The 112,763-nt window shown below is 70.4% G+C and carries 96 protein-coding genes, 1 tRNA gene and 8 pseudogenes (2 of these 105 running past the window's edge); 50 read left to right on the top strand and 55 right to left on the bottom strand.

Going from position 1 to position 112,763, the window contains the following annotated elements; all coding sequences use genetic code 11:
• Positions 1 to 227: the start of a terpene synthase family protein gene (locus tag ACZ3IJ_RS04090; RefSeq protein ID WP_467466106.1), read on the bottom strand. The gene continues 796 nt to the left of window position 1, outside the view; 227 of the gene's 1,023 nt are visible here — the first part of the coding sequence; the start codon lies at positions 225 to 227; the stop codon falls past the left edge of the window.
• A 376-nt stretch (positions 228 to 603) separates the two neighbouring features.
• Here ACZ3IJ_RS04090 and ACZ3IJ_RS04095 point away from each other — a divergent pair, with 376 nt between their 5' ends.
• Together ACZ3IJ_RS04095 and ACZ3IJ_RS04100 are read left to right on the top strand one after the other, a co-directional pair.
• Positions 604 to 4,332 carry a S8 family serine peptidase gene (locus tag ACZ3IJ_RS04095; protein ID WP_467466107.1) on the top strand — a complete coding sequence of 1,243 codons (3,729 nt, stop codon included), beginning with the start codon at positions 604 to 606 and terminating at the stop codon, positions 4,330 to 4,332.
• 137 nt (positions 4,333 to 4,469) lie between these two features.
• Entirely contained in the window at positions 4,470 to 5,462 is a 993-nt protein-coding gene (locus ACZ3IJ_RS04100; RefSeq protein ID WP_467466108.1) for a helix-turn-helix domain-containing protein, read from the top strand.
• A 20-nt stretch (positions 5,463 to 5,482) separates the two neighbouring features.
• On the opposite strand, the gene ACZ3IJ_RS04105 is transcribed toward ACZ3IJ_RS04100, so the two are convergent.
• Both ACZ3IJ_RS04105 and ACZ3IJ_RS04110 read right to left on the bottom strand, forming a co-directional pair.
• Positions 5,483 to 5,629, bottom strand: a complete 147-nt coding sequence (locus ACZ3IJ_RS04105; protein ID WP_467466109.1) for a hypothetical protein — start codon at positions 5,627 to 5,629, stop codon at positions 5,483 to 5,485.
• Positions 5,630 to 5,900: 271 nt separating this feature from the next.
• A complete protein-coding gene (locus ACZ3IJ_RS04110; RefSeq protein ID WP_467466110.1) occupies positions 5,901 to 7,172 on the bottom strand; it encodes a phytase in 1,272 nt (423 codons plus the stop codon).
• A 302-nt stretch (positions 7,173 to 7,474) separates the two neighbouring features.
• Here ACZ3IJ_RS04110 and ACZ3IJ_RS04115 point away from each other — a divergent pair, with 302 nt between their 5' ends.
• Entirely contained in the window at positions 7,475 to 8,653 is a 1,179-nt protein-coding gene (locus ACZ3IJ_RS04115) for a low temperature requirement protein A (protein ID WP_467466112.1), read from the top strand.
• A 243-nt stretch (positions 8,654 to 8,896) separates the two neighbouring features.
• A complete protein-coding gene (locus ACZ3IJ_RS04120; RefSeq protein ID WP_467466113.1) occupies positions 8,897 to 9,496 on the top strand; it encodes a hypothetical protein in 600 nt (199 codons plus the stop codon).
• A gap of 153 nt (positions 9,497 to 9,649) precedes the next feature.
• Here ACZ3IJ_RS04120 and ACZ3IJ_RS04125 read toward each other — a convergent pair whose 3' ends face one another.
• The 3 genes from ACZ3IJ_RS04125 to ACZ3IJ_RS04135 all read right to left on the bottom strand — a co-directional run bounded on the left by ACZ3IJ_RS04125 (position 9,650) and on the right by ACZ3IJ_RS04135 (position 11,470).
• On the bottom strand, positions 9,650 to 10,009 hold the full coding sequence (locus ACZ3IJ_RS04125) for an ArsR/SmtB family transcription factor (protein ID WP_391796098.1): 360 nt from the start codon (positions 10,007 to 10,009) through the stop codon (positions 9,650 to 9,652).
• A 191-nt stretch (positions 10,010 to 10,200) separates the two neighbouring features.
• Positions 10,201 to 10,575 (bottom strand): hypothetical protein, encoded by a 375-nt coding sequence (locus ACZ3IJ_RS04130; RefSeq protein ID WP_467466114.1) that lies wholly within the window; start codon positions 10,573 to 10,575, stop codon positions 10,201 to 10,203.
• Between the two features lie 139 nt (positions 10,576 to 10,714).
• Positions 10,715 to 11,470 (bottom strand): restriction endonuclease, encoded by a 756-nt coding sequence (locus ACZ3IJ_RS04135; protein WP_467466115.1) that lies wholly within the window; start codon positions 11,468 to 11,470, stop codon positions 10,715 to 10,717.
• 401 nt (positions 11,471 to 11,871) lie between these two features.
• Between ACZ3IJ_RS04135 and ACZ3IJ_RS04140 the strand changes: the two genes are divergently transcribed.
• From ACZ3IJ_RS04140 to ACZ3IJ_RS04160, 5 genes are all read left to right on the top strand, one after another.
• Positions 11,872 to 13,125, top strand: coding sequence for a PucR family transcriptional regulator (locus tag ACZ3IJ_RS04140; protein ID WP_467466117.1), 1,254 nt, complete (start codon positions 11,872 to 11,874; stop codon positions 13,123 to 13,125).
• Between the two features lie 248 nt (positions 13,126 to 13,373).
• The gene (locus ACZ3IJ_RS04145; protein WP_467466118.1) at positions 13,374 to 13,655 is read left to right on the top strand and encodes a hypothetical protein; all 282 of its coding nucleotides are present in this window, start codon (positions 13,374 to 13,376) and stop codon (positions 13,653 to 13,655) included.
• Positions 13,655 to 15,232 carry a sodium/solute symporter gene (locus tag ACZ3IJ_RS04150; protein WP_467466119.1) on the top strand — a complete coding sequence of 526 codons (1,578 nt, stop codon included), beginning with the start codon at positions 13,655 to 13,657 and terminating at the stop codon, positions 15,230 to 15,232. The genes ACZ3IJ_RS04145 and ACZ3IJ_RS04150 overlap by 1 nt, the downstream gene beginning before the upstream one ends.
• Before the next feature lie 253 nt (positions 15,233 to 15,485).
• On the top strand, positions 15,486 to 15,908 hold the full coding sequence (locus tag ACZ3IJ_RS04155; protein WP_467466121.1) for a DUF6003 family protein: 423 nt from the start codon (positions 15,486 to 15,488) through the stop codon (positions 15,906 to 15,908).
• A gap of 371 nt (positions 15,909 to 16,279) precedes the next feature.
• Entirely contained in the window at positions 16,280 to 16,942 is a 663-nt protein-coding gene (locus ACZ3IJ_RS04160) for a class I SAM-dependent methyltransferase (protein ID WP_467466122.1), read from the top strand.
• 39 nt (positions 16,943 to 16,981) lie between these two features.
• Here the strand turns inward: ACZ3IJ_RS04160 and ACZ3IJ_RS04165 are convergent, their stop codons facing one another.
• On the bottom strand, positions 16,982 to 17,935 hold the full coding sequence (locus ACZ3IJ_RS04165; RefSeq protein ID WP_467466123.1) for a YihY/virulence factor BrkB family protein: 954 nt from the start codon (positions 17,933 to 17,935) through the stop codon (positions 16,982 to 16,984).
• Positions 17,935 to 18,738, bottom strand: coding sequence for a phosphatase PAP2 family protein (locus ACZ3IJ_RS04170; protein WP_467466124.1), 804 nt, complete (start codon positions 18,736 to 18,738; stop codon positions 17,935 to 17,937). The genes ACZ3IJ_RS04165 and ACZ3IJ_RS04170 overlap by 1 nt, the downstream gene beginning before the upstream one ends.
• Before the next feature lie 328 nt (positions 18,739 to 19,066).
• Here ACZ3IJ_RS04170 and ACZ3IJ_RS04175 point away from each other — a divergent pair, with 328 nt between their 5' ends.
• A complete protein-coding gene (locus ACZ3IJ_RS04175) occupies positions 19,067 to 19,684 on the top strand; it encodes a response regulator transcription factor (RefSeq protein ID WP_467466125.1) in 618 nt (205 codons plus the stop codon).
• 157 nt (positions 19,685 to 19,841) lie between these two features.
• On the opposite strand, the gene ACZ3IJ_RS04180 is transcribed toward ACZ3IJ_RS04175, so the two are convergent.
• From ACZ3IJ_RS04180 to lanKC, 4 genes are all read right to left on the bottom strand, one after another.
• Positions 19,842 to 21,686, bottom strand: a complete 1,845-nt coding sequence (locus tag ACZ3IJ_RS04180) for an ATP-binding cassette domain-containing protein (protein ID WP_467466126.1) — start codon at positions 21,684 to 21,686, stop codon at positions 19,842 to 19,844.
• Positions 21,683 to 23,626, bottom strand: coding sequence for an ABC transporter ATP-binding protein (locus ACZ3IJ_RS04185; protein WP_467466127.1), 1,944 nt, complete (start codon positions 23,624 to 23,626; stop codon positions 21,683 to 21,685). Before ACZ3IJ_RS04185 ends, ACZ3IJ_RS04180 begins: the two co-directional genes overlap by 4 nt.
• Before the next feature lie 265 nt (positions 23,627 to 23,891).
• Positions 23,892 to 24,020 (bottom strand): mycelium formation morphogenetic lantipeptide SapB, encoded by a 129-nt coding sequence (ramS, locus tag ACZ3IJ_RS04190; protein ID WP_015037662.1) that lies wholly within the window; start codon positions 24,018 to 24,020, stop codon positions 23,892 to 23,894.
• Entirely contained in the window at positions 24,017 to 26,683 is a 2,667-nt protein-coding gene (gene lanKC, locus ACZ3IJ_RS04195; protein WP_467466128.1) for a class III lanthionine synthetase LanKC, read from the bottom strand. The genes ramS and lanKC overlap by 4 nt, the downstream gene beginning before the upstream one ends.
• A 513-nt stretch (positions 26,684 to 27,196) precedes the next feature.
• Between lanKC and ACZ3IJ_RS04200 the strand changes: the two genes are divergently transcribed.
• Positions 27,197 to 27,568: a hypothetical protein gene (locus tag ACZ3IJ_RS04200; RefSeq protein WP_467466129.1), complete on the top strand. Its 372-nt coding sequence runs from the start codon at positions 27,197 to 27,199 to the stop codon at positions 27,566 to 27,568.
• 247 nt (positions 27,569 to 27,815) lie between these two features.
• Positions 27,816 to 28,067, top strand: a complete 252-nt coding sequence (locus ACZ3IJ_RS04205; RefSeq protein WP_467466130.1) for a hypothetical protein — start codon at positions 27,816 to 27,818, stop codon at positions 28,065 to 28,067.
• 150 nt (positions 28,068 to 28,217) lie between these two features.
• Here the strand turns inward: ACZ3IJ_RS04205 and ACZ3IJ_RS04210 are convergent, their stop codons facing one another.
• Positions 28,218 to 28,823, bottom strand: a complete 606-nt coding sequence (locus ACZ3IJ_RS04210; protein ID WP_391796082.1) for a dihydrofolate reductase family protein — start codon at positions 28,821 to 28,823, stop codon at positions 28,218 to 28,220.
• A 228-nt stretch (positions 28,824 to 29,051) separates the two neighbouring features.
• The gene (locus tag ACZ3IJ_RS04215; RefSeq protein WP_467466131.1) at positions 29,052 to 30,284 is read right to left on the bottom strand and encodes a PP2C family protein-serine/threonine phosphatase; all 1,233 of its coding nucleotides are present in this window, start codon (positions 30,282 to 30,284) and stop codon (positions 29,052 to 29,054) included.
• Positions 30,285 to 31,496: 1,212 nt separating this feature from the next.
• On the opposite strand from ACZ3IJ_RS04215, the gene ACZ3IJ_RS04220 reads away from it, so the two are divergent.
• Positions 31,497 to 32,699, top strand: a complete 1,203-nt coding sequence (locus ACZ3IJ_RS04220; protein WP_467466132.1) for a carboxylate-amine ligase — start codon at positions 31,497 to 31,499, stop codon at positions 32,697 to 32,699.
• A 40-nt stretch (positions 32,700 to 32,739) separates the two neighbouring features.
• Here ACZ3IJ_RS04220 and ACZ3IJ_RS04225 read toward each other — a convergent pair whose 3' ends face one another.
• Positions 32,740 to 33,351, bottom strand: a complete 612-nt coding sequence (locus ACZ3IJ_RS04225; protein ID WP_467466133.1) for a hypothetical protein — start codon at positions 33,349 to 33,351, stop codon at positions 32,740 to 32,742.
• Positions 33,352 to 34,305: 954 nt separating this feature from the next.
• On the bottom strand, positions 34,306 to 37,701 hold the full coding sequence (locus ACZ3IJ_RS04230; RefSeq protein ID WP_467466134.1) for an RHS repeat-associated core domain-containing protein: 3,396 nt from the start codon (positions 37,699 to 37,701) through the stop codon (positions 34,306 to 34,308).
• A gap of 593 nt (positions 37,702 to 38,294) precedes the next feature.
• Here ACZ3IJ_RS04230 and ACZ3IJ_RS04235 point away from each other — a divergent pair.
• Positions 38,295 to 38,702: a DUF2267 domain-containing protein gene (locus tag ACZ3IJ_RS04235; RefSeq protein WP_467466135.1), complete on the top strand. Its 408-nt coding sequence runs from the start codon at positions 38,295 to 38,297 to the stop codon at positions 38,700 to 38,702.
• A 251-nt stretch (positions 38,703 to 38,953) separates the two neighbouring features.
• On the opposite strand, the gene ACZ3IJ_RS04240 is transcribed toward ACZ3IJ_RS04235, so the two are convergent.
• From ACZ3IJ_RS04240 to ACZ3IJ_RS04265, 6 genes are all read right to left on the bottom strand, one after another.
• Positions 38,954 to 40,384, bottom strand: a complete 1,431-nt coding sequence (locus ACZ3IJ_RS04240; protein ID WP_467466136.1) for a HAMP domain-containing sensor histidine kinase — start codon at positions 40,382 to 40,384, stop codon at positions 38,954 to 38,956.
• 216 nt (positions 40,385 to 40,600) lie between these two features.
• The gene (locus ACZ3IJ_RS04245; RefSeq protein WP_467466137.1) at positions 40,601 to 41,179 is read right to left on the bottom strand and encodes a hypothetical protein; all 579 of its coding nucleotides are present in this window, start codon (positions 41,177 to 41,179) and stop codon (positions 40,601 to 40,603) included.
• Positions 41,180 to 41,348: 169 nt separating this feature from the next.
• On the bottom strand, positions 41,349 to 42,131 hold the full coding sequence (locus tag ACZ3IJ_RS04250) for a cytochrome c biogenesis CcdA family protein (protein ID WP_467466138.1): 783 nt from the start codon (positions 42,129 to 42,131) through the stop codon (positions 41,349 to 41,351).
• Positions 42,128 to 42,727, bottom strand: a complete 600-nt coding sequence (locus ACZ3IJ_RS04255; protein ID WP_467466139.1) for a TlpA family protein disulfide reductase — start codon at positions 42,725 to 42,727, stop codon at positions 42,128 to 42,130. Before ACZ3IJ_RS04255 ends, ACZ3IJ_RS04250 begins: the two co-directional genes overlap by 4 nt.
• On the bottom strand, positions 42,727 to 43,503 hold the full coding sequence (locus ACZ3IJ_RS04260) for a thioredoxin family protein (RefSeq protein ID WP_467466140.1): 777 nt from the start codon (positions 43,501 to 43,503) through the stop codon (positions 42,727 to 42,729). Before ACZ3IJ_RS04260 ends, ACZ3IJ_RS04255 begins: the two co-directional genes overlap by 1 nt.
• Before the next feature lie 269 nt (positions 43,504 to 43,772).
• Positions 43,773 to 43,994: a hypothetical protein gene (locus ACZ3IJ_RS04265; RefSeq protein ID WP_467466141.1), complete on the bottom strand. Its 222-nt coding sequence runs from the start codon at positions 43,992 to 43,994 to the stop codon at positions 43,773 to 43,775.
• On the opposite strand from ACZ3IJ_RS04265, the gene ACZ3IJ_RS04270 reads away from it, so the two are divergent.
• Positions 43,987 to 44,313 carry a hypothetical protein gene (locus ACZ3IJ_RS04270; protein WP_467466142.1) on the top strand — a complete coding sequence of 109 codons (327 nt, stop codon included), beginning with the start codon at positions 43,987 to 43,989 and terminating at the stop codon, positions 44,311 to 44,313. The genes ACZ3IJ_RS04265 and ACZ3IJ_RS04270 overlap by 8 nt on opposite strands.
• Positions 44,314 to 44,767: 454 nt before the next feature.
• Positions 44,768 to 45,565, top strand: coding sequence for a CAP domain-containing protein (locus ACZ3IJ_RS04275; protein WP_467466143.1), 798 nt, complete (start codon positions 44,768 to 44,770; stop codon positions 45,563 to 45,565).
• A gap of 8 nt (positions 45,566 to 45,573) precedes the next feature.
• Here ACZ3IJ_RS04275 and ACZ3IJ_RS04280 read toward each other — a convergent pair whose 3' ends face one another.
• The 3 genes from ACZ3IJ_RS04280 to ACZ3IJ_RS04290 form a co-directional block, all read right to left on the bottom strand.
• A complete protein-coding gene (locus ACZ3IJ_RS04280; RefSeq protein ID WP_467466144.1) occupies positions 45,574 to 46,281 on the bottom strand; it encodes a response regulator transcription factor in 708 nt (235 codons plus the stop codon).
• Between the two features lie 246 nt (positions 46,282 to 46,527).
• The gene (locus ACZ3IJ_RS04285; protein ID WP_467466145.1) at positions 46,528 to 46,863 is read right to left on the bottom strand and encodes a hypothetical protein; all 336 of its coding nucleotides are present in this window, start codon (positions 46,861 to 46,863) and stop codon (positions 46,528 to 46,530) included.
• Positions 46,864 to 46,986: 123 nt separating this feature from the next.
• Entirely contained in the window at positions 46,987 to 47,337 is a 351-nt protein-coding gene (locus tag ACZ3IJ_RS04290; protein ID WP_467466146.1) for a hypothetical protein, read from the bottom strand.
• A gap of 527 nt (positions 47,338 to 47,864) precedes the next feature.
• Between ACZ3IJ_RS04290 and ACZ3IJ_RS04295 the strand changes: the two genes are divergently transcribed.
• Positions 47,865 to 48,287, top strand: coding sequence for a DUF3592 domain-containing protein (locus ACZ3IJ_RS04295; protein WP_467466147.1), 423 nt, complete (start codon positions 47,865 to 47,867; stop codon positions 48,285 to 48,287).
• 645 nt (positions 48,288 to 48,932) lie between these two features.
• On the opposite strand, the gene ACZ3IJ_RS04300 is transcribed toward ACZ3IJ_RS04295, so the two are convergent.
• Together ACZ3IJ_RS04300 and ACZ3IJ_RS04305 are read right to left on the bottom strand one after the other, a co-directional pair.
• Complete coding sequence (locus ACZ3IJ_RS04300) at positions 48,933 to 49,091, bottom strand: hypothetical protein (RefSeq protein ID WP_467466148.1); 159 nt, start codon at positions 49,089 to 49,091, stop codon at positions 48,933 to 48,935.
• A 199-nt stretch (positions 49,092 to 49,290) separates the two neighbouring features.
• Positions 49,291 to 49,707, bottom strand: coding sequence for a CBS domain-containing protein (locus ACZ3IJ_RS04305; protein ID WP_467466149.1), 417 nt, complete (start codon positions 49,705 to 49,707; stop codon positions 49,291 to 49,293).
• A gap of 381 nt (positions 49,708 to 50,088) precedes the next feature.
• Between ACZ3IJ_RS04305 and ACZ3IJ_RS04310 the strand changes: the two genes are divergently transcribed.
• The 4 genes from ACZ3IJ_RS04310 to ACZ3IJ_RS04325 all read left to right on the top strand — a co-directional run bounded on the left by ACZ3IJ_RS04310 (position 50,089) and on the right by ACZ3IJ_RS04325 (position 54,451).
• On the top strand, positions 50,089 to 50,931 hold the full coding sequence (locus tag ACZ3IJ_RS04310; protein ID WP_467466151.1) for a MerR family transcriptional regulator: 843 nt from the start codon (positions 50,089 to 50,091) through the stop codon (positions 50,929 to 50,931).
• An 837-nt stretch (positions 50,932 to 51,768) separates the two neighbouring features.
• Positions 51,769 to 52,188, top strand: coding sequence for a VOC family protein (locus ACZ3IJ_RS04315; protein ID WP_467466274.1), 420 nt, complete (start codon positions 51,769 to 51,771; stop codon positions 52,186 to 52,188).
• Between the two features lie 377 nt (positions 52,189 to 52,565).
• Entirely contained in the window at positions 52,566 to 53,459 is an 894-nt protein-coding gene (locus tag ACZ3IJ_RS04320; RefSeq protein ID WP_467466153.1) for an SDR family oxidoreductase, read from the top strand.
• Positions 53,456 to 54,451: a PHP domain-containing protein gene (locus ACZ3IJ_RS04325; protein WP_467466155.1), complete on the top strand. Its 996-nt coding sequence runs from the start codon at positions 53,456 to 53,458 to the stop codon at positions 54,449 to 54,451. Before ACZ3IJ_RS04320 ends, ACZ3IJ_RS04325 begins: the two co-directional genes overlap by 4 nt.
• A 229-nt stretch (positions 54,452 to 54,680) precedes the next feature.
• On the opposite strand, the gene ACZ3IJ_RS04330 is transcribed toward ACZ3IJ_RS04325, so the two are convergent.
• Entirely contained in the window at positions 54,681 to 55,067 is a 387-nt protein-coding gene (locus tag ACZ3IJ_RS04330; RefSeq protein WP_467466156.1) for a hypothetical protein, read from the bottom strand.
• A gap of 594 nt (positions 55,068 to 55,661) precedes the next feature.
• Here ACZ3IJ_RS04330 and ACZ3IJ_RS04335 point away from each other — a divergent pair.
• The 3 genes from ACZ3IJ_RS04335 (at position 55,662) to ACZ3IJ_RS04345 (ending at position 57,367) form a co-directional block, all read left to right on the top strand.
• Positions 55,662 to 56,138 (top strand): hemerythrin domain-containing protein, encoded by a 477-nt coding sequence (locus tag ACZ3IJ_RS04335; RefSeq protein ID WP_467466158.1) that lies wholly within the window; start codon positions 55,662 to 55,664, stop codon positions 56,136 to 56,138.
• Between the two features lie 50 nt (positions 56,139 to 56,188).
• Complete coding sequence (locus tag ACZ3IJ_RS04340; RefSeq protein WP_467466160.1) at positions 56,189 to 56,584, top strand: hypothetical protein; 396 nt, start codon at positions 56,189 to 56,191, stop codon at positions 56,582 to 56,584.
• A gap of 81 nt (positions 56,585 to 56,665) precedes the next feature.
• The gene (locus ACZ3IJ_RS04345) at positions 56,666 to 57,367 is read left to right on the top strand and encodes a DUF6766 family protein (RefSeq protein WP_467466161.1); all 702 of its coding nucleotides are present in this window, start codon (positions 56,666 to 56,668) and stop codon (positions 57,365 to 57,367) included.
• An 88-nt stretch (positions 57,368 to 57,455) separates the two neighbouring features.
• On the opposite strand, the pseudogene ACZ3IJ_RS04350 reads toward ACZ3IJ_RS04345, so the two are convergent.
• Positions 57,456 to 57,885 (bottom strand): annotated as a pseudogene (locus ACZ3IJ_RS04350) (molybdopterin-dependent oxidoreductase); the annotation flags it as partial.
• A 340-nt stretch (positions 57,886 to 58,225) separates the two neighbouring features.
• Positions 58,226 to 58,549, bottom strand: a complete 324-nt coding sequence (locus tag ACZ3IJ_RS04355; RefSeq protein ID WP_467466162.1) for a plasmid stabilization protein — start codon at positions 58,547 to 58,549, stop codon at positions 58,226 to 58,228.
• Positions 58,550 to 58,792: 243 nt separating this feature from the next.
• On the opposite strand from ACZ3IJ_RS04355, the gene ACZ3IJ_RS04360 reads away from it, so the two are divergent.
• The 3 genes from ACZ3IJ_RS04360 (at position 58,793) to ACZ3IJ_RS04370 (ending at position 62,313) form a co-directional block, all read left to right on the top strand.
• The gene (locus tag ACZ3IJ_RS04360) at positions 58,793 to 60,058 is read left to right on the top strand and encodes a cation:proton antiporter (RefSeq protein WP_467466164.1); all 1,266 of its coding nucleotides are present in this window, start codon (positions 58,793 to 58,795) and stop codon (positions 60,056 to 60,058) included.
• Positions 60,059 to 60,327: 269 nt separating this feature from the next.
• Positions 60,328 to 60,981: a hypothetical protein gene (locus ACZ3IJ_RS04365; RefSeq protein WP_467466165.1), complete on the top strand. Its 654-nt coding sequence runs from the start codon at positions 60,328 to 60,330 to the stop codon at positions 60,979 to 60,981.
• 69 nt (positions 60,982 to 61,050) lie between these two features.
• Positions 61,051 to 62,313 carry a DUF6357 family protein gene (locus ACZ3IJ_RS04370; RefSeq protein WP_467466166.1) on the top strand — a complete coding sequence of 421 codons (1,263 nt, stop codon included), beginning with the start codon at positions 61,051 to 61,053 and terminating at the stop codon, positions 62,311 to 62,313.
• Positions 62,314 to 62,766: 453 nt separating this feature from the next.
• Here ACZ3IJ_RS04370 and ACZ3IJ_RS04375 read toward each other — a convergent pair whose 3' ends face one another.
• The 7 genes from ACZ3IJ_RS04375 to ACZ3IJ_RS04405 all read right to left on the bottom strand — a co-directional run bounded on the left by ACZ3IJ_RS04375 (position 62,767) and on the right by ACZ3IJ_RS04405 (position 72,101).
• Complete coding sequence (locus ACZ3IJ_RS04375; protein WP_467466167.1) at positions 62,767 to 64,392, bottom strand: hypothetical protein; 1,626 nt, start codon at positions 64,390 to 64,392, stop codon at positions 62,767 to 62,769.
• Between the two features lies 1 nt (position 64,393).
• Entirely contained in the window at positions 64,394 to 67,156 is a 2,763-nt protein-coding gene (locus ACZ3IJ_RS04380) for a hypothetical protein (RefSeq protein WP_467466168.1), read from the bottom strand.
• A gap of 316 nt (positions 67,157 to 67,472) precedes the next feature.
• Positions 67,473 to 68,291 carry a DUF427 domain-containing protein gene (locus ACZ3IJ_RS04385; protein ID WP_467466169.1) on the bottom strand — a complete coding sequence of 273 codons (819 nt, stop codon included), beginning with the start codon at positions 68,289 to 68,291 and terminating at the stop codon, positions 67,473 to 67,475.
• A gap of 685 nt (positions 68,292 to 68,976) precedes the next feature.
• Positions 68,977 to 69,393 (bottom strand): DUF7144 family membrane protein, encoded by a 417-nt coding sequence (locus tag ACZ3IJ_RS04390; RefSeq protein ID WP_467466170.1) that lies wholly within the window; start codon positions 69,391 to 69,393, stop codon positions 68,977 to 68,979.
• A gap of 539 nt (positions 69,394 to 69,932) precedes the next feature.
• The gene (locus ACZ3IJ_RS04395) at positions 69,933 to 70,370 is read right to left on the bottom strand and encodes a DUF3618 domain-containing protein (protein ID WP_467466171.1); all 438 of its coding nucleotides are present in this window, start codon (positions 70,368 to 70,370) and stop codon (positions 69,933 to 69,935) included.
• On the bottom strand, positions 70,367 to 70,804 hold the full coding sequence (locus ACZ3IJ_RS04400; RefSeq protein WP_467466172.1) for a phage holin family protein: 438 nt from the start codon (positions 70,802 to 70,804) through the stop codon (positions 70,367 to 70,369). The genes ACZ3IJ_RS04395 and ACZ3IJ_RS04400 overlap by 4 nt, the downstream gene beginning before the upstream one ends.
• A 193-nt stretch (positions 70,805 to 70,997) precedes the next feature.
• Positions 70,998 to 72,101 carry a YihY/virulence factor BrkB family protein gene (locus ACZ3IJ_RS04405; protein ID WP_467466173.1) on the bottom strand — a complete coding sequence of 368 codons (1,104 nt, stop codon included), beginning with the start codon at positions 72,099 to 72,101 and terminating at the stop codon, positions 70,998 to 71,000.
• 390 nt (positions 72,102 to 72,491) lie between these two features.
• Here ACZ3IJ_RS04405 and ACZ3IJ_RS04410 point away from each other — a divergent pair, with 390 nt between their 5' ends.
• Genes ACZ3IJ_RS04410 through ACZ3IJ_RS04420 form a run of 3 tightly spaced genes read left to right on the top strand, consistent with a single transcriptional unit; the run spans position 72,492 to position 73,490 of the window.
• On the top strand, positions 72,492 to 72,818 hold the full coding sequence (locus tag ACZ3IJ_RS04410) for a PadR family transcriptional regulator (RefSeq protein WP_467466174.1): 327 nt from the start codon (positions 72,492 to 72,494) through the stop codon (positions 72,816 to 72,818).
• The gene (locus ACZ3IJ_RS04415; protein WP_467466175.1) at positions 72,815 to 73,171 is read left to right on the top strand and encodes a DUF1048 domain-containing protein; all 357 of its coding nucleotides are present in this window, start codon (positions 72,815 to 72,817) and stop codon (positions 73,169 to 73,171) included. The genes ACZ3IJ_RS04410 and ACZ3IJ_RS04415 overlap by 4 nt, the downstream gene beginning before the upstream one ends.
• Position 73,172: 1 nt before the next feature.
• Positions 73,173 to 73,490: a DUF1048 domain-containing protein gene (locus tag ACZ3IJ_RS04420; RefSeq protein WP_467466176.1), complete on the top strand. Its 318-nt coding sequence runs from the start codon at positions 73,173 to 73,175 to the stop codon at positions 73,488 to 73,490.
• A gap of 362 nt (positions 73,491 to 73,852) precedes the next feature.
• Here the strand turns inward: ACZ3IJ_RS04420 and ACZ3IJ_RS04425 are convergent, their stop codons facing one another.
• Positions 73,853 to 75,289: a D-alanyl-D-alanine carboxypeptidase family protein gene (locus ACZ3IJ_RS04425; RefSeq protein WP_467466177.1), complete on the bottom strand. Its 1,437-nt coding sequence runs from the start codon at positions 75,287 to 75,289 to the stop codon at positions 73,853 to 73,855.
• A gap of 1,749 nt (positions 75,290 to 77,038) precedes the next feature.
• Between ACZ3IJ_RS04425 and ACZ3IJ_RS04430 the strand changes: the two genes are divergently transcribed.
• The 3 genes from ACZ3IJ_RS04430 to ACZ3IJ_RS04440 are packed head-to-tail and all read left to right on the top strand — an operon-like array spanning position 77,039 to position 79,471.
• On the top strand, positions 77,039 to 77,842 hold the full coding sequence (locus ACZ3IJ_RS04430; protein WP_467466178.1) for an alpha/beta fold hydrolase: 804 nt from the start codon (positions 77,039 to 77,041) through the stop codon (positions 77,840 to 77,842).
• Complete coding sequence (locus ACZ3IJ_RS04435) at positions 77,842 to 79,119, top strand: PP2C family protein-serine/threonine phosphatase (RefSeq protein WP_467466179.1); 1,278 nt, start codon at positions 77,842 to 77,844, stop codon at positions 79,117 to 79,119. Before ACZ3IJ_RS04430 ends, ACZ3IJ_RS04435 begins: the two co-directional genes overlap by 1 nt.
• Positions 79,120 to 79,132: 13 nt before the next feature.
• Complete coding sequence (locus ACZ3IJ_RS04440; protein WP_391796037.1) at positions 79,133 to 79,471, top strand: STAS domain-containing protein; 339 nt, start codon at positions 79,133 to 79,135, stop codon at positions 79,469 to 79,471.
• A 392-nt stretch (positions 79,472 to 79,863) separates the two neighbouring features.
• On the opposite strand, the gene ACZ3IJ_RS04445 is transcribed toward ACZ3IJ_RS04440, so the two are convergent.
• The 3 genes from ACZ3IJ_RS04445 to ACZ3IJ_RS04455 form a co-directional block, all read right to left on the bottom strand.
• Entirely contained in the window at positions 79,864 to 80,052 is a 189-nt protein-coding gene (locus ACZ3IJ_RS04445) for a hypothetical protein (RefSeq protein WP_467466180.1), read from the bottom strand.
• Between the two features lie 149 nt (positions 80,053 to 80,201).
• On the bottom strand, positions 80,202 to 83,213 hold the full coding sequence (locus ACZ3IJ_RS04450; RefSeq protein ID WP_467466181.1) for a tetratricopeptide repeat protein: 3,012 nt from the start codon (positions 83,211 to 83,213) through the stop codon (positions 80,202 to 80,204).
• Positions 83,214 to 83,379: 166 nt separating this feature from the next.
• Complete coding sequence (locus tag ACZ3IJ_RS04455) at positions 83,380 to 83,889, bottom strand: hypothetical protein (RefSeq protein ID WP_467466182.1); 510 nt, start codon at positions 83,887 to 83,889, stop codon at positions 83,380 to 83,382.
• Positions 83,890 to 84,499: 610 nt separating this feature from the next.
• Between ACZ3IJ_RS04455 and ACZ3IJ_RS04460 the strand changes: the two are divergent.
• Positions 84,500 to 85,244 (top strand): annotated as a pseudogene (locus tag ACZ3IJ_RS04460) (transposase); the annotation flags it as partial.
• A 48-nt stretch (positions 85,245 to 85,292) separates the two neighbouring features.
• On the opposite strand, the gene ACZ3IJ_RS04465 reads toward ACZ3IJ_RS04460, so the two are convergent.
• Positions 85,293 to 85,754, bottom strand: coding sequence for a DUF4279 domain-containing protein (locus tag ACZ3IJ_RS04465; protein ID WP_467466183.1), 462 nt, complete (start codon positions 85,752 to 85,754; stop codon positions 85,293 to 85,295).
• A 118-nt stretch (positions 85,755 to 85,872) separates the two neighbouring features.
• Between ACZ3IJ_RS04465 and ACZ3IJ_RS04470 the strand changes: the two genes are divergently transcribed.
• Positions 85,873 to 86,208 (top strand): hypothetical protein, encoded by a 336-nt coding sequence (locus ACZ3IJ_RS04470; RefSeq protein ID WP_467466184.1) that lies wholly within the window; start codon positions 85,873 to 85,875, stop codon positions 86,206 to 86,208.
• Here the strand turns inward: ACZ3IJ_RS04470 and ACZ3IJ_RS04475 are convergent.
• Positions 86,205 to 87,025 (bottom strand): IS5 family transposase gene (locus ACZ3IJ_RS04475; RefSeq protein ID WP_467466185.1). Its coding sequence is split into 2 segments (ribosomal slippage): positions 86,205 to 86,683 and positions 86,683 to 87,025, totalling 822 coding nucleotides; the frame shifts between segments, so codons are not numbered across the junction. The two genes, ACZ3IJ_RS04470 and ACZ3IJ_RS04475, sit on opposite strands and share 4 nt — an antisense overlap.
• A gap of 70 nt (positions 87,026 to 87,095) precedes the next feature.
• Here ACZ3IJ_RS04475 and ACZ3IJ_RS04480 point away from each other — a divergent pair.
• Positions 87,096 to 87,323: a hypothetical protein gene (locus tag ACZ3IJ_RS04480; RefSeq protein ID WP_467466186.1), complete on the top strand. Its 228-nt coding sequence runs from the start codon at positions 87,096 to 87,098 to the stop codon at positions 87,321 to 87,323.
• A 700-nt stretch (positions 87,324 to 88,023) separates the two neighbouring features.
• Here ACZ3IJ_RS04480 and ACZ3IJ_RS04485 read toward each other — a convergent pair.
• From ACZ3IJ_RS04485 to ACZ3IJ_RS04495, 3 genes are all read right to left on the bottom strand, one after another.
• Positions 88,024 to 88,626, bottom strand: a complete 603-nt coding sequence (locus ACZ3IJ_RS04485; protein WP_467466187.1) for a hypothetical protein — start codon at positions 88,624 to 88,626, stop codon at positions 88,024 to 88,026.
• 492 nt (positions 88,627 to 89,118) lie between these two features.
• Positions 89,119 to 90,549: a phospholipase A2 gene (locus ACZ3IJ_RS04490; protein WP_467466188.1), complete on the bottom strand. Its 1,431-nt coding sequence runs from the start codon at positions 90,547 to 90,549 to the stop codon at positions 89,119 to 89,121.
• 205 nt (positions 90,550 to 90,754) lie between these two features.
• Positions 90,755 to 92,812 (bottom strand): hypothetical protein, encoded by a 2,058-nt coding sequence (locus ACZ3IJ_RS04495; protein WP_467466189.1) that lies wholly within the window; start codon positions 92,810 to 92,812, stop codon positions 90,755 to 90,757.
• A gap of 213 nt (positions 92,813 to 93,025) precedes the next feature.
• Here ACZ3IJ_RS04495 and ACZ3IJ_RS04500 point away from each other — a divergent pair, with 213 nt between their 5' ends.
• From ACZ3IJ_RS04500 to ACZ3IJ_RS04515, 4 genes are all read left to right on the top strand, one after another.
• Complete coding sequence (locus ACZ3IJ_RS04500) at positions 93,026 to 94,558, top strand: hypothetical protein (protein WP_467466190.1); 1,533 nt, start codon at positions 93,026 to 93,028, stop codon at positions 94,556 to 94,558.
• Positions 94,559 to 95,308: 750 nt separating this feature from the next.
• Positions 95,309 to 95,671, top strand: coding sequence for a YciI family protein (locus tag ACZ3IJ_RS04505; protein ID WP_467466191.1), 363 nt, complete (start codon positions 95,309 to 95,311; stop codon positions 95,669 to 95,671).
• A complete protein-coding gene (locus tag ACZ3IJ_RS04510) occupies positions 95,668 to 96,930 on the top strand; it encodes an RNA polymerase sigma factor (RefSeq protein WP_467466192.1) in 1,263 nt (420 codons plus the stop codon). The genes ACZ3IJ_RS04505 and ACZ3IJ_RS04510 overlap by 4 nt, the downstream gene beginning before the upstream one ends.
• A 238-nt stretch (positions 96,931 to 97,168) precedes the next feature.
• Entirely contained in the window at positions 97,169 to 97,849 is a 681-nt protein-coding gene (locus ACZ3IJ_RS04515; protein ID WP_467466193.1) for a hypothetical protein, read from the top strand.
• A gap of 318 nt (positions 97,850 to 98,167) precedes the next feature.
• Here ACZ3IJ_RS04515 and ACZ3IJ_RS04520 read toward each other — a convergent pair whose 3' ends face one another.
• Positions 98,168 to 98,617, bottom strand: a complete 450-nt coding sequence (locus tag ACZ3IJ_RS04520; protein ID WP_467466194.1) for a hypothetical protein — start codon at positions 98,615 to 98,617, stop codon at positions 98,168 to 98,170.
• Between the two features lie 21 nt (positions 98,618 to 98,638).
• Between ACZ3IJ_RS04520 and istB (ACZ3IJ_RS04525) the strand changes: the two are divergent.
• Both istB (ACZ3IJ_RS04525) and ACZ3IJ_RS04530 read left to right on the top strand, forming a co-directional pair.
• Positions 98,639 to 99,406, top strand: a pseudogene (istB, locus tag ACZ3IJ_RS04525) (IS21-like element helper ATPase IstB); the annotation flags it as partial.
• A gap of 267 nt (positions 99,407 to 99,673) precedes the next feature.
• Entirely contained in the window at positions 99,674 to 100,312 is a 639-nt protein-coding gene (locus ACZ3IJ_RS04530; protein ID WP_467466195.1) for an HAD family hydrolase, read from the top strand.
• 52 nt (positions 100,313 to 100,364) lie between these two features.
• Here the strand turns inward: ACZ3IJ_RS04530 and istB (ACZ3IJ_RS04535) are convergent.
• The 4 genes and pseudogenes from istB (ACZ3IJ_RS04535) to ACZ3IJ_RS04550 form a co-directional block, all read right to left on the bottom strand.
• Positions 100,365 to 101,157: pseudogene (gene istB / locus ACZ3IJ_RS04535) on the bottom strand (IS21-like element helper ATPase IstB).
• Positions 101,154 to 101,393 carry a hypothetical protein gene (locus tag ACZ3IJ_RS04540; protein ID WP_467466196.1) on the bottom strand — a complete coding sequence of 80 codons (240 nt, stop codon included), beginning with the start codon at positions 101,391 to 101,393 and terminating at the stop codon, positions 101,154 to 101,156. The pseudogene istB (ACZ3IJ_RS04535) and the gene ACZ3IJ_RS04540 overlap by 4 nt, the downstream one beginning before the upstream one ends.
• Before the next feature lie 219 nt (positions 101,394 to 101,612).
• Positions 101,613 to 101,966, bottom strand: coding sequence for a transposase family protein (locus ACZ3IJ_RS04545; protein ID WP_467466197.1), 354 nt, complete (start codon positions 101,964 to 101,966; stop codon positions 101,613 to 101,615).
• Positions 101,967 to 102,248: 282 nt separating this feature from the next.
• Complete coding sequence (locus ACZ3IJ_RS04550; RefSeq protein WP_467466198.1) at positions 102,249 to 102,626, bottom strand: SMI1/KNR4 family protein; 378 nt, start codon at positions 102,624 to 102,626, stop codon at positions 102,249 to 102,251.
• A gap of 577 nt (positions 102,627 to 103,203) precedes the next feature.
• Here ACZ3IJ_RS04550 and ACZ3IJ_RS04555 point away from each other — a divergent pair.
• The 4 genes and pseudogenes from ACZ3IJ_RS04555 (at position 103,204) to ACZ3IJ_RS04570 (ending at position 105,186) form a co-directional block, all read left to right on the top strand.
• Positions 103,204 to 103,973 (top strand): annotated as a pseudogene (locus tag ACZ3IJ_RS04555) (transposase).
• Positions 103,974 to 104,142: 169 nt separating this feature from the next.
• On the top strand, positions 104,143 to 104,397 hold the full coding sequence (locus ACZ3IJ_RS04560) for a hypothetical protein (protein ID WP_467466199.1): 255 nt from the start codon (positions 104,143 to 104,145) through the stop codon (positions 104,395 to 104,397).
• A 162-nt stretch (positions 104,398 to 104,559) separates the two neighbouring features.
• Positions 104,560 to 105,018 carry a hypothetical protein gene (locus ACZ3IJ_RS04565; RefSeq protein ID WP_467466200.1) on the top strand — a complete coding sequence of 153 codons (459 nt, stop codon included), beginning with the start codon at positions 104,560 to 104,562 and terminating at the stop codon, positions 105,016 to 105,018.
• A gap of 39 nt (positions 105,019 to 105,057) precedes the next feature.
• Positions 105,058 to 105,186 carry a hypothetical protein gene (locus ACZ3IJ_RS04570; RefSeq protein ID WP_467466201.1) on the top strand — a complete coding sequence of 43 codons (129 nt, stop codon included), beginning with the start codon at positions 105,058 to 105,060 and terminating at the stop codon, positions 105,184 to 105,186.
• 126 nt (positions 105,187 to 105,312) lie between these two features.
• On the opposite strand, the gene ACZ3IJ_RS04575 is transcribed toward ACZ3IJ_RS04570, so the two are convergent.
• Positions 105,313 to 106,827, bottom strand: coding sequence for a hypothetical protein (locus tag ACZ3IJ_RS04575; RefSeq protein ID WP_467466202.1), 1,515 nt, complete (start codon positions 106,825 to 106,827; stop codon positions 105,313 to 105,315).
• Positions 106,828 to 107,387: 560 nt separating this feature from the next.
• Positions 107,388 to 107,655, bottom strand: a pseudogene (locus tag ACZ3IJ_RS04580) (TnsA-like heteromeric transposase endonuclease subunit); the annotation flags it as partial.
• Between the two features lie 348 nt (positions 107,656 to 108,003).
• On the opposite strand from ACZ3IJ_RS04580, the gene ACZ3IJ_RS04585 reads away from it, so the two are divergent.
• On the top strand, positions 108,004 to 108,216 hold the full coding sequence (locus ACZ3IJ_RS04585; protein ID WP_467466203.1) for a hypothetical protein: 213 nt from the start codon (positions 108,004 to 108,006) through the stop codon (positions 108,214 to 108,216).
• Between the two features lie 308 nt (positions 108,217 to 108,524).
• On the opposite strand, the pseudogene ACZ3IJ_RS04590 reads toward ACZ3IJ_RS04585, so the two are convergent.
• Together ACZ3IJ_RS04590 and ACZ3IJ_RS04595 are read right to left on the bottom strand one after the other, a co-directional pair.
• Positions 108,525 to 109,294 (bottom strand): annotated as a pseudogene (locus tag ACZ3IJ_RS04590) (transposase family protein).
• Between the two features lie 79 nt (positions 109,295 to 109,373).
• Positions 109,374 to 109,754, bottom strand: a complete 381-nt coding sequence (locus tag ACZ3IJ_RS04595; RefSeq protein ID WP_467466204.1) for a hypothetical protein — start codon at positions 109,752 to 109,754, stop codon at positions 109,374 to 109,376.
• A gap of 72 nt (positions 109,755 to 109,826) precedes the next feature.
• On the opposite strand from ACZ3IJ_RS04595, the pseudogene ACZ3IJ_RS04600 reads away from it, so the two are divergent.
• The 3 genes and pseudogenes from ACZ3IJ_RS04600 to ACZ3IJ_RS04610 all read left to right on the top strand — a co-directional run.
• Positions 109,827 to 110,017, top strand: a pseudogene (locus ACZ3IJ_RS04600) (IS5/IS1182 family transposase); the annotation flags it as partial.
• Positions 110,018 to 110,575: 558 nt separating this feature from the next.
• Positions 110,576 to 110,649, top strand: a tRNA-Gly gene (locus ACZ3IJ_RS04605).
• 3 nt (positions 110,650 to 110,652) lie between these two features.
• Positions 110,653 to 112,763, top strand: the 5' portion of a protein-coding gene (locus tag ACZ3IJ_RS04610; protein WP_467466205.1) for a hypothetical protein. 316 nt of this gene lie beyond the right edge of the window; only the first 2,111 of its 2,427 coding nucleotides appear in the window; its start codon is at positions 110,653 to 110,655; its stop codon lies off the right edge, out of view.

The following is a 112,763-nucleotide window of genomic DNA, read 5'->3' on the forward strand; positions in this document are numbered from 1 at the left end:
AGCGAGGCGTCGGGCAGGGTCCAGGCGGTCAGCTGGTCGACGGTCATGGCGTGGAACGTGGACCCGGTCCATATCGAGCCCCGTCCCGACGGACCCTCGCTCCCGCCCAGCATGCCCATCTCACGTGCCCAGGACTCGCTCTCCTGGCGCAGGGCCGGCAGACAGGGATTCACCCGCAGCGGGTAGGGCATCCACAGCCGGGGGAGTTCGACAGTACGCACTGTCATCGGACCGACCTCTTTCTCTCCTCGGCCCGCAACGGAGTGCGGACCACCACGCGAACTGCCCGCCTGCAGGAAGGCGGCCCACCCTGTGCGTTGTGCGTGTTCCCGCATGTGCCGCATGTGCTGCTGTCAATCGCCACCGCCGCGAGGACGGACGCTGCCCGTCCCGCGGCTCTCTAAACCTGCCCGCCTAGGACGACCGGCAACCCCCCATCCGTTTCCGGCCGGTGAGCGGCGTTCGGGCCACATGGCCCGGAGCCGGACGCGCCACGCCCTCCCGGCCGGAATCGTGCGCCATGGCTGACAAGTGTCTGCCATGGCGAGGACTTGCCTCCATGAGGCCTTCACGGCGGCGTTCACCGGTCGATAGACCCATGGCATGTACTCCCTCTCTCATGCGTACGCCGTGCTGCGCGAGCGCCGGCGGCTGATCGCCGCGGCCACCGCGGTGCCTCTCCTGGCCTCCGGGCTCGCTGTCCTGCAGGCGCCCGCACAGGCCGCTCCGAGCAGGCCGGCCGTCTCCGCCAAGCCCTCGGCGACCCACAAGGTCACCCTGGTCACCGGCGACGTCGTCACGGTCACCACCACGGCCGACGGGCGGCAGATGGCCGATGTCGACCGGCCGGACAGCGCCGTCGGCGGGGTGAAACTCCAGCAGGTCAAGGGCGACTTGTACGTCGTCCCGGACGAGGTCGCGCCGTTGCTCGGCACGAACCGGCTGGACCGCCGGCTGTTCAACGTCACCGACCTGATCGAGATGGGGTACGACGACGCGAAGTCGGCGACGGTGCCGCTGATCGCCACATACACCGGCCAGAGGTCCCGGTCGGCCGCCGAGCCCACGGCCCCCCGGGGCAGCAAGCTGACCCGCAAGCTGAAGGGCATCGGCGGAGCCGCCCTCAGCGCCGAGAAGCGGCAGACCCGCGCCTTCTGGAACAGCGTCGCGCCGCAGGGCGGTACGACGCTGGGCGCCGGAGTCGAGAAGCTGTGGCTCGACGGCCGTGTGAAGGCCAGCCTGAAGGAGAGCGTGCCGCTGATCGGTGCCCCCGAGGCCTGGGCGGCCGGCTACACCGGCAAGGGTGCCAAGGTCGCCGTGCTCGACACCGGCATCGACGTCGAGCACCCCGACTTCACGGGCCTGATCGACGGCACCGCGAGCTTCGTGCCGGGTGAGGGCGTCAGCGACGTCAACGGACACGGCACGCACGTGGCGGGCACCATCGTCGGCTCGGGCGCCGCCTCCGCCGGCGACAACAAGGGCGTCGCCCCCGGCGCCGACCTGTTCGTCGGCAAGGTGCTCGGAGGCAAGGAAGGCTACGGCCAGGACTCCTGGGTCATGGCCGGCATGCAGTGGGCCGCCGAATCCGGCGCGGACGTCGTCAACATGAGCCTCGGCGACTCGTACCCGACGGACGGCAGCGACCCGATGTCGCAGACCGTCGACGCCCTCTCCGCGCAGTACGGAACCCTGTTCGTCATAGCCGCCGGCAACGCCGGCCCGGAGACCATCTCCGCCCCGGGCGCCGCCGCGTCGGCACTGACCGTGGCGGCCACGGACAAGCAGGACCGGCTAGCCTCCTTCTCCAGCACCGGCCCGCTGGCCCACTCCGGCGGCATGAAGCCGGACATCGCGGCGCCCGGTGTCGACATCACCGCCGCCCGCTCCCAGGAGATGACCGACGGCGGTGAAGGCCTCTACCGCACCATCAGCGGTACCTCGATGGCCACGCCGCACGTGGCCGGAGCTGCGGCGATCCTCGCGCAGCAGCACCCCGACTGGACCGGCGCGCAGCTCAAGGAACACCTGATGAGCACCGCCAAGGGCCTGGACACCGGATACTCGCCGTACGAGGTCGGGACGGGCCGTCTCGACGTGGCCGCCGCCGTGCGCACCACGGTCCGCGGCACCGGATCGCTCTTCTTCGGCAATTACACCTGGCCGCACGAGCCGGGCGACGTCGCCGTCACGAAGGACCTGACCTTCACCAACACCGGTTCCAGCGACGTCACGCTGAACCTGACGGCGCCCGAGGGCCCCTTTACACTGGGAGCCAGGACGGTGAGCGTCCCCGCGGGCGGCACCGCCGCCGTCCCGGTGACCGGAGACCCGCGGACCGCCCCCGCCGGCCGCAGCACCGGCTACGTGACGGCCACCGACGCGGCCACCGGACAGCCGGTGACCCGCACCTCCCTGGCGCTGCTGAAGGAGGACGAGCGCTACGACCTGAACATCGAACTGGTCGGCAGGGACGGCAGGCCCGCCGCCGGCTGGGTCACCGTCAACCTGGCCGGGGACAACTGGCCGTGGTCGCTCTACGTCGAAGGCTCGACGACCATGCGCATGGCACCCGGGCTCTACACCGTCGCCGGATACCTCGACGTCGACGGTGAGAAGTCCGACCGCTCGGGCCTGGCCGTGCTCGTCGACCCCGAGACCGTGCTGAAGGACGGCTCCGCGAAGGTGGTGCTGGACGCGAGCAGAGCACACCTGCTCCGCACCGAAGCACCGCAGCGCACTGAGGACCGTCAGCGCAAGGTCGACTTCAACATCCACTACCAGGGCTTCGACCCGTACACGGACTTCCGCAGCGCCTACGTACTGCCGCCGGCCTACGACGACGTCTACGTCGCGCCCACGGAACCGATGCGCCACGGCGAGTTCATCCTGATCACCCACTGGCGCAAGGGCGAGCCGCAGCTGAGCCTCAGCACGCCGGGCGGACGGCTCGAGTTCGAGACCCGGGTGCAGGCGGGCAGCGCCCTCGGCACCGCCACCGACCGGCTGGCCGCCGTCCACGCGGGCGACGGCTCACCGGCCGCCTACGCGAAGGTCAAGGCCAAGGGCAAGGTCGTCGTCGTCGAACGCAGCGACGGGGTCTCGCCGCAGGAGCGCACCGAAGCCGCGGTCGCGGCCGGAGCCAAGGCACTGATCGTCGTCAACGACGGAGTCGGCACCCTGACGGAGTACGTGGGCGAGTCGCCCATCCCGGTGGCCACCGTGCACCGCGACGCCGGCAAGGCCCTCGTCTCGATGGCCAGGTCCGGCACCCTGAAGCTGACCGTCAAGCAGACCGAGTACACGCCGTTCGTCTACGACCTGACCCGGGACTACCCCGGCCGGGTGCCGGACCGGGCACTCGTCTACAAGCCGGCCAAGAGCGACCTCGCCCGGATCGACGCCCGCTACTACGCGGCGGCCGGCAGCCGTCTGTCCCAGGGATACCGGGCCGACTTCACCCTCAGCCCGTCGTTCAACTTCCCCGAACCCGAGTGGCACCCGGGCACCCGCACCGAGTGGGTGACCCCCGGCCAGGTCTGGCGGGAATCCCACGCACAGGGCATCGACGGCACGCTGCCGTGGGTGATGGTCTCGGGCGACAACACGTACACGAAGGGCAGCACCACGCGCCTGGACTGGTTCGCCCCGGTCACCCGACCCGCCCAGAGCGAGTCCTTCGGCGTGTACAACTCCCGGTGGCAGAACCACATGACCTGGAACGTGCAGGCCTGGTCCTCCGCCAGCGACACCATGCGCCTCGGCGGCTTTCTCCCCTGGGGCGAGACACCCTCCCGCCTGCGGGTCTTCCAGGGCGACACCCTGATCCACGACAACCCGCTCGGTGGAGACATGCAGTGGCAGGAGGTACCCGCGGGCAACCTGCCCTACCGCGCCGTCCTCGACGTGGAGCGGCCCGGTGAGGTCTTCCGGCTGTCGACGCGCACCCACACGGAGTGGACGTTCATGTCCGGCACCGTCGACTCGGAATGGTTCGAGCCGTTCTCGGTGCTGAACCTGGACTACGCGCTGGAGTCGGACCTGCACGGCGACATCAGGAGCGACGCGACCCAGCGGATCGTGCTCAAGCCGGTGTCGAGCGACCTCGGCGACGTTCCCGGCACCGTCACCAAGGTGACGCTGGACGTCTCGTACGACGACGGCGCGACCTGGCAGAAGGTGACCCTGGCCAAGGGCGCCGACCGCTCCTGGACGGGCTCGTTCAGGACCGCCCGGAAGCCCGGCGGCTTCGTCTCCCTGCGCGCGAGCGCCGGGACGGACAGCGGCTACGGCGTCGAGAACGAGATCATCCGGGCGTACGGCCTGCGATGAACCACACCGCGGGGCCCCGGGGAGTCGACTTCCCGGGGCCCTTCCCCTCACCCCCGCTCCCACCAGGGACTGTTCAGGGTCCGCCGTCGTGGCCCATAATCTCCCCGCTGCGGCAAGCGGAAGAGAGTCGGTCGCCGATGCTGGATGTCCTGGGCCTGGAACCCGACGACGAGGTCGTCTACCGGGCGCTGCTCGGACGGCCGGACTCCACGGCGACGCAGCTGGCCGACCCGGTGGACCTGCCGCGGGCCCATACCGACAAGGCCCTGTCCCGCCTGGTCGAGTGGGGCCTGGTGACCAGATCGGCGGACGAGCGGTACACCGCCGCGCCGCCGGCGATGGCGCTGGGCGCGCTCATCAGCCAGCGCCGGGACGGACTGCGCACGGCCGAGCGGGCGCTGGTGACCTTCGCCGAGGAACACCGGGCCGCGATGACCGGAACCAGCATCAGCGATCTGATCGAGGTCATCACGGGCGCCGACGCCATCCGCCACCGCTTCCTCCAGGTGCAGCAGGCGGCCCGCACGCAGGTGCGAAGCTTCATCACCGCACCCTTCGTCGCCCTGCCGCCCGACGAGAACACGGCCGAACCCGTGGCCATCGACCGTGGAGTGCACTTCCGGGCGGTACTGGACCGGGCCGTACTGGCGGAGCCGGGCATCATCGACGACGCGATCGACTCCCTGCGCAACGGCGTGGAACTGCGGGTCGCCGACCGGCTGCCGATGAAGCTCGTCCTGGCCGACGCCGACCTCGGCCTCGTCCCGCTCGCGGTCACCCCGGCCGGCGAACCCGGCGCGGCGCTGCTGCACCGCAGCGGCCTCCTGGACGCCCTGGACGCGCTCTTCGAGACGGTGTGGAACAACGCCCACCCGCTCGACCTCTCGGACACCGGCGGAGAGAACGACCGGATCGTCGAGGCCGGCGAGACAGGCCCCACCGACCTCGACCGCAAGATACTCGCCCTGCTCCTGGCCGGCCTGACGGACCTGACGGCCGCGACCCGACTCGGCCTCTCACCCCGCACCCTGCACCGTCGCCTGCGTCACCTCATGGACCTCGCCGGAGTCCGGACCCGGATGCAACTCGGCGCCCACGCCGTACGGAACGGCTGGACACAACCCTTGTGACGGGTGCCTGACCCGAGCCGTCAACGACGTCCGCGCAGACGGCCGAGGAGCGTGCGGGCCTGCGCCCGCCTGCGCGGGTCGGCGGCGGCGCGCCGGACCGAAGCGACGGCCCGCCGGCCCTGGGGGGTGCGGGTGAAGTGCTTGATACGCGTGATGAATCCGGACATGTCGTCTCCTCGGGGTCGGTTCGTACGCTCCGCCTACCCCGCGAAGCCGCGCCGACGCCTCGACCTCACACCCGCGGGTCGCGTGACACGTGATCGGTCGGGCCAGACACGCGAAGCAGGCGACTCGGGTGTGCGCGGGGCAGCTCTGGGCAGGTGCGAGGAGAGCGAGCGGTCGTCGCCTTCGGGTACAGCCCCTTCCCGCAGGCGACGACCGCTCGCTCCTCCGCCCTTGGCAGCGGGAGAGCAAGGTGGCTACCGCCGCGTCGCCGGGTCAGTCGTCGAGGACGTCCTTCACCTTGCCGAGGTCGACGAACTTGAAGTTGGTCGACGGGCGGTCGCCGTCACCAGGGGCGTCGTGTCCGTCCTGGACGACGAGGAGACCGTTCGGGTACCTGGAACCGAGCGGGGCGTTCAGGACCGCGGCGCCGTCGCACTCCTCGGACCCATCGGGCGTACCGGCCCCGGCAGCGACCCGGAAGCCGCCCTCGTACTCGTTGGCGTCCTCCAGCTCCCGGTCATAGGCGGCGAAGGTGTCGTCGCCCTGGCTGGAGGCGAGGAGGTAGCCGTCGCCGTCGGACTCGGTGAGCAGCGTCAGGCCCTCGACGTCCGCGGAGATCTTCGTGCCGCCGAAGCCCGGGTCGGCGCCCGGCGCGCACTCCTCGCTCGCTTCGTCGTAGATGCCGGGTACGCCGTACTCGCGGACCTTGTCGATCAGCTTCGGGGTTCCGGTGAGGTCGGCACGCAGACGCCAGATGCCCACGTCCTCCTGGCCGGCGTAGAGAGTGCCGTTCCCGGGGTCGACGACCATGCCCTCGACCTGCGCCAGCTCACCGGGCTCGCCGCACGGGGACCACGAGGTGCCGTCGGGCAGCCGGAAGGAGGAAGGCAGGTCGATGGAGCGGATCTTTCGGTACGTGACCGTGCCGTCCGGGGCCGGCAGAAGCTCGAGCAGGGCGATGCTGGTGCGCTCGCGGCGACTGACGAGAGCGTAGGACTTCCTGGTCGCCGGGTCGGTCCAGGTCGCCAGACCGTACGCGGTGCGCTGGTCGTTGATCTCGGCCTGGTCCCGGGAGAAGACGGCCGGCACGGCCGGGTCGGTGACGTCGGTCAACGGGCCGCCGGCGCGGTCGCGGTCGATGCGGTAGAAGCGCAGCCGGTCGTGGCCGCGGTCACTGGTGACGGCCAGATCGGCCCTTCCCGAGGAGAGTCGCAGCCCGCGGACGAGGTCGACGTTGTTGAAGCGACCAGGGGCGTCGTCCTCGCCCGCGCCGGGGGGTGCGGCGATCGACTGCACCAGCCGCGCGTCGAGGTCGTAGACGCGCAGACCGCCCTCCTTGGCGGTGGCGACGACGAGGCTGCGGCCGGGGGCCGCGTCGTTGCGCCAGATGGCGGGGTCGTCCGCGTCGGCACTGCCACCTGCGTCGTCGTCGTGCAGCGCCGGTGTCTCCACGCGGGGGCTGACGGCCGGCAGCGAACCGGTGGAGGCCTGGCGGCGACTCTCGGCCTGGGTCGGCGCAGCCAGGGCCGCTGTGGTGAGAGTCATGGACACGGCCAGCACAGCCGATCGGACGATCATCGAGCGAGACACACAAGTCTCCTCTGCAGGGGGGTGGTTGACGGCCAGAGCGTGCTGCCTCTTCGTGTCCGCACAGCGGCGGCCGGACGACCCGTAACCCCACACTTACATGTACATGCGGTGAACGACGTGCCGCGTCGGTCCGGCCGTCGACTCCGTCGGCACCGCCCCGGGCGACCGCGGCCACGGTCCGGCCATCGGGCCACAACGGCGCGGCGCGCCGTTCACTGTCCGGGGCCGCGTGGGGGATCCGTCCGATAATCACCGTCATGACCGCTCAGAACGCCGCAGCCTCCGACCCGGGCCCGGACTCGTCCGGTGAGTCCGAACGGCACGCTTCATGGCTGGAGTTGTTCTTCGACCTCATCGCCGTCGCCGGTGTCGCCCAGCTGGCCCATCTGCTGCACGGCGCACCCGACCACGCGGACCTCGCCCTGTACTGCGTGCTGTTCCTCGCTTTCTGGACGGCGTGGATGTGCTTCACGACGTACGGGAACGTCGCGGCCGACAAGGTCCACACCCGCACCGTGCTGATCGGCATGTTCGGGCTCGCGGTGATGGCCGCGGCCGTGCCGGAGGTCCGCTCGGACCACGCGGACGCCTTCGCCCTCGCCTACGTCTTCGTCCGTCTGCTCGCCTCACGGGTGTGGCAGGGGCGCGGAGAGGTCCCGGCGGACTGGCCGATGGCGCAGCTCTCGGCGGGTGTCACACCGTGGATCGTCTCCGTGTGGGCCGAGGATCCCCTGCGGTACTGGCTGTGGGCCGGGGGGCTCGCCATCGATCTGACCCTGACGTTCGCCCTGTCGGGCAACCGGCTCATGGCGCGGATCCGGAAGCAGCAGGCGGCGGGGGACCGGAGTCATGGACAGGACGGCGAGGCCCTGCGGGCCGCCCGCTTCGACCCGCGCCATCTGGACGAGCGGCTGGGCCTGTTCACCCTGATCGTGATCGGCGAAGGCATCGCGCAGGGTGTACAGGCCGCCTCCGGAGCCGAGTGGAACGCCGATCTGGGCAGCCTGTCCGTCGGGTCCTTCGCTCTCCTGCTGGCCCTCTGGGCGCTGGCGGTACGCCGCTCCAGCGGCGTACCCCTCCTCGGCTTCGGGGTGCTGGCTCCACGTTTCTCCTTGCCGATGCACTGCGTGGCGACCGGCGCCCTCGCGTCCCTGGCCGCCGCTCTGGGCGCCGCCGTGGAGCACGTGGAGGGCCGGCTGCCGCTCGGCATGAGGTGGCTGATGTGCGGGGCCGTCGCCGTGTTCCTGGGAGTCGGTCTGGTGGCCGGAGCGCTGTCGGGACGGGGCGTGCGGTGGATGGCGGCGGTGGGCCTGCCCATGGTCGCACTGCCGCTGCTCCTCGCCGCCTTCGCCGGTCGATGGACGCCCGACAGCCTGGTGTGGTCGCTCGTCCTCGTGACCCGCTGGAACTGGCTGTACGAGAAACGCTTCGCGTAGAGCCCACCCGCCAGGTGCCACGTCCACGCCCGATCCGAGCGGCGTGGCGGGTCCCGAGGATGCGGTGCCGCCTGCGTCGCCCGCCCGTGGCCCGGCGCAGTGCTCAAGGGAGTGTGTCTACCCTGTCCGCATGAGGGATACGGGGGACTTCCGGCCCGGTGACGTTGTGTCGGTCGGGGCGTCACGTGGGATCACATCTCGCTTCGGTGGCCCTGGAGGGACATCGACGCGGACAGTGACTTCGTGCGCTGGAACGGGGTCGTCGCCGTGGGCGTGGGCACCGACGGTCGAGCACCCGGCCCGGAGGTGGAGCTCTTCCGCACCGATCCGCCGCCCGAGCAGCTTGCGACGGGGGACACCTGCCGGGTCGGGGTGCCGTCGACGGTCGTGCATGTGACGACAGTCGACCACCACGACCCTCCGCTCGAGACAGGCTGGCTGCCGCGTCCGCGCCTGACGGTGAGCGTGCTGCCCCGTGGTGTCTCCTACCGCGAGTTCCCGGACGACAGCCATCTCAACGGGATCGGGTACAGCCTCCACCCTGGCAACGGCATCCCCTTCACCTTCGAACTGCTGCTGCGCCCCTACGCCTTTCTGGAGGTCGGCGACGAGATCGCGGACGCCGCGGATCGGGCGTGGCGATTCGACGGCCCGTGGGACTGGACCCCCTTCGACGGAGAGACCGGTGCGGGCCCCGCCTGGCCGCTCGCCCTGCTCACCCGAGCACGGACGCCGTGCTCCGCCGCGGACGCCGAAGCGGTGGCTGCGGGCACGGCGAGCGGCTCGCACCTGGAGACGGTCCGAGACTGGATGGCACTCACCAAGGCCTCGCCCACACCCTGACCCGTCGGCCCGATCGAAGTGGGCAGGGCCGGGCCGAAGAGGCCCTTGCGGGGGCGGTCGTTCCCTACCGGTTTGAGCGGAGGCGGTTGGGCGAAGAGGCACGTGGTTGGTTCGCGTCGGGTGGCTTCAACGCTCAGTCGGACCCGAGTGGGCTCACGGCGGGGGTGGACTCGTTCCCACAGAGGTGTCGGAGTGCCGCAGTTCCGCGAGTAGCTCGTTCTGCCCGGCCAGGAGTTCGGTGAGGATGCGCCGCGCGGCGCGAAGGAGTTCTGCCACATCGCCGCCGGCCAGCGCGTAACTGACCGTGGAGCCGTCGCGGATGGATATCACGATGCCGGCCCGGCGCAGTACCGCGAGCTGTTGGGAGAGGTTCGACGGCTCGATCTCGATCTCGTTAAGGAGTTCACGAACGGGTACGGGCCCGTGCTGGAGCAGCTCCAGGATGCGGATCCGGGCGGGGTGCCCGAGCATGCGGAAGAACTCCGCCTTGGCTTGGTACAGCGGCACCTGCATGCGACAACGCTCCCACCTGGTTCGGCCATTGCGAAGGCTGTCAGCCGAGGCCGCCGGTTCCTCGGTGTCCAGCTGCCCTCATTCTCCCGCCTCCCGGCCCGGACTCGCCCCCAGGCTGATCACTTTCAGATGTGTCGAGTTGAAGAATCTTTCAACTCGTGGGCGTCCGAAGCCGGGAAGCAGAAGAGCGGCTACAGCTCCAGTTGCGCCTCGATACGCCTGAGTTGGTGCCGGGCCATGGCCAGGTTCGCCCTCTCCTTGTCCAGAACGAGGTAGAGGAACAACCCGTTGCCCCCACGCCCCTTGATCAACCGGATGAGGTGGTACTGGGTTCCGAGGCTGATCAGCACATCCTCGATGTCCTCCTGCAGGCCCAGCATCTCCAAGGTGCGGGTCTTCGCCCGGATCACGTCGGTGTTCCCGGCCGCGGCCACCGCCAGATCAAGGTCCTTGCCTCCACCGAGCGTTCCCAGGGCCATGCCGCTCGTGTAGTCGACCAACGCGACCCCCAGGCTCCCTTCGATCGAGGTCATCGCCTCTTTGAGGGAGGTCTCCACAGACAACATTGCTACTCGCTTCCTGCGCTTGCGACGGCCCGACCGGCCTCATGCCTCGGCCGAGTGATGACGGCAGACGCTACCCATCGACCACCGAGGAGTTCAGGAGAACAGCGAATCCGGCGGAAAACGACCGCCGCGCGGAACCTCATGCCGGGCCAGTGACCGAGACAGGGGTCGTGGGATCCGCGTCGAGCGCCTCCCAGGGGGGCAGCACGGTCTGATCGGTCCACGCGGCCAGCGCGTCGCCGTCCACGCAGATGATCCCGCACGTCGCGGCGTACTCGGCGGCCGGTGCGGTGAAGGAGCTGGTGGTGACGATGACTGCCACATCCGCCTCGTGGATGGTGAAGCAGGTGCCGCCGAACCTCTGCAGATCCTGGGATCCGACGCGGTTGTCCTCCGCGTAGCGCTTGCACTGGAGCACGACACGCCGGCCGTCCTCGGTCACCGCGAGGACGTCGGCGCCCAGGTCGCCCGCCCCGCCCACCACTTCCACGGCGGTGCAGCCGTCCCGCGCGCACAGTGCGGCGACCGTGTGCTCGAAGCCGTCGGCGTCGACCGCGCCGTGGTCCAGGGCCGTGGCATCCACGTCGGGCACGTCCGCTGCGGGCGGTGAGTCGTGCGGCGCGCCCGAGGGGCGAAGGCCCTCGCGGTGCCGGACGGGGATCGAACTCCGTCTGGCCGCTCCCACCCCGACGGCGAGCACCCCGAGGACGGCGAGCGTCGCGAGGACGGCGACGGGGACGCCGGACCCGCGACGCCCCGCCGTTTCGGCCGTCCTGAGGAAAAGGGCGAGGCCGCCGCCGCATATCCCTATGAGCCCCACCGCCAGCAGCAGATCCCGCCCGATGGCCACAGGGCCACGCCGTGCCGCACCGCGGCCTTCCCCGGTCACCTTCATCCGGGCCCTCCCTCACTCGTCCATGCCTCTCGCGCACCGCGGCCCCGACCCGGTAAGGGTTCGGGGGCCGCGTCGTACCGGTCCGCGGGTCAGCACTGGAGCTGTCCCCGCCGAGAGGCCGAAGTTCCTGACGGAACGCCAGGTATCCGTCAACGCGCATTCGAAACGTGGCCGACCACGTCGGCCTTTACGGAAACATCACGATCCGGCCGAGACAGCGCCACTCCCTGACCGACCGCTTAGCATGGTGCCCGCCGGAGAGGACGCTGCCGGTTCACGCCCACGGTGGCCGGCCCTCTGAAGGCTCCCGCGCTCCGCGCGGCTCCGTCGGCACCGCACGTCGGCGCCTCGCGCCCGCACCTTGCACGTGGTGCTCGCACCCCCGTCCACCTGGAGCGTCCATGCACCGTAGTCTCGCCCCCGGCAGCGCCACCGACCCGTCCTCCGCCGAGCTGTTCGACCGTGCGTGCCGACGGCTCCTCGGATACGGCACGGTGTTCACGGACTCCGTCCTGGAAGCCATCCGCGCCGAGGTGCCGTACTACGCCGACCCGGTGCTCGCGCCGCCCGACGTGCGCGAGAACGTGGCGACGGGCATCCGCCACGCGTTGGAGACCGGGGTGGAGCCGGACAGGATCGTGGACGTCGAGCGGTTCACCAGAGAGCTGGGCACGCGACGCGCGGAACAAGGGCGCCCCCTCGACGAGGTGCTGCACGCCTACCGCGTCGCAGGATCCGAGGTCTGGAGCGGGATGATCGGGGTGGTGGAACGCGAGGGTCTGGGCGACATGCGCCGGATGGTGCACGTCGCCGAGCTGGTGTGGAAGAGCAACGACCGCGATGCCGTACTCGTCGCCGACGCCTACCGGCAGGTCGTCGAGGGGGTCACCGGCCGGCACCACGAACGCGTCCGTCTGACCCTCGCCGCCCTCCTCGAGACGCGTCACGAACCAGAATTCACCCGGAGCGCGGCCGGCATCCTCGATCTGCCGCTCGACAGCCGGTACGCGGTGGCGGTCGCGGAGGCGACACCGCCGTACGGCCGCGTGCCCCAGGCCGCCCCGGAGCTGAAGGACATCCGGGTCCTCCGGCACTCCTGGGGTCAGCGCGCCGTGTTCGTCGCCCACTTGGGCGACCGTCCGCTGGACGCCTTCGCCTCCGGCCTCGTCGCCGGACCAGGGCTCCGCATCGGCATCAGCCCGGTGGTCCCGGGCCTGGGCAGCCTGGCCCGCGCGCGTGACATGGCCGGACTCGCACTTCGTACCTGCCGCGACGACGGGGAGGTCGCCCGGCTCGACTCCCGCCTGCCCGACGGACTCCTGGTCTCGAGGCCCGACCTGTCCCACGAACTCGTCCGCCAGGTGCTGAGGCCCCTGTACGACCTGGAACCCGCCGACCGCGACCTGCTGTTCGACACCGTCGGCGTCTGGATCGAATGCGGTGGATCCTCCGTTCAGTCGGCTCGGCGGATGTTCTGCCATCGCAACACCGTGCTGAACCGTCTGCGCCGTGTGGAACAGGTCACCGGCCTCACGCTGTCCCGCCCCCGCGACCTGGTGCAACTCACCCTCGCGCTCGATGCCCACCGCCTGCTGGGGCCGGCCGCGGCAGCCGGACCTGCCGACGACGGACTCCGGCGTCGCCCACCAGCCTGACCCCCTCCCCGCTGCCCAGAGTCCGATATTTCCTGGCATCCCGCTCCTCCCCGGCACCCCCTCTCCTCCCCGGCACCCGCCTCCCCGGCCCTCCACGCCCCTGGGCCTCGGCACAGTCGCACCTGCCGGGCGTTGGGAGCGGACACCGGCGCGGGTACACCGCATGGACGTGTCACGGGGCCGGGTGCTCTGGTGAGGCCCGTTCAGAGGCGACCCACCCGCCCCAGGCCTGCCAGGAGAGCTCTGCCATGACCGACCCGCACGCCCCTCGCCCCCCTCATCAGCCCCGGTCCCGCCGTCGTCCAGGCCCGTCCTTCGCCGTGGTCAACGGAACGGTACTCACGGCGCATCTGCTGCTCGTGTGCTCCGCGCCCGACTTCATGGCCGCCCCGTTGCGGGGCGAGACCGGCATCGGCGTGTGGGCACTCCTCCTCCAGGCCGTGCTGCTGGTCTGGACGGCGGTGCGCTACGACCGCAGTGCGGACAAGGGCCGGACGCCCGTCCGCCCCACCGCGTACGGGGAGTACTGATGAGACCGGAGCTCCCGCTCGCCGCGCCCGGCACCATGGACCCGGAGACCCAGGCACTGATCCTCGGCTGCTTCGTGGCGTTCATCGTCCCCGTCCTGTTCCTGTGCGTCCTCAGTGGCCCTCCGAGGGACCGGGTCGAGGACTTCTACACGGCGGGACGCACACTGCGGCCGATGCGAGGGGCGCTCGTCCTCTCCGGCGTCTACCTCTCCTCGGCCACGGTGCTCGGCACGACGGGAAGCGTCGCCCTCTTCGGGTACGACGGCCTGTTCATCGCGCTCTGCACCGTGCTCTCCCTCGGCGTACTGCTCCTCCTCGCCGTGCCCTTGCGCGAGCGCGCCGGCTACACCCTGGGCGACACGTTCGGCCTGCGGACGCCGGGGCGCGCGGTGAGGATCGCGGTCGCCGTGGTCACCCTGTGCATCTGCGTCCCCTACCTGGTTGTACAGCTCTCCGGCGCGGGGGTGACCACCGCCGCGCTGCTGGGGCTGTCCGGTCCGGGGATCGAGAAGACGGCGATCGTCATGATCGGTGCTCTCGTCGTCTGCGCCACGGCGTTCGGCGGCATGCGCGGTACGGTCGTGATCCAGGTGATCAAGACGGTGGTGCTGCTCTGTGTCGCTCTGGTCGTGTCTTCCGTGCTGCTGCACCGTTTCCACTGGAGCACCGACTCCCTGGTCGCCGCGGCCGGACAGGGAAGCGGCCGCGGCGCCGACTATCTGCGCCCCGGCCTCCGATTCGGCGCGAGCGCGGAGCCCGCCGCCACCCTGGACTTCATAGGCCTCATGATCACCATTGTGTTCGGCGCGGCCTGCCTGCCGCACGTCGCCCTGCAACTCGGCACGGCGCCCGACGCCGCCACCGCCCGCCGGACCGTGCGTCATACGCTCGTGATCGTCGGCGCGTTCTGCGTCACCACGGCTCTCATGGGGCTGGGCGCCTCCGCGTTGATCGGCGCCCCGGCGATCCTGTCCGCCGATCCGGGCGGCAGCAGCGCGCTGGTGATGCTGGCCGACGAACTGGCCGGAGGCGCGGACGCGCCCACCGGCGGCGCACTGCTCGTCGTCCTGGTCGCCTCCGGAGTCTTCCTCACCACACTGGCAGTCGTCGCGAGCGTCACCCTGGCGGCAGCGGGGACGATCGCCCACGACCTGTACACCCATGCGCTGCGCGGTTCCCGAACCACCGAGGGGAGGGAAGTGGCCGCCGCCCGGCTGGCGTCTGCCGGCGTCGGCGTACTGAGCATCGCTCTGGCGGTCTGGGTCCAGGGGTGGAATGTCCAGTTCCTGACCGCGCTTTCCCTGGCGGTGGCCGCTTCCTCGCTGCTGCCGGCCCTGGTGTACTCCCTCTTCTGGAAGGGCTACACGCGGACCGGACTGCTCTGGACGCTGTACGGAGGTCTCGGCTGCGCCGTCGGGCTCCAGCTGTCCGGTCCGGTCTTCTCGGGCAACCCGATGGCGCTCTTCCCCGACTGGCACGTCGACTGGTTCCCGCTCCAGACGGTCGTCCTCGTGTCCCTTCCCGTCGCCTTCCTCCTGGGCCGACTGGGCAGTACGCGGGGCGCGCGGGTGCCGTAGCCGTCCGGGTGGCCGGCCCTGCTCCGCGGGCTCCTCCCACAGCCTCCAGGCATGGGTGGACCCTCCTGCCCTGGGCTGGTCGACGGGGATGATGATCGTGCCGTCGCCGGCGTCTTCGAGGAGCATCGGGTAGGCCGCAACAGCATCACCCTGCGGCCTGCCTGGACAGCGGTTGGGTGATAGAGATGCCCGGCCGTGAGAGCGCTAGCATCAGTGCGCCGCTGATGACCCACCGAGAAGGCGATGTCGCACGATGGCTGATGACGCATACCTGTTCCTGCTCCCTCCCCGGCATCCTCGGATCGGGGCGGCCCTGGCCGCCGTCGGTGCGCTCGAATGTTCCGAAACACCCGCAGTGCACGGCTGGTTGCAGGCGCACGGCGTCTCCGCCGCCTCCGAGGAGGTCAGGATCCTTCCGGCGGAGGCGGAGGTCTTCATCCCGCAGGACGCCGAGCGGCTGCCCGTGCCCCTGAGCGAGGAGGAGACGCTGCGCGTCCAGCAGGAGTGCGCGCCCCAGTCCGTCACGGACATGGAGCACGAACTGCTCGAGTTCCGCGACGCCACCCAGGAGTGGGAGGCTCTCGTCCACCGCGCCCTGACCGCGGGCATCCCCGCGCAGCGCATCGCCCAGCTCACCGGCCTTGACCCGCAGGACATCGCGCGCCTGACCGCCTGACTGCGGACCCGGCGGCCGACTGCCCGGCACGGTCCGAACACCGCGCATGGCGACGGCCGTTCGGGGCAAACGGCCCGTGAGCGGTGGGGACCGCTCGAATCGCCGGTCCGCGACTGTCCCCCAGGCCGTGGACAGCACGAAGCCCGGAGCCCGCGCCTCACCAGGCGCGGGCTCCGGGCCCCTGAGGGCTCCGTGCGCCGATGCTCAGCCGCCCGCACCCGCGCCACGCGCACGCAGACCCCGACGTTCCCCCGGTGGGATGAGGAACGCACGGGAGGCCGGGCTGGGTCACCTTCCCGGTCCACCCTCGGCCTTTGCCGAACCGGCAACAACAGTGGCGTCGTGGACCCACCTTCAGGGACGGTGGCCCGGTGACCGAACACATCGCAGCAGAGGGATCGACCGCCGACACGTACCGGGGAGACCCGACCGTACGGGCCGAGTGGGACAACCGCTACGCGGAGCGCCGACGACTCTGGAGCGGCCGCCCCAACGGAGCGCTGGTGGCCGAGACCGCCGACCTCACCCCCGGCCGGGTGCTCGACGTCGGCTGCGGCGAAGGCGTCGACGCCGTCTGGCTCGCGCGCGGTGGCTGGGACGTCACCGCGCTCGAGGTCTCGGGCGTGGCGCTGGACCGGGCCGTGGGCCACGCCCGAGACGCCGGAGCCGTCGTCCGCTGGATCCACGCGGAGCTGACGGAGGCCAAGCTGCGGCCCGGCTCCTTCGACCTGGTCTCCGCCCAGTACCCGGCGCTGCTCCGCACCTCCGACGCCGCGGCCGAACGTGCCCTCCTGTCCGCCGTCGCACCCGGGGGCGTCCTCCTGCTGGTCCACCACGCAGGCATGGAGACCCAGCGACCCGACGAGGGCGGCTTCGACCCGGCCGACTACGTCTGGCCCTCCATGGTCGCCGCCCTGCTCGACGACGCCTGGCGGATCGAGGTCGACGAACAACGTCCCCGCGTCAGCCCCGAGGGCGGCGCCGGCGCCCACCACACCGACGACGTCGTCCTCCGCGCCCGCCGCCTCCGCTGACCGACGCCAGGCCGCCACGACGCGCCCCGCAGCGGGGCCTCAGACGCCGGGATCGGGTCCGGCCGGCTCTTCCACGCCGGCCCGGACGGCCTCCAACTGTGCCGCGAACGCGACACCGAGGAAGAGGGCCAGCGACGTCAGGTACGACCACAGCAACAGCGCCATGATCGCGCTGAGGGGCCCGTACACGCTGGTGAAGGAACCACTCGCCCCGACGTACAGACTCAGCCCCCAGGTGGCCCCGTTCCACAGCACCAGATACAGGATCGCGCCGAAGGCCAGCCAGGTGTAGCCGGGCTGGTCCCGGCGCGGCGAGAGCCGGAAGATCGCGCTGGTGGCCAGCACGGCCAGCAGCACGCCCACCGGCCAACGCAGCACCTCCCAGGCACGGGTGGCGTCCGGTCCGACGCCGTAGACCTCCGCGAACGCCCGCGTCAGATCGGAGCCGAGGACGGTGAGGAGGAAACTCAGCCCCAGCGGCAACCCGGCCAGCACGGCCATCACCATCCCCCGCACGTACTTGCTCAGGAAGGGCCGGTCCCGCTCGACGCCGTAGATCCGGTTGGCGCCACGCTCGACCTGGCACAGGCTCGTGGTGAGGTTGACCAGCGAGAAGAGCAGGCCCAGCCAGAGCGCCGCCTGACCCCCCTCACCCGCGTGCCGACGGCTCAGCCGCAGTGCCTCGTCGACCATCTCCTGGCTGGGGCCACTGGTGATCCGACGGATCGTCAGCTCGGCGACCCGGCCTATGCCCTCCGTGTGCAGCACCCCGGACAGACCGATCGCCACGATCGCCAGCGGCACGAGGGAGAGCACCGTCTGCAGCGCCAGCGCGCGCGAGTGGCTGAAGCCGTCGGCGTAGCGAAAACGTACGAACGAGTCCCGCGCAAGGCTCCACCCCCCGTACCGACGCAGAGCGGTCCACGCCTCGTCGCCGGAGAGCTCGTCCCCCACGACGTCGCGTCGCTGCGGCACGCGTGTGGCGGTGCCCATCACCGTCCTCCCTTCCGCGCGGCCGGTGACGGCGACATCGGCACGCCCGGGTCCGCTCGGGGGACGGGCGTACCGCCGCACCTGTCACCGCCCCACCTCCCGGGCGCGGACGGTGACCGGGGACGAGCAGGGGGATCCTCGGCGGGGGACCGGGACGCCAGCAGTGCCCAGCCCACCAGCAGAAGCGCCAGGGTGCCGTTGAGCAGACCGCCCAGGACGTCGGTGGGATAGTGCATGCCCCGGTGGATCCGGGACACCCCCACCGCAACGGGGACCAGGAGCAGCAGCAACGACGCGTACCGCCACGGTCCGCGTGCCGATCGGGCGAACACCAGGACGACCCACCCGCCGTACAGCGCGACCGCCGCCCCCACATGGCCCGACGGAAAACTCGATGTCGGCGGAGCCGCGTCCACGTGAGGGACACCGGGACGCGGACGCTCCACGAAGGCCGTCACCATGAGGAAGACCGTCGACTGGAGGGCGACCGCAACCGCCAGGAACCCGGCCTCACGCCACCGCCGTCCGCCCGAGGACAGCACCAGCAGGGCGACGGTCACCAGCGTCACGCCCACGATCGTCTCGGTACGGGCCAGCGTCGACAGCCACTGGGAGACGACATCGACCCGGCCATCGCGGTACGCGACCGCCTCGCGTACGAGGCGTTCCTCCGCGGACTCCAGTCGGCCGCCCGCGCCACCGGACGTCAGGGCGAGGCCCAGTCCCACCATCGCAGCCGTCTGCACCGGCACCAGTGCCGCGAGCCAGGAGATCCTCGCGGCCGTGCCCCACCTCGTCGTCATGACCATCTGGTTGCCCGGCCACGGCCGGATGATGTGCCCATGCCCGCGCGCCATGTCCCAGGCGCGTTCGGCGAGGACGACCGGCCCCCGCAGGAATGCCGGCTCACGAGGGTGGGACCGGATCTGGACATTCCCGACCGGCGCCGTGCGGCCCTCACCCGGTCGGCCTGCGGACCGTCCGTACGCAGGGAACGGATCCGGCCCCAGCTCCCTGAAGTGCGCCCCCTGTGCGCCCGATGTCGCGTTCCCGCGCGGGAGACAGGGGCAGAGGGGTGAGGGGCTGATCGCGTCACGCCCCAGGGGCGTGACGCAGACCGAAGGGGTGGGAATGATCAGAGTCACGGTCGTGTACGAGGCGCAGCTGCTGCGTGCCGCGCTGGTGGAACTGCTGCGGTCGGACGACGAGGTCTCGGTCGTCTCCGCGGTCTCGCAATGGCCGCAGGGGCCGGCGGCCGGCGCGTCGGCACCGGACGTGTACGTCGCCGATGCCGAGTGTCTGCCGCCTCCAGGGGCGGAGCCCGACACGCCGACCACCTCGGTGGCGGCGTCACTGGAGGCGGGTGGATCGGCCCTTCTGGCGCTGATCCCCGCCCAGCGGCCCGGGGTGCTGCGCCGGGCGCATGCGGCAGGGGCGACCGGTTTCGTCGACAAGAACGGATCGAAGACCCGATTACTCCAGGCCGTCCACCGGGTGGCCGCCGGAGAGCGCTTCCTCGACGACACGCTCGCCCTCGGCTTCCTCCAGGCCGCGGAGATGCCCCTCACCCGACGTGAGTTGAGCGTGCTCTCGCTCGCGGCCAAGGGAGCCCCCGTCGGCGAGATCGCCGCGACGCTGTACCTCTCCAAGGGGACGGTACGGAACTACATGGCGAGCGTCATCCGCAAGGTCGGCGCACGCAACCGGGTGGACGCCATCCGGATAGCCCAGGGAGCCGGGTGGACCTGACGCCCGCCGGTCGGGCCTGAGGCCCACCGATGAGACCTGGCGCTCGCCGATCGGGCCTGACGGCCGTCGATCGGGACTGGTGGTCGCCGGTCGGACCTGACCGCCGCTGGTCGGGCCGGACTGTCCGCGTGACGTCTCCGCGGGCGCGGTCCCTGCTTCAGCGCTGGATGTCGTTCCAGTGTCCCACCAGGTCGCGATAGAGCGCCGACCGCACGAGCAGCTCCTCGTGCGTGCCGCACCGGGCGCGGGTGCCGTCGAGTACGAGGATCCGGTCCGCACGCAGCGCGGACGACAGCCGGTGGGCCACGACGACCAGGGTTCCGGGCCGGGCGCGCAGGGCGCCTTCGGCCCGGGCCTCGGCCACGGGGTCGATGTGGCAGGTGGCCTCGTCGAGAAGCAACAGCGGGGCGGGGGAGAGGTGGGCGCGCGCGAGGGCGATCAGCTGGCGCTCGCCGAGCGAGAGCGCCTCCGGCCGCACCGGACGGTCGAGCCCGCCGACGCGCTCGACGAGCGCGTCGAGCGAGAGAGCCCGTACGGAGTCGTCGACGTCGGCCCGACGGGCGTCGGGCCGCAGATAGCGGAGGTTGTCCCGCAGGGTGCCGCTGAAGACGTACGCCTCCTGGGGGATCAGGGTGCGCAGGGCGGTGAGTTCGGGTGACGGGTCGTGGCCGACGGGGCGGCCGGAGAGGAGTGTTTCGCCCCGGTCCGGCGTCAGCAGGCCCGCCGCGACCTGGAGGAGGGTCGACTTGCCGATGCCGCTCGGGCCCACGACCGCGATGTGCTCCCCGTCCTCGACGGTCAGATCCAGGTCGTCGAGTACGGCACGGGCACCCGGTCCGAATGCCACTCGGACCTGGCGCAGCTCCAGCGCGGCCGTCGTCCTTGCCGCCGGGGGCCGCACGTACGCGCGGGGTGCGGCGGCGGAGGGCGGGTCAGGGGCGGGCTGCCGGCCGGAGTGGGCCCCGGGGCCGGGGACCGGCCCGGTGAGCCGGTCGAGAATGACGAAGAGCCGGGCCCCCGCGGCGCCCAGAACGGTCATCAGCGTGTGGAGGGCCGGCAGCAGTGCCTGGAGGATGTAGGTGAGCGCGCCGACCAGGGCGCCCGCTGTGACGCCTTGGCGGAGCAGCCACGGGGTCGCCGCCAGGAGCAGGAACACGGGCGACTGGCCGGCTGTCGCCACGGACAGCGTGCGGACCGCCGCCCAGCGGGCCAGGGCGCGCTGGGCGGCGGCGGCCTCTTCGATCGCCAGGCGGTTGCGGGCGGCGGTCGGTTCGTGGGAGCCGCAGGCGACGATGTCACGCAGGGCGGTCCGCGTGACCTCCGCGCGCCGGCCGACGGCCTCGTCCGCGTCGAGGTAGCGGTGCTGGGCCCGTGCCATGGGCCGCAGGGAGGCGGTGAACAGGGCGATGCCCAGGACGAGGGGCGGGCACACGACGAGCAGGAACTGCGGCGCGAGGGACATCAGGCCGACCAGGGCCCCGACGGCGACGAAGACGAAGGAGCGGGCCGCGAGCACCAGCCCGGCGAAGCTGTCCCGCGCGATCTCCGTCTGGCTCGTCAGCCGGGAGACGGCGGTCGTGTCCACGGTTCCCCGCCCGGCCGTGGCCGCGCGCAGCGCCCGCACGACCGACCGGCGTACCAGGTGATCGCGCAACGGTTCGGTGAGGCGAGGGAGTTGGGTGAACACGCCCCGGACGACCGGCGCGCCGAGGACGATGACCACGGCGGCCCCCGCGAGCCAGAGCAGTCCCGCCGACGTATTACCTCGCAGGAAACCGTCGTCCAGCGCCCGGGCCACGCAGTAGCCGCCGAGGAACGTCTGAGCCGACTCGGCCGCGGACCAGGCCGCCAGCCTGGCCAGCACCCCCTTGCGGCGCCCGAGGAACGTCCGTCCCGACACCAGAACGCGCCGTGACGTCCGCTCGGCGGCGGGGGCGGGGCCGCCGAGGGGCGACCGTTGCTTCGGGCCCGTCGTCCGGCGTCTGTCCGCCGCCGACGTCACGCGTCGCTCCCGGGCTCGTCGTGGACGGGCCGGGCGGCCCGGCGGTCGTCCTCCTGCGAGGCCCCGTCTCCGGCGGCAACTGCCGCGCCCGCGGCCCTCGCCGGGACGGCGGCCTCGGCCGGGGCCCTCGCCGGGGCGACGGTCGCCGCCGACGCCGCGGCGGGCTCGGCCAGGAACACCGCACGGTAGTCCGGGTCCTCCCACAGCAGGCGGTGCGGTCCGAACCCCCGCACCCGTCCAGCCTCCAGCCAGACCACCTTGTCCGCACGGGCCGCCGTGGAGACCCGGTGGGCCACGACGAGCTTGGTGCACGGCCGCAGTGACGTGGAGAGGGCGAGCTCCACCTGCCGTTCCGTCGCCGTGTCCAGGCTCGACATCGCGTCGTCCAGGATCATCAGCCGCCCGGCCCCGATGAACGCCCGTGCCAGGCCCAAGCGTTGACTTTCCCCGCCGGAGAGGGGCGCCTCGTCCAGAGGCGTGTCGTACCCCTGTGGCAGGAGGCGGATGAACGCGTCGGCGCTCGCGGCGCTCGCGGCGTCCCGGACCTCCTCCGCCAGGGCTTCGGCGGTTCGAGGAGCCGCGGCGCCCACGGCGCCACTACCCTCACCCTCGCCCTCAGCCGGCTCCCCGACGGCCCCGCCCCGCCCCGAGGCGATCGCGCGGCGGACCGTGGGCGTGGCGCCGCTGTCGAAGGCGGGGCGGGCGAAGGCGTAGGAGGTCGCCGAACGCAGCTCCGCGCGGGTCAGTTCGGCCAGGTCGAGACCGTCCAGGAGGACGCGCCCTTCGTCAGGGTCGGTCAGCCGGCCCGCGACGGCGGCCAGGGTGGACTTGCCGGCGCCGGAGCGCCCCACGACCGCGACCGTGGAGCCGCCGTCGATCGTGAACGTGACGCCTGTGAGCAGCGGGACGCCGTCGCGCACCACCCGTACCCTCCTCAGCTCCAGGTCACCGGGCCCGTCGGGCGGCAGGACCGCGGAGCCGTGGGTCATGGGAGGGAGATCGGCGAGTGCGGCGGTGCGTCGGCCCGCGGTGCGGGCCCGGACCAGGGCGCCGAGCGGCGCGGCGATGGATCCGATCCCGGCGGCGAGGGCGGCGTACCGCGAGGTGGCGAGCAGGTCGCCGACGCTGAGCTCCCCGGCGGCCAGCCTCGTCCCCGCCACCGCGACGACGGCCGTGGTGAGCAACGGAAGCAGCACTCCGCTGCGGGCCACGGCGCGGCCATGGACGAGCCACATCCGGGTGCCGTACCGCGTCATGTCCTCCAGCGAGGCGAGGATGCGTTCCTCCTCGCGGCGTGCCGTGTGCGCGGCGGCGATGGTCCGCGCACCGCTCAGCGCCTCGGTCAGCCGGGCGGCGACGGCGCCCTGTGCCTGCTGGTACCGGCCGACGGAGTCGGACGACTGCCGCGCGAAGGCCCGCAGGACCATGAGGAGCAGCGGCAGGCCCGCCGCGAAGACGGCCGCGGTCCAGGGGTCTATGAGGGCCAGCGCGACGAGCGCGCCGGCCGGGACGAGGACGGAGGACACCGAGGTCGCGAGGGCCGACGGTGCGGCGCCGCTGTCCGTGGCGTTCACGCACAGCCGGGCGGCGACGTCGCCGCCGGAGTGGGGTTCGGCTCGGTGGGGGGTCGTGGCCGACAGCCCGGTCGACGCGCGAAGGCGGACCCAGGCGGTGGCGCGTGCGGTGGTCAGTTGCGTCAGCAGGACGGTGGCGGTCTCCATCAGGACCTCCGCGGCGAGCAGTACGGCGGCCCAGGTCAACCAGGTCCCCGCGGCGGGGTGTCGGTGCAGCAGCAGGTCCAGCGTGCGGCCGGTGACTGCGGGGACGGCGAGTGCGCAGGCGGCGCCGGCGACCGAGCAGACGAGCAGCATCGCGGTCGGGCCGGCGGTGTGTCGTACAGCGCCGCGCAGCAGCCGGTCGGACCCGGTCCGGGAAGCCATCCGATGCCCCTTTCGCCTGACGGGCGCGGCGGGGCACCCGCGACGCTCGCCCCGATGCCCGATGCCCGATGCCCGATGCCCGATGCCCGATGCCCGATGCCCGATGCCCGATGCCCGATGCCCGATGCCCGATGCCCGATGCCCGATGCCTGATGCCCGATGCCCGATGCCCGGCTCTGATGGCCGGTGCCCCGGGAGCTCGGCTCCCGGGGCACCGTGACTACGCGCCGGCGCCTCTACGGACCGTTCGCGGAGCCGGATGGACTCAGTTACAGGTGGTCACGCTGAGGCTGCTGTCGCCGCAGAGGAGCAGGCTCGCGCGGCTGCCCGTCTCGACGTCGCCGATGGCCTCGTCCTTGGGGGTCTCCAGCGACTGCAGGTCGAACAGGTTCATGATCGTTTCCTTTCGTGTGGGGACGGTGGTGCCGTGCGACCCCGGAGCGGGGCCGGTTCTTGGGGCCGCCGGAGCGGCGGGAGGAACGGCAGCTGGGCCGGGCGTTCGCCCAGAGCTGCCGAGAGGGCCAGCAGGACGCCCGCCGTGCCGGTGGCGAGGTCCATCGAGAGCCGCATCATCTGTTCGCCGGGGAAGGCGAGATGGCCCTCGTAGGACATCGCGTGCCAGGTCAGGCAGCCGACCTGACGGCGTACGTCCTCGGGCCCCGTGCCGGGCCCGCCGGCGTTCGTGCGGGCGAGGTGCAGGACCATGCCCGCGACACCGCGGAAGAGGCCCGGCTGGGCGTAGAAGGTGGCCTGCGCCGCCTGCACGATCTCGTACCGGGCACGGTCGAGGGCCTCGTCGTGGCGGTGGAGGAGGAAGTCGTCGATCACCATGCCGATGCCCACGCTCCCGGCACCGAGGTACGGCATCGTGCGCCAGCCCTCGTCGACCTGAAGGGTGCCGGAGGCGCCGCGTACGCAGCGGGTGAGATCGTCGTGGAGCGCTTCGGCGGCGAGGTCGAGAAGCGCGGAGTCCCCGGTGCGTTCGTAGAGCCGTACGAAGAGCAGGGCCCGGCCGGCCGCACCGTGGAGCAGCCCGGTCCGTACCCGGCCTCCGGCCCCCGCGCCTGCGGGCCGCGGGGACGTGACGGGCGGGCGGGCCGCCAGTTCGGCGCATCTCAGCGCCGCCGCGTGCAGGCCGGACTCGCCGGTGGCGGCGGCGAGGGCGTCCAGGGCGAGGCCCATGCCGGCGGTCCCGCCGTGCAGATCCGGCCCGAGCGCGTCGTACTCCTGCGCGAGGACCAGCTCGGCCAGTTCGAGGGCGCTTGCGGTGTGCCCGAGTCGCTGAAGGGCCCACGCGACGCCGGTCAGCCCGTCGTAGAAGCCGAGCGGCGTGCCGGACTCGGGCTGCTTGGCGTACCGCAGGAGCCGTTCCTCCGCCGCCGGGATCCGCGCGGCCCCGCTCTCGTGCAGAGCGTGCAGGACTCCCGCCGTGCCGTAGCCGACGGACATGCCGCCGCCGGCCGTGGCGAACTGAGCGATGTCGCCGGGGAAGAAACGATCCTCCCGGTCGGGCGTCGCCGAGGCCAGGATCGCGCGCACCATCGCGTCACGGCTGCCCGGCCACTCTCCGGGCTCGACCGGCAGGAACGGAGCACGGCCGCCGGACGCGGTGGCGCGCGGTGACGTGCCGGCCGGCTCCCGCACGATCTCCCGTACCGCCGCGTCCAGGAACTCGCCGGGCACGGGGAATCGCGCCGCCGCGACCTCCGCCAGATGCGCCGCCTTCCCCCGGTCCACGGCGAGGAGGCTGGTGAGCGGGACGAACAGCGCGATCCGCAGGCAGGCGAGAGCGTAGCGGTCCACGTCGAAGCCACGCCGGTCGGCGGGCGCGACGAACGCGGGGTTGGCGACGGTCTGCCGGCCGCCCTCCGCGGCCGCCTGGGCCGCCTCGAAGTCGAGGAGCACCACGGAGGTCTCGTCCTCGGAGACCATGATGTTGAACAGGTGCAGGTCGTTGAAGACGACGCCCCGCGCGTGCACCTCGGCCACGGCCTCCTCGACGAGGCCGTGGATCCGCAGGGCCCATTCCGTGTACTCGGCGAGCCGCTCCGCCGGCGGTTCGGCCTCCATCAGGGGATGCCTGCGGGCGAAGAAGGTGTTGAGCGGCCTGCCCTCCACGAACTCGAGGACCAGGAAGTGGTGGTCGCCGACGGTGAAGCTGTCGAGGACCTCCGGTGTACAGGCGAGTCCGGAGAGCTGCTCAAGCGCGGTACGTTCGCGGTGCAGGCGGGTGACGGCGTCGGCACCGTCGGCGGCCAGCCCGGCGTGCGGACGTGCCTCCTTCAGCACGACCCGCCGCCCCGTCTCGCGGTGCCGCGCCTCGTACACGCCCCCGCCGTTGGAGAAGTGCAGGGCCTTCTCGATGTCGTACGGCATCTCCTGGACCGTCACGGCGGCGCGCGCGTCGAGGTGCGGGCGCAGGAACGGCGGGGGAGTGACCCAGCCGGGCACACGGAAGACGGGCCCGCGCTGATCGGGTACGAGGGCGCCGGAGCCGTCCTCCATGGCCGGCCGCAGCTCGCCGTGCTCGTCGTAGCAGTGGCGGCGCGTGAAGCTGCCGTACCGCAGATGCACGGGGCCCCGCCCCCAGCGCAGATCGCTGAGGATGTACGGTCCGGGCTCACCGTCGAGCAGGTGCGCCAGGTCGGTCGCCAGTCGCTCGCACTGCTCGTCGTCGGCCGGGTAGACGGTGATGAACTTGCCGCTGGCCGCGCGGTCCGCGTACTTGGCGTTGCGCTGGTGCAACAGATACCGGCTCGGCACGAACTTGAACGCCACCTCGTGCCGCAGACAGTGTTCCCGGACCGTGGCGAGGACCCGCTCCGCGTTGTCGAGACAGGCCGAGACGTGGATCTTCCAGCCCTGCGACGGGAGCGTTCCGCCCACCGGACGCAGGGCGAGCCAGTCACCCGTGCGATGGGTGCTCCAGCCCTCGGGCACGGGGAGGGTGGCGGCCGGGTAGAGGGAGTCGCCGGCTCCGTCGGCGAAGACGAGACGGTGGGGCGCGTCGTAGAAGTGACGGTCGGCATCGCAGAAGACCGCGTACCCCTTGTTCACAACGCACTCCCTCGGTCGGTGACGGAATGACGTTGTCACGCGCCGTGAGGGCCGGGACAGTCGCCGCTGTCACGTCTCGCGCATGCAGTACGCACAGGTAACCGATGCTCTCCGCCCACCGGTTGCTCGGCCCGCACCGCGATGCGGAGAGGGGCGCGGAGGTGGTGCACGCGCGGCGGAACGAGGAGTGGGGGTATGCCGTCTCCCGAGCCCGCGATCAGGAACGGGCACTCATGCGCTGGACCCCGTCGCGCGTCTGCGTCAGGGGGGGGCGGCCGGGATCTGTGTGAGTGTCAGGTCCATCATGCCTGTTCAGGTGGTGTTTCGGTAGGACGTACGGCACGCCCGTTCGGCCTTGTGACGCCCGGCGCCGCGCGTCAGACTCATCGTCATCCACCTCCCGGCCAACCCGTCGGCAACCCTTCTCGGTTGCCGGCGTCTTCGCTGTGCTGTCTCGCCGCGGGACATGCGCCGGCTGGGGGTGGGAGACGAAGGGGATCGATGGATCAGGACATGGTTGTGCTGGCGAGGGTCAAGCTGCTCAGTGCCAACCGGAAGGTGGTGCGCGGTGCCGAAGGGCTGTGGATCTACCGCCTTCTGACACGGGTCGAGCCGGAGGTGTACGGGTCCAAGCTGGCGTACGTCCTGGTGGAGGAGAGCGCGTCGCCCCTGGTACGGGACCTGCCCGGGCGACGGCTGGCCCTGTTGGACGAGGCCGTGGAGGTGGCGCAGGCCCTCGGTGAGTCGAACCCCCACCGGGCGAAGGTGCTGGCGAGGGCCTTGGCCGCCAGACAGCGTGAGGGCACCGTCCGTCAGGCGAACTCGGCGTCCGATGGGCGGGAGAGCCGTGTGCCTCTTGAGGAAGAGCGGCGCCAACGCGCATGACCTCGTGTCAGGCGTCGACTTCCTGGACGGTGTAGGAGAGGCCCCAGCTCTGCCGGCCGGATGGAGCCGCGTCTGAGTCGTCGAGCACACAGCCCGGAGCGCGAGGGCCCCTGACCTCGGTCGGGATCCCACGCTGCTGATGCCAGACACGGGGGGAGGGGCCCGCCATGGGGAAGGCCCGGGGCGCCATGCCCGGGGCCCTACCCGGCCGCCGGCCCGGCCCAGACACGCTCCGTACCATCCAGAGGTGATCAACCCGCTGCTCCGCATGTCCAGACGCCGACTCATCGCCCTCACCGTCCTGGCCGGAATCGCCGCCTTCGGGTGGTACGCCGCCCAGCCGGTCCATCCCGCATGCACGGTCTACTCAGGGGCCTACGTGACCCTCGACGCTTCGGCGGCAGAGGTGGATGCAGCGACCCGGCAGGCTTACGAGAAGGCCCTGGACAGCGGCGCGTGCGGACCATCACGCGCCCGGTTCCGAGACTGGATCGACTGACCTGAGGATGCGGGCCTCCTGACCCTCCTCCGGTGACGCTGCTGGGCATCGAGCCAACCGAGTCCGAAACCGGGAGAGTCGCTCGGGTGCTCAGGCTCGCTCCGTGCCCGCCGGCCGGTGTGATCCGTCCAGGCCGGCCGGCGGGCGGCGTCACGCAGGGACGTCGAGCGGCGGGTGCTCGAGCACGCGGGGCCTGTACTCGACCAGCTGGATGCGGCCGTCGAAGGTGCGGTGCTCGATCATCTCCAGGGCAACGTCCGGATAGCCGTCGTAGATGCGTTCTTCGCCCGTGGCCCCGGTGATCACCGGGAACATCACGACCCGGAAGCGGTCGACGAGTCCCGCTCGTAGCAGGGACCGGCACAGGCTGAGGCTGCCGATCGTGCTGAGGAGCCCCGAGCCACTCGATTTCATGGCGCGGACCGCCTCGACGGCGTCGTCGCGCACGAGCGTGGCATTGGCCCACGTCAGCGGCGCCTCGAGTGAGGAGGAGAACACCACCTTGGACGCTTGCGTGAGCTGGTCGACGGACGCCTCTTCCTCGGGCCTGAACTCGTCCTGGCCGCTCGGGACGTCACCCGCTGCGAAGCCGGACATCAGACGGTAGGTGTTCGCTCCCATCAGGTACGTGCACTCGGGCTGCTCGCCGAGCCATGCGAGGTACTCCGGACCCTCGAGGCCCCAGAACCCGGGCCATCCCTCTCCCGATGCGTATCCGTCGAGGGAGGTGATGAAGTCGATCAGAAGCTCCGACATGGCGGTGTCCTTTCCTGGGGTGTCACGAGCTTGGACCGGCCGGGAGCCGGCGACTCATCGGCCGTGAGCCGGGCGTTTCCGGCGAAGGGAGGCCCCGGCCGACGGATATGCCGTCAGCCTTCGGTTCGCCTGAGCTCAAGAGCCTTGTAGGTCTTGGGGCGCAGCGGTGGTGCGGTGTCGATGGGAGTGCTCCCGGGCGTTCCGCACCGCGCGCAGGTGCGCGCGTCGTCACAGCCGCATGACGATGAGGGCGGTGTCGTCGGTGAGACCCGCCGGGGGGATCAGGTCTCCCAGGAGTGCGTCGGCGAGGGTGTCGGGGTCGGTGGCGTGGTGGCGGGCGACCGAGCCGGCGAGGCGCGCGAGGCCGGTGTCGATGTCCTCGTGGCGGCGTTCGACGAGCCCGTCGGTGTAGAGGAGGAGGACGCAGCCGTCGGTGAACACGGTCTGGGACTGGGGCCGGGGAACGTGGTCCGGGCGGGCGCCCAGCGGTGGATCGGTCGCCTGGTCCAGGAAGGTGACGGTGCCGTCGGGACGACACAGGGCGGGCGGGGGGTGGCCGGCGCTGCTGTAGGTGAGGGTGCGGGCGTTCCAGTCGACGAAGACGGACGCCGCGGTGGTGGATTCGGCACCTTCGACCGAGCGGGCGTACAGGCCGAGGACGTCGAGGGCCTGGGCCGGGCCGGTGGCGACCCGGGAGGCCGCCGACAGGGCGCTGCGGAGCTGGCCCATGACGCCGGCGGCGCGCAGTCCGTGGCCGACGACGTCGCCGACCGCGACAGCGGTCCGGTTGCTGCCGGGCATGTCGACGAGGTCGTACCAGTCGCCGCACACGTTCAACGCTCCTTTGGCGGGCCGGTAGCGTACGGCCGCGCGATGGTGGCCGAGCGGCCGGGGCGCCGGCAGCATCGCTTCCTGCAGGTGGAGGGCGACCTCGCGCTCGCGGGCGTGGGCCTTGCGCAGGCGTTCGTTGACCTCCTGCAGTTCCCGGGCGCGGGTGTAGAGCTCGGCCTCCAGGACCCGGGCACGGCCCCCCTCCGGGCGCCCGGCGCGGGCGCGGATGAGTTCGGTGACTTCTTCGACCCGGTGCAGCACCAGGGCCACCGTGCCGTCGGGGGCGAGGACGGGGACGTTGACCGGACTCCAGTACCGCTCCTGCCACACCCCGGGCCGCTCGGAGTCCTCCACGTCGTAGCGCTGCAACGCCATCGTGTCGGGCTCCCCGCTGGCAGCTACGCGGCGCAGGGAAGCGTAGAGGTTGCGCATACCGGTCGCGGCCGGATCGCCGGGGTTGTCGGGGAACACGTCGAACAGGAAGCGGCCGATGAGCTGGCTCCGCGTCCGCCCCGACAGGCTGACGTACGCCTCGTTGACGTCCGCGTACACAAGGTCGAGCGTCAGCAGCGCCACACCTGCGGGAAGGGCCTGAAAGACGGCCTTGTAGTCGTTGCCGGGTCCGTTCACGCTTCCACCTGCCGCGCCTGCGGCTCTCGTCCGTCGTGTGCGTTTCCACCCTGGCACGCATGTGGGCCGCGGGCCCGTCGTGGTGCGCCCGGTATGGACCGTTCGGCCTCCTTGCCGGGCGTTGGTCAGCGCGGCGACGACACCCTCGACGGTCTGGGCCCCAAGCCAGGCCCTTCCTGTCGGGTGGACGACTGCTTCGGCAAGCGGCTGGGCCCCCACCGCCCACGCGAGTGGTGATCACAGCGGACGAGAGTGACGACGATCCGTAGGCACCGCGTGGCCTGTCCGGCCCGCGACGCCTCGATCCCCCATTGATGCCTGAGCCGGTGATCGGCGACTCTCCGGACGGACCGAGAACAACGTCGCCTGCCGCTGCCGCTGCCGCTGCCGCTGCCGCTGCCGCTGCCGCTGCCGTGGTCGACCGCGGCCGAGGCGCCGGCGGCGATCCTCTAGCTGAGACGGCCGAGCACCCTCGACACCACACACCACGGGTACGCCGCAGCGCAGCGCGCTGACGGCGTCGCGGGCGCCGGTGGCATCGAGAACGCGGCGCGATGCCGGATGTCAGGCCGTGTCGCGTTCCGGCGGAGCTGGAGCCTGGCCCCGGTGTCGGTAGCCTGCGGTCAGATTCCGTCTACCGGACAGGCCTGGCCCCCTGTCCCGCAGCCCGCAGTGAGGAGCGGTCGCCGCCGGGATTCGAACCCGGGTAACGCATCCGGCAGGCCGGTGTACGTCGTCCTTGGCCGCTAGGGCGTGTTGCGAAAGTCCCGCCTGCCCCGCGACGCCTGGCACGCACGCTCGCTGCGTTGTCGGGATCGTCCGAGTACACCCGGTACGAGGACGACCCTCCGCCTTGCGATCGCACGCACCAGACGCCGCGGGGCCCGCCCTTCGGGCGGACGGCGCTACTTTCGCAACACGCCCTAGACGAAGGCGACTGCCTCGGCAGGGTACACAGAGGCGCGTGGCCGGTGCACCGGAGTATCCACGCCCGCACGCCATGCCCCCGTTCGGGGCGCCCCTGATCCCGCCTCGCCCTCATCTCCTGGACCGCCGATGCGCGATCCAGGTCGCAGCCTCGGCGTGCGTGCGGGCCTGAGATCCGTATGCGACAGCCGTCCCCGATGTGATGCCGGGGGAAGCAAGGAGGGGCGAGCAACGGCGCCTTCGCCATCTGACCCGACTCTCACCACGCGTGACAACATGGTCACCATGACGAGTAGAGGGCACACGTCGTCCACCACACAACCCTCCACCGCAAGCCATGACGGAAGCCGTCCCCTTTTCCAAGAGACCGGGCCGCTGACCGTCGGCGTCGAGGAAGAGTTCCTTCTGGTCGACCCCGTGTCACGCGAGTTGAGCGCCGCCGCCGAAAAGGTCGTGGCCGAAGCCTCACACGACCTCGGCGACCACGTGGGACCTGAACTCACGCGCTACCAGGTCGAGACACGCACCGATCCCCATACCCACCTCGCCGACCTCGCCGACCAGATCGGTTCCGCCCGCGAAGCCCTCGCCCGCGCAGCGGCACGGCAGGGCCTGCGTATCGTCTCCACCGGAACACCCGTCCTCGCTCCGCCCGGACCGCCACCCCTGACCGACGGGCCCCGCTACACCCGCAGCGCCGCCATGTTCCGGGGTCTGGACGACGAGCAGGTCGCCTGCGCCTGCCACATCCACGTCGGCGTCCCCGACCTGGCCACCGCACTTGAGGTCAGCAACCACCTCCGCCCGTGGGTCCCCCTCCTCATCGCCGTCGCGGCCAACTCCCCGTACTGGGCCGGGCGGGACACCGGCTACGCCAGCTGGCGCACGACCACCTGGGGACGGTGGCCGGTCTCGGGACCCCCGCCCTACTTCGAGTCCGCCGACCATTTCGAGGACCTCGTCTCCGGCTTCCTCACCACAGGCGCCGTCATGGACCGGGGCGGCCTGTACTGGGACATCAGGCCCTCACACCACGTCTCCACCCTGGAGATCCGCGCCGCCGACGCCACCGCCACCGGCGACGACACCGTCCTCCTCGCCGGCCTCGTCAGAGCCCTGGCCGCCACCGCCCTTACGGCTATCCATGGCGGAGAACCGGCGCCTCGCCCCCATCCCGAGATGCTCAGGGCGGCCTGCTGGCGCGCGGCCCGCGATGGCCTCGCCGGCGACGGCATCGACCCGTTCACCGGCCGACTGACCCCGACCGTCACCCAGATGGGCCAGCTCCTCACTCACATCCGGATGGCGCTCCATCAACACGGCGACACCGCACTCGTCCACACCCTCTGGTCACGCCTACGTACCCACGGCAGCCGATCCGACGCCCAGCGCACCGCCCACCGCCGCCGCGGCAGCCTCACCGACGTCGTCGACCACCTCATCTCGACCACCACTCCGAACGGCCACACCGACCGCACGCCGAACTGACGGAGCCGGCGACGGGCATGGGCATGATGACCGCTCGTCCTCATCGTTCTCGTGCCGCACCATCCGGAGACCGGTCCTGGGGCTCGGACGGCGCGATCGCCATGGCCCCGGCGCCTCTGCCGTTCGGAGTGTTGTCGCTGTGGCCGGCCGAGTCCGCAGGGGGCCGGGGGCAGGCTGTCTCGTGGGCGTGGGGACACGGCGCGGCAGAGGTGGTCGTGGGAATCCGCATCCGGCGCAGGAGATCACGGGTGGTGCGCTTGCTCAGCGTGCTGCGCCAGGCTAGTCCCGGGTGGCGGGAGCGCAGGTGGGAGAGTGCGCGTGTGCCCAGGCCCGTGCTGTGGAAGCGCTCGTCGATGACGACGGCGGTGATGACACCCTGGGCGCAATCGGTGCAGAGCCGGTAGTGGACCTGGCCGACGACCTGGCGGATGTGGACGAGGAGCAGGCATTCCTCGCCAGGCCCGGACGTGTCCGGGACGTGCGTGGACAGGAAGTCGATCGCGCGGTAGGCGAGGATACGCCGGCGCAGGCGGCCAGTGAGCCGGCTGCGGCGCGAGTGTCTGGCGCCGGTGTGGCTGGGCGGCGGTGTCCGGGCTTCGGGAGCCGGGCCGAAGAAAACGCTGCTGCTGGGACGCGCATGTTGTCCGTGCATGACCTCTCGTGTGCCCGGAAGACCCCCCGATACCCGCCCTGGCACGCATCGCCCCTCTTGGTGCGATCTCTCGGGGTGGTATCGGTGGTGACAGCGGCAAGATCGCCCGCCGCCTCACCCTGGACGTCCGCCTCGCCGCCGGGTCCCCGGAGCCCCCTGCGCCCACACCTATAAGAGCGCTTTGTCCCGGCGAAGGTGTTTGGTAAGCGCTGACGCTCCGGAGTGTCACAGATCGGCGCGTCATTTCGTCCATGTGGTGAACGCCCTCGGATCGAAGGCTGTGTCCCTCGCCCGCGGGCATCAACCAAGTGGCAGCCAGGTGCGAAGGAGAATCCCCATGGCGCGAGGATTTGTGTGTACCGACGTTCAGCTCCGAATCGATCCCACCTGGTCCGACGACGCGTAGTCCCAGCGAGAGGAAGGGTCAGCCGGTTCGGGCGCCGTTCGCCGAGGTAGAAGCGCGGTAGGGAAAACACGACCGCCCGAGCACCGGACGTTCGGTAGACGTCAACGGCAACGGCTGCCCGCGTCGCTGCCCGTGGCATGAAGGGTTAGTGCCGCTACCGCTACCTACCGCTGCCGCTGCCCGCGGCACGAACCTTCATCGACGCCGTGACAGGACGAACACAAGGGCCGCGAGAAAGACGAGCACGATCAGAGCGATTCCCCACATCGGCAACCCGGACGCTGATGAGGGCATGAGAGCCGCGATCTTCATTTCTGCCCCCGCCCGGAAAGGACGAACCATCCTCCGGCGCCTATGAGTGCCACCGCCGCGATGAGGGGAATCGCCGCTCGGCCATGTCCGGCCGAAGCATCGCGGGCTCCCATCACGAGCAGCAGCGCGCCACAGCAGATGGCGACCAGGGCGCCGGCAATCACTACACCTCGACGCATCGGAATCCTCCTGGGTGCAGGGGGAGGACGGTGTGCGGCGTCCTCCCCCTGCGGTCGTCAGTTGTTGTAGACAGCGGTCGTGGCCGCAGCGGCACCCGCGGCGACTACGGAGCAGCCGGTGAATCCGGCGCCCAGGGACAGTCCCAGAGTCGCGAACGTCCCAGCCGCGGCTCCCGCCATGCACAGACCTTCGATGCCGAGGCCCATCAGGATGCCCATCTTGGTGGCGTTGGCGCCCTCGGTGTTTCCGGTCAACGTGTCGGTCACCAGGCTGACGGCGTCACCGATTCCGGTTATGCCCCCGAAACTGAGCGTTCCCTGCGGGTCGATGCGGTTGACGGGGTCGCCTTCGGCGTAGAGGTAGGGATTCTTCTCCTGGCCGGACGGGTCAGGCTGGGTGAAGCGGCCGATGTTGGGGTCGTAGTAGCGGGCGGCGAAGTGGTAGAGCCCCGTGGTGTCGTGGTAGCCGCCGGCGAACTGGTACGGCTGCGGGACCTGTTCCGTGGTTCCGGCTCGTTGGACGCCACGGGGGCTGTAGGAGTACGTGTTGACCCTGGTACCGGTCTCGTCGGCGAGCGCGACGACGGAGCCGACCGCGTCGGTGAGGTAGTAGTAGGACTTGCCCCCGGTGGTCATGGAGTTCAGGGTGCCCCCGGGCTCGCGGTTGAATCCCGTGTCCACGCCGACGATGCTCTTCGCGGACAGGCCGAGGGGTCCGTTGTGGAAGAACGTGTCGCCGAGCTTGATCCGCTCGCTCTGGTCGGTGGAGCCGTACTGGCCTGCGTAGGTCTTGCCGCCCACGGTGACCGACGTCATCTGGGAGTGGTCGGACCAGGTTTCGGCCGTGCGGGTGCCTTCGGGGGTGGAGGCACCGGCGGTCTCGTTGCCTACCAGGTCGTAGGACCAGTTGGTGGTGACGCCGTTCTTCGCGGTGATCTGCTGGGCGTCGTTGACGGTGTAGGTGGTGCCGCGCGGGCAGCCGGGGTCGACGCCCTGGGAGGTGAGGTTGCCGGCGAGGTCGTAGCAGTACTGCCAGGAGGAGTTCAGGGTGGTGCCCTTCTCCTCCTTGGCGTAGGAGAACCGGCCCGCACCGTCGTAGGTGTAGGTGGTCTTCATCCCCGCGACCGCGTCGTTACGGGTGCGGATCTTGCCGCCGTCCTTGAGGGGGGTGGTGGCGTTGGCGTCGTGGTCGTAGCCGTAGGTGTAGGCGAGGTCGACCAGGGTGCCCTTCGGGGAGGTCGCCCGGATCTTCTCCGGCCGGTTCGACTTGTCGAGCGTGACCTCCTGGACCGTCCCGCCGGGGTACGTCGTCCTCGTGCGGACATCGTTGTTGTTGTAGGTGTACGTGGTGACCTTCCCGGTCGGGTCCTTGAGCTCCTTGAGCTTGTTGACCTCGTTCCAGGTGTAGTCGGTGACTCCGGCCGGATCCTCGTAGGTGTCGACGTTGCCTGCCGGGGTGTAGGTCAGGCGGGTCTGCGAGCCGTTCTGCAGTGTGCGGACGGTCTCGCGGGACAGCGGGTCGAAGGCGTACGTGATCACTCCGGCGCTGTCCGAGCGCTGGGTGAGGTTGCCGTCGCCGTCGTAGGAGTAGGTGACGGTGGCGTAGCCGGAGGTGTCGACCTTGGTGATCCGGTCACGGTGGTCGTAGGTGTAGAGAGTCGTGACACCACGGCCGTCCTTGACGGTGGCAGGCCGGCCCAGGTCGTCGTAGGTGTAGGTCGTCACACCGAGCGGCGCGGGCGGAGTCACCTTGGTCAGATTGCCCCTCGCGTCGTACGTGAAGGACGTGGAGACCGACTTCGTCGAGGTCATCTTGGTCGTGGCCTTGCAGCGCTGGCCCTCGAATCCACCGCAGGTGGCAGTGGCGGGGTTGTAGTCGAAGGACTGGGTACCTCCGCCGGCGCCGGTCACGGCAACGGACTTGGTGTTGCCGGCCGTGTCGTAGGTGTAGTCGGTCTTCTCCCCGTCGGCCGTGGTCATGCTGCCGGGAAGGTCCGCCCCCGACAGGGTCTGATAGCCGGCCATGCCGGCAGTCGCCCCGGTCGGGAGCTTCGCGGAGGTGAGATTGTTGCGGGTGTCCCACCCGTAGTCGGTCACGTTGCCCGCCGCGCCGCCCACACCCATGGCGTCCGTGGCGGTGTCGACGTTGTAGTTGGCGTCGAAGGTCTTCGACCGCGAGTGGCCGAGCGCGTCGGTGACCTTGGAGACCTTGCCGTCACCGTCGTGCTCGTACTTCGTGGCGTGCTGCTCCGGGTCCGTGACGGTCGTCGCTCCCGCGTCGGAGGGGGACGCGCCACTGTAGGAGTACGTATAGGTCGGGCCCGTGTGACCGGAGGTTCCTGTCCCGGTAGCACGCAGCATCGAGGTGACGCGGCTCTCGGCGTCGTAGGTGAAGACCGTCACCCGCCCCTCGGGGGTCGTGACCTTGGAGATCCTGCCGTCGGCGTCGAAGGCGTAGACCGTGGTCTTGCCTTCGGTGTCCGTGGTGCGCGAGAGGTTCCCGCTGCCGTCGAGGTCGAAGACAGCGGTACGGCCGGTGTTGTCCTTGGCCTGCCACTGGTCGGGGTAGGTCTTGAGGAGATCGACCCACCGCCCGGAGCGGGTTTCCGTGAGCTTGAAGCCCTTGTGCTCGCCGGTCTCGTCGTGCTGGTCGACGGTGATGGTGCCCTTGTTGCGATCGGTGACCTTAGTCAGCGTCCCGTTCGCGTCGTAGGTGTCCTTGACCCCTGACTTGCGGTCGGTCAGCGTGTACGTGCCGTCCGCCTGCTTCTTCAGGTCCTTCGAGTACCCCTTGGGCGTGGCGAGCGTGCCGTCGGTGTTCTTGGTGAAGCGGACCGCTTCGCCCGTGGCGTCGTAGACCACCACCTCGGTGGTGAAGACGTGCAGGTAACGCTCGTACTCCTGCCACCAACGGCTCGACACCTTGCCGTAGGGCGCGTCGAGCGAGTTGTAGGTGCGCGCCAGGCGCAGCTTCTGGCCCACGCCGGCGACCTCGAAGTCGGTCGCGGCCAGCATCAGGTTGCCGTTGGACAGGTTGATCCGCGCGACGAGGGAGTCGGTGATGCGGAACTCCGAGATCTGATGCCAGGGCACCGAGCCCTGCCCTACCGGTACCCAGGTGAGAACTCCGGTTTCCGCCGAAGGGGCCGCGGAGGAACGCTGCTGCTGGGAGGGCGCCTTCGCGGCCCCACGCGCGCGTTCCCTCTGTGCCGTTCGCCAGGCGGTCTCCTCCTTCGAGGGAGCCGCCTCGGCCTGAGAAGCCACCGGCTTGTTCGATCCCACCTTCACGGGCGGAACTTCCAGCGGCGCCGCCTTCGTGCCCCACACCGAACCCGAACCCGAACCCGAACCCGGACCCGGGCCGGCTCCGGGTGGCGCGGCGAGTGCCGGGAGCGACGACGCGCCCAGCGCCAGGACCGCGATCGCTGCCGTCAGGGAGTGTCTTGCCGTCATACGGGCACGCCGAGAAGGCGTGCCGGAAGCACGCGAAGTCATGCACTTCCCCCCACGAGAAGAGATGTCACAGCAGCCCCACCGGCCACTGGAGCCGCACACGCTGCCACAGGCATTCCGGGAGCGGGCCCGCCCTGCCCGCGATTTCTTCGTACATGCGGGCGATAACCAGCCGAAGATCCGCAAGAAGAGGGATCCCGGTATCCATGTCGGTAGGCAACAGTTGCCGTAGGGCACCTTCGTTGGAGGGTTATCGGAAGACGGCTGGAAACCGACCGTTTTCCGACCCTGTCTGCGCACGGGTGTACGGCCGCGACGGGGTCCGGCGGAGCTGCTCCGTCGCCTCGCGCAGCGCACGCTCAGGGGCAGTGAGCACCTCTCGTTCCTCGCGCACTCGGCTCTGGGTGAGGACAGCCGCTTCAGCCTCTTGCAGGCGTGTCGGACCCGAAGTCGTACTCCCTTTCGCGGATTCCTCCGTTGCCGCGTGACTCGGGGTTGCAAACCGCAGCGAAGGGTAACTGATATCTCACTTTCCGTGACGGATTGTCTGGTCTCCCCGACACATCGCGGAGAGTGATACGAAAGGAGCGCCTGTGACCGAGTCTGTGGAAGTGCTGCTCGACCGGGTTCTGAAGCGTGGAAGCTACGACCAGCGGGCGGAGGCCGCCGGAGCGGTCCACGGTGTGTTGGAGGTCCTCGGGGCGCATCTGGTGGGCGACGACCGCACCGACCTCGCCGGCCTGTTGCCGTGCCAGTGCGGCGCGCTGCTGACCGAGGTGCCACCAGCCAGTGAACCTCTTACTCCGTCAGGTTTCGTCGAGGCAGTGGCCGCTCGCGACGGCATCGACGCGGTGGATGCCCGACGAGCCGTCACAGCGGTGCTCGGCGCCGTGGCCGACGTCGCCGACGACGCACTGCTGCACCGCATCCTCACTCAGCTTCCGCCGGGTCACGCCGGCCTGTTCGGCCGGACAGATCCCACGCCGACTCGAACAGTCTGAGTAGCCTGCGCCGTCGCGGGACACGCCGCCCGGGGGAGTAGACGCCCGGGGAGAACGGGGCGGTCGCCCCCGCTGCTCGCCCTGAGGGAGCGGCGGCAGGGCGGCCGACGGTCGGGGTCAGCGGTGGTGGGTGGGCAGGCAGGGCGACGGCGGAGACGATGCTCTGCACGGTTCTTCGCACGCCCGGCTCCCGCTCGCACGCCCGGCTCCCACTCGCACGCAGAGGCGTATTCGTCATAGCCCTTGGGCTGTCAGTCGCCTGCCGTGCCCGCCGTGCCTGCCGCGCCCGGTGCCGTCCGAAGCGTGGCTGCCCTCCTACCCCTGCGGCGTGAGCGCGGACGCCCCGGCGCCGGGTCCGTCGACAGCTGGAAGGTGACCGCCACGCGGGCACCGCCCAGCGGACCGCGCGTGATGCGGACGGCGCCCCGGGCGGCGAGGGCCGCGCGCCGGGCGATGTCGAGCCCGAGGCCGGTGGAGCCCGTACTGCCGCCGCGGGCGAGGGCACCGTCCGGGTCGGCGATGCCGGGGCCGGCGTCGTGAACGGTCAGTTCCACGGTGTGGGCGGTGCGGCACACGGAGACCTCCAGGGCGGTGCCCCGGGAGGTGTACCGGAAGACGTTGCCCACGAGCGCGTCCACGACGGCCGTGATGTCCGCTTCGGGGAGGCAGACGGGGGTCGTCTCGTTCGTGATCTGCAGTGTGCAGGGACGGTCCTGCTGACCCGCGAGCACGGCCCAGAAGGCCGCGCGCCGACGGACGACGTCGGCGACCTCGCAGCGGTCCCCGTCCTTCCGCGGCCCGTCGGGCGATTCCTCGCCCCGCAGCGCCCGGCCCATCGGGCCGACGGCGAGCGGCGTGCGAGCCTCGGCGATGATCGCGTTGAGCTCCCGCTCCAGCTCGGCCACGGCCGTCTGGATGCGTCCGGTGTCGGCGCTCGGCGCGATCCGCTCGACCGCCAGGTGCAGGGCGGTCAGGGGGGTACGGAGCCGGTGGGACAGGTCCGCGACCAGTTCCCGTTCGACGGCGAGCAGGTCCGTCATACGGTCGGCCATGGTGTTGAAGGCCGTGCCCGCCTCCTTCAGTTCCGGCGGCCCCTTCGTCTGGACGCGGGTGTCGAGGTTGCCCGCGCCGAGCCGGCGTGACCCCTCGGCCAGCCGCTTCGCCGCCGTGACGACGGCGGAGCCGAGTCGGTCGGCGACCAGGACGGAGCCGCCGAGCAGGACGACCGCCAGACCGGCCATGACGCTCCACGACAGGACGACACCGCGGGTCAGGTCGTCGTCGGGCACGAAGTTCTCCACCACCGCGACCCGGTCCTGGGGCAGGATCACCGGCTGCAGGTAGATCCATCCGCCGGGCACGTCCCGGGAGATGGACTCGCGTTCCTGCTCGGCACGGCCCAGCAGATCCGGCGGAGCGTGCCCCGCGCCGCCGACCGTGCTGTGGTCCGGCAGATGGATGACCATGTGCTCGGCCGCGCGCAGCCCCGCCCCCGCCTCACGCAGCTCGGCCGCGTCCGTGGTGAGGGCCAGGATCGGCGCCATCGCCGCCGCGCTCTGCTCGGCCGCCGTGATGCTCTGCTCGCGGGCGAGCGACATCACCAGCAGCCCCAGCGGGATCAGGAACGACAGCGCCACCATGGAGGTGACGGCCAGGGCCACCCCCGCCAGGGAGCGCCTCACCGCGGGGCCCCGGGCTCGGCGCGGCGTCTTCGGGGCCCTCGGTTCACGGGTGCAGCGCTCCAACGGGTAGCCGTGCGCGCAGCGCCACGGTCGGGGGATTCGGGTCCGGGTCTGGGCCCGGGTCCGGGCGACGGGCCGCCGGAGGCCTCCCGGTACGACGTCCTCCGGGAGTGGCGTGTGCCGTCACCGGCCCCGTGATCCGGGGGCGACGGGCCGTCAGGAGGTCCCGAACGACAGGCCGTCCCCGCCGGTCCGCAGGGACACCGCCCGGTCGGCCACCGGGATCGTACACCCCTCGGTCGAACTGCAGCTCGCATAGCCGATCAGCACCTTCGCCTCGCCCGGAGCGGTCGCCCGGATCGGCAGCGTCACCGTCACGGCGCCGTCGGGGTAGACCGGCACGGCGGCGCGCACGCCCGGCACCTTGATGCTCTTGACCGGCTTGTCCACCGTCATCTCACCGGCGGTGGCGACCGAACCGACGGGGCGGACCTCGGTCGGCCGCCCCACCCCTTCGACGCCCTCGGCGGGCAGCGCGGTGCTGTAGAGGTGGAAGCCGGCCTCGTCGGGCGTGAACGTGGCGACCAGGGTCCCCGCGTCGGACTTCCAGTCGGCCACGCTCAGCCGGACGGTGACCCCGTTCTCGTTGAACTCCGTCACGGCGGCGGCGTGCGACGGCACGGACTCCTCGCCGCAGCCGGTCAGCGAGGCGGCGGCCAGCAGCGCGGCCCCGGCCCAGGCGAGGCGCGTGCGCGTGGCGCGGGGAAGGCGGGGGGCAGGGTGGGGGGAGGTCATGGGGTGTCTCATGTCGTCTTTCCGGGTCTTTCTCGTGTTTCGGGGGGGTGGGCCGCACGCCGGAGGCGCGACCGGCCCTCCCGGGTACGGGGGAGTGGAGCCGTACGGTGCGCGGCGGGAGTCGGGCTCTCCCGGGCGAGGAGTGGCGGTGGCACTCGGGTACCGGTGCTCACAGGGCCGCGGTCGTGCCCTGCAGCCTTACCTGCAACGCGTACACCAGGTCGGTCCACAGGCCGGTGATCAGCAGGACGCCGACGAGGACCAGAAGTGCGCCGCCGGCCCGCATGACGGTTCCGTGGTGGTTCCTGACCCATCGAAAGGCGCGCAGAGCGCGCTGGAAGGCGAGTGCGGTGAGGAGGAACGGCGCGCCCAGCCCCACGCAGTAGCAGACCATGAGGAGGGCGCCGCGCCCGGCGCTGGCCTCGTTCCAGGCCAGGGCCTGCACCGCGGCCAGGGTCGGCCCGATGCACGGCGTCCAGCCCACGCCGAAGACGACGCCCAGCAGGGGCGCGCCGGCCAGGCCGAACGAGGGCCGGCGGCTGCTGCGCAGCTCGCGCTGGGTGAAGCGGGGCAGCCAGCCCGCGAACGCGAGCCCCATGACGACGGTGAACAGGCCGAGGACCAGCGTGATGCCGTCCTGGTAGGCGAGCAGGTTGCGCCCGACGAAGCCGAACAGGGCGCCCCCGGATACCAGGACGCCGCTGAAACCCAGGACGAACAGCGCCGCTCCGGCGACCATCCGTCCGCGCCGCCCGCCGTCCGCCTGGGCGAGGTCGGACACCGACAGGCTGGTGACGTAGCTCAGGTAGCCCGGCACGAGCGGCAGGACGCACGGAGAGAGGAAGGACACCAGGCCTGCGGCCACGGCCACCGGCACGGCGAGGAGCAGGGTGCCCGACACCGCGCCGGCGGCCGGCCCGGCGGCGAGCGCAGCCCACGTGGGGCCGGTCATGCGTCCTCCCCGGCGACCCGGTCCACGAGGGGCTCCAGCCGCGCGCGGGTGACCGGACCGGAGACGGCGACGGCGATCCGGCCCTGCCGGTCGATGACCAGCGTGGAAGGGATGGCCTGCGGGTTGAGCAGCGCGGGCGGGAAGGCCAGCAGCAGCTCTCCGTCGGGATCGTGGATGCTCGGGTACCGCAGCCCGTAGGTCCGCTCGAACTCCCGGGCCGGCCCGGTGGAGCGGTCGCGGACGTTGACGCCCAGGAGCTCCACGCCGCGCGGCGCCTGCGCACCGCGCAGCGCCTCCAGGTCGGCGGCCTCGGCGCGACAGGGAGCGCACCAGGAGCCCCACACGTTCAGGACGACGACCTTGCCGCGGTACGAGCGCAGCGCCAGGTCCCGGCCCGTGAGGTCCCGGCCGGAGGTGTCGGGCGCGGAAGGGCGTTCGGCGACCGGCAGCACCGCGGCGGTCTCGTCGGTTCCCGCTCCCGGCGCGCCGCCGTCCGCTCCCGCCACGGTGCCCCCGCCGCAGCCGGTGGCCGTGAGGGCGAAGAGGAACAGGGCGATCGCCGCCGACGCGTCGCGTCTGTGACCGCGGGCCGTCATCAGGCCCACTTCCGCAGGAACGCGCCGAGGCCGGTCTCGGTCAGCTCGGGGTTGCCGGTCGAGTGCGTCTCGGTCACCACCTTGCCGTTGCCGTCGAGAACGACCAGGACGGGCATCTTGTACGCGCCCTCGCCGGAGCAGTAGTCGCGCAGGAGGCCGAAGGCCGAGGAGTCCTGGCTGCCGATGTCGACCTTGACCACGTGATACGAGGCGTCCAGGAGCGCCCCCACGCCGCTCGTGGCGAACACCCGGTCGGCGGCCTTGCAGTTGCCGCACCAGTTGGCGCCGAAGTCGATCAGCACCTTCTTGCCGTCGGCCTTGGCGGCGGCGACCGCGGCCTTGACGGCCCCACGGGCGTCCGCACCGGTCGGGTACCCGCTGGTGAAACCGGAGGAGCCGGAGACGGGCGCGCTCTTCTTCACCGCGGGCTTGGTCGGGGCGGGAGCCGCCGTCGTCCTGGCGGGGCGAGGGGCGGCCTTGGTCGTCGCCGCGGAACGCTTGGCCACGGGCGAGGAGGCGGAAGGGCTCGGCGGGACCGACGTCGCGGCGGCGGTGGGGGAGGCGGCCGCCTCCATGGGCGCCGGTGTGCCGGTGCCCTGGTCGGCGGGCGCGTCCGGAGCCGCCGCCACCGACACGTTCTGCGCCGCGTCGTTCTTCGAGCCGCCCGTTCCCCAAGCCGTGGCGACGGCGGCGGAGGCGACCGTGAGGGAGACGGCCGAGAAGCGGACGAGGCCCTGAATGCCGGCGGTGCGCTGTCTGCGCCGATGTGCGGCCATGACGGATCAACCCCTTGTGTCGGTGAGCTCTCCGGGGGCCTGGAGACGGCCGGTGCCGGAGCGGGCGCAGGACGCGGCCCGGCGTCCTGTCCGCCGGGGCCGGAGCGATCGTCCTGACCGACCGTGAGCCTAGGTGCCGAAAACGCGTCGTGGACCGTCCTGATGCCACCCATCAGGCACGCTTAAGGAACTGCTCAGGTTCGCGACCGCACGCCCTCCACCAGGGGTTCTCCGGGTTCTCCGGCCGTCCGCGGCGTCGGCCCGAGGACTTACAGCCGGGTCTCGCGCACGCTGGCCTGCGCCCTCGGCACGACGGTCGCCGTGATCTGCGAACGGTGGTCGTCGCTGGTGAAGACGACCACCAGCGTGCCGGGATCGCTCTGCTCGGTGCTCGTGCGGAACCCCGGATCGGGAACGGCCGAGACGAAGCACACGCTGTCGCGGCCGTACTGGACGGTGACCTTGCCCCCCTCGGAGGGAACCGTGTGCAACCCGGGACCGCCGCTGCACTTCGAAGCCGACGGCCGGGGCGCGGGCGGGACGGGCGCCCGCGTGGCCGAGGGCGACGGCGAGGGCGTACGGGTGGTCGGCGGCGGTGACGAGGGGGACGCGGGTGTGGTGGTGGGCGCCTTCGGCGTGGTCGCGACGGACGAGGCCGGCACCCCGACGAGGACGGACGGAGAGGGGTACACCGCCTGGACCGACCGCGCGGCGGGCGGGGTCGGTCGGGTCAGGCCGATGACGAAGTACACCGTGAGCATCACTGCGGTGACGCTGGCCGCGGTGCACGACAGCCATATGAGGAGATAGCGCAGGAGGCGTGGCACCGCATCAGTGTGGCCGACGCCCACCGCACCACCGACCCCGCCCTCGCTCACGGAGAGGCCCGGGGGCCGGCCGCGACCGGTCGGGCTCGGGGCCCCGCCTCCGCCCCGAGGCGTACGGAGAGTTGGCGGACGCGTTCGTGGCGACATGGGCCCCCCGCATGCCGCCTCAAGGTTCGCCCCGCCAATCGCCCCTCGGTCGGGGCTCCAGGCGGGGCCCGAACCTGAGCTGATGCTTAGGTCCTCCTGAGCGCATCCCTCAGACGGCGTTTTCGCAGCTCAACTACGCCTACGCTCCCGTCACGGCAACCGGCGGCGCCTCTCCGCCGCACGATCCCGGCCGTACTGACAGGGACGGCCGCTCCGCGCCAACGCGCCCGGCCCGTGCCGGCCACCCCGCAGGTCCACCCCGTAACCGAACCCCTTGGAGGAGTACCGAGATGAGCTCCCGAGCCGCCCACGGACGTCGCGGACACCGCGCCCCGCGCAACCCGCGCGTCACAGCCACTGTGGCGGGCCTCAGTATCCTGGCCGTCGCCGCCGCCGGCCTGACAGGCGCCGAACTCGTCGGCTCCGCGCACGACAAGGCCGAGTCCGTCGCCATGGGCGGCGACTCGCCCGACCCGACGCCGACCACCGCACCGCCGACCGGACCGACGTCCGCGTCGGCCGCCCTGCCCATCCTGACGACCCCCTCCGCCACGCCGACAACCCCCTCGGCCACTCCACCGCCCTCGGCCACCGCCAAGGCGGCCAGACCTTCCGCGTCCCAGGGCGCGCGGAAGCCCAGGCCCGCGCCCCCGGCCACCGCGAAGCCGCCGGCCACCGAGCGCGACAGCGGTACGCGCCCGGCGGGCAGCGGCGAGGCCGAGGAGGTGGTACGCCTCGTGAACGTCGAACGTGCCACGGCCGGCTGCAAGGCCCTGACGGTCGACGCGGACCTCACCGAGGCGGCTCAGAAGTACAGCGACGACATGGCCGCCACCGGCAACTTCTCCCACACGGGAACCGACGGCTCCCAGCCGCAGGACCGCATCGAGGCGGCCGGATACACCTGGTCACGGTCCGGCGAGAACATAGCCAAGGGACAGGACGACGCGGCCGCCGTCATGGACGCCTGGATGCACAGCCCCGGCCACCGGGCCAACATCCTCAACTGCGGCTTCACCGAGATCGGCGTCGGGGTCAGCACCGACGGAGGCCCCTGGTGGACCCAGAACTTCGGCACTCCCTCCTGAGCCCCTCCTCAGTGCGGCGCCACCAGCTTGATGCCCACCCCGCGCACGGTGCGTAGATACCGTGGTGCCGAGGCCCGCTCGCCGAGCTTGCGACGCAGCGCCGACACGTGCACGTCGATGGTCTGGTCCTCGATGTAGGCCTCCTGCCAGACCTCCGCGAGCAGCCGGTGCCGGGACACCACCGTGCCGGCGTGCCGGGCGAGAAAGGCCAGCAGGTCGAACTCCCGGCGCGTGAGGACCAGTTCACGCCCCGCCAGATAGGCCGAACGCGCCGGCGGATCCACGGTCAGCTCACCGACCGTCACCAGACCCGACGGATCGACGGGTGGGGCCTGCCCGGCGACCGCGGCGGGGACCGCGGTGCGCCGCAGCACCGCCGAGAGCCGGGCCAGGAGCTGCGCCCCGGAGAACGGCTTGACGAGGTAGTCGTCGGCGCCCGCGTTCAGGAGCTTGACGATCTCGCTCTCGTCGTCACGCGCGGTCGCGACGACCACGGGCACGTTCGATATCCCGCGGATCATGCGCAGCGCGTCGCCGCCGTCCAGATCGGGCAGGCCGAGGTCCAGCACCACCGCGTCCACCGAACCCTGCGCGACCTCGCGCAGCGCGCCGAACCCATCACCCGTGCTGCGCACCGCATGGCCGTGCTCCGCGAGGATCTCCATCAGCGAGGCACGGATGCTGGGGTCGTCTTCGACCACGAGTACGCAGGGCATGGCGGACACCCTACAACCGCCCGTCCGCCCTCCGGACAGCTCTCACCAGGCCCCGATTCCGGGCGAAACCTCCCGGATCACGGCCGATCCCTGGACCGCTTTCCCGCACGCCCCGGTACCGGAGAACCGGATCCCGCAGGCATGGCCCCCTCGGAGCGGGCCCCCCGGACCGTGCCTTCGTCGCATGGCATCGCGCCTGCCGCGCAACGGTGTTGAAGCCCCATCCTTCCGGGATCGGAACTGAAGTTACCGACCGAGAGCCGACCGGAGCGTCACGCCGTAGCGGACACGCAACCGCCGCACCTCCCAGAGCGAAAGCAGAGTGACCGACAAAGGACCGCCGAGCGAGAAGACGTAGATCACGAGGGGAGGAGCAGCCACATCCGCACCGTCGAAAAGCTGCAGGGCGAACAGTGACCAGACCAGAAGAGGCGATACGAGGGCGGGCAGCAGCTCATGCACATCCCCAGCACGAAAACATGAGTTCAGCCCCTTCACAGCTGCAGCGAGCGTGAACAGCAAGGCCGCGACGAGACCTACGGCGCAGACAAGTGCGGCCACGAAGAACAGCACGCTGATCACCAGACCGGTGATCAGCGTGCCGATGACGGTACCGAACAGTCCGAATGTGAAGTCGTGCGGGCCGATGTCCCCAGGCGCGACAATGTCACCACCCAGGGCCCGCCACCATCAGCCAGACCGCACCTACTCCCAGGGGTATCGCACCCAGCGCGGGGCCAATGGGCCACCCACGCGAGCGGCGTACCCGCGCCCCAGAGGAGCTCGGGCCAAGGCGATGAAGGCTGTAATTCCGACGACGACAGCGGCCAGCACAATGCCGCAGCCGATCAACAACTCCTGCAGCTTGCCCATCAAGAAGCTCTGACGGTCCACACGCATGGGGTAGGCGAAGAGCAGCCACAGCGTCGCGGTCAGCCCCACAGCTGAGCGGAGACTCTGCATACGGGCGATGACCGGATCCTCGATCCGGTCGGGCCGAGTCGGGTCGCCGACCCGCGAGGCCGCCGAGCCCAAGGTGTTGACGAGATGACGCATAGCCGGCTGAACTCCCCCGCAATCCGAAACGCGCAGCAGACCCGGCTGCGCCCCACTGCGGCAGCCTAGTCGATCATGTTCGCGTCATCGGATGCCTCCACCCGTCGTGGAGAACACGCGACGCGCAGTCGGCCCAAAGCTAGCCTCGCCACCCCGGATCGCGACCCGTGCCGGTGGCCGTCAAGGTCGGCTCCGCTCCGGCCCGCGTCCCTGCGCCCGGCACACACCCCGCGACACTCTCCGCACCCGAGCGCGGCTCGGCCGCTTCCCGGGCCGGCGGCTGTTCGGCCCTCTGACGACCTTCGGCCGGGACTCTCGGGTACGCATCCGTGCGTGTCAAGGGCATGTACGACGGGGCGCGTGGGACTCCTCGACCGGGGCCAGGCTGGATCACAGGCCGTGCGCGTCCGTCCCCCTCCGGAGACGTTCCGGGACCGCCGGTACGCGCGGACCCTGCAGGTCGCCGCGAGACGGACAGCACTCCAGCAGCGGGCAACCGATCCCCGCACCCGCGCGTCGGACACCACATGGAACGCGAATGGCTCTTCTTCCTCATACCGCTGGTGATCGGCGTGATCTTCCTCTGCATCGGCGTGCACGGACTCCGCCTGGCCGGCGCGCTCCGTCGCACAGGCATCACCGCGGCGGGGAGAGTGGTCCGTCACGAAACCAGGCGAGACCACGACGGAGCCAAGTACTACCACCCGGTCGTGGCCTGGACGACCCGCGACGGCCGCGAGTGCGAGCACTCCTCCAGGCTCGGCCGCGGCAGCACCGCACGCGGCTTCGGCGTCGGTGCCTCCGTCACGATCCTCTATGACGAGAACAATCCCCGCCGGTTCGCGATCCAGGGCTGGGACTCGGCAACGGTCCACACGGTATTCGCCGTGGTGGGAACCATCGCCACAGCAGGCACCGTGACGGTCCTTCTCCTGCTCGTCCTTCTTTGAGTGCCGTGGGAGTCAGGTGCGCATCCGCGACTCCCCCCGTGCTGAGATTCACCGGCTTCGAATCGTGGCCGGCCGTCTCGCGTCGACGTGAGGAGGTCCAGGACGACCGATTCGTGTGACCGCCAGCGGTTCGCGGTGTGCTCAGTCGAGGCGTCGACGGTCGTCGTCGCTCCATGTGCGGGTGTCCCGGGGCGCGACGTACGGCTCCGCATCCTTGGGGTGGCCTCCGGCGATGGCGCGCTGACGCGTCGACTCGGCGTCTGGCCGGAGTGATCATCTTCCTGGTGTGGCTGTGGATCGCCAATCTGGATGGCCAGGATGCCGTAGTACGTCAGGGCTGCGGCGCGGTCGGTCAGCTCGTCGTCCTTGAATTCCTTCAGCGTGCCGCGCGGCACGGCTTTCCAGGACCGACGTGGCATCTGGGAGCCGGTTCGGCGGCCGCTCCTCCACCTGCTTGGACGGTCCGGTACCGACGAATGAGCCGGTATCGGGGCCGTGGGGCTCATCCCGCTCTGGACCCGTCCTGGGATTCGTAACCCGGCCACTTACCACCGTCGCCCGTTCCATGCGCCGCCGGTAGTGACCAGAACGATCGGTACGGGTGGACGGGTCACCCGTCAATCCGGGCGTGGGGGAGGGGAACCACTAGCGGAAGCGTCGCGGCAGGAGCCGCGCGCGCGTTGTTCGGCCCGTGTCACGCATCCTGCGGCCTTCGGCCTGCAGGGCGGGATTCTGCAGAGCCTTGCCGTCGGACTCCTTCATGAGTCCCCGGACCTTCAGGTAAGCGGCCTTCGCGATGCCCATGGTTGCTGCCTTTCCGGTTTGGTCTCTGGGCTGAGCCCGCCCTCAGAGCGAGCAGTCGCCGGTCGTTCTGTACGGTTTGCCCTAGATTTGTTGGCGGAAAACGCCCGCGAGTGGTGAGTCATAGCCGCCCCCCGGGCCATCCGTCGAAGGCCTGGCGACAGGCGTCGATGCCGCCAGGTCGAGCGCGGCGACAGGTGGGTCAGTTGACGGAGAGGGCTTCGAGGAGGTCGCCGATCTGTGGGTCGGGCAGAGCACGCGCGACGTCTGCCTGGGCGACGATGCCGACCAGGCGGTGACCGTCGATGACCGGCAGTCGTCGTACCTGGTGATCGGCCATGGTGTGCAGAATCGCGGCCGCGTCGTCGTCCGCGCCGATGGTGACCGCTTCGCCTTGGGCGAGTTCTCCAGCCTTGCATTGGGCGGGGTCCTTGCCGGCACCCAGGACCTTCACAACGATGTCGCGGTCGGTGAGCATGCCCTTGAGCCTGTCGTCCGTGCCGCAGATCGGCAGCGCGCCGACACCCATGCGTGCCATCTTCTTGGCGGCCTCGAGGACCGTCTCCTCGGCGCCGATGCACTCGGCACCTTCCGTCATGATGTCGCGGGCCGTGGTCATGACGTCCACTCCCTTCGTGCTTGTCGCCGTGTTCCCGGGCGGGAAAGCCGGCGGTCGGGCATCGAGCCGGTGCCCCGTCGCGCGCGTATGACTCAGATGTGCACGCGAGTGTTGGTGCCGACGTTGCTGTCAGCCTGTTCCTCCTCGAAACAGCAGTCGCCTGCCGCCGATCGCGCTCCGTGACTCTCCTCAGGTCTCGCTCTCGGTTGCCCAGACCTGCTGATGTGATCTCCCCACCCTTACGGGCCGCCCTGGGACGGGTCACCCCTGGCGAGGGGCCGCCCGGAAGTCCGTCAGGGTCCGGGTGGTGTGTGGTTGCACATGCCGTAGCGGCATGTGGTGTCGTCGAGGGCACCACGGCACGAAAGGTCTCTGTCTGCGATGTACCCCTCCGTCAGGCCTCCCCGCGAGGTCAAGATCGGCGATGCCGCCGCCTTCGCCGGAACCACCCCGCGCGCCATTCGCCACTACCACCAGATCGGCCTGCTGCCGGAGCCCGAGCGAGGCGGAGACGGACGCCGCCGCTACGGCTACGACGACATGATCCGCCTGCTGTGGATCCGCAAGATGTCCGCGACCGGCATCAGTCTGGACGACATGCGGGCCGCCTTCGACGAATCCCGGGACGTCGAGGACGTCCTGGGCCGGCTGGAGGAGACCTTGGCCGCCCAGGAGGCCGACATCAAGCGCCAGCGCGAGGCGGTCCAGCGCCTCCGGGCCGTGGGCAGCCCACTCGGACTGCTCTCCGCCTTGGTCACGGACCGGCTCAGCCACCTGCCTTCCGGCGCGCTGCGCCCCTCCGACCTGGACGCCCTGCTGGTCACGGAACGGATATTCGGGCCGCTGGGAGCCGCACTGCAGGCCGGCGTGTTCATCGTCCTGGCGACCCATCCCGCTCTAGGGGCCGAGGCAGACCGCCTCGACGCGGCGGATGCCACCCTCGATGACACCGTCGACCCCTACGACCCGAAGGTCGAGGCACTCGCCGCGCAGCACTGCGCCCACCACAAGGCCCTGCTCGAGGCCATCGAGGCTGCCGGACTGGACGTGGCCGAGGAGAAGCTCTTCGAGATCTACGACGCCGAGGCGAGCGGCGAGGAGGACACCCGGATGAGTGCCGTCGAAGCGGTGACCAAGATGCCCTACGGCTTCTCCGCGGCCCGGACGCGGTGCATGGAACTCACGGCAGAGCTCCTCGGCGGGGACCTGTCCGCGGGCAGCTGAGCGCTGGTGCGGTCGTGCACGGGGTTCCCGGATCGCACGCCGCCGCGAAGCCGGCGTCTCGATACGGCGCGCACGCTCCACGAAAGGCACCTCCAACCGTCGCTCCGCGCGTCCGATCCCTGCGCGCGTCCCCTCCCTGCGGGCTGCCAGGTATGAGCGCCGGGCCGTCGGTCCCGGAGCCACGCCCGCCGCCCACAGGGCTGGGGGACGTGTCGGTCGGACCGCCGTGTCCCCCATCGTGACCGGGCCCCCGCCCGACCGCCGGTTCGATCTGGTCGGTCCATGCACCGGGCGGCCGGGCGCGAGCGGCATGATCCTCGCCGCCCGGCTCGTGCTGTCGTCGCTCAGCCCCTACGCGGAAACGGAACATCAGCCCCTACGCGGAATGGAAGAGACGTGAGCATGGTGATTGCCGTGCTGCTCCCGGGGGCACCCGCGGTCCACCTCGACAGGAGACGTCGCGGAGAGGGGTTCCTGTGGTTCGGGTGGCCACGGATGTGATCGGCGATCCATGCCGGCTGAGCCTGGCGGCGCGCGACCGGCAGGCGGCCGAACGCTTCTACGGGGCGGTGCTGGGGTGGACCCTTCCGGAAGGGCGGGTTCGGCGGAGTCTTCTCGGTAGCTGAGACCGGCGACGTACCAGTCGCCGGCATCGGCACCGTGGCCGCTGAGTCCGCTCTGCCGGTCGCCTGGACTCCGTACTTCGCCGCGGACAGTGCCGACGCGGCCGCTGAGCGTGTACGTGAGCGAGGCGGCACGGTCGCGGTGGGGCCCGTCTCGTTTCCCGCCGGCGGCCGGGCGGCAGTGGCTGCCGATCGGGAGGGCGCCGTCTTCGGTGTGTGGGACGGTGACGTTCTCGCCGATGGGAGCGTCGCCTCGGCGCGTGCTCCCGCACGGCTGGAGCTGCACACGGGCGACGCGTTCGATGCCGCCCTCTTCTACGGCGAGGTACTCGGATGGGGACAGGGCGGCGGATGCTGTGACACCGCGTACGAGGAGGATCAGGTCGTACTGCGAAGGCGTGGCCGTCCCGTTGCCAGGCTCCGCGGCCCTGTCGGGCGAGCTGCTGCGAAACCGCGGCTCAGGCCTCGCTGGATGGTCCACTTCAGAGTGCCAGATCCGGAGGAAGCCGTCGCGCACGCGCTGGCCGCTGGAGGCCGGACCGTACGCGGCCACGGCAACAGCCACAGCATCACGCTGCGGGACCCCGCCGGGTGCTTGTCCGCGCTGGACGATGCACCGACCCCTGACGCGTGACCACCGGGCGAGGGCAGGAGCCAGGGATGCAGGCCCGCAGGTCACGGCCGGAGCTGTGTCCCCCCGACAGATGCTGCCGCGGCCGACGCTGCTCCGGTCGCGGCACCGCCGGATCGGTGTCACAACGAGGGGGACCCCCAGGAAGAGGGGGTGGCCGACGAGGGTCGACGAGGCCCCCGACAGCCTCGGAGAGGACACCGCCGGAGGGCGGAGCCCGGATCCGCCCCCCTCAGCCGCACCCCCGGACAGCCCCCGTTCGGCGGGTGTCACCGCGTGCGGCGCGGGATACGGCATGACCACTGGGGTAGTCGGATCACACGCCTGCCCGGCCTCACATCCTGAACCTCACCACCCGTCCGTGCCGGAAGGAGATCGCGATGCCCTCTCACGACCAGCCCCGCCTCATCGATCCTGTGGGGCTGCACCCCCGACCCCCGTTTCCCGAGCAGGACCAGGACCACCCCGGCTCGACCGAGGCGATGGAGCCCCGCCCCGACCACGGCGAGGCGACCTACGAAGGCCACGGCCTGCTGCACGGCCGCAAGGCGCTGGTCACCGGAGGAGACTCCGGAATCGGCCGGGCCGTCTGCCTGGCCTTCGCACGTGAAGGCGCCGATGTCGCCTTCACCCACCTGCCCGAGGAAGCCGATGAGGCCAAGGAGACCGCGCGCCTCATCCGCGAAGCAGGCCGCACGGCGGTGGCCGCGGTCTGCGACATCCGGAACGAAGACGAGTGCACCGCCCTCGTCGACCGAACCGTGTCCGAACTCGGCGGCATCGACCTGCTCGTCAACAACGCCGCCTACCAGATGGCCCAGCCGGACGGCATCGAGGCAATCTCCACCGAGCAGTTCGACCGGGTGATGAAGACCAACCTGTACGGGATGTTCTGGCTCACCAAGGCCGCTCTTGCCCACATGCCGCGCGGCGGATCCGTGATCAACACCACCTCCGTGCAGGGCTACCAGCCCAGCCCGCACCTCCTCGACTACGCCATGACCAAGTCCGCCATCATCTCCTTCACCCACAACCTCGCCCAGATGCTCGCCGAGCGCGGTATCCGGGTCAACGCCGTCGCTCCCGGCCCCGTCTGGACGCCGCTGATTCCGGCGACGATGCCCGACCCGACGCACTTCGGGGAGCAGTCACCGCTCGGCCGCCCCGCGCAGCCGGTGGAAATGGCGCCCGCGTACGTCTTCCTCGCTTCCGACCGGGCCTCCTACATCACTGGCGAGATCGTCAACGCCACCGGCGGAACACCGCTCCCATGAACCCGGACGAAGCCCTGCGTCGCATCGCCTTCCTCCTCGAGTGGCGTGGGGCGTCTCCCTACCGGGTGCGCGCCTTCCACACGGCGGCGGACGCCGTCCGTGACCTACCGCCAGGCCCGGTGGACGCCGTCCGGGCCGAACGGCTTCGCGGTGTCGGCCCAGTCACCGCCGAGGTGATCGCTCAGGCTTCGACGGGGAAGGTGCCGAGCTACTTGGCCCGCCTGCAGGCCGAAGCCGACCCGGCCGCCCACGCCGGCTGGGACCTCGCGGCCGCGAGCAGAGGGGACTGCCATCTGCACTCCGACTGGTCGGACGGCGGCAGCCCGCTCGAGGACATGGCACGAGCGGCCCGCGCCATGGGCCACCAATGGGCCGTTCTGACCGATCACTCACCGCGGCTGACGATCGCCCACGGCCTGAGCCCCGAGCGTCTGGAACGCCAACTGGATGCCGTGGCCGCCGTGAATTCCACGATGAGCTCTGACTTCCGGCTGCTCACCGGCATCGAGTGCGACATCCTCGACGACGGCTCGCTCGACCAGGAAGAGGAACTGCTGGGCCGTCTCGACGTCGTGGTGGCATCCGTACACTCCAAGCTCCGCTCGGAGCCCGAACCGATGACCGCCCGCCTCTTGGCCGCCGTACGAAACCCGCGCGTGGATGTGCTCGGGCACTGCACAGGGCGGATCATCACCGGACGCGGCCGCCCGCAGTCCCGCTTCGACGCCGCGGCCGTCTTCGCCGCGTGCGCGAGGGCCGGTACCGCCGTGGAGATCAACTGCAGGCCGGAACGGCGCGACCCGCCGGACGACCTGCTCGAACAGGCCGCTGCCGCGGGCTGCCTGTTCGCCGTGGACACCGACGCACACGCGCCCGAACAACTGCACTGGCAGAGCTCCGGGTACGCACGCGCCGCACGGATCGGCCTGGGAGCTGATCGACTGATCACGACCTGGCCGCTCGGACGGCTGATGGCACACAGGAAGAGCTGATGGCAGCCCGCGAAGCGTGATGACGGGCGGCACGATGTGACGCCCCGTGCGGCTGAGCACCGTAAGGCCCGGAAGCACGGCGTACGTGTCGTGGTCCGCGCGTCGCGCCGTACTGAGGAGCAGGCAGATGCCATGACCTGCCTCGCCGCCCGTCGCGCGGACGGTCAGGTGCACTTGCCTGGCCGTCCACGGGACGCGCCAGGAGATCAGCGCCGGCGACCCCGCGGGATCAGTGCGCTTCGCCTCCGTGAGAGGGCTCCTGGGCGTCCACGCCGGTCACGGCGGTCGCGTCCCTGGTTCCGCTGGGACGACGGCTCTGGCCCTTGGGACCTGTGTCGTGCATACCCTCGTCGCCGCCCTCGGCCTTGGCCCGCGTCTCGCCGCGTCGGCTCGAGCTCTTCACGGGCCGCCCGTGCGGGTTGCCCGTCTCCTCTTCGGAGGTCTGGCGGCCGGAACCCTTACGCGGAGCGTTCTCGTCCGGGTGGAACGAGCGCCGCGCGCTCGGGTTGTCCTGCGTGTGGGTCGCGTCGACATCGGGAGCCCAGCCGTGCTGCGTGGTGGCCTTGTGCGGAGTGGCACCTTCACCCTCGGGGTGAGACCTCGGATCCCTGGTCATGAGACTCGCCTACCTTCCGGCTCCCGGATTCCGCTGAGCCCCGCGTATCGTCCGGTTGCCGAAGCGGGGGCCCGCGGCTGACATGCGGCGGCTGTCCACTCGCCGGCAAGCCATTCCTCCGTACTCCGATTTGTTGGGCGCGGTGAAGGAGAACGTGGAGGCCGTGCCGGCGCAGTGCGGCGTGGGCGGCGTTCGAGCCGGCAGCGAACGGTACGCCCGCGACAACGGCAGCTCCGGGCTCGCGACCCTGCTGCGGGAGCACGCCACCTGCCGACGCGGCGAGATCCGCCTGCGCTTTCCCGCCGAAGCCGGGCAAGGAGGTCGTCCGTGCGCTCGTGGACGAGCAGGCTCATGCTGTCGTTTACGCGCTGCTGCGCCGTGAGGACGACGGGCCGAGACCGTTCGCCTGCGAGCGGGCCGTCCTGCGGCCGCTGTGCTCCGGTCATGGGCGCTCCTCCGCGGGTTAGACCGCGTGGGGGGACCTGTCGTGGCGTCGTGACGCGGGGCGGCGGACTCTCCGGTTCGACCAGGGATGGTGGTGCGGATGGGGGCCTCATGCCGGGGTGCCGTCCGCCGCTCGAAGGGAACCGGAAGATGGATGCGATCGTGCTGTTGCGCGAGGACCACAAGACCGTGGAGAAGCTGTTCAAGCGGTTCGAGAAGACCGACGACGACGAGCTCACCGAGCGCAGGTCCATCGCGGACGAGGTGATCGAGGAGCTCACCGTGCACGCGTGGATCGAGGAACAGGTCTTCTACCCCGCCGCCCGCGAGGCCGCGCCGGACACCACCGATCACATCCTGGAGAGCATCGAGGAACACCATGCCGTGGTGTGGATGCTCTCCGAGCTCAAGTCCATGGACCCCGCCGACGAACGGTTCAAGGCCAAGATGAGCGTCCTGATGGAGAACGTCCGCCACCACGTCGAGGAGGAGGAGCAGGAGTGGTTCCCCGACGTCCGCAAGGCCATGGGACGCAATCGTCTCCTCGAGGTCGGCGAGCAGCTGGAAGCGGAGAAGGGCAAGGCTCCCCGCGACCCTCTGGCGGTGCCGAGCGCAACCAGCAAGTGACGGCCGCCGACCACCCCCTCCAGCGCCGCGCACAGCGGAGCCGCCGCCCCGTGGCAAGGGTCGCGGCCGTTGCCGCAGCGGTGGCGATGCTGTGCGGGTGCGGGGCCACCGAGCCTCGGCTCGACGGCGCGCGGCGGGCGGCGACCGCCTTCGAGGAGGCCCTGGTGCGTGCCGACTACGCCGACGCCTGCGCGCTGTTGGCCCCACAGACCCGCCGGCAGCTGGAAGAGGATGCCGGCGAGCCGTGCGGGCCGTCCCTGGCCGGCGAGGAGCTTCCGGCCGGCGGCACAGTGCGAGACACCCAGGTGTACGGACGGCAGGCGCTGCTGCGCCTTGAGGGAGACAGGCTCTTCCTGTCGCAGTTCGACGACGGCTGGAAGGTCGTCGCGGCAGGCTGCGAGCCCGAGAGGGACCTGCCTTACCGGTGCTCGTTGAAGGGTGGCTGACGTGCGCTTCCTTTTCGTCAGCTGCCTGGTGGTCATCCTGGGAGGGCTGGGCTACTTCATGGCGATCGGGGCAATGCAACGGTGACGAACGGCAGGCGAACGGCCGCCAGGGGCAGCTTCTGGCGGGACAACAGCCTCACCCTCGCCTTCGGCGGCGCCTTCTTCCTCGTCCTGGCCGGGCAGGCGCTCGCCGGGCACGCCGGGTTCAACGAGGATCTGGCCGTCGACGGAATGCAGCAGCTGACACTGGGCGAATACCTGATGTCTTCCGACTTCGCCGTCGACGTGACCGAGAACTGGCAATCGGAGTTTCTGCAGTTCTTCCTGTACATCTTCGGGACCGTCTGGCTCCTTCAGCGCGGTTCGCCCGAGTCCAAGGAACTGCACAAGGCCGGGACGGAGAGCGATCAGGAGCAGAGGGCCGGTGACCACGCCCGTCCCGGATCGCCCCGCTGGGCGGGAACCAAGGACTGGCGGCAGAAGCTCTACTCACGCTCCCTGGGGACGGTGATGGCCCTGCTGTTCCTGTTGTCCTGGCTCGCCCAGTCCATCGCAGGCGCGGCGGCCTACAACGAACAGCAACTGCGCGAACTCCTCCCGCCCGTCTCATGGGCCGCCTACCTGGCAAGCGCCGACTTCTGGAACCGGTCACTGCAGAACTGGCAGTCCGAACTCCTGGCGGTGGGAGCGATGGCCATCCTCTCCGTCTATCTGCGCCAACGGGGCTCCCCGGAGTCCAAGCCCGTCGGTGCCCCGCACACCTCCACGGGAGTCGAGGGCTGACCGAGGGGGAGACCATGGCGGAGCGAATCTTCCGGCTACCCCGCCGGGCAGCCCGAATCTCGCCCCGCGTGGAGACCCGCCGATCGAGGAACGCGACCGCCTCCGGCCCGTGGGAGCGGATGAGCTCTCGCGACCTGGCTGCGATGCGGCCCGTCGCTGTCGACCAGTCGCTCTCCACGAGGTTCCCGCCCTCGCGGACCAACGGCCGGGTCAGCCGGTCGGCAGCGCCGTTGGCCTGCCGTACAGGTCCTTCGGCTCCAGCCGACCCCTGTTGACCCGGTCGCCGGCCCGCCCACGGACCCCGACGATCCGCCCGCCCCGGACTGCGATGTCCATGGCGTCCCCGTCGGAATGCAGCAGCGAAGCCGAGCGCACCCACGCCTCGGCCTTCCGCTCGTCCACCCCGTCGGCCAGGCAGGAGTCTGTACGTACGGGCCACTCACCGCCCCGACCGTAGGGGGTGCGGCGCCCCACGGATCGGTGATCCGATCGCCGGACACCAGGGGTTTCCGCCTCACAGCCGTTCCTCTCCATCGGGCGGCACCGCGGCCGACCCCGCCGACGACCGGCGGCTACCTGACCACCTGACACGGCTCCCGCCGCAGGCGGGAACGTGCTGTCCGCGGGAGGGACGGCCCGGAGCTGACCAGCGCCGCGCATGGCGAGCGCACGGGTACGACTCCGCCAGGTCGGGTGTACGGGAAGCGACCGAGCACGCGAGCGGCTCGCACCCTGTGCTGACAGCGCCGCCGTCCCGGTCCGCGGCAACGCGCCGTACCCGCGAGAGGCGACGAGCGGAGGCAGAGGCGGGTTTCGCCGCCCACAGCTCTTCGGCGGAGCCGCTGTCCCCGGCGGGGGTCAGCGGCCGAGAGCACGCTCGAGTTCGGCCTTGTCCATCTTGGACCGTCCTTCGATGTTGCGCTGCTTGGCCTCGTTGTACAGCTGCTCCTTCGTGGGGCCCTTGGAGCCGCTGTGCGAGCGCTGCCCGCCGCGCTTGGAGGAGGACATGTCGTGAGTGGAGGACCGGCTCGCGGTCTTCGACTCGCCCGAGCGGGCGCGTTCCTTGTTGACGGTCCGCGCGGCGATCTCCTCGGCACGCCTGGCGCTCTCACCACGCTCCTGGGCACTTTCCTTGATGTGCTCGTACTGGCGTTCGCGCTTGGGGCTGGATCCGCGGGGCATGAGGACTCCTCGACTCGACGTTGACCTGCCGGACCGATGGAGAGTCCACCGGACCCACACCGCGTCTGCCCGAACCACAGCCACACACACCACCGGCCGGCCAGTGCTTCCCGGCCCCGGATGGACGGCCCGAACAGCCCTGACCGTCCGAGTCCCGCGGCGCGAACCGACCGCGTACGGTCGGCGCGCCCGGGGCCGGGCCCAGAGGGGGCGAGAGGGAAACGATCCGACAGGATGGAGCGGATGACACTCTCCGACGCCGTGTATCTGGCCGCGGGGATCGGCGCGCTCGGAGCGGCCGTCGTCCCCAGGCTCGTTTTCCGCCGTCCCCTGTCCTTGCCGATGGTGTTCCTGGCCGCCGGGGCGCTGGTGGCCCTGCTTCCGCTGTCGGTGCCGGTGGTGGATCCACGGGAACACGGGATCTGGGTCGAGCACGCGACCGAACTGTGCGTCATCGTCTCCCTGATGGGTGCCGGGCTTGCGCTCAACCGGCGGGTGGGGCTGCGTTCCTGGGCGGCGCCCTGGCGGCTCGTGGGACTGGGTCTGCCGTTGACCATCGTGGTGATGGCAGCCGTCACGGCGCTCGTCATGGACTGGCCGCTGGCGCCGGCCGTGCTGCTGGCCGCCGTGCTCTCGCCGACCGATCCGGTCCTGGCGGCGGAGGTACGCGTGGGTGAGCCCACCGATGCCCAGGACGACGAGGACGAGGTCAGGTTCGCGCTGACGGGCGAGGCGGGGCTGAACGACGGTCTCGCGTTCCCCTTCGTACTGGCGGCGCTCGCCCTGGCGGCGACGGCCGGCCAAGGCGTGGAGGCGGGCGGCGTGGGGCTCTGGTTCCTCGACGCCGTGGTGGCCAGAACGGCGATCGGGATCGCGGTGGGGATCGTGACGGGGTGGCTGCTCGGGCTGATGTTCTTCCGGGCACGCCAGCCCTCGCTGAGGCTGTCCGAGCACATGGAGGGTTTCGTGGCCCTGGGAGCCACCTTCGTGGCGTACGGGACGGCCGAACTGCTCCACGGCTACGGCTTCCTCGCCGTGTTCGTCACCGCCTGCACCATCCGGGCCGCCGAACGCAGTCACGGCTACCACAAGGTGCTCCACGAGTTCACCGAGCAGATCGAGCGGCTGCTCACCGTCTTCCTCCTCTTTCTCCTGGGCGGCTTCCTCGTCACCTACGGGCTGCCGGAACTGACCTGGCGGGGGGCTCTCGTCGGGGTGGCCCTCCTCCTCGTCGTCCGGCCGGCGGCCGGGTGGGTGAGCCTCCTCCGAGGCGGCACCGGTCCACGCGAGCGCGCGGTCACGGCCGTCTTCGGCATCCGAGGGGTCGGCTCGCTGTACTACCTCGCCTACGCTCTGGGGCACAGTGAACAGTTCGACGGTCACGCCTCGCAGTTGTGGTCGATCGTCGCGTTCACCGTGCTGCTGTCCGTCTTCCTGCACGGCGCCGCCGCCACCCCGGTCATCCGCCGTCTCGACGCCCTCCGAGACTCCTCTGCCACTCCGCCCTGAGCACCCCGTAGGACGGCGAAGGACAGCGAGGCCGTCGACACCGGATGGCGACAGTCGCCGTGACGGCGATGCGACGCCCCACTTCGGCGCGTGGGGGCGCTGACGGCGGTGGTGACGGGCGCAGCGCTCGAGTGGTCCGACGGCTGGCGGGGCACGGGGACAGGCTGACCCGCCGATTCACCGGTGATGTTCCTGGGCTGTGAACGGCCGGCACGGCCGTTCGATTCGACTACGCTGGCGGAGCTCGCACACGTGAACGAAGGACGCGCATGGCTCGCCCCTACAACCCCGGACCGAAACAGTTCGTCTTCACCGTCGGTGACGGCAACGACCAACAGGTCTCCGTGAGCGACCCTCAGGAAGCCTACGTCGCGTTCTCGGCGTTCTTCCGCGATCGAGCTTCTGACACCTACACCATCAATGATGGGCCGTCAGGGCAGAGTCTGGTCATCATGCCCTGGCGAGGTGTGATCTCCCGGATCCAACATGCGGACCAAACTCGGTCCGAATACCTCCGGGTCGACAGGTCCAACCGCTACCTCCCGAGCGCGATGCTGTTCTTCGAGAACGGATACGCCGGCCTCGACCACTTCGGCCAGTGGTTCCCCGACCTCGCCGATCTCGACGGGTCACCCGAGACCCGCGGTGCCGCGCGCGCCGCCACGATCACGTCAGAAGCAGCTGCGATCCGGGAAGTCGCTCGGATCTGGGCTGATTCGGGCTACGTGGACCCCAGCGACCGGTACTACGTCTTCTTCGACTCGCACGATGCCGACGACGACCGAGCCGACCGAGCAGTGCTTCTCAAGCTGATCGAGTTCCTCGGAATCGAACGGGTCGACACCCCGGCCGGAGGCGCCGGGGGCGAAGTCTGGGTGCGCACCGACCCGCGCCTCGACATCGAATTCTCACGGTGGTCGTGACCAGATGCTGCGGGGGCCGCTTGCGACATCGCCGTGCCGGCCGGTGCCGATTCACGGAAGACTGGCGTCATGAGAGACGTCGTCTTCGCGCGCACGAGCGGCTGGATCCCGAGCGTGATCCGCGAGGATGGCGAGCTGAAGCTGGTGCTCGGTGCCGGGGCTGACGCCAACCACGAGCCTCGCCTGTTCACCTTCTCCATCAGCGAGGCCCATCTGGCGGTGATCCGGGAGGACCTCGCCAGGCACCTGCTGCTGTGGAGTGCGGTCCTTCCGCTGTGCGACGCCGCCGGAACCGGGGGCCGGCTCGACGAGGACGCAGCCGTCGCACTCCTGGACCCGATCCTCCTTGCCGCGCCTGCGGACGTCGACGCGCTCTTCCAGCGCGTCCGGTGGGACAGGGGCCGGCTCGTCGCCCACGGGGCCGACATCGGTCTACTTGAGCGCGGTCAGGTGTGTGCGGCACTGGGCGGGGCGACCGAGACGTCAGACGGGAAGCGAGCTCAGGAGTACCACGCGGGCCGCCGTCGCGCCGAGCGCGGAGTAGTGCTCGGTCGACTCGACGCCGCGATTCTGAGGTACACGGGCCGGTATGTGCACGGCGCGACGGTTCCGAGGCGCATACCCGACGCCGTCGACCCCGCGCTGCTGCCCCAGGTCATGCGGGTGGTCGCCACCGCGGAGCAGGCGTGCGCCGGGATGCAGATCGGCCGCGATCCGCGACGGGGAAGCCGCGCCACGGACAGGCGTGACTGGCACCGGATGGAGGCGACGGTCGAAGCAGCCGTACGCCGTGCACACCCTGAGCTCGTCGATGACGCGGTGCGCGCCGTGAGCTTCCTGATGTGCTCGGAGGCCGCGGACCGCTCCAGGAACGCACCCGTCGATGACGACGAGAAGGCTGCCGACCACCGCTCCGACGTCGGAGAGAGCGCGGGGAAGACGGCCTTGTCGTTCACCGACGACAAGGGCGTCGAGAAGAAGTGGCGTCAGGACGGACCCCGTACCGCGGCCGACGAGTTCTGGGAGTTCGTCGGTGACCGCTCCGCCGCGGACAACGAAGTGTTCACCATCGAGGACGAGGAGCTGGGCGAGGGGATCCAGCTCCACTTCTACGCGGACTCCGCCGCCCGCATCACGACGCTGCGTCAGGGGAGGGGAGCGGCGAATCCGCAGTACCGGGTCGAGTACAGACTGGTCGACGGGATCGGCGGATACCGAAACCTGGTGAAGGCCTTTGTCCGCGGCGGCTGTGTCGCACTCGAACAGCACGGTCCCTGGACGTCGGACGTAGCCGAGCTCGAGCGAGCACGTCGGCGGCGCGACACCCGGTAGCCCAGCAGAGCCCGCCCACTGAGGGTCGTCCCTGCATGCTGATGCGAGGTGATGAACGCGCCCTGCCTTCACGGCCGGCGCCGCGTCGCGAGTGGATGCTCGGAGAGGCTTGTCGACGTGGGCAGTTCCTCGCCGACGGACGCGAGCGCGGCCCCGGGAGCGTACTTGGCCCTGGTGGACCAGGGAGTAGCCGATCAAGTGCGGGTCACGGCACCGCACCGCCGATGTCCTGGGTCACGTCGCGCCAGAACGAGTCGGCCTCCAGCTCTCCTGTCCGCACCCAGCAGCCAGGCGGATCCGCACCGCGGTCCGATGCCGGCCGCCGAGCGCACCCGGTGAGGCGCGCGAACGCCCGCCAGTGGCAGGCGAAGAACGAGGCCAGGTTCAGGAGATCGTCCTAGCGGCGTCCTCACGCCGCCACCCGAGGCGGGGGTGGCCATCCGGGCCCGGCACTCAGCGCAGCGGAAACTGGGCCGCGTGTCCGAAGGCGATGGCCGGGACCATGTGGTGCGCGTCGAGGGTGCCGAATTCCGGGATGGTCTTCTGGTGGCCGGCGGCCTTCACGTCGCCCAGCAGCGCCGGGTTGGAGAAGTGCACCCACGTCACGCGCCCGTCCTCCGTGCTGCCCTCCTCCACGTACACGCCCTTCACGGGCGCGGACGGCTTTCGGATCACACGGCCCTGTGGGACGAGGCCGTTCTCCGGGCCGGAGTACGTGTCCTGGGAGTGGTACGCGCGTAGGCTGCGCCGGTCCGCGCCGGGCCCGGCGAGCCAGCCGCGGAAGGCGGTGACCATGTGCTGCCGGCCCTGGCTGTCCACGCCGTCGATGTCCCACAACTCCCGCCAGTTGCTCGTCAGGTGCGCGGCGGGTGCGTGGAACAGCTCCGGCGGGTAGCGCTTCTCGTCCAGCCGGTCGGCGGTGCACAGTTTCACCACCGCGTTGATCCCGGCGCTGAAGCCGGAGACGGTGGCCGTGAACCGCCCGGGCAGCCGCCCGGAGCCCCGCGGCCCGTCCCAGGGGAACAGGTGCGTACGGCCGTTCAGCAGGCGGAGTTTCACCTGCGGCGCGCTGTGGGCGGCCACGAGCTGGCGCGCGTACAGGAAGCGGAGCACCTCCTTGATCAGGCGGGCCAGGCCGGGCTGGGTGTCCAGCGGGCCCCAGTCGGTGCTGGGCTGGCTGGGCATGATGACCACCGGGTTCCGGCCGGCCGCCAGCATCTGGTAGACGATCTTGTAGCCGACCAGGAGGTAGTTGACGAGGATGCCGACGTACGGCTGTTCCGCGGTCTTCGGGGATTGGGGCGCGGTGACGGCGTACGGGTAGGCGCCCAGGAAGGGGTACGAATCCGGCGGGTAGCCGCGGTCGGGGAAGGTCGGCGGGGAATAGAAGACGACCACCTCCGGGGCCGGGCCGAGAGGCGCGTACGGTACCCAGGCGCCGGTGAGGAACCGCGGCAGCCGCGCGCCCCCGCCCCCACCGCCTCCTGTCCCGCCGCCCCCGCTGCCCGGGGCCGTCTGGGGCTGGGCCCCGTACTCCAGGAGCACGAACCGGCCGCGGTCGGCCAGGTCGGCGGGGATCACGGAGTGCTTGAAGCGCTGCCACTCCATGGCGGTGAGGTCGCCGAAGACCGGTTCGTCGAGGCGGTGGATCGTCTCCCGGTTGTGCCGGGCCCCGCGGTAGATCCAGTCGGGCTCGCCCACGTCGTCGACCAGTGCGGCACCCGGATTGTCCGGCAGAGGCCGGTTCGGGTCCACGGCCACGGTCGGTGCCAGACGGACCGTGCCGATCACCGTGTTCACGTGGAGTTCGGGGCCCAGCAGGAAGGCCTGCCCCGCAGGGTTGGACGACTGCCAGCCCGAGCCGGCGCCCCCGCTCCCGAACACGAACCGCTCGGCCGCGAACCCGTCCATCACGACCGTGACCTCGATCTCGTCCCTCGCGAGCGTGACGTCCACCGCCTGGCCCGGCCGCACGGTGAGGCTCGTCGGCAGCGGCCCCGGGGCCGTGAAGACGAGGGTCACACGCGCGCCGTGCAGCGGGGTGCCGTTGACGTCGCCGACGTTGACCGTGACGCGCACGTCAGAGCTGCTGGCCGGTCTTGGGGTCGTAGCGCACGGCCACGGCCGCCACCTGGTCGGTCGGCAGCACCTCCACCCACTGGTCGAAGACCTGGTACGGCTCGGCGGGCCGGAACCCGCCCTCCAGGGGGTCGAAACCGCTCTCGAACACCTTCTCCGAGGCCGCCGTCTTACGGTGGTCGGAGTTCGACTCCTTGAGCTCCTGCGCGACCATGGCCAGCACCTCGCCCACCTTTTTCCCGCCGAACGAGCCCGGGTCCCCGTCCTGGAGGGTGTACGCGACATCCAGCCCGGCCTCGCCCTCGACCCCCTTCAGCCAGGCCAGCGCGGCGGCCTCCTGCCCCGGCCGGACGGGCATGACGGCCTTCACCCAGGCCGCGTTGAGGAACTCGTTGCGCCGCGGGTCGGCGTCGATCTGGATCAGCCAGCCCAGGGAGCTGCCGAGCGGCGCCGGATCGGTCTGCTCGGTGATCAGGTAGTCCACCCGGTACTCGGACACGGGTGGGTTGTGCCCGCCCGCCGCCTTGTACTCGTCGGCGCGGGAGTACCAGCCCGCCACCGTCTGCCCGGCAAGCGGCAGGGCCACGGTGCCTGGCGCCGGTGCCGGCTCCTCCGCCGGCGGTACGGGATACCTGCCGACGCTGTCCCGGGTGACGGGCGGGGGTGCCAGCGGCCCCGGCCGCCAGAAGTCGGGGGCCACGAAGTACAGCATCTCGTCCACGTCGAAGAACCGCTGGATCTGCTCCGCCTCCACGTACGGCAGGCTCGAAGGCGTCCCGGCCGACGGCGGCGCCGGATAGTGCCCGCTGTTCTGCAGCTTCCGGATCAGATTGCGGAACACCCACCGGCGCTCCTCGCTGCGCAGGTCCTCCGAGGGCCGGGAGCGCATCTGGCTGACCAGCCGCAGCCGCTCGCGCACCGCCTTGCCGTACGCCTCGTGCTGGAGCCGCTCCACCTGCCTGCGGTAGGCGGCCTCCGCGTCGTCATTGGCCTGCTTGCGCTTGGCGACCGCCGCGGCCGTGGGCTTGTACGTGAGCATCGCGTCGAAGGGCAGGGAGGGCTTGCCCTGCCAGTTCGCGTACGTCAGCCGCAGTTTGAGCTTGTGCGGGGTGGTGGTCGTGTCCGGGTTGGGCACCAGGTCGGCCGAGTCGAAGGGGGCGAACTCCACCCGGGCTCCGTGCCGCTCGATCGAGGCGATGCCCGTGAGCTCGTAGTCCGCCGGCGGCGGGGGCAGCGGCTTGGTGAAGCAGAACTGCACCGTGTCGTCGACGCCGGCGGTCGTGGTGTTGATGCCGCGGCAGGCGTTGGTGGGGTTCGGGGTGTACGTCAGCTCGCCCTCGTCGTCCGGTCCGTCGTTGTGGAGGAAGGGGATGTCGAAGTGGAAGGGGATCAGTCTGTCCTCGAGGTCGGGCAACTTCTCCGGCCTGGGTACGGCGGTCAGGTCGGGCGCCTCGACCACGTGGACCATGTCCCCGAGCCCCAGGTCGAAGCCCGGATCACCGAGGTACACCTGCCAGCACAGCCGTGTGCCCACGTGCTGGAGCTGCACGCCGACCTTGCGCATCTTGCGCCGCATCTCGTAGTTGACGAGCTCGGTGGTGTTGTTCTGCAGGAAGTACCGCCGGCTCGATGTGTCGGTCGACTCGGTCACCGTCTTGAAGGTGGTCTTGAAGTTCCGTTTGATCTCGCTGCTCGCCTTGGCGGTCTGCGTGCGTGTCTGCTTGTGCGTGGCCTCCGAGCCGCGCTTGGCGGTGTTCTGCGTGCTGAAGCTCAGGCTGGCGTCGGCATGGTAGATCTTCGCGTTCACCCCGCCCGTGGCGCTGACGCCCAGCTTCGTGTCGCTCGCGTTCTCCTCCTTGACCGCATCCGCGACGTCGTCCTGCTCGGTCAGGCTCTCCTCCGTCTTGCGGGTGACCTCCTCCGAGACCTCGGCCGTCTTCTCGACGAGCGTGCGGCGCGTGCTCGTCTCGACCACCTCCACCGAGCCGCCGGGGCTGACCCAGATGTGCCCGGCCGGTACGCCGAGGAAGGTGTCGAACTCGAAGAAGTACTCCCTGAAGAGGTTGACCAGTCCGACCGGCGAGAGCCCGCCCGCCGCCTGCGCCGCGAACCGACCGGCGAGCGCGGCCAGGGCCTCGTGGCCCAGGCTCCGCGCGACGTCCCCGCGGAAGCTGTCCGGGACGAGGCGCGCGTACGCCGACTCCGGGTTCGCGGCTGCGGCCGACAGGGAGGACTGGGCGCCGAGCCAGCCCACCAGCGGCTGGTACACCCCGAGGAGCTCACTGGCGTACGGAAGGGTGCCCGCGAAGTCGTACACGGGCTGACCGGTGTACGCGGGCGCCCCCGGGGCCGGCATGACCATGGTCTGCGCCGGGCCCGCCGTGCCGCCGGAGACCGTGGCGAACGGCGCGGCGGTCCAGCCCGCTCCGGACGCCGACTTGAAGAGCTGCATCTCACCGGTGGAGGTCCGGGCCGGGGCCACGAAGGAGATCGTGAGGTTGCCGGGCGAGGTCGCCGTACGCCCCACGAAGTGGAGGCCCGAAACCGGGTCGTCCCACAGGAAGGATCCGCTCAGCTCGGTGACGTCCGCGTACAGGCTCGGGTCCACCACCTGGACGCCGGCCGGCAGCGCCAGGGCCATGCGCAGGCCGTTGGGAATCTCCGCCCCCGTGCCTTCGACCTTGTACCGCCAGATCCGATACGAGCTGCCCGCGCCCGACTGCGGGATCGGATCCGTCCCGACGAAACTGACCACCAGCGCCATGGTGAAGATCCCCTCGGAGTGGCTTTCGCTCTGCCGGGGTCCTTCCCGTGCCGTGTGCACATGCCGATGGCGAGCGGCGGGAATCACCTGAGCGGCGGGCGCGCGCGGACCGGACGAGCCCCCAGCGCCCGCCCAGCCCAACCGTGCACGCCTGCTGCGCGCCCCCGCCCGCACGCGCCCTGGACGCAGTCCGGGACCGCGGTCGCCTCGACCTCCCGACTTGGCAGCACCGCGCAGCGGATGGTGTCGGGGTGGGAGCTGAGCCCGGTCAAGCGACCGACCCGCGCACGCCGCGCCCGGTGAGGTCCTGTGTGGACTACCGCGACGGCCTGCTGAAGAACGTGACCGGTCGTTCCCGCCGTACTCCGTCGACGACGACGTCGACAGACTCGTCGTAGAAAGCCACCCGGTTCTTGATGATCCCTACGGAGGGCAGGGGGTCGGGGTAGCTCCAGGCGATGTCGGGCCGCACGTCGGCGTCGCCGGCCCAGGACCAGTACTCGCTGGCCACGCCCTTGTACGGACAGCGGGTACGCCCGTCGGTGCGAGTGAAGAGGTCGAGCCGGACGTCCTCCCGCGGGAGGTAGAAGCGCACCGGCAGGCCCGTCTCGAACAGCAGAACCGGCGTGTGGGTGTCCGCGACGACCGTGCCCTCGATCTCGACCTGGACGTGTCGACTGCTGGGCAGGACGTCCACCCGCTTGTGCGGGTCGCGAGGGTGCACGAAAATCTCTTCGTCCTCCTCGTACCAGTGGTCGAGAACCTCGCGCCCGAACCATTCGAAGCTGATGTGGCCGGCCAGCTCCTCTCCGGGGTACGTCCAGGCCGCCGCCCCGACGGTCCGGTCGGGGAGCACGAGGTCGTAGAAGACCGTCGCTCCCGCGTGACGCCGCCGGCCGGCGGGCCGCTCCGTCCGCCGCAGCAGGTCCGTCCGGACGTCCCCGGCCGGGAACGCGTAGAGGGGTACGGGGCGACCGGGCTCCCACACGAGAATCGGTGAACGGCTGTCCACGATCGTGAACTCCCCTGCCGTCGCACGCACCCAGCGCTCACTCGGTTCCCAGAAGACGCTGTCGGAATCGTCCCGGCGGCGCACGACGGGCACGGCTTCCGGGCCGGACTTCGGTGCGGCCATCGGTCTCTCCTCTCGCTCCGGTCCCGCCTGCGGTTGCCCGGACCCCGCGTCCTGGTACCGGCGGCAGCCGGTGTGGTCCACGCTGCTCCTGATCCCGGCCCGAGGCAAACGGTCCGCGATCGGGAGCAGCTCTCCGCCCCTCAGCTCCGGCCGGCCCCTCGCATCGATCGACGCCGGGGTCCCACAGCCGACCGTCGGAACCGTCCGCCGAGGCGCGCGCAACGCCCAGCCTCTGCCTGAAGCCGTATCGGCCGCAGGCGCTGGGGGTGCTGGGCCCGTACAGCGCGCCCCATCCCCGGGACGAGTGCCCACCGTCCGGACACGCAGTGGTCAGGGGATCGCAGCGGGTGGCACCGGCGTTCCTTCCGCCCCGAGCACGGCCATGCCTGAAATGCTGCGTTCATGGCCTTCGTGTCGTTGAGGCGCGGGCCCCGGCGGCGCAAGCCGGGAAAGCTCATCGCCCGCAGGAGCGTCGAGTCCTCGCAGCGACTGGGCCACCATGGCCTGGCTCGCCGGCTGCCGACGCCTGGTCGGCGACGGTGCAGGCGGCGTCCAGCTGGATGGGGAGGGCGAGATCTGCTTGTCGAGCGGGTCCTCGACCCGTGGCGGCTGACGGGCCCACTCCCCGCGGAAGACGTCGCGAAGGCGGCCGGCCTCGCCCTCCGCCGCACCCACAGGACGCGCTCTACGTCGCGCTGAATCTGGCCAGTGCCCAGATGGCGACGAGGTCGAGGACCATGACGGTGATCGACCAGCCCGGGTAGTACGGGATGAACATGAACTGGGTGACCAGGCTCACCGCACCCACTGCCACACCAGCGCCTTTGGCCCAGCTCTGGCCGAGCAGCACCCCCAGACCCGCGGCAATCAGCGCGACCCCGATGACCACGTGCAGCCAGCCCCAGGCTGTCACGTCGAAACGGTAGGCGTACCCGGGTGCCCTGAAGATGGAACCCTGTCCGATGCTGGCGGCGCCCATGAGAATGCTGAGCGTCCCGCTCAACGGCAGTGTCACCCCCGCGAAAAGGTGCGGGCCGGTCACCCACTGGTCGTCGCGGGGCTGCGTCGTGCCCTTCCGCGGCCCACCAGGCATCTCCGCCATTGTCTCCACCTTTCTGAACAGCGCGGAGACCGCCGCGCACCGTGGGGTGGGGACTGCCGCCTCTGACAGGCACAGTCTCGACTCGCATCGATCGCACCGCGACCGCCCGAGGCCATCCGAGCGAAGCCCCTGCCCCGGATCGTTCCGTGGCGAGGCCGCTTGGTGCGGAGCCGGTCAGTAGGCAGCGGGTTCGCGGCTGAGGGGGCAGGTCGTGCAATGACCGCCCCACTTACCCTCCCTGCGGTGCCCGCGGCACGGGACGACCTCGGCTGAGGCCCTGGTCGATCGCGGCCGTCGCCCGATCGGCGGACTTGCCGACCCCGCGGCCATTGCGCAGGTTCCTACAACCGTGTTCACCAAAACTGCGCCAGGCCGCGGGGCTGTCCTGGACACGCGGGTGTACGGGCGGCTGTCGCGCCTCTGTACTGGCAGCCCCCTGCTCTTCCCCGGCGGCCCACTCCGCAGGGGACCCGTGTGGGGCCGATCGCCCGCTTCGCAGGGCTTCGGCGGGCCCCCGCCGCAACGGGCATACGGGGGTACTAGCGACGGCCCCTGCGACGTCGACGGATGAGGGCCACGGTGAGCAGCCCGGCGGCGGTGACGATCAGCGCGGTACGGTTCTTCCGTGCCACCCGCTTGGCCTCACCGGCCCGCTGCCTGAGGGGTTCGGGAGTCGTGTCGTGCACCAGTTGACCGGCGAGGGCCGCCTTGTCGCGCACCTGCGCGGCTGTCGCGCCCTCCGTGTCCCGTAGGGGCTGCGCGGCGTGCGCGACGGTGTCCCGGGCTTGAGCCGCGACACGGCCCGCCTGTTCCCTCACGTCGGCGGCCTTCTCCTGCGTCCTGGCCTTGAGGTCGGTCTTCGCGGTCAATGCCTCGACAGTCCTGCCAAGCCGCTCGCGGGTCTGCTCCACCAGCTCGCGCGGTTCCGCGGGAGCGTGGGCGTCGTGGCCCTGGGGCTTGTCCTCGGACTGCGTCATCGCTTCGCCGCCTCCTTGATCTCCTCCACGTCGGCCTTGACGTTCTCCAGCGCCTCCTGCGGGACCGGAGTCCCCGCCTTGCCGATCTCGTTCTTGCCGACCGCGGCCAGCACGGCGGTGATCCCGGCGAGCAGCGCGGTCACGACCAGCGCCGCCAACCACACCTCCCATACCAACGCCAGTGCGGCGATCGCGGTGGCCGCCAAGGCCTGCAAGGTCAGGACCCCGAACAGGCCGGCGCCACCGAAGAGGCCGCCGCCGCGCCCGTACCGCTTGCCCTTCTGTGTCATCTCGGCCTGCGCGAGGCGCATCTCGTCCCGCACGAGCTGGGAGAGCTGTTGGGAAGCCTGCTGAACCAGTTCGCCCACGGATTCATCGGGGCGAGACTGCCGTCCGCCACTACGGGTGCTGTCGCTCGGATCGACGATGGCCATGCTCGTTCACCTGCCCGTTCCCTCACGGAGTGGTCATCTGCTGTCCGCGTCGGTGCGCGCCTACCCGCACACGGCCGACCCACCCGGCGGGCCTGTCGCTATCTCAGCCGCCGAGGCCATGGAAAGGGCCTGCCGGAACTGAGGCCGCCCTCGTCCCCTCGCCGGTCCGACCGTGCGGCGCCGGGGCGCACGCTCAGGCCTCACCCTTGAGGCGCTGTTTGTCCTCCTCGTCCCACGCCCGGGTGTCGCGCGGCTCGACGTACGGTTCCTCCTGCTCGGGGTGGCCGCCGGCGATCGCTCGCTGGCGGGAGGTCTCCGCGTCGAACTCCAGGCCGAGGAGGATGGCCAGGTTGGTGATCCACAACCACACGAGGAAGACGATGATCCCCGCGAAAGTGCCGTATGTCTTGTTGTACGAACCGAAGTTCGCCACGTACAGCGCGAATCCGGCAGAGGCGATCATCCAGATCAGAAGGGCCAGGAAGCTGCCCGGGGTCACCCAGCGAAAACCGCGGACGCGCGCGTTCGGCGTCGCCCAGTACAGGATTGCGATCATGGTCAGCACGAGCAGGACCAGCACGGGCCACTTGGCGATGGACCACACCGTCATCGCGGTGTCCCCGATGCCCAACGCCGTGCCGAGCTGTTTCGCGAGAGGTCCGGTGAACACGACGATCAGCGAGCTGATCAGCGCCATGACCATCAGGACGACGGTGACACCGACGCGGACCGGCAGCACTTTCCACACCGGCCGGCCCTCGGGGATGTCGTACACGGCGTTGGCGGTACGGATGAACGCCGCGATGTAGCTGGAGGCCGACCACAGCGCCAGCAGCAGACCGACGATCGCCATCACCGAACCCGTACCCGCGTTGCCCTGCAGCTGCTGCACCGCGCTCGTGATCACGTCACGGGCGGAGCCGGGGGCGAATCCGGTGAGGTTGTCCAGCACCTTGTCCGTCGTCGACTTGCCGGTGATGCCGAGCAACGAGACCAGCACCAGCAGTGCGGGGAAGAGCGCAAGGATCCCGTAGTACGTCAGGGCGGCCGCGCGGTCGGTGAGCTCGTCCTTCTTGAACTCCCTCACCGTCCGGCGAAGCACCGCGCCCCACGACTTCTTGCCCAGCCCGGTGGGAGCATCCGGCGCCCGCCGCTCGACATCGGGCTCCGGACCGTACTCCGTCTCCGCCTCCCCACCTCCCGTCGGAGCGCCGCGCGCCTCGTTCTCGACATCCGGATGGGCGGCATCGCTCCCGGAGGATCGATGGTTATGGGTCAGTTTCGGTATCCGTGTCATGTATGCGCCGCTGCCCGGGATACCCGTACGCGAACCTGAAAACGCCCGTGAGATGCCGCCCCAGCTCGAAAGGGCGTAGCACAGGTCCGGCCCTCATGCCGGATGAACTGCGCGGCGGCCGATCGGGGTCTGCGATGATCGCGCCGCTCGCGTCCTGTGGGCGCTGCCCGTGACGACCGCCGAGATCGAGTGCCGGCCGCCCATGATCGCCGCTCGTGGTCACCAGGGCGTAGCGGCTCCAGGTCCGCCAGATGGCGAAGGCCTGCAGAAGCCGACGGTGTTGCCCCATTTGTTCCGCCCACTGAGGACATTGGCGCTCCCACTACTCGGTGATACCGTGTAGCGGTACTCGGCACCACGTAGTACCGACGGGGTTGAGGAGCATCCGCAATGGACGACCTGACGGAGATGCTGAAAGGCACGCTCGAAGGGTGCGTGCTCGAGATCATCGGCAGGGAGGAGACCTACGGGTACGCCATCACCCGCCAACTCGACGAGCTCGGCTTCGCCGACGTCGTCGAGGGGACGGTGTACACCATCCTGCTGCGGCTGGAGCGGAACGGGCTCGTCCAGGTGACGAAACGGCCATCCGGGGTCGGTCCGCCGCGCAAGTTCTACGCGCTCAACGACGCCGGACGCGAGGAGCTCGCGAAGTTCTGGGCGAAATGGCAGTACCTCTCATCACGCATCGACAGGCTCAAGGAGGGCGGGAGATGAACTTCTGGGAGAAGGTCACAGGCAGCGATCTCACCAGGGAGTGGCAGGAGTTCGAATCCCGGGCCGAGGCCCTGCCGGACGACCACCGGGCGGCGTGGGAACAGATCGTCGCCCACCTCTTCCCCTACGGGGACTTCACCGGCCGCAACCTGCTGCCGATCCTCGACTCCGCGCTGGGGCTGCTCGAACTGGCCGCGGCAGACAGGCAGAGCGTCCACGAGGTGCTCGGAGAGGACGTCCAAGGCTTCTGCACCGCGCTGGCCGGCGGAGCGGGCGCCCGGACGTATCGCGACCGCTGGCGCGAGCAGTTGAACAGAAACGTCGCGAGGAAATTGAGCCGGCTGGGAGGCTGACGTGAGCATCCAGGACATCATCGAAGGCAAGAAGCAGTGGCGGGCGCATGTGGCCCGGGTCAGGGCACTGCCGCCGGACTACCGGATCGTCTATGGGGAGATGCAGAGGTACCTGTTCAAGGTCGGACCGATCAGCCTGGCTGACGGGCCGCTGCTCCCCGGCATCGTCGGCTTCTTCGAGGAGGGTGTCGCCTCGGGCAAGGGAGTGCTGGAACTCATCGGCGCCGACGTCGCCGCGTTCTGCGACGACCTGGTCAAGGACTCTCCTACCTACGCGGATGCCTACCAGGCATCCGCCACCGCAGCACACGACAAGTGACGCCCGACGTGCCATGTGCGGCGGCCGGGTTGCCACTTGGTGCGGGACTTGGCGGTTGAGCTTCCGAATCAACGGGGTTGAGCGATCGGGCCGGCGGCCGCAGGCCCGAGCTGGCGGACGGTTTCGTGACACTGCGATACCTGCGATACCTGCGGTACCTGCGATGACGCGTGGCTGCCGGACGCACGGTCATCGGGCCCGGCCGGCGGTGGTAGAGCAGGCCGGTCCCTCCGAACCAGGGGGCGCGTGGACCCCCGCCCATGCGGCGGTGACCGCGCTGGTTCCGCGAGGTCAGGCTCGGTGCGTGTTCAGGCATGGTCCGGCAGGAGCACCGGCCGTGCTCCGGAGGGGTCGGTCTCCGGTCAGAGGATGCGGGTGAGTCGGGTGCTGAGAGAGGGTTCGGTCAGCTCGCGGCCGAGTTCGACGGGTACGCTCCTGGCGGCCGACCCCTCGCCCACGGTCAGCACGCCGATCTCGGCGCCCGCCGCAGCGCTGCGCGGGACCGCGTCGGAGGCCTTCGCCCTCTTCCCGCCGCTGAGGGTGAGTCGCAGTGACTGCCCGGGGACGGCGACGACTCTCAGCTCCGCGCCCGCCACGAGAGGCGTCCGGCCGCCCAGCCCGTCGTCGACGTACCCGACCGTGTCGCCCTTTCGGACCACCGTCGCCGAGGTCAGGGCGCTCCGGACGGACCCTATGACCTTCTTGCTGTTCGCCAGTACCAGGGCCAGGCTCCGGGTCGCGTTGGGATCAGGTCCGTCCGCCCGCTGGTCCATGAGCGCGCCCAGGATCAGCGGGGTCTCGTCGCCGACGGTCTTGTAGCCCGCCCAGACCAGCGCGCCGCCCGCGGGGGTGCTCGAACCGGTCTTGATCCCGCGGATGCTCAACTCGGGCTCGTTGAGAAGGGTGTTGTTGTTGATCAGCCGCTGGGACAGATTCTTGATCTCGGCATCCGGCAGGGCGACCACGGAGCGGAACACGTCGTTCTTCATCGCCGCTTCAGCGAGCTTGAGCTGGTCGACGGCGGTGCTCACCGTGCCCGCGTCCAGGCCGCTCGGATCGGTGTACGTGGTGTCGGTCATGCCGAGTTCGCGGGCTGCGGCGTTCATCCGCTCCACGAAGGCCGCCTCGGACCCGCTGCCGGTGGACCACCGCGCCAGCAGCCGGGCGGCGTTGTTGCCCGAGGGGATCATCAGCATCCGCAACATGTCGAGCTGGCTGTAGGAGCTTCCCTCGGTGAGCCCTTGGATCCGGGACTCGTTCTGGGACCGGCCCTCGGCGACGGCCTTGGCGTCGACGGTGATGGTGGGACCCGCTTCTCCCTTGCGCAGAGGATGATCCCTGAGCACCACGTACGCCGTCATGATCTTGGCTACGCTCGCGGTCGGCACCGGCTTCCGCGCGCCGAACGTGCTGATCGTTCCTGACCCGGGGAGGCGGACGGCGCCCTGGCCCTGCGTGGGCCAGGGGATGGCGAGCTGCCCCTCGACGGTGTGTGTCCGCTCGGCCGCGACGAGACGGGGATCGGGCAGCGGACGGAGCAGTTGGGCGCCGGCCAAGGCGCCGGCGAGGAGCAGCAGGACGAGAGCCGGTGCCTTGATCCGCCGCGCCAGGGGGCGGCGCGGGGTCTCGACCGGGGGAGGGGAGCTCGTCTGCTCGGCGAGCGGGTCGGACGGGCTCTCAGCGAATGCGGCATCCTGCTCCACGCCGGCGGGCGAGGACTCGGACGCGCCGGGGGCTGCGGTCGTCGCGCACGTCGGGACGGCGAAGCTCGCCGTCGGCGTGTCCGGAGCCGCGGGCACGGTGAGGGCGCGAGTGGGCTGGTCGTACTCGCCGCGTCGCGCCCATGGCGGCGTGTCCTGCCCCGCCCTCTCAGTCGCCGGGGATGGCGGCGTGTCCTGCCCCGCCCCCTCAGTCACTGGCGATGCCGGCGCGCCACGCCCCTTGGTGGCCCGGGCCACCGTGCCCAGCACGGCGGTTGCCTGGTCCACGGCCGGCCGCGGCTCCGCTGCGGAAGGGGCCTGGCCGGGTTCCGTACGGGCCGCGGGGGTGGCGGATTCCGGCCCGCCGTCGCCCTGGGGCACGGGCCGGACGGCACCGTTCCCCGCCGATGCCGCCGATGCCGCCGATGCCGCCGATGCCGCCGATGCCGCCGATGCCGCCGGGGCGGCCTCGGCCCGGTCCTCGGTCGAAGCCGTGTTGTTCGTGTCCGGCCGCCCCTGTGCGTGGGATCCGTCCTCGGCCTCCGTCGCGTCCTCGGACGCGGAGATGTCCTCCGGGGAGGAGTCTGCCTCGGGACGGGTCCCATCCTCAGGGAGGGCCGCGGATCTCGTGGCCAGGGGAGCGGTCTTCGGGGTGCCCACATCCGTCAGAGGCGGGGCGGCGCCGCCGTCGGCGGAGTCGTCCGCCAGTGAAGCACCGCTGATGGGTGCTGGAGCGCTCACTCCGGCCGGCTTCCCAGCCTGCGGCTCGGTCACCACGGGCTCAAGCGGCCGCCCATCGCCATGGCCTTCCCCTCCGGCCCGGCCTTCTCGCGCGGTGGCCCGGAGGTCGTCCGACGCAACCGCCGGATCCGTGCTGCTCTCGCGAACCGGAGACTCCGATCCTCCATCCGGTACCGCTTCGTTCGTCATCCCGGCCAGCCCTGCCTTCTCGTTGCCGTGGTTCTCGGGGCCCGTCGCCTCCCGAGACGTGAGCCGCAGAGGTGATGTTCCATAGAACCGATCTTGTGACAGTTCGGTCATACAAGCGCGCGTGGGGGGCTGCTGCTCCGCCGGCCGACGGAACGAAGACCGACGTTGTCCGGTCGTTCACCCGTTCGGAGCCGACTACGTGAGGGCCGCCAGGCCCGGGGGAGCGATGGTGGCGCGTCCGCGTTCATAGCCCTTGAGGAGTCCTCATATGGTCCGCAGGTCGGCCTTGACCACACTGATCACCGGTGTCGCGCCTGCCATGACGTCCACCCCGGCTCTGGCCGATCCGGAGAGGGGGAGAGCGGTGGCGGACAAGGCGGCTGCTTACCAGGCCACGGCTCCCTACCTGCGGCACGTGAGGCCTGTGCGCGCGGGGTACAGACCCGACCGGTACTGCGTGTCCGACGCGGCAGGCGGTTCGGGAGCGCTGGGATACCGGCACTTCAACCACGCGTACGACAACCCGACCGACCCGACGAAGCCCACCGCACTCCTCTACGAGGACGACGGCAAGGGAGGCAAGCGTCTCGCCGGCGTCGAGTGGCTCGTCTTCGACCGTGACCAGGACCTGACCACCGGACGACGACCGGCCGAGCATGTTCGGGACGCCGTTCAAGGGGCCCAAGCGCGGCAACTTTCCCGGTCAGCCCGTGCGACCGGCTGCCTGACGGCAGATACGCGCCACCGGGACCGAGGGCCTGCCCGGCCGCCGGCGGGCGACGGTACGCATGCCTCGTCGGCGATGCGCTCGTCCGCAGTCGGTACGACTCCGTCACCGCCGTCACCGCCGTCACCCCTTCGACGCCGGATATGGGGGCATGTGAAACGCCTGGTGGCGGAGCTGCAAGGATGGCGGGCATGGACATCCGACGCAGGAACAACGTCACCGTCACCGGCAATCCGAGGGGTCCGGTGGTCGTCCTGGCGCACGGATTCGGCTGCGACCAGAACATGTGGCGGCTGACAGCGCCGGCACTCGTCGAGGACTACCGGGTGGTGATGTTCGACTACGTCGGATCGGGCCGCTCCGACCTCTCCGCGTTCTCCGAGGCCCGCTACTCGTCCCTGGAAGGCTATGCCCGGGACGTGGTGGAGGTGTGCGAGGCTCTGGACCTGCGTGACGTGGCGTTCGTGGGCCACTCGGTCAGCGCGATGATCGGTGTGATGGCCGCCGCGATCGCCCCCGAACGCATCGGATCCCTGGTGATGATCGCCCCTTCCCCGCGGTACATCGACGACGACGGCTACCGCGGCGGGTTCAGCGCCGAGGACATCGACGAGCTGCTGGACGCTCTGGAGTCGAACTTCCTCGGATGGTCGGCTGCCATGGCGCCGGTGATCATGGGGAACGGCGAGCGCCCCGAGCTCGGTGAAGAGCTGACCAACAGCTTCTGCGCCACCGATCCGGACATGGCGCGCGTCTTCGCCAGGACCACGTTCCTGTCTGACTCGAGGGACGATCTGAAGGCGGTCGAGGTGCCGACCCTGGTGCTGGAGTGCACCGAGGACGTCATCGCCCCCCGCGAGGTCGGTGCCTACGTCCACGCGGCCGTCCCGGGGTCGACCCTGGTCACGCTCGATGCCACGGGCCACTGCCCGCACCTTTCGGCGCCCGAGGCCACCAACCAGGCCATCAAGAGTTTCCTCGCGGGCCTGCGGTGATGTGCCGAACCGGACAATCGTCGGGGCCCAGCGAGACGGGCGGCGAGGAGACGAGCGATGCCGCGTTCGCGGCGATGCTCGAGGACGACGCACAAGACCTGTACGAGAGCGCGCCGTGCGGGTACCTCTCCACGCTGATGGACGGCACCGTCGCGAAGATCAACAACACGCTCCTGGGCTGGCTCGGCCTCGAGCGGAACGCGGTGGTGGGCCGGATGCGGTTCACCGACCTGCTGACCGTGGGTGGCAAGCTGTACTACGAGACACACTTCGCACCCCTGCTGCGGATGCAGGGGGAGATCGCCGGGATCGCCCTCGAACTGCGGCAGGCCGACCGCAGCCGACTGCCCGTACTGGTCTCCAGCACCGTCAAGCACGCCGAGGACGGCGAGCCGCTGCTGATCCGTACGTCCGTCTTCGACGCCCGCGACCGCCGCGCGTACGAGGAAGAGCTCCTCCGCGCCCGGAAGGCGGCCGACGAGGCCACCAAGCAGGCGCAGGCCGACCGGGCCCGCCTCCAGGACGCCCTCGCCGTGCTCCAGCAGTCGCTCCTGCCCACCACGCTGCCGCAGGTCCCCGGAGTCGAGACGGCCGCCTACTACCACACCGCCTCCCCCGACCGTCTCGGCGGCGACTTCTACGACGTGTTCCCGATCGACGGCAAGCGCTACGGCTTCTTCCTCGGCGATGTCTGCGGCAAGGGCCCGCAGGCAGCCGCGGTCACCTCACTCACCCGCTACACCCTGCGGGCGGCCGCGCTGCACGACCCCGAGCCGGTCGCGGCCCTGGCGACCCTCAACACGGTGCTCCACGAGCGCTACACGGGCGGAGACCCGCGCTACTGCACCGCGATCGTCGGAATCCTCGCCCCGGACCCGCACACGGGGCTGACCTCCGTACGGCTGGCATCCGGCGGCCACCCCCCGGCCCTCGTGCTGCGCGCCGACGGCCGGACCGAGTATCTCCACACCACTGGAGGCCTGCTCGTCGGCATCCTGCCCCGACCGAACTTCGCCGCTGTGGACACCACACTCGCCCCAGGCGACACGCTGCTGCTCTACACCGACGGCCTCACCGAGGCCCGTACGGGAGCGGACCGCGCGGACCTCTTCGGCGACGAGGCCCTCCAGGACTTCGTCGCCGGCCACGCCGGCGGATCGGTGAGTGGCGTCATCGACGCCCTGACCGGACTCCTGGCCGGATTCGGCGAAGGACTCGATGACGACACCGCTCTCCTCGCCCTCGGCGTCCCCACCCCTCCGGCCTCCGTCCTGTAGTGAAGAAAACACGATGAGCGCATTGAAGATCACTGTCCGAGAGTCCACGGTCGGCCTCGTCCTGGAGATCAAGGGCGAACTCGACTACGCCAGTGCCGACGAGGTGCGTGAAGTGCTGCCCACGCTCACGCTCAGCGCGGGACAACGTCTCGTCATCGACCTGGACGGCATGGAGTTCTGCGACTCCAGCGGCATCACCGCCCTGATCGCGGCACGGAACCGAGCCGAGGCGGCCCAGGCGGACATCGCCCTGGCATCCGTACCCGCCAACACCCTGCGCATCCTGCGCCTGGTCGGCCTCGATCAGGTCTTCGCCTTCCATCCCGACGCCGAGACGGCCTTGCGCGGCTGAGGCACGGCGGGAGACCCAGGACGGCTGCGAGGCGGTGAACGGCGGGGGAGAACCCTCCTCTCGTGGCGTGGACGGCCCTGCACGGTGCGGGAGGCGGCCCGCGAGAACGGGTGGTGACGGTCGTGTTCGGGATCCGCGGCATCGGTTCACTGTTCTACCTGGCCTCCGCGTTCGGCCCAGGGACCGCTTCGACGCGTACGCCGACGAGCTGTGGGCCGTCACCGCGTTCACCGTCTTCCTGTCGGTATTCCTGCACGGCGCGGCCGCAACACCGGTCATCCTCCGACTCGACCGCCTCCGCCGCACCCCGCCCACAGCCCCTTGATGCCGCCGAGCAGGGTTCGGTTCGGACGCGTCCGCAAGCGCGTCCTGCTCACGCCCGATTTCGCCGTTCAGCCTTGAGCGTCCGGCGAAGGCGAGCCGCTTCCGGCGGTGAGGGCGACCTGGGCGGTCCAAGCCGAGGGCGCCTGGGGCGGCTCCCAGCTCACCGTCACGTCGGTGTCGTCGCAGTCGCGCGAGAGTTCCGTCTCGATCACCACAGCCGCGGCCCGCGCGTCTCGCGGGTCGGTGTTGATCGGCACGTCCAGCCGCCCAGAGCATTCCGCTGTCGGTATGGACACTGTTCGGGCTGGCTGGGTGGAGGATCGACCGCCGCAACACGGAGTGGTGCCGTGCCTGCACGGCAGGCTGAAACCTGCAGGGCTGGTCGTCGATGAGATACCTAGGCCGCTCAGCGGGCGCTCCGTTCGGCGGATGCGGCTGCATAGTGAGCTTGGGCCGAGATCGTCAGAGGGTCGTCTTCGCCGAGGAGCGGGCCGCAGATGACCAGGACCTTCCCGTAGAGCCGAATGGCCTTCCCCAGGTCTCCCGCCGTGTGATGGGCGAGCGCGAGGTTGTGGGCGGACGTGAGGACATCGACGTGGACCGGGCCGAGAAGACGCTTCTGCGCGCGGAAAGTGGCCTTCAACAGGGGGAGAGCCCGCGTGATGTCTCCTGTCTCCAGGAGAGCGAGACCGAGGTTGGCAGCCGACTTCAGAGTCTGGGGGTCGTCGTCGCCCAGCGTCCGGCGGTGGGAGGCGAGAACTCGTTCGCAGAGTGGAACGGCCTTGGCCGCGTTCCCCGCGTCGCGGTGGGCCGAGGCGAGCCCGTGCAGGGCGTTCACGGTCTCGGGATGGTCCTCGCCCCGCCTGGCGACGTTCGTGTCGACGGCCTGCTCCAACAGGGGGATCGCCGGGCCCGGGTTCCCGGCGTCCAGATGGGCGGATGCCAGGTTGAGACGGGTGGCGGAGAGGTTCGGGTGTTCTTCGCCCAGCGCGCGTGCGCTCGAGGCGAGCGCCTTTTCCAACAGGGGGATCGCCTTGTCCCGCTCCCTCCTCTCCAGATGGATGAGGGCGAGGTTGTTGAGGGTGTTGAGAGTGTCGGGGTGATCCTCGCCGAGCACCCGCCGCCGGTCGTCGAGCACCTGGACGGAGAGCAGTAGCGCCTGGCCCAGGTCTCCCGACGCCCGGTGGGCTCCCGCCAGACTCTCGCGGGCGGCGAGCGTGTCGGGGTGCTCCTCTCCCAAGACCCTCAGCCGGTCGGCGAGTACCTGCTCGCAGAGCGGGATCGCCCGTGCCGTGTCCCCCACCGCGGTGTACGCGTCGGCGAGGTGGCCGCGCGCCGTGAGCGAGTGCGGATGGTCGTGGCCCAGGGCTCGCGCCCTGTCTTCGACCACATGCTCGTACTCCTCGATCGCCTGGTGCGGGTCTCCGGCCGCCTGGTGTGCGGAGGCGAGGTTGGCGCGGGTGGCGAGGGTGAGGGGGTGGTCCTCTCCCAGGGCCTCCTCCTGGCCTCGGCGGAGCCGTTCGTACAGCGGCACGGCTCGGGCCGGATCTGCTGCCGCCTGGGACGCCTGGGTGAGGATGAGGCGGGCGGCGTGCGTGTCGGGGTGGTCCTCCCCCAGAACCCGGGCGCTGACGGCTGCGTTCCGCGTCTGCAGTTCCAGCGCCCGGTCGAAGTGTCCTGCCGCCAGGTAGGCGGTCGCCAGATTGGAGCGGGTCATGATGGTGGCGTAGTGCGCTTCGCCTCCCAGGCGGAGGCTGACGGCCAGTGCCTGCTCGGTCATGGCCGTCGCCCGGTCCACCTCCCCGGCCTCCAGAAGGACGGCCGCGAGATTGACCTGGGCCCCGATGCTGAGTGGATGTTCCTCGCCCCAGTGCCGAACGGTCGCCGCGATGGCCCGCTCGAACAGGGCCACCGCGCCGCGCAGGTCACCGGTCGCATGGCGGGCCGCGGCGAGGTTGTTGAGGACGTCGGATGTGTCCGGGTGGTCCGTACCCTGCCTTCGTTCCCGATAGGCGAGGGCTCGCTCGAGGTGGGGAACCGCTCGGTCGGCCAGCCCCTGGCCGTGGAGGTAGCCCCCCGCCTGGTTGAGGAGTGCCGCCATGTCCGGTAGATCGTCATCGGTCTCGGTGTGGTGAGCCAGGGCGTCGATGTGCGGGATCAGGCTGCGCCACCGGGGCCATGAGGCGGGATCCCGCCAGGACATGGGACTGACGACCTTGTGCAGGGCGACGGTCGCGTAGACGCGGGCCATCTCGACGAGAACCGGATCGCGGTGAGGGTCGGCGGGGTCGGGTGTACGGGCCAGCCCTTGCACGAGACGGTGCATGCTGAGCGAACGGGTGGCCGGGTCGACATCGATCATGCTGTAGGCGTTCAGGAGACCGATGGCGTCGGCGACCTCGCGCGGAGTGGGCATCGGCTCGAAGGGGTGGTCGGGAACGCGGTCGAGGAGGTCGGCGGGGATGCGGTCGGGGCCGTACCAGGCCAGGACGCGCAGGGCGCCGACGGCGAAGGGCTGGAGTTCGCCGACGCGGTCCAGTGTCACGCGCCAGACACGGGCGACCGTGTGCTCGGCGGCGGTGCGGCCTTCGCCTCCCCGCTGGTACGTCCCGCCCGGGTCCGCGCGCAGGAGGCCGAGGTAGTCGCGCGGGGTGAGCAGCGGGTTCTGCGCCAGGTACTTGGCGGCCTGGACGACCCCGAGAGGCAGATGGCCGAGGTCGGCGCACAACTCGGCGGCGCCGTCCAGGTCGCGGGGGCCGGCCGCGGTGGTGATGCGGGTGAGGAGGGACAGGGACTCGGCCGGGTCCAGGACGTCGAGCCGGATGACGGTGGTGGCGGTCGTCCAGGTCGTGGCGAGCCGGCTCGTGATCAGAAAGCGGCCGTTGGGGGCGCGAGCGAGCAGCCCGGCGATGTCGGCGGGGTCGGTGACGTTGTCCAGGACCAGCAGCCAGCCGGTATGCCCGGCCAGCCATTGGAGGGCGTACTCGGCCAGGGCGGCCGTCGTGAGCACCTTGGCCAGGGCCGGCTGCAGGGCGATGGCCAGTGCGGCGAGCCCCTGCTGGACGCCGGCGGGACTGTCGGCGGTGATCCATCGGACCGGCTTCAGCCCGTGGGAGCGGGCCCGGGTGGCCACCCAGTGGGCGGCCAGAGCGCTCTTGCCGACCCCGCCCAGTCCGTGCACCGCCTGGAGATGCACCTGACCGAGGGACTTCAAGGCCGAGTCAAGAGCCTGGAGTTCGGCATGCCTGCCCACGAAGTGGCCAGGCAGGTAGGGCAGATCGTCCATTCCCCGCGGGGCCTTCACCTTGGCCGCAGCCCGTAACACCTCGGGTGGCAGCAGCACGCTGGAGTGGTCGTTGTAGATGCCCGTGACCGCGATGCCACCGTTGTCGGCGACGGCGTTGCCGGACGCTGTCACCTGCTGGACGACAGGCGAGGAAGGGACGTCCCCCCTCACTCGCACTCCCTCGACGGCGGTGCCCCGTGCCGGGCTGCGCCCGCCACCGTCCCGTCGTCTGCCCCAGCGCCATTTGGCCACGGCCGCCCCCCCCGGATCCCTCGGACCTTCGCTCTCCACCTGACGGCTACGCGTCGGCGATGCCGCTGACCGCCCGGGATCCCGGGCCGGTGGCCTCGGCGTCCCCGGTGTTCACCGCTCGCGCCGGCCGTCGTCCGCCTCCGCCGGTGCGCTCGACGCCCGAGACCGCGCGACCGCCGTCCCTGGCCACCGCCCTTCCGGTGGCCGCGGCCAGGTCGCCGTCCGGTCCCGCGGCGAGGGCGAGCAGTGCCCGCAGCTCCTCGGCCACGCGTTCCCGGTCCCCGGGGTCCAGGCTCTCCAGCATGAATTCGAAACGTTCCTGCCAGACGCCGACCTGACGGGCCCGCTCCCGCTCCGGATCCTCGGTCGTACCCGGTTCCAGCGCCCTCGAGGTCCGGTCCAGGCGTTCCAGCTCGGCCCGGCCTCGCTCCGCGTCACCACGCCCGAGGAGCTCGGCCACCCGGCCCCGCATGCCGTGCCACGCGTCCGTCCCGGCCGCCTGCACCACGGCACCGCCCGCGGCCGCCGCCAACGCCGTCAACGCTTCGACCAGCACAGTCCTCACCCCCGTTTTGCGGGCCGCCCCCTGGGTCGGCCCGCACCGAAAGACAGCGGAACCACCCTAGAGAGCCGACGGATTCCCTGAAGGAGAATCCGCAGATCCGAGCAGCCCGCCGGGCAGTGTAAGGGTGGTGGATCAAGCGGTGGTGGTACGTCGTCCCGCAATGTCCGATACCGATGGGTGACCGGGTACGCCCGCGGTCGCGTCGATGAGGACGAGTTGGAAGCCGCAGGGTTGTACGCGCGGTGAAACCGCACGCCTCCTCCGACGGGTCTGCCACCGTCATCGGGCAATGGAACACCCCCGCGTCGGCGGAGGACCCGTCGTTGTTCGGTGAGGTGCCCTGCTCGAACGGAACACCCCGGCGTCGGCGGGGAGGACTTCGGCCACGTCCGCATCGACACGATGCGGCTCGGAGCGCCCCCGCGTCGGCGGGGAGGACCAGCGCCACTGCCGTCGCGCCAAGGGCGCGCGCGGTCCTGCGATACCTGGATCTGGGCGCAGACGCCGGTGTCGTCATGGACGACGCAAACCATGTCCAGGCAGAGGAAGGAGGGGGAGCCCGCGACGCGCGGGAGCATGGCGAGTGGGGAGCGGCGAGGCCACGCTGATCGGCCGGCTGTTCCACGTGTCGTACACGGTGGAGGGCACGTGGCGGCTGCTGAAGCGGCACGGCTGGAGCTGGCAGCAGCCCACTCGACGGGCGGTCGAACGCGATGACGACGCGGTCGAGGTATGGATGAAGGAGACCTGGCCGCGGGTAAGAGCACCGCGGCGGAGCGCGGGGCCTGGATCGTCTTCGAGGACGGGGCCGGGCAGTCGATGACTCCGCCGCGTGCCAGGACCTGGGGTCGGATCGGGCGCACGCCGGTGGTCCGCGTGCGCGGCCGAGGATCCGGCCGGGTCTCGATGGCGGGCATGGCCTGCTCCAAGCCGGGTGGACGGTCCCGGCTGATCTACGCGATCCGCGAATATCGGGGCCGTAAGGGGGAGCTGAAGGGCTTCGGCTGGCGCGACTTCCGGGACCTCATCGTCCGCGCTCGGATCCAGCTCGGCGGCCCGATCGCGCTTATCCGGGACAACGCCCGCATCCACCTCGTGCCGCCGCTGAAGGGGTTCTTCGAGGCCAACGCGGACTGGCTCACCGTCTCCCAGTTGCCCACTACGAGCCCGACCTCAACCCGCAGGAGGGCATCTGGTCGCTGGTCAAACGCGACATCGGCAACCTCGCAGCCGCGGACCTCGGCCAGCTGACCCGGGCCGTCAAGCGCAAGCTCAAGATGATCCAGTACCGCCCACACCTCGTTGACGGCTGTCTCACCGGCACCGGTCTCGCCCTCGATGGCTGAACGGTCGAGGTCGTCCTTGCACCTCGGCACGGATGGCGTCGGCAGCGGTCACGTCCCGGTGGCAGCATCCTCCGGCGTCGGCGGATAGAGGTCGAGCACGACATCGAGCCCCAGAGCGCCGACCTCGGCGAGCAGGTGAGCCGGCAGGACGCAGCCCCCCTGGCCGTTTTCACTGCCGAACCCGAGAACCACCTCCAGATCGCAGGCATCAGATAGCCGCATCAGCTCCTCACGGTGCCCGTCGAGCAGCCTGACCAGTGCCGCCACATGTTCCTCCGGCCATCGGTCGCTGCCCAGGCCGCTCCAGCGAATCCACACGTTGACCTCACGCCGGACGCTGCTCGGGTTCCGAGGGGTCGTCAGGCTTCCTCGCTCGAATTGATCATCCGGCGCGATCCCCAGGCGAGCCGAGATCTCGCTGGCGCCCACCGTTTGGCTCGTGATCCGCAACGACCCGGCGGACCACTTCGTATCCGGCATCGGCTGCCGCAACATCAGGTTCTCTGGCACGCCATCACGATCGCAGGCTGTCCCGTCCAAGGCCACTGACTTCTTGGCGCTCCACCAATCGGAGCCCCCGAACTTCAGCCACCCGACACCACGAGTTCAAGTTCAATAGTGTCCGGGCGTGACCCTGACTGACCTCAGCAACGGCTTCCGTGACGACAAACAGAGGCGCCGCGTCCAGGCGGTCATCCATGATCGCCTGGCAGACGACCGCGACGCGCAGGAGTGTCGCTTCCTCATGCGGTTCTGGTGGCAGCTGAGCATGTCGTACCGCGAGGTGTCGATGCGGGATCTGAGTCTGAACGTCAGCCGGGAGAAGCTCGCGGCGCTTGAGGCGCTGATCAACGCCATCCGGTCGTCCCATGCTCAGATCGATGCATGGGCCGCGGGCGCCGAGCGGGCCTTCCCGGTTGTTGAAGATCGTGGCTTTCGAGGTTCCTCGGGCAGCGAGGGCTAGGACGCCGGCAGCCTCTTCAACCGTCGCCAGCAGATGAGACTGCAGGCGAGGCTGAGGAAGGCTTCGTGGATGTCGTCGCGTATCTCCCAGCGGATCCGCAGCCGGCGGAACCAGTGCGGGTGGGCGAACGCGCGTTCCACGACCCACCGCTGGGTGCCCAGGCCGGAGCCGTGGTCGGTGCCGCGGCGGGCGATCAGCGGTTGCACTCCGAGGTCCCAGACCTGCCGGCGGTACTTGTCGTGGTCGTAGCCGCGGTCGGCGAGCACCATGTCCGGGCGGTGCCGGGGCCGGCCGCGCTTACCCCGCACCGGCGGCACAGCCTGGAGCAGTGGGATCACACGGGTGACGTCCTCACGGTTGCCGCCGGTCAAAGTGGCGGCGAGCGGGATGCCGGTCGCGTCGGTGATCAGGTGATGCTTGCTGCCCGTCCTGCCCCGGCCGACAGGACGTCGTCCCGTCTTGGGTCCCCCTTCAACGCCCGGACGTGGGAGCCGTCGACGGCCGCCAGGGAGAAGTCCAGGGCGTTCGCGCCGCGGAGCTCGGCGAGCAGAGTCTCGTGCAGCCGGGGCCACACACCGGCCTCGGTCCACTCGGCCAGCCGGCGCCAGCAGGTCATGCCCGAGCCGAAGCCGAGTTCCTGCGGCAAGTGTTCCCAGGCGATCCCGGTGTGCAGAACGAACAGGATGCCCTGGAACACCAGCCGGTCCGGATGCCGCTTGCGCCCGGGATGCCGAGCCCGACGCTCCACCTTCGGCGGCAGCGGCTCGACCACCGACCACAGTTCATCGTCGACTTCCCATGACTTCGGTCGCGCCACTCTGCACCCCCGGATCGTCAGTTCCGGAGCGATCCAACCACCTCGAAGATCATTTTGTGAGGAGTTCTAAGTGCCCGAGCGCGTACCGCAGTCCCTGCGACCGCACTCGCTCCCACTGCGCCGGCCGCTGCCGCTGGACCACCCAGGCGGCCACCGCACCGCCGGCGAGAAGCACCAGCGTGAGGGGAATCCACGGGTGGGCGGCCAAGAAGTTGACCAGACCGGTGAGCAGCATCCACGCGGCGAGCAGACCGCCGCCGACGAGGACGAGCTGCTCGCCTCCGGATGTTTTGTGTGAGCGTCTCCGGGTCGGGCGGCGTGGCGCGGAGCGCCGGCTCACCGTGTGTCCCCATTCCGGTCCCACTTGATCGGGTACGACACGGTCGGCTTGGGCCGCGGAGCGGTCTCGTTCCATCCGGGCCACTTGATCGGATACGACACCGTCGGCGCCGGGCGGGGCGTCGCCTTATCTGCCGCGGGCCATTTGATCGGATAGGTCACCACCGTCGTCGCCCCTGGCGCCGGTGCGCGCCGCGGACTCGTCTCCGTGCCCGACGACATGCCCGAGCCGCCGAACACGAGCACAGCCGCCACGATCCCTATCGCGTACGCGGTCTGCTTGCGCGTCCCAGCCGGCGCCCTCCAGTGCTCCCGGACCGCCGTCCCGTCCCGCCTGATGTATCCCCTCACTAACGGCAAAGCCGTCCCTCCCCAGGTCACGGCGCGAATCCCGCGCAACAGGCCAATCTAGCGGCCCCCACTGACAGAAGGTTGCCTCAAGGTGTAGGCGAGCCACTCGCGGCCGTGCCCACCGGCGGGCGGGTCGGGTACCTGGACGACATCGAGGTCGTCGACCGCTACCACGAGGCCGCCTTGGTCGAGGTCATCGAGGCGAAGGCCGCGCACCGCCACCCCAAGCCCGTCGCTGGGGAACCGGAGCCGCTCGCATCGACCTTCTCTGCACCATCGATCGGCCTGGAGTCTGTTGCTGGTATGGATCAGGCGGTGGGTGCCTCTGCGATCTCTTTGCGCATCGCGTCAGTGAGCGCGACGTGTGTCGCCGCGTCGGTCGCGTATTCACCTCGCCAGCTGTCCTGCATCCTCTTGGACGTGGAGCGGCGGTGATCATTGAGAGCGTCCACCACTTCTTGCCCTCCGATGAGGAAAACGAGATTGAAGGCCTCACGCCACGAGGCCGTGGCGGCTTGGATCTCCGCAGCGGTCTCCGCTGGAATCCGCGCTCTCGCTTCGAGAGGGTCCGATGGCGCTGGATCGAGGGCGGCGATCACCGTCTTCACCTCGAGAAGCTGCTGGGTGAGGCGGTTCCAGGTAGACAGATAGTGCGAGTAGGTCTCAAACCGATCTTGCCGGAGCTGCTTGGTGTGCTCCCAGCGCTCTCCTCGCTCGGCGGTTCGTGTCTGCCATCTGTGGTTGAGGATGGCTGTCACGAGAGCGATCGCGCTGGTGATCAGCACTCCTCCGAGCGCGCCGGCAAGCGCGAACCACGCGCTTTGGCTTCCGGTGTTGTCCGCAGCCGCGCTGACGAGGGCAGGAGGCGCAGTCACCATCGAGGCTCCCGGTTCTGGGTGGGCGAAACTCATCGTAGGACTAGACGACTTACCCGGTTAGCGGATCGTCAAGTTGGTGCAGTCAACAGACCGGGGCATGCAACCGGGTGCGGTGTTCTGGCGGGCCACGGCAGCGGGGGTCACCGCGCCGCGAGCATTCGGTCTCTGCCGCTCAGACTGCGGGGGCCAGGGGCCGCGGGCGCCGAGGGGTGTTCGAAGCGAGTGACATCCAGGCGGAAAGGCGAAGGGGCCGGGGGGGGGGCGGCCCCGGGGGGGGGGGGGGGGGGGGGGGCCGGCCGGGGGGAAACCCGAGACCGGGTTTTGGGGGGGGGAGTGGGGGGGCGCCGCGGGCGCGGTCCGCGGGGGAGGTCCGGGGGGCGGGGGGGGCGGGGGGGGGGCCCCCCCGGCCCCCCCCCCCCCGCCCCGGCCCCGGGGCCGCCCCCCCCCCCCCCGGGGGGGGGGGGGGCCGCCCCCCCCCGGCCGAGGTCTACCCCGTGACGCTGTATGGGGAGGGCAATGTCGGGGTCAGCCGAGGACGGTGACGGCTGCGTAGTACTGCTGGGCGACGGCTTCGCATGCTGCGATCTGGAACGCCGGCTTGGCCTGGACGTACCGGCCTGAACCGAGGGGGCGGTTGCACTCCTTCTTCATGTCCTGGAGAAACACCGCGTCCGTCTGTGCCTTGGGGCTGTCCGCTCCGAGTCCGGTCACACCGGGGACTCCGAAGCGCATGCCGTGCTCGCCGAGGAGCGCGCGGTAGTTGCGGTAGCCGAAGTCGTGCCGGGTGCATGCCGCCCGGAAGTCGGCGCCGGGCTGATCCGGTGCCTTGGTGCACTTGTCGGCATCCCAGTTGAACCCGTGGATGTCGGGGTTGTTGTTGACGAGTACGTCTCCGCGGGCGGCCGCCCAGTCGTTGAACGACTGCTGTCCGAGCTGCATGAAGGCGCGTACGCGTGCGAGCTTCTGTTCCTTGGTGACGGAGCTGGACTCCACCGTGCCGGCCGTCTTCTTCCACGTGCGGTCGGACACGTGCTTGAAGACCGCGGAGCGGTCCGGCGACACCCCGTAGACGTCGTCCGTGGAGCTGACGAAGGTGGAGCCGGGCCCACCGATCTTCGTCCACTTGCGGAACAGGACTGAGTACCGGTAGACGTCGCCGGTCTCCTTGGAGACCTTCAGCACTCGGCCTTCACCGCCGTAGATGTGCTCCGCCGGTCCGCTGATGCGCTGCCATCCGCCGTGCTGGGCCCATTCGTGGACGGAGAGGCGGTCGGGGGCCAGGCCGTACAGGCTGCGGGTGCCGACGACGAACTCGGCGCCCGGCCCGCCGATCTGGGTCCACTGGCCCTGGTGGTAGCGGTGGATGTTCCCGTCGAGCGTGGTCATGAACACTCCCGCGCGGCCCGCGTGGATGTCCTTGGCCGGCCCGCCGATCCGCTGCCAGCCACCGGATCCCCATGCGTTGACGGAACCGTCGCCGGCGAGCGAGTAGAGCCGGTCAGCGCCGACGGCGAACTTCGTGGCAGGCCCGCCCGTGAAGAACCACTTGCTCTGCTCCGTGTCGTACCGGTAGATGCTGCCGTCGACGGGCGAGGTCGCGAACAGTCCAGCGCCACCGGCATAGATCGCCCGTGCCTCGCCGCCGATCTTCTTCCACACGCCGTGGTCGGCCGCCTCATAGACCGCAGACCCGTCCTCGGCCAGCGCGTACACGGTCCGGCCGGATGCCGCCAGGGACGACACCTTGCTGGGTGATCCCGACGCGTTGACGTGAGCGACCGTGTCGGGGCGCTGTGTCGTGGTGCCTGCGGGGTCGTCGACGCCTGTGGTCCCGGCCCATGCCAGCCCGCCCACCCCCAGGGCTGTCACCAGCGCCAGACTGACCATCCGCCCACCGCGCCCGGTCCTGCCTTCGGCGGTAGCGGCTCCGGTGCGGCGTCGCAGCAGTGACTTCATCTCTCGTTCCTCCTCGGTCGGGTTCGACTGGGAGGCCCACGCTGGCCGCAGCTGGGGGATGTCCGTTGTCCGAAGGCGTGAATGTGCAGGTCAGCAGGTGGACAAGTGCCCGTTGTCCGCGGACAGGAAAGTGTCCGCAAGGTTGGGCGGGGCACTGCTGCAGTCACTGCGTCGCGCCCCGCCGTGTCGCTGCGCGGGGGGTGTTTCAGTGGGTGTCGATGTCGCTGGCGGTCTTGCCGAGTGGGGTCCAGGTGGACCGGCCGGTCCACCGCTCGACTGCGCCGGTGTTCTTCGCGATCCGGTAGACCGACCGGTCGTCGACTTCGTGGGCGGTGCCGGCCGCGCCGATCTGCGTCCAGGCGTGCGGGGTGCCGCTGTACTTGAGCAGCTTTCTGTTGCCGGGGTCGGTGGCGAACAGCCCCGCACCGCCGGCGTGGACGCTTCCGGCGGGGCCGCTGATCTTGTGCCATCCGGACCCGTGGGAGTCGGCCATCCAGATCTGGCTGCGGTCCGGGGCCAGCCCGGCGATGTAGTCGGGGCCGATGGCGAACTCGGAGCCCGGCCCGCCCGCGCGGGTCCAGCCCCGGCCGGGTCCGCCGTAGCGGTAGAGGTCATTGTTCTGGCCGGGGAAGACTGCGAACAGCCCTGCTCCGCCCGCGTACAACGCACTGGCCGGGCCGCCGATGTTCTCCCACCGGCTTCCCTCCCCGGTCCAACGCATGACGGCGTCCTTGCGCGGTGTCAGCGCATACAAGGAGTCGCCGTGGACGAGGAACTGCGCGCCGGGGCTTCCGATCCACCTCCAGGCGCCGGCCTGGTTGCGAGCGTAGATATCGCCCGTGTGGGGGTTGGTGGCGAACACCCCAGCAGGTCCGGCGTAGACCCGGCCTGCGATGCCCCCGACCGCTGTCCACCCTTTGCCCGCGGTCCACTGCAGGACCTCCTTGCGGTCGGACGTGACGGTGTAGAGGGTGCCGGCGGGCTGGGGTGCGCTTCTGGGATCGCTACCGGGGCGGGAAGAAGCGGGCGCCTGCGAAGGGCCCGTGGTCACCGCCGGCGGCGGGGTACTGCTGGCGACCGTCGGGCTGGAGTCCTCGAGGCCGGGCACGTCGAGCCCGCGGTCTGGCGCGGAGGACGTGGGTGACTGGGACGGCACCCTGAGGGACTGGTCCGGGCCGGTGTCGGATGCCGTCTGCCGCAGGCCGATCACGATGCCGCCGGCCACACAAGCGGCCGCCAGGAACAGAGCGGCCAGAGCGGGAACCCTCACACGCGGTGGACGGCTCTGGTCCCCACGGGTTTCGGTGCCGACGAGCGGTGTGCCGGCATCGCCGTCACGCTCGTCGTCACCCTGCACCGGTCCTTCCGGCGCCTGGCGGTCGGAGGGCGGTGGCAGGTCCATGCCCTCGTCGCCGTGCGCGGGAGCCGCCTGCGTGATGTGCGGCTCCTCCGGGCCGTCGGGCCCCGAGGCCTGGGCCGGGACGGTGGTGTCCTCCGCGTTCCGGTGCCCGTCTTCGGCCTTGCCACTTGCGCTGGAGGCGGAGACGGGTACTGACGAAGTGTCTTCGTCTGCCTGCTCGCCTGGTCCGGCCTCGCTCTGCCACTCCTGCAGGTCGTCCTGGTGGCGGGTCACGCTGTCGCGGAGCCGCGCCAGGTCCTTCAGCAGATCCGTGCTGCCCTCACCCCCGGGATCATTGTCCTCGGGTGACGGCTGGGTGGCCTGGATGCCGGCGTACGCCCTGCGGGCGGCATGATGGACCTGCTGAGCCTCCGACACCCGACTGCGTAACTCAGCCAACTGCACGACCTGAGAGGAGTCCGCTTCCTGCCCCGTCTCTGCCGATGACCCCGGCACGGGCGCCTGTTCCAAGGTGTCGATCCTGGCGAGGAGCACGGTGATCAGGCGGCCCATCTGGTCGATGTCCTGCTCGGCCTGACGCAGGGCCGCGTCGAGACCGGGGGAGGGGCGCTGCTCCTCCTCGGCGGTCAGCGCCTCTTCGTACAGGCGGCGTGCCTTCGCCAGCATCGCCTCGCGGCCGCGGGCGTCGCGCACGCGGTCCCTGACCACTGCGTTGAGCCGTCCCAGGGGGATGATCCGCGCGCCGGAGCGGTACTCGCCCCACAGCGTCTTGCCTCCCTCATAGCGCTCGGCCATCTCCCGGACACCCATGCCGTCGGTCAGCTCCCGCAGGAACTGCGCGAGTGCGTTGGCCGCGTCGGTCGCTCCCCTCGGAGCACCTTGCGGACGTCCCCCTCTGGCCACCCGTCCCCCTTAACGGTTGTCCGCGGACAACCCCCGTTGTCCGTTCCCCAGCTTGCGCCTGACCTGCGCGTTCCATACCCGCCCCACCCGGTCAACTCCGCAGAGAAGCAACGTGGGCGGCACGGGTAGCACAGGCGGCTTTCCGGCGAGATCGCCGACGCCTGGTGCCACAGAACACGGCCAGGTCTGTTCCGTCCATCAATGGGGGTTGTCATGTCTCAAATTCGTACGCTTGCTGCCCTGGGGGTGGCCCTCACACTCGGCGGCGTCGTCGCTGCGGGAATCACCGCCCCTCAGCCCGGCCCCGTCGGCGTCAAGCCGGACACCGTCACCAACGCCGCAGCCCAGCCCCTCTCGACCGGGACGCTCGGCCGTCACGCCCGCCCAGGCGGAGCGGTCACCCGCGAGCAGATCATCAACCGCGCCCAGTCCTGGGTGAAGCAGAAGGTTCCCTACAGCCAGACCGCCTGGTGGCCCGACAAGGCGACCGGTGGCCCCTACCGGCAGGACTGCTCCGGCTTCGTCTCCATGGCCTGGCAACTGCCCACCAGCGACACCACCCTCACCCTGCCCCGCCGCGCCCACCGGATCGCCGTGAAGGACCTCAAGCCCGGCGACGTCCTCAACTCACGCGGACACGTGATCCTGTTCGGTGCCTGGAACAACCAGGCCAAGGGCACGTTCACGTTCTACCAGGCGAGCCGACCGGGCCACCCCGCCGGCAAGTCCACCGGCAGCATCCACGCCGCCCGGCTGGCAGGCCACCCCACCCAGCACTACACCGCCCTGCGCTACAAGAACCTGACCGAGACAGCGCCGGTCGCCACGCCCTCGCGGAAGCCGCCGCGCAGAGCGCCCGCACCGACCACCCCGGCCCCCAAGACCACCACCGCCCCGGCTGCCAAGCAAACCCGCGCTCCGGCGCCCAGCGACCGGGCGCGGACACTGCGGCTGTCGACGATCGTCACCGCGCAGAACACCCTCTACGCCCGCTCCGCCGACGGCTCGGGCGTCTATCAGTGGACCGGCCGCGGCACCGTGTGGGTCAAGGTAGGAGGACCGGCGCGGCACCTGTACGGCGGAGGGGCGGGCCTGTTCGCGACGAACCCGCGCACCGGGAACATCTACCGCTACGACCCCGCCCGCCGCACGTGGACAGGGATCGGAGGTCCGGGCAAGTCGTTCGTCATGGACACCACCCGCCTGTACGGCCTGAGCCCCGACGGTTCGGGCATCTACCAGTGGACCGGCAAGGCCGGACAGTGGACCAAGATCTGGGACCACACCCGCAACGTCTACGGCGGCCCCGCAGGCCTGTTCGCCACGAACCCCAGCAACGGCAACATCTACCGCTACCACCCGGCCACCCGCAGCTGGTCGCTGACCGGCGGCCCGGGCAGGACGTTCGCCACCGACGGAAAGCACCTCTATGGCCTGAGCCCCGACGGCTCGGGCGTCTATCAGTGGACCGGCCACGGTACCGAGTGGGTCAAGGTAGGGGGGCCGGCGCGGCACCTGTACGGCGGAGGGGCGGGCTTGTTCGCGACGAACCCGCACACCGGGAACATCTACCGCTACGAGTCGAACTCCCGACGCTGGTCGCTGACCGGCGGCCCAGGCAGGACGTTCGCCGCCGACGGCAAGCACCTCTACGGTCTGAGCCCTGACGGCTCGGGCGTCTACAAGTGGACTGGCCGCGGCACTCTCTGGGCGGGCATCGGTGGACCCACCCTGCGGCATCCTTGACCTTCTGCACTGAGCGCCCGCCCACGCTCCCCGGTCTGACTTTTCGGCCGGCACGTGCGTGCGCCGGGCAGGGAGGCCTGCCCGGCGCACGAGATGAGGGTGGCCGCATCAGTCGCTAGCGCTTACTCGGACTTCTGCGTCCGCTGTGCTTCCCTCCGCCAGTGGTCGATGTTGTGCCGAAGAGTTTGTAGGGGGGATGATCCTCGCCCAGTACCGGCAACATGTGCTCCAGCAGTTGCTCGTTGAGCGTGAGGGCTCCGGCCGCGTCCCCTGCCTGCCCCCGCCAGGGCGCGGAGCTGCCCCAGGCGGCAAATGTGGCGGGATGATCCTCACCCAAGAGCCGGGGCCTGACGAAGTTCCTCATATGCCTGCGAGGCCCCGGCCGCATCCCCTGCATGCCCTCGCCAGGCGGCGAGGTGGCAGTCCCTCGATCGCGTTTCGGGCCTTTGCCTGGTCGTCGCCGGACACCGCGGCGCCGCGCTCGCGCAGGCCGACCACCACGGCCGCGTGCGGTCGTCTGCCAGGCAACCGAGTGGCCCGGTCCGTCTCGCTGCCAGCAGGGGGCAAGCGCGGGTCTAGAGTCGGATTGTAGGTTGATCGCTTGGGTCTCTCTCGGTATGCGGGCTGCTCGAGGGTGGTGCGAAAAAATCTCGAAGAAAGTTGTCGTCGGATGTCGAGGACCGGTTTCCGGCTCCGACTGAGGGGTGACAGCGCGCCAACGGGGCGTGTGGAACGGGGAGGACACCCGAGATGAAGTACGTCGCGATGATCTACGGCAACCAGGCCAAGTGGGACTCCTTCCCCGCCGAGGCGTGGCCGGAGGCGATCGCCAAGCAGGAGGCGTTCAACCGCAAGTACCGCGAGAGCGGTGAGCTGCTGGGTGCGTACGGTCTGGCGGACGCGGCCAATGCCCAGCTCGTACGCCGCGAGGATGGCGCCCCGGCGGTCACCGACGGCCCCTACCTGGAGACTAAGGAGTACATCGCCAGCTTCTACATGCTCGACTGCGACAGCTTGGAGCGGGCGCAGGCGATCGCGGCGGACATGCCGTTCGCCGACGTGGAGCCGGTCGAACTGTGGCCGGTACTGCACGAGTCCGCGGCGGAGGTGTGACCTTCGGCCGCAACGCTGCCGAGGACCTGCTACGCGAGCTGGCGCCGCAGGTCCTCGGCGCGCTCGTACGCCGTTACGGCGTCTTCGACGCCTGCGAGGACGCGGTCCAGGAAGCACTGCTGTCCGCCGCCCTGCAGTGGCCGGAGGCTGGCGTCCCGGACAACCCCCGGGGCTGGCTGGTCACCGTTGCCTCCCGCAAGCTGGTCGACCAGATCCGCAGCGACAGTGCCCGGCGGCGCCGTGAGGACGCCCTGGCGCTGGCCACTCCGCAGGCCGCGTTGCTCAGCCACGCTGCCGACGCCGCATCAGATGCGGACCGGGACGACTCGCTGGCGTTGCTGTTCCTGTGCTGCCACCCCGCGCTGTCGCCGGCCAGCCGGATCGCCCTGACCCTGCGCGCGGTCGGAGGTCTGACCAGTGCGCAGATCGCTGCCGCTTTCCTGGTTCCTGAGTCGACCATGGCACAGCGCGTCAGCCGTGCCAAGCAGACGGTCAAGGTGTCCGGTACCCCTCTGGCCGTGCCTGAGGGTGCCGACCTCACCGAGCGGCTGGCCGAGGTGCGGCACGTGCTGTACCTGATCTTCAACGAGGGGTACACCGCCACCGGCGGTACCGACGGCGACGGCCTTACCGTGCCGGAACTGTCCACCGAGGCGATCCGACTCACCAGGATGCTGCACCGTCTGAGGCCTTATGACAACGAGACCGCGGGCCTCCTCGCTTTGATGCTGCTTACCGAGGCGCGTCGCCCCGCCCGCACCAGTCCATCCGGCGAAGTGGTGCCGCTGGCCGAACAAGACCGAAGCCAGTGGGACCGCCGTGCCATCAACGAAGGGGTCGACCTGATCAGCCGGACCCTCCCGAACGGTCAGGTCGGCCCATACCAACTGCAAGCCGCCATCGCGGCTGTGCACGACGAGGCCGAGGACACCGAAACCACCGACTGGCCACAGATCCTCGCGCTGTACGAGCTCCTGGAACGGTTCGGACCGAACCCGATGGTCTCCCTCAACCGCGCGGTCGCCGTAGCCATGGTCCACGGCCCAGCCGCAGGGCTCGACCTGATCGCATCGCTGGAGACCGACAAGTGCATAGCCCACCACCACCGCCTGCTCGCCACCCGAGCCCACCTGCTCGAACTCCTCGGCGAACATGAGGCCGCGGCAACCTCCTACCGCGAAGCCGCCCGTCGCACCACCAGCATCCCCGAACGCCGCCACCTCAGCGCCCGCGCCCACCGCCTGAAAGCCCTTATGTGACACGCACCGCTCCGTCGGGCGGTGCCCGGCAGAGCCAGACGAGCCGATGAGACGAGGGAGACCCCACCGGCGTGTGGCGCGGCCGGTCCGCGTACGTGCGAAGGAACGCGCATAGCCCATACTGGTGGACTCGCCTATTCGACTGTCGCGTGTTGGCCGCCCGGCTCTGGAACTGCTCTTGACCGTGACGTCTGGCAGGGGTGGGGCTGATGTCAGAGGGATCCGGTTGGATGAGCCCGTGACTGTCTATGACGTAGCCCGCCAGCTTCCCACCATTGCCGAGCTGCGGGACCTGTGCCGCTCGCTTGCGATGCTCGACGCGATCCTGAGCCCGGACTGGGAAGGCCGGTACTACTCCTTCAACGCCGCTTGGGCCGGCGGCGAGGAGATGGCCTCGATGCGCGACGGGTCAGGAGACGAGTACTCCATCGTGTTCTCGGCGGCCGGGGTCTATGTCCGCGGCTTCAGCCACGAGTCGCCGATGAGCCCCTATGGCAACGACGGCGAGCCTTGGCCGGGTGTGATCGACGAAGTGCCTGAGGTCTTTCGGCCCTTCGTGGAGGAGCCGGCGTTCACCGACGAGGACGGCGTGCCCGTCGTAACAGCCTGCGTGTGGCGGGGGAAGACCGACGTTCAGTGGTGCCACGGGACGATCGACTTTCCCGCGGGTCGTGCCGATCCTGATGGGACGACCGGACTGTTCAGTCTCCTGGTCGACCGTTCTCCGGAAGCGTTCCAGTGCTTCGCCGAGGACTACTACGAGGTCCCCGTGGACCTGGCAGCGGTGAGTAATGTGTATGCCCTGCGGCCTCTGGACCAGGAACTCGTTTCGTCGCTGAATGCAGAGGTCACCCTGGCGGACCTGGCCCAGGACATCTTCGAAATCGGCTATCCGCGGCCGGACCGAGAGGCGCTCTGACTGCTGCGCGTCTCGGTGGGATCGCCTGTTCAACTGTGATCGGCCTGCCGGGGAACCCAGCCGGATGGTGACCTTAGGTGATCACCGGCGGCATAGCGGGTCCAGTTGCCGCCAGCCTGTCGGCGCAGCCGCCGAACCCTGCAGGGCACCAAGCCCCGCGCATGGCATCCGGGGCATGCGATCACCGCGGCGCGGTGCAGCCTGGTGTCCGACCGCCAGGGGGCCTGGAGGTACGCATGCCCGCCGGCCGTGCGATGTGGTCCGGAGCCGTCAGCTTCGGGCTGGTCACTTCTCTGAACTAGCGCTGGCGGGCGCGGATCACGTCGGGTCGGAGCCGATTGCGGTGTTCAGCGCGAGCAGGGCGGCATCGTATGGGCCACGTGCAAACTGGAACGGTCCAAATTCCCGGTACTCGCGGGTCTTGCGATGGGGTTGCTCGAAGGAATCCCAGATAACGAGCTCCGCTGTCGTGGTGATGCGGGCCATGAGGGGCCAGCATCCCCACTCGCCGCATTCACAGCCGAGGACGGGTGTCTTCGGCCCCATCGCGTTGGTGGATCGCCCGGAGAAATGGTCCTGCATCGGTCCGAACCGGTAGAACGCAGGGATCAGGCCACCATAGGCTTCGCCTGCAGGCTGCATCTCGGCGGCGATCTCGAAGTTGTCGATCAGCTCGGTGAGTGGTGCTCCGTCGATGTGATGGAGCACCACGAGTGGGCCGACGCCGCCACGCGGCCGGCAGTCGAAACGGATCTCATTGTTCGTCATCCGCTGATTGTTCCAGCGCAGCTGTGCCATCATCCTCCCGGATCGGCTGAGCTGGGGGCACGCGTGGCATGCCGAGGTTTCCCGTCGTGCCGCCGGGAGTTTGCCGGTCCACTTGAGCGATCTTGTCCTCGGCGCCAGCCAGGTACCGCGGCTTTCTCGCCGAGCTGCTGATGGCCGAGTGCGATGACCGGGCCCGGCGCCGGTCGGAGAGGCGGATCAAGACGGCCGGCTTCCCCCGGGAGAAGACCCCCTGCGGAGCTTCGACTTCAGCGCCAACCCCAACATCGACCCCGCCACCATCCACACCCTCGCCAGCTGCGAATGGATCAAGAAGAGCCAGCCCCTCTGCCTCATCGGCGACTCCGGCACCGGCAAGTCCCACATGCTCATCGCCCTGGGCACCGAGGCCGCCATGAAGGGCTACCGCGTCCGCTACACCCTCGCGACGAGGCTGGTCAACGAGCTGGTCGAGGCCGCGGACGAGAAGCAGCTGAACAAGACCATCGCCCGCTACGGCCGCGTCGACCTGCTCTGCATCGACGAACTCGGCTACATGGAACTCGACCGCCACGGCGCCGAACTCCTCTTCCAGGTCCTGACCGAACGCGAGGAGAAGAACAGCGTCGCCATCGCCTCCAACGAGTCGTTCGGCGGCTGGACCAAGACCTTCACCGACCCTCGCCTATGCGCGCCATCGTCGACCGCCTCACCTTGAACGGCACCATCATCGAAACCGGCACCGACGCCTACCGCCTCGCCTCGACGCGGGCGCGGGCCGAGGAAGCAGCGAAGGCTGGCTTCGATCACTTCTTTCGACAGCGTTTGTTAACGAGTTTCGCCGCCAGCGTCCGGTCGATGGCTTCGCGGATCGTCACGAGTTTTGAAGGCACCTGCTGATTGGGGCGAGCAGGGTCGGTTGGTTGCGACAGGGCTGTCACAAGCTTCGGAGATCACTTGACCTTGCCCCAGAGGGACGGATGACAGTGTCTCTGCCGACCACATGAGCGGACGGTCTGTGTCCGCCGGTCAGGCCAGGACGAAGAGGGGGGAGTTCGTGTGATCGCGACCTGCGTCATTCTCGACATCGGCGGCGTGCTGGAGATCACGCCGGAAACGGGATGGGTGCAACGGTGGGAAGAGCGGCTGGACCTGCCACTGGGCACTATCCATGAGCGGATGCACGACGTGTGGCGGGCTGGGAGCGTCGGGGACATCAGCGAGCGAGAGGTGCACGAGCAAGTGGCTGCCCGTTTGGGTCTCGACGCGTCCCGGGTTGAAGCGTTCATGGCTGATCTCTGGGCGGAGTATCTAGGGACGCCGAACGTGGAGCTCATCGACTATGTGCGAGGGCTGCGCGGAAGGTGCAAGCTCGGCATCCTGAGCAACAGTTTCATCGGCGCCAGGGAGCGGGAGACGACGCTGTATCACTTCGACGAACTGGTGGAGCAGATCGTCTACTCGCATGAGATCGGCATCGAAAAGCCTGACGTGCGTGCTTTCGAGGTCGCATGCGCCAGCTTGGACGTGCGGCCGGAGAACTGCCTGTTCATCGACGATGTCGCAGTCATCGTTGAGGCCGCCCAGGCGGCGGGCATGCAGGCGCATCTGTTCGAGGACAACGCCGGGACCATCCGGCGCATCGCAGCTCACTTGGACGCCGGGCCGTTGGTCCCAGGGCGTGTCCCACTCGGATGACGTCGGCCTGGCCGGTCTCCGGCAGCTGACGGCCAGGCGTTGAAGCCGTTGATCAGCCCGCTTCTGCGCGTTCCGCGCGGGCTCGTGTGCTGGCGAGGCGGTAGGCGTCGGTGCCGGTCTCGATGATGGTGCCGTTGAAGGTGAGGCGGTCGACGATGGCGCGCATAGGCGAGGGTCGGTGAAGGTCTTGGTCCAGCCGCCGAACGACTCGTTGGAGGCGATGGCGACGCTGTTCTTCTCCTCGCGTTCGGTCAGGACCTGGAAGAGGAGTTCGGCGCCGCGGCGGTCGAGTTCCATGTAGCCGAGTTCGTCGATGCAGAGCAGGTCGACGCGGCCGTAGCGGGCGATTGTCTTGGAGAGCTGCTTCTCGTCGGCGGCTTCGACGACCTCGTTGACCAGCTTCGTGGCCAGCACGTACTTGACCCGGTAGCCGGCCATCGCGGCTTCGGTTCCGAGCGCGATGAGCATGTGGGACTTGCCGGTGCCGGAGTCGCCGATCAGGCAGAGCGGCTGGCTCTTCTTGATCCATTCGCAGCTGGCGAGGGTGTGGATGGTCGCCGCGTCGATGTCGGGGTTCGCGTCGAAGTCGAAGGTCCGCAACGACTTGTCCCGGGGGAAGCCGGCCGTCTTGATCCGCCTCTCCGACCGGCGCCGGCCCGGTCGTCGCACTCGGCCATCAGCAGCTCGGCGAGGAAGCCGCGGTAGGTCATCTGGTCCTTCAACGCCCGGTCGGCGATGTCGGCAAACTCGTTTCTGATCGAGGGAAGCCGCAGCAGGCGGCAGGCGGTGTCGATGGCCGTGGTGGCGGCCTGCTCGGTCAAGCCTCGCTGTCGGGGCAGGGTCACTGTGCTTCTCCCTCGCGGTGTTCACCGCCGCTGGCGCGGCGACGTCGGAGCAGTTGGTCGTAGTGGGTCACCGAGGGCAGCGGCCTGGTGTCCGGGGGAAGATGCGCGAGCCGCCACTCGTGCAGAAACGTCACGGTGGCCGCGCCGCCAGCGTCCGCCGGCGAAGAGTGCCCGGCGGGTTCGTCCTCGGTTTGGGCCACCTTGCGGGCTTCCAGCGCGACCGCGTCCGCCGTCAAGGCCCCCGGCCCTCAGAGCCATCGCGAGGCCGGCGACCAGGTGCTCGTGCGAGACGTGGCGGGCCAGCAGCAGCACCTCAATCAAGGCCCTGGTTCCGGCGGTGTCTCCGTGGGCCTTGACCGCCGCGGCCCACCAGGCGTCATGGACCGGTGTGAACTTGCCAGCCGAGCGGGCCTGCTCGAGCGCCGTCGCGCCGGGGAAGGCTCCCGGCTTGCGGATCAGGGCCTCCAGGTAGTGGTCCACATCCAGGCGGCAGCGCTGTGCCGCCGGGTCAGTCCCGGCATGTGCTCAGCGAACGTCCGCCGAGCACATGAAGACGCCGGACAGAAGAACCGCCGAACTCGCAGTTGCAGGACCACCAGACGCCCCCCACTCGGCACGTCCCCAGGAAACCGCAGGTAGGTGCTGTGCACCCGGGTCGACTCGCTGCCACAGTCCGGGCATGCCGCCCTGGCTGCCGTACTGCAGACGTCGATGCGTATCGCCTCGTGACTCACGTCCAGCGACAACACCGACACGTCCGCGATGGACGGTAACAGCAGGCCCTCCAGGCGGGGCGACGTCTCTTCCACGACGCCGCACTGTCGACCACATCAAGATCGGCCCTGGTCATTTTCAGGCAACTTCCCGGAGCCTGATCGGAGCGGCAGCCGTCACTCAGCGTGCGCGCATCACGGAAAGCGAGCCAGAACCACAACCCGTGAATAAAGCCAGAAGGCCGGCTGACCGCTGCAGGTGCCTGTGACGGCCCTCCTCCCGGGGGCCGTCACAGCTGATGAGGATCCGCAAACAATTGCTCTGGTCGGAAGTCCGTGACAGGCCAAGTCAGCAACCTGCCTGGCGGTTCGTTTCGGTCACAGCTGATACCAGTCGTCTCCGCCGACGCGCAGCGAACGGCCGAGGTAGTCGCGCAGGTCGTTGGCCACCCATCTTCGGCTGTCGCTCTCGTGTTCCCAGACGAACACGTCCGGGCGCTGCGGCTTCTGCACGAAGGCGAACTGATCACCGCCCCCGTTGCCGCCGAAGAACATGAGGGCGTCGAAAGACATATAGAGCTGGGCGAAGGTCTCGTCGGACCAGAAGTGGAGGTTCTGTTCGACGACCTGGTCGATGGTCCAGACAGCGTCCACGTGAGAGTGACCGAGCACCCCGTTGCTCTCCAACAGCAGCTGCTTAAGGTCCGTCGGCAGAGCCCGCCCCAACCGCCTCTCGGCCTCAACGATCTCGGACACCTCGACCGGCTCCCGAAGCCCTGCATCAGGAAAGACTTCCTGCACTGACTGTCTCCACATGACAGCGAGCTTAAGGGCCTGTCCCGTATATGACCGTGAGCTGGTAGGTCTCCCTGGCGGTACTGTCGGCCGAGGGAGTGGGAGAAGCCGAACGGGTGCCCGCTTCACGGCGGTTGGGCGGCTGCCCAGAGTCTCGTAGGGCGCCTGCTCGCGGAGGTCGTCGCTTCGAGGCACGTGTATGGCGGCGGTGATCTCGCGGGGCCGCTGGACGTGTGGCTGATCGCTGACCGGGGTGCAACCGTTCGCGTCACGACTGGATCGGACGGGTGCCTGATCGTCGAGGAGTCGGAGCCACACACCGGCTATGACATGGGCGACTTGGGACGCGTCACTGTGGGGGCGATCGGCAACGAGACACCGTTCGCAGATCACATCGGGGAAAGCATTCTGGCGGTGCGGGAAGAGCACGAACCGAACACCGGACGCGTTGCCCTGGAGCTCTCATTCCCCAGAGGTCGCGTCCGCTGCGAGAGCCGGGCTGGGGACCTCCGTCTGACCCTGATGTGATGATTTTGGTGTGGCTGGTGTGATCACGGCGTCGGAGCCGTCTTGGATAGCCCCGTTCACCGGGCTGAGCCCGCGGCAGGTCGGGAAGCTGGTGACGGTGCTGCGGCGCGAGGGGGCGGACGCGGTCCGCAGGGCCCGGCCGTGGAGTCTTCCGCTGGAGGACCGGGGCCCTGATGGTTGCGGCCTACTGGCGCACGAACCTGACCATGCGGCAGCTCGGGCCGCTGTTCGGGGTGTCGAAGTCGGCGGCGGACCGGCATCGACCATCTCGGGCCGATGCTCGCGCTCCAGCCCCGTAAGCGGTTCGCGAGGGACACCGTGCTGATCGTGGACGGCACCCTGGTCCCCACCCGCGACCGTACGATGGCCGAGCGGTCGAAGAACTACCGGTACTCCACCAACCACCAGGTCGTCATCCACGCCGACACCCGCCTGGTCGTCGTGGTCGGCCAGCCTCTGCACGGGAACCGCAACGACTGCAGGGCATGGGAGGAATCCGGCGCCAAGGCCGCCGTCGGCAACACCGTCACGCTCGCCGACGGCGGCTATCCGGGCACCGGACTCGTCATCCCGCACCGCCGGCGGCGCGGCCAGACCGAACTGCCGGACTGGAAGGAGGGCTACAACAAATCCCACAAGCAGGTCCGGGCCCGGGTCGAGCACGTCTTCGCCCGCATGAAGACCTGGAAGATCCTCCGCGACTGCCGCCTCGAGGGTGACGGCGTCCACCACGCCATGCTCGGCATCGCCCGGATGCACAACCTCGCCCTCGCCGGATAGGGAAGCGGGCCGCACGGCGGCCCACCACGCTTGAGACGGCCAAAAGATCATTTACGGGACAGCCCTTAGCCGCCAACCACAACGGAAACCTGTGGCTCTATGCCGGCGACCCCACCAAGAAGCCGGGCGTCAAACCAGCCACCAAGGTCGGCGGCGGCTGGAGCACCCGTTGACCGCACCCGGCAACACCGACGGCAACACGTCCGCCGACCTTCTGGCCCGTAACACCGCCGACGACAAACTGTGGCGCTACCGAGGAGCAGCAAGCACATTCGGCAACCGCACTCTATTCGGCACCGCCGGCTGGACCACAGCCGGTCGCCCACGCATCGCTTCCGGAGACGACGCCGACAACAACGGCCTACCGGATCTGTGGGCCACGACCAGTGACGGGAAGCTCCTCTTCTACAGCGGCGCCCGATGAAGACGGAAACCCCGTGAGTGGACCATCGACAATCGTCGGCACCGGCGGCTGGGGTTCGATCACTGTCCTCAGCTAGGATCTCCTATTTGTTGATGGCGGTCCGGGCCGGCATATCCCGGATCGCCCACAGCAACCCGCCCAAAGTCCCGTCGGAGGCAAGCGATGGCGCAGCGGCTGAGCAATTACCGAACCCTCGTGATGCCTGATTACGGAGGATTCGATCTGTACGATGCAGATTTCGACGTTCGCGATGATGCGCTTATTAAACCCGCGCGCGCCAGAGCAGTCGCAGGGAACGGATTGGAAGTCTGCGTCGTCTGCGCCCAGACCCGATTTAAAGTGCAACTTGTGATCGAAACCTGGACGGCAGAACCGCCCCTCCTTGACGACTGCGAAGGCTATGAGGAAATGCAGATGGAAATTCCCACCGGTCTATTGGTCATCTCGGAACGGACTCGGGGTGCCTGGGACATCTCTATCCCGAAAGGGACGTACAGGTCACGCATTTCTTTTTCCGGCCGAGACGCAGCCAGCCAGATGGCCGCCGAGGCAGACTCAAGCACGCCGTCGGACGGCCGTGAGGGAACGGAGCAGTACACCTTTCAAATGTGGCCGGCATAGAGGGACGGCTCGCTCTCCCCTCGCCCACGGCGGTGCGGGATGACCCCCTGGAACCATCTCGTCTGCGTGCTCTGGGCGCGGTGGCAGGACGCCGAGGGCTACGACCGCACCCGCTGGACGCTGGTCTCCTCGCCCCGTTCAAAGACGGCCGCGGTGGAGGTTCCGTGAGCACGGCCCTCGATACGACGCTGGTGCCCGCCGAGGCCGTCGGCGGGCACCAGCCCGTGCCGCTGGGGCCGCCCCGTACGGGCCAATTCCGGGCAACTTCCCCAAGGTCGACTCGCCCCAGACCTGTCACCCCGGGGCTGTGCAGTCCAGGATCCTTCCGTCGACCGTTCCTATGACCAGTCGCTGTTGGTCCGCCCGGAACGCGACGGACACCGGCGTGACCGGGTGGCCGTATGCGCGGAGGGTGTACCGGTCCCGCACCTCGCCCGTCGCCGTGTCGAGGGCCTCTGCCTTCCCAGTGAGGTAGACGACGTACACCGTGTGCTCGTCGCCGTCGAGACCGGCGAGCGGCTGGTCGGTCTCGTAGACCCAGCGTGCTGCTCCGTCCGGAAGCCGACGGTTCACGACGTAGGTGCCCGTGCGGGGTTGTGCGTAGGTGGGGCCCCGCTCGTAGGACCGGCCTGCTTGGACGAGGGTGTCTCCCACCTCGACGGCGGGGCCGTACCAGGGCTGGAGCGCGGACGCCGGGTCCCAGTGCAGGGGGAAGAGGGCGCGCACGGTGGCGGGACCGTGGGCGCCTGGCGGCTCGATCGCGTGGATCCACGGAGCGTCGCCGTCCGGGCCGGGGCCGTCCACGTACAGCAGACGGGTGCTGTGTCTGACGCGCAGCGCCGGGGAGTTGGAGCGACGGGGCGCAAGCCCGACCTGTGCCGCCTGGTGGTGTGCGGGGTCGAGCAGCAGCGCGGCCTCTGCGTCGCGCCCCAGGGGGCGCAGGGCCAGCCAGCCCTCGCCCGTGGCGCTCCATGCGGCTGCCGATGGCGTGTCCACGCAGTCCACCACACCGCCGTCCGCCGTCGATATCCGCCGAACTGTGGTCGCCCGGTCGACCATCCGCCCCGTCCGGTCGTCGCGGCGGAAGCCCCGGTACGTCACCCACGCCGATGTGCCGTCAGGGGCTGCCTCGACCTGGACGCTTCCCTCCCCGCTGGCCGGTAGAGCCCAGCTCAGCGCGCCGGACGCATCCCAGCATTCGAGGTCCGTGTGCCGGCCGGTAGCCAGCACCCTGCCGTCGGCCAGCACCGTGAGGTCCCGTACTTCCGCCCGCCTCCGCCACCGGCCCTCCGTCAGTCGGGCGAGGGCGTCCTCCACCTGGGGGTCGTAGAGGAGCCCGCTTTCGACCATCGGATGGCGAACGCGGTCGGGGTCGACCAGACCGGCCGGAGCGGACAGCCAGTCGTCCGCCGCGACGGCCAACTCGAATCCTGTGCGGAAACCGCCATCCTTGTCCTCGGGGGAGAGCAGCATCGCGAGCCTGCCATCCTCCAGCCAGCGCAGGTGCCGCACTTGACGGCTCTTGCTCAGCAGGTCCGTCACGAGCCCGGTCTCGAGGTTCAGCACAAGCAGCTGTCCCTCGAAGTCCCACGAACCGTCGTAGCGGCCGGTGCCCACGGCGACGATCGGCAGCTCCGGGTGAGGCTCGATGGCACATACGGAGTAACGGGAGGCGACAACGTGGCGCGGCCGGAGGGTGCCGGCTTCGTACACGCCGATCCGGTGGCCGAGCCAGCGTCCCGTGCCGTGCCACGGGACGTGGCCGAGGTCGCCGGCCGCGATGACGCAGCCGTGACGCGTGGCGCTCACCACCCACTCCGGCCGACCGATCTCGGCGAACGGTTGGTCCCCGAGTATGCGGCGAACGGTCAGCTCTCCCGGCACAACGATCTCCCTTCAGGCGGCGCACAGTCTGCCAGGTCCGGCCCGGGCCTTCCTGTGCCCTCTCCAGTCGCTCGGCTCATCCGCACCAGGACGGGCCGACGCGCTGTCATGACGGCCGGCGGCACGTGCCGAGCCCGCAAGAGGCGTACGTAGCGAACACGGTCACCGCGTCGAACGGCCGCACCCCTCGATGAACTCGTTCATGTCTGGCGAACGGCACGTTCCTCTTCCGTAGCGAGGACCTCGATCGCTGCGCCCCCGGTCTGTGCCAAGTAGGTCCGGCCAGGGCATGAGGACGTTGCACGCGGTCCGCGCCGCTCAGCCCCATTGCGCGTGGCGACGAAGCTCCTGCTGGATCCGTTCGCCGCGATCTCTGGGTCCGCGGTCCTCGCCCCTGGGGGCCGTGCTACACGGCGCGCTTTGGGTGAATTGCTACGTCCACCGCATGCCGATGGTGGAGAGTTGCTCGATCCGTTCCGGTGTCAGCGTGGCGGCCCGGGAGCTACGCGCCCGTCGGCCGGATCCCGCCAGATGAGCCGCACTGGCCGGTCGGACAGACCAGTCACCTCCGGGTCCCGGTCCAACGCCATCAACTGAGTGCGCATCGTGGCGGAGCCGTGCATCACATGCCGCCCGGTGGTGGCTGACCACCACCATCAGGGCTCCCACCGGCGTTCCGGCAGCACCGGGAATGCCGATACCGGCGCCAAATTCCTCAAAACGCACCGAACCGATCGCCTGGTCCCACGGCAGCTGGGTGACCTGTCCGGACAGTCTGGTGAAGGCCACCTCCACTGCCAGGCCGTGCACCTGGCTGCCAGCACTACTCCAGGCACTGCCTGCGCCCTCACGCCGTTTCACCTCTGCCACCCAAGTAGGGACCTGCTGCCAGGAGGAGGCGAATCTGCCTGCCTCACTCGAAGGGGCGATTCTCGGCGGAATGCCGGACCGGCCCACAACGCCCATGCTGTCCAACGCGAAGAGCCAGGGCACAGGGAGCAGTGCGGTTAGGGCGCGTATTTAGTTGTGATCAATAGGTGGTCCGGGTGAGGTGCTCGAGCCAGATAAGGTGCCCCCGAAGTCAGGCACGAGGGGATCTCGTTGAAGCGACGGAAGCTGATCGGGATTGGAGCGGGGCTGGCGGTCTTACCCGTCTGGTGGACCCTGCGTCAGGTGGCGAACGGAGCCAAGGGGGACTGGCACACCGACACCACACCGCTGGAGCGGGCATTCCCGCTGCTGGGCCCGCTCGTCGACGCCAAGTGGGTGAGCAGCCGGGACAACGATCGGGCGTACCGTCGCCGGAGCTGGTGATCTCGGGCTTCACCTGGCTGACATGGGGGAAACTTGCCGAGCTGACGGCGGCCCACGCCTTCGTCTCCGAGGGGCCGGCGATGACTTCTCCTCGTGGTTCGAGAAGCCGATCGAGGTCGAGGGGCCGGAGAACCCCCAGTGGATCCGGTCGCACGAGCTCGACCGTGACGGCAGCGGCCACTCCACCAAACTGTGGTTTGACCGTCGCAGCGACGCCGTCCGCTTTTGGGCACTCAATCCGTACGGCTAAAGCGTGTTGCAGAAGGTCGTATTCGGGCAGGTCAGAGCCGGGTTCGAGGCCGGTCGGTTCATGCGGCCATGGCGAGGTTGTGCATGTGGGCGACGGCCTGGACCGCGTGGTGAAGACCGTTGCCGCGCTGGCGGCAGTCGCGGAGGATCTTGTAGTGCTTCATGCGGGCGAAGGCGTGTTCGACGCGGGCTCGGACTCTGCGGTGTTCGGCATTGTCCTCTTCCTCGCCGGGCAGGAGGGCTCGGCCGGGGCGTTTGCGGTGCGGGACGACGAGTCCGGTGTTGATGTACGCGCCGTCGGTGAGCACGGTGACGCCCTCTGATGTCGCGGCCAAGCCGGAGTCCCGCCATGCCCTCGCGTCCGCGGTGTTGCCGGGCACCGGCCGGGCCGCGGCGACCACCAGCTTGGTGTCGGCATCGATGATGACCTGCACGTTCGCCGAGAACCGCTAGTTACGCGAGGATGCGCCAGTCTTCCGGTCGCGGACCGGGATCAGGGTGCCGTCCACGATCCACAACCGTTCCACCGCGTGGGCCGGACGGATGGCCGGCTCGATGGCCAGCAGCGGCCGCAGTCGCTGGATGACCCGGCACACCGTCGCGGGCGAGACGCCGAACAGCGGTGCGAGCTGCCGCATCGTGAGGTTGGTGCGGTAGTAGACGGCCGCCAGCAGCACCCGGTCAGCCAGCGGCAGACACCACGGCCGACCGCCACCGGGACCATTTCCGCCCCGTTCCCGGACGACCTTCAGCAGCCGCTCGAACTGCCGCATCCGCAGACCCGTGAACGTCTCCACCCAAACGCCTCAGCCCTCAACACCCCGCCCATACAGGGGAAATACCCGAGACAAAGCCTTCTCCAACACCCTTTAAGGGTTGTCCCGTAAGCGGGTTCCGCGGTCGGGGCTTCAGAGGAAGCCCAGCGGGACGTTCTTCTCGATGCAGAGCCGCAGGACGCCCGGCAGCTGGCGGGCGTCCTCGATGTGCTGGAAGAGCTGGTCGCCGCCCTCCTGTGCCCACTGGTCGGTGATCGCTTCCAGCCGGACCAGAATCGACGCGCACTCGGCAGGCGAAAGGTCGTCGCCGCCGGCATCCGGATGATCGAGGAGTGGCTCCAGAGCGGTGGAAACCTGGCTCCACGGGCGTTCTCTGCCGAAGCCTGACATCTCGGAGAGGACGAACCCCTCGGCCTCGGCCAGACGCCGCCGGAACGCGGCGAAGCCACTGTAGGACCAGGAGACATCCGGACTGCTGTTGTCTCCGTCGCCCGGGAAAAGAACCAGTCCCATGTGCCCTCCTTGCTTGCCGAGCACACAGGATCGAGGACGCTGGGCAGCGCCTGCAACTGCAATGATCTTGGTGTGGCTGGTGTGATCACGGCGTCGGAGCCGTCCTGGATAGCCCCGTTCACCGGGCTGAGCCCGCGGCAGTTCGGCAAGCTGGTGACGGTGCTGCGGCGCGAGGGGGGGCGGACGCGGTCCGCAGGGGCCGGCCGTGGAGTCTTCCTCCGGAGGACCGGACCCTGCTGGTTGCCGCGTACTGGCGCACGAACGCTGCAGCGCCCTCGGCGTGGCGGCCAGGGCGTACCAGCCCACCTCCTTGGGGACGGTGGTCGTCAGTCGTTGCGACGGCGCACGGCGCGGAGTGCGACGTCGTATGCCATCGCGCCGAGCGTGAGAACCACGAGCGGCCACACGAACGGGGATCCTGGCGAGGCAGCACCCTGCGCCAAGAGCGCACCGAGGCTGCCCGTGCCGAGCATTGCGGTACAGGCCGGTAGGTTCGGTGAGGTGATCCGCAGCACCATCTCCCTGCGTACGGCCGGGCGTGACGGGTCCGGAGCGGGCGCGCTCATCGACCGTTCCCCGTCCCCGCTCCGACCTCCGTGGGGCCGCCGGTGAGCCGGGCGGCAAAGCCCTTCACCTTCCGGCTGTCCTGCTCGCCGACAGTGATCACCGGGCGCGGTTCAGCCCGGGTCGTCCTGCCTACGGCGGAGTCATGGGGTGCGCCACCCACAGGTGGCGCGGGAGGAACGAGTTCGCTGCGCGGCCGGCGGCTCGCAATTCGTTTGCCGGGCCTGGGTGTTCGAATCTAGGGTCGAGGTGTTGAACGGCGTGTAGCTCAGTCAGTTAGAGCACCGGGCTTCCTACCCGGGGGGCGCAGGGGCAGATCCTGCCACGCCGGCTTATGGACGAGATCGCTGACCAGCAGCCCCCGACCGAGCCCGGCTCTCCCGCCGGTGCGCCCGCAGCCGTGACGATCGGCCTGGCCACCGCCTCGTCGGCGTATGCTGCAGGCCAGTTGGCACGCGCGCTGCGCACCTCTGTCTCGCATGCCGAGCCGGCGACCCGCGACCGCGCCCTCGGCCGTATCCAGAAGTGGCGAGCAGTGCTCGCGGGCATGGCGGACGGCAGCCTTACCATCGGTGCGCGCACGCCGGTCGCCGGACTGCCCGCCTGGGTCACCCCCGAGGTCGTCCGCGGCGGATTCGCCACCGGAACGCCCGGCGCGGGCGGGCCCCTCGCCCCATACGAAGCAGATGCCGCCCGCCGTGCCGGCGTACCGGCCGACCGTGCGGCGCTCTTCGCGCACGCGCTGACGGAAGCGGGCCTTCAGGAGCTGTGGCAGCTCCTGGACACCGGTCGCTACGAGGTGTCCCTGTCCGAGGAAGCGGCACTGCTGACCGTTGCCTGGCTGGTACGGGCCGAGGACTTCGACGCGGCCGCAGCCTTGGTGAGGGAGCTTCAGCCGTTCGCCGACCGGCTGCGCTTCCTGCCCCGCCCGACCGACCGGCCCACCCCCGACGCGAGCGCGGTGCACCGCCGCAGCGTGGGCCAGGTCTCCCACGCGCTGCGGGCCCGCGGGCCCAAAACCGCCATCGAGGTGCAGCGCGAAGCCCTCGGCGTCTGGCGGCCCTTCGACGACGAACTCCTCGCTTACTGGCTGCAGCATGCCGAAGTGACCGCCCCGGCCCGGTCCGCAGCGGATCGATCCGGACCCGGGCGCGTGCCCGGCCCCCGTCCGGCCACTGCCCGCCCCGGCCCCGGCCACGCGCGCGGGCAGGCCGCCGCCCTGCTGGAGCGTTACCGCACCCTGGCCGCAGCCCACACGCTGTGCCGCAAGCACCGCGACCAGAAGTCCAACACGGGCATCATGCTGCGGGCCCTGGAGGAGGCCGCCGCCGGTCGCCCGCTCGCGCCCCGGCTCGCCGGGCTGCTGCGTCACGCGGTGACCTCGGTCGTCGCCAAGCGAGGTCTGCCCGGCTCGGACCGGCACTCCCGGCTGCGCGCCGAGCAGGCGCGCCAGGCGGCTCTGCCGGCACACCACGAGATCGCCACCGCCGTGGCGGACCGCCTCGCAGCTCTGGACCAGCGGGGCGGCACGCCCGACGTCGACGGACCGCTCGCACCGATCACGCAGACGGAGGCAGCCGAGACCGGCCTGCCCGCCGGAACCGTGGTCCCGCCGCGACTGCGGCACGTGGTCCGCACCGCGCTGAGCGCCCCGCCCGAGGAGCTCGTCGCGCGCGGCGTGGTGCCGTCCGCGGAGGTGCTTGCCGAGCTCGTTCCGCAGCTCGTGGCCAACGCCACCGCACAGCGCTACGCCGACCCCGCCCTGCGCACCCTCACCGCGGCCACGTACCGGGCCTTCCGCAACCGGCGTTCGCTGCTGCTGCTCGACCTGGCGCACCAGGTACAGGTGGACGAGCTGCCCTGGGTGCGCGCGGTCGCCGGCCACGGCAGCGACGCCGATACGCAGGCACGGGCGCGGGCAGCGGCAGAGGCCGCGCTGCGCCGCCTGGGAGACCTGGCCGTCGGCGCTTTCCCCGGAACGCTGCTGCCGAACCCGCTGGTGCGCGAGATGTCCCACCTGGCCCGCCAGGCCGACCTTTCCGCGCCGTTCACCGAAGAGCTCGCGGCCGACATCTTCATGGGGACCTTCAGCTCGAAGTTCCTGACCACCGCGCGCATCGCGGCCGACCTTCTGCAGGACAGCCTCTACACCCGCTACTACGGCATCGACTGCGCGGCGGTACGCAGCATGGCGGTGGTGCACGCCGCCGACAACCTCGGCCGGACGCATCCGGCCCGAACGGCACCCGCGTTCGACCGGCTGTGCGGCGAACGGGCCGGTACGGACACCGCCTACTCCTGGTCACCGGCCGGAAACGGCACGGTCATCGAGCAGGCGCAGATCCTGACCACCCACAACCTGGCCGTCCTGGTGCGGCACGCGGGCATCGCCCCCGAGGCAGGCTGGGAGGCCCTGGCCGAGGAGGCCTTCGCCGCGGTCTGCCG

It is taken from the genome of Streptomyces sp. NPDC013317, assembly GCF_055563155.1.

Bases quoted from the DNA above. Each gene is read 5' to 3' on its own strand.
- ACZ3IJ_RS04320 (WP_467466153.1), top strand. From the start codon at position 52,566: ATGCCCTCTCACGACCAGCCCCGCCTCATCGATCCTGTGGGGCTGCAC.
- ACZ3IJ_RS04280 (WP_467466144.1), bottom strand. From the start codon at position 46,281: ATGCCCTGCGTACTCGTGGTCGAAGACGACCCCAGCATCCGTGCCTCG.
- ACZ3IJ_RS04500 (WP_467466190.1), top strand. From the start codon at position 93,026: ATGTCTCAAATTCGTACGCTTGCTGCCCTGGGGGTGGCCCTCACACTC.
- ACZ3IJ_RS04485 (WP_467466187.1), bottom strand. From the start codon at position 88,626: ATGAGTTTCGCCCACCCAGAACCGGGAGCCTCGATGGTGACTGCGCCT.
- ACZ3IJ_RS04400 (WP_467466172.1), bottom strand. From the start codon at position 70,804: ATGGCCATCGTCGATCCGAGCGACAGCACCCGTAGTGGCGGACGGCAG.
- ACZ3IJ_RS04115 (WP_467466112.1), top strand. From the start codon at position 7,475: ATGACCGCTCAGAACGCCGCAGCCTCCGACCCGGGCCCGGACTCGTCC.
- ACZ3IJ_RS04170 (WP_467466124.1), bottom strand. From the start codon at position 18,738: ATGACGACGAGGTGGGGCACGGCCGCGAGGATCTCCTGGCTCGCGGCA.
- ACZ3IJ_RS04165 (WP_467466123.1), bottom strand. From the start codon at position 17,935: ATGGGCACCGCCACACGCGTGCCGCAGCGACGCGACGTCGTGGGGGAC.
- ACZ3IJ_RS04565 (WP_467466200.1), top strand. From the start codon at position 104,560: ATGGCGCAGCGGCTGAGCAATTACCGAACCCTCGTGATGCCTGATTAC.
- ramS (WP_015037662.1), bottom strand. From the start codon at position 24,020: ATGAACCTGTTCGACCTGCAGTCGCTGGAGACCCCCAAGGACGAGGCC.
- ACZ3IJ_RS04110 (WP_467466110.1), bottom strand. From the start codon at position 7,172: ATGACTCTCACCACAGCGGCCCTGGCTGCGCCGACCCAGGCCGAGAGT.
- ACZ3IJ_RS04415 (WP_467466175.1), top strand. From the start codon at position 72,815: ATGAACTTCTGGGAGAAGGTCACAGGCAGCGATCTCACCAGGGAGTGG.
- ACZ3IJ_RS04185 (WP_467466127.1), bottom strand. From the start codon at position 23,626: ATGGCTTCCCGGACCGGGTCCGACCGGCTGCTGCGCGGCGCTGTACGA.
- ACZ3IJ_RS04385 (WP_467466169.1), bottom strand. From the start codon at position 68,291: ATGGCCGCACCGAAGTCCGGCCCGGAAGCCGTGCCCGTCGTGCGCCGC.
- ACZ3IJ_RS04370 (WP_467466166.1), top strand. From the start codon at position 61,051: ATGAGAGACGTCGTCTTCGCGCGCACGAGCGGCTGGATCCCGAGCGTG.
- ACZ3IJ_RS04505 (WP_467466191.1), top strand. From the start codon at position 95,309: ATGAAGTACGTCGCGATGATCTACGGCAACCAGGCCAAGTGGGACTCC.
- ACZ3IJ_RS04140 (WP_467466117.1), top strand. From the start codon at position 11,872: ATGCACCGTAGTCTCGCCCCCGGCAGCGCCACCGACCCGTCCTCCGCC.
- ACZ3IJ_RS04255 (WP_467466139.1), bottom strand. From the start codon at position 42,727: ATGACGGCCCGCGGTCACAGACGCGACGCGTCGGCGGCGATCGCCCTG.
- ACZ3IJ_RS04260 (WP_467466140.1), bottom strand. From the start codon at position 43,503: ATGGCCGCACATCGGCGCAGACAGCGCACCGCCGGCATTCAGGGCCTC.
- ACZ3IJ_RS04145 (WP_467466118.1), top strand. From the start codon at position 13,374: ATGACCGACCCGCACGCCCCTCGCCCCCCTCATCAGCCCCGGTCCCGC.
- ACZ3IJ_RS04440 (WP_391796037.1), top strand. From the start codon at position 79,133: ATGAGCGCATTGAAGATCACTGTCCGAGAGTCCACGGTCGGCCTCGTC.
- ACZ3IJ_RS04335 (WP_467466158.1), top strand. From the start codon at position 55,662: ATGGATGCGATCGTGCTGTTGCGCGAGGACCACAAGACCGTGGAGAAG.
- ACZ3IJ_RS04380 (WP_467466168.1), bottom strand. From the start codon at position 67,156: ATGGCGCTGGTGGTCAGTTTCGTCGGGACGGATCCGATCCCGCAGTCG.
- ACZ3IJ_RS04095 (WP_467466107.1), top strand. From the start codon at position 604: ATGTACTCCCTCTCTCATGCGTACGCCGTGCTGCGCGAGCGCCGGCGG.
- ACZ3IJ_RS04435 (WP_467466179.1), top strand. From the start codon at position 77,842: ATGTGCCGAACCGGACAATCGTCGGGGCCCAGCGAGACGGGCGGCGAG.
- ACZ3IJ_RS04225 (WP_467466133.1), bottom strand. From the start codon at position 33,351: ATGCACGGACAACATGCGCGTCCCAGCAGCAGCGTTTTCTTCGGCCCG.
- ACZ3IJ_RS04430 (WP_467466178.1), top strand. From the start codon at position 77,039: ATGGACATCCGACGCAGGAACAACGTCACCGTCACCGGCAATCCGAGG.
- ACZ3IJ_RS04175 (WP_467466125.1), top strand. From the start codon at position 19,067: ATGATCAGAGTCACGGTCGTGTACGAGGCGCAGCTGCTGCGTGCCGCG.
- ACZ3IJ_RS04330 (WP_467466156.1), bottom strand. From the start codon at position 55,067: ATGACCAGGGATCCGAGGTCTCACCCCGAGGGTGAAGGTGCCACTCCG.
- ACZ3IJ_RS04300 (WP_467466148.1), bottom strand. From the start codon at position 49,091: ATGGGCATCGCGAAGGCCGCTTACCTGAAGGTCCGGGGACTCATGAAG.
- ACZ3IJ_RS04295 (WP_467466147.1), top strand. From the start codon at position 47,865: ATGGAACGCGAATGGCTCTTCTTCCTCATACCGCTGGTGATCGGCGTG.
- ACZ3IJ_RS04210 (WP_391796082.1), bottom strand. From the start codon at position 28,823: ATGTCGGAGCTTCTGATCGACTTCATCACCTCCCTCGACGGATACGCA.
- ACZ3IJ_RS04325 (WP_467466155.1), top strand. From the start codon at position 53,456: ATGAACCCGGACGAAGCCCTGCGTCGCATCGCCTTCCTCCTCGAGTGG.
- ACZ3IJ_RS04290 (WP_467466146.1), bottom strand. From the start codon at position 47,337: ATGCGTCATCTCGTCAACACCTTGGGCTCGGCGGCCTCGCGGGTCGGC.
- ACZ3IJ_RS04360 (WP_467466164.1), top strand. From the start codon at position 58,793: ATGACACTCTCCGACGCCGTGTATCTGGCCGCGGGGATCGGCGCGCTC.
- ACZ3IJ_RS04275 (WP_467466143.1), top strand. From the start codon at position 44,768: ATGAGCTCCCGAGCCGCCCACGGACGTCGCGGACACCGCGCCCCGCGC.
- ACZ3IJ_RS04305 (WP_467466149.1), bottom strand. From the start codon at position 49,707: ATGACCACGGCCCGCGACATCATGACGGAAGGTGCCGAGTGCATCGGC.
- ACZ3IJ_RS04410 (WP_467466174.1), top strand. From the start codon at position 72,492: ATGGACGACCTGACGGAGATGCTGAAAGGCACGCTCGAAGGGTGCGTG.
- ACZ3IJ_RS04570 (WP_467466201.1), top strand. From the start codon at position 105,058: ATGACCCCCTGGAACCATCTCGTCTGCGTGCTCTGGGCGCGGTGGCAG.
- ACZ3IJ_RS04200 (WP_467466129.1), top strand. From the start codon at position 27,197: ATGGTTGTGCTGGCGAGGGTCAAGCTGCTCAGTGCCAACCGGAAGGTG.
- ACZ3IJ_RS04230 (WP_467466134.1), bottom strand. From the start codon at position 37,701: ATGACGGCAAGACACTCCCTGACGGCAGCGATCGCGGTCCTGGCGCTG.
- ACZ3IJ_RS04100 (WP_467466108.1), top strand. From the start codon at position 4,470: ATGCTGGATGTCCTGGGCCTGGAACCCGACGACGAGGTCGTCTACCGG.
- ACZ3IJ_RS04490 (WP_467466188.1), bottom strand. From the start codon at position 90,549: ATGAAGTCACTGCTGCGACGCCGCACCGGAGCCGCTACCGCCGAAGGC.
- ACZ3IJ_RS04595 (WP_467466204.1), bottom strand. From the start codon at position 109,754: ATGGGACTGGTTCTTTTCCCGGGCGACGGAGACAACAGCAGTCCGGAT.
- ACZ3IJ_RS04250 (WP_467466138.1), bottom strand. From the start codon at position 42,131: ATGACCGGCCCCACGTGGGCTGCGCTCGCCGCCGGGCCGGCCGCCGGC.
- ACZ3IJ_RS04310 (WP_467466151.1), top strand. From the start codon at position 50,089: ATGTACCCCTCCGTCAGGCCTCCCCGCGAGGTCAAGATCGGCGATGCC.
- ACZ3IJ_RS04245 (WP_467466137.1), bottom strand. From the start codon at position 41,179: ATGACCTCCCCCCACCCTGCCCCCCGCCTTCCCCGCGCCACGCGCACG.
- ACZ3IJ_RS04395 (WP_467466171.1), bottom strand. From the start codon at position 70,370: ATGACGCAGTCCGAGGACAAGCCCCAGGGCCACGACGCCCACGCTCCC.
- ACZ3IJ_RS04105 (WP_467466109.1), bottom strand. From the start codon at position 5,629: ATGTCCGGATTCATCACGCGTATCAAGCACTTCACCCGCACCCCCCAG.
- ACZ3IJ_RS04125 (WP_391796098.1), bottom strand. From the start codon at position 10,009: ATGCAGGTGCCGCTGTACCAAGCCAAGGCGGAGTTCTTCCGCATGCTC.
- ACZ3IJ_RS04390 (WP_467466170.1), bottom strand. From the start codon at position 69,393: ATGGCGGAGATGCCTGGTGGGCCGCGGAAGGGCACGACGCAGCCCCGC.
- ACZ3IJ_RS04150 (WP_467466119.1), top strand. From the start codon at position 13,655: ATGAGACCGGAGCTCCCGCTCGCCGCGCCCGGCACCATGGACCCGGAG.
- ACZ3IJ_RS04155 (WP_467466121.1), top strand. From the start codon at position 15,486: ATGGCTGATGACGCATACCTGTTCCTGCTCCCTCCCCGGCATCCTCGG.
- ACZ3IJ_RS04520 (WP_467466194.1), bottom strand. From the start codon at position 98,617: ATGACGAACAATGAGATCCGTTTCGACTGCCGGCCGCGTGGCGGCGTC.
- ACZ3IJ_RS04135 (WP_467466115.1), bottom strand. From the start codon at position 11,470: ATGAAGGTGACCGGGGAAGGCCGCGGTGCGGCACGGCGTGGCCCTGTG.
- ACZ3IJ_RS04130 (WP_467466114.1), bottom strand. From the start codon at position 10,575: ATGTTGTCTGTGGAGACCTCCCTCAAAGAGGCGATGACCTCGATCGAA.
- ACZ3IJ_RS04405 (WP_467466173.1), bottom strand. From the start codon at position 72,101: ATGACACGGATACCGAAACTGACCCATAACCATCGATCCTCCGGGAGC.
- ACZ3IJ_RS04220 (WP_467466132.1), top strand. From the start codon at position 31,497: ATGACGAGTAGAGGGCACACGTCGTCCACCACACAACCCTCCACCGCA.
- ACZ3IJ_RS04355 (WP_467466162.1), bottom strand. From the start codon at position 58,549: ATGCCCCGCGGATCCAGCCCCAAGCGCGAACGCCAGTACGAGCACATC.
- ACZ3IJ_RS04365 (WP_467466165.1), top strand. From the start codon at position 60,328: ATGGCTCGCCCCTACAACCCCGGACCGAAACAGTTCGTCTTCACCGTC.